The organism is Streptomyces sp. Xyl84, assembly GCF_059731885.1.
In genome coordinates, this window is sequence record NZ_AP029182.1 from 1655550 (window position 1) to 1770892 (window position 115343).

Genomic DNA, 115343 nt, shown 5'->3' on the forward strand with positions numbered 1-115343 from the left:
TCGGCGGTGGCCGTGGTGCCGTCGGTGTAGGTGACGGTGGCCTTGGTCTGCTGGTTGCCGTTGACCGCGCTGCCGACGAAGGACAGCGCCGACGCGGGGGCGGTCAGGGTGATCGTCTGGCCTGCCGCCGACACGTTGTCCGGGCGGCCGCCGGGCGAGTCGGGCCAGGTGAAGGCCAGGCCGTCCACCGTGCCCTGCCCGCCCGGGGTGAGACCGGCCGCGGCGAGGGCCTGCCGGGAGTAGCTCCAGCCGCCGCCGTCGAAGTCGGCCTCGTCGTGGTCGCCCGCGTCGTCGGAGACGCCGGTGTTGTTCCGGGCGGCGAGCAGGGTGCCGGGTGCCGCGAGGGTCAGGGCCACGGGCTGCTCGTAGGACTGCTCGCCCGAGGTGACCGTGACCGACACGTCGTAGAAGCCCTGCGCGGTGTCCTTGCCGGCGCTCAGGGTGATCTCCTGGGACCCGCCGGTCACCGTGCCCTCGGCGGGGCTCGCCGTGACACCGGCCGGTGCCTCGACCCGGAAGCGCACGTCGGGGCCCTGCCCGCCGTTCAGCGACAGGGCGCGGACGGAGACCTTGGTGCTCTCCCCGGGGGCGAGCGTCGCCGTGGTGGGGCCGACGCCGATCTGGTATGGCTGCTCGCCCTGCCGGAAGGACGGCGGCGCCGCGGCCGGGTCGCTGCCCCAGGCGCGGTTCGGGGTGGAGGAGAGGGTGTAGTCCAGGCGTCCGCCGTCACGGACGAAGGAGGCGGGCAGCCACGGCCGCTCGCTCGTGCGGCCGTTCACCTTCAGGGACTGCACGTACGGCGATCCGGCGGCCGCTCCCCGGGCGCGGACGGAGATGTCGCCGCCGTGCGGGCGGTGGATCTCGGCGCGCTCGAACAGCGGTGAGGCGAGGACGAGTTCGGAGCGGGAGGGGACCTGCGGGTACATGCCCAGGGCGGAGAAGACGTACCAGGACGACATGGCGCCGAGGTCGTCGTTGCCGGGGATGCCGCCGGGCTCGGTCGTCCACAGCTGCCGCATGGCGGCGCGGACGGTCTCCTGGGCCTTGTAGGGCGCGCCCGCGTAGTCGTACAGGTAGGGGACATTGATCGACGGCTCGTTGTCCATGGCCGCCTTGTCGCCACCGCCGCCGGTGAACGCCCAGCCGCCGTCCGCGGTGTGGAAGAAGGCGTCGAGCCGGGCGAGGGCCTTGTCCCGGCCGCCCATGGCCGCGAACAGCCCGGCGGGGTCGTGCTGGACCATCCAGGTGTACTGGGCCGCCGTGCCCTCGACGAAGCCGTTGCCGGTGTCGGGGGTGAAGCCGGTGACCCAGCTCCCGTCGGCCTTGCGGTTGGCGATGTAGCCGCCGGAGTCGGTGGCGGCGATGTTGAAGTTGTTCTGCCACCACTGGGCGCGGCCGGCGAAGGCGTCCGCCGTCTTCCTCTGCCCGGCCGCGGCGGCGAGCTGGGACAGGGAGAAGTCGGCGGTGGACATCTCCAGGGTCTCGGCGGCGCCGCCCCAGGCGTTGGAGACGGACGGCATGTAGTGCAGCTTCAGGTACTTGTCGAGCGAGGGGCGCTGGCCGGCGGAGAGCACCGGCTTGCCCGCCGCCGACAGGTCCTGCTCCGTCGGTACGGTGGCCGCCTTCACCAGGGACGCCAGCGCGCCCTCGAGGTCGAAGTCGGTGCCGCCGAAGGCGCGGATGCCGGCCAGCGCGGTGGGTGAGGGGTCGCCGTTCATGACGTGGGTGCCGCTCGCGCCGTGCAGCCAGCGGTCCCACGTGCCGCCGTTCTGCCGGGCCAGCTCGTACAGGGACTGGGCGATGTCCGAGCCGGTGCGCGGATTGAGCAGCGTCAGCAGTTGCACCTGGTCGCGGTAGACGTCCCAGCCGGAGAAGGTGCCGTACTGCGCCTGGTGGCCGCGGCCGACGGTGTGCACCTTGCCGTCGGCGCCCCGGTAGCGGCGGTCGGCGTCGCTGATGACGTTCGGGTGCAGCAGGGCGTGGTAGAGCGCGGTGTAGAAGGTGGTGCGCTCGTCGGCGGTGCCGCCGCCGACCTGGATCGCGCCCAGCCGCTCGCGCCAGGCGCGGCGGGCCGCCTCCCGCACGGAGTCGAAGGAGCGCCGGGGCGGGTTCTCGGCGGCGAGGTTGGCGGCGGCGCCGGCCCGGCTGACGTAGGAGATGCCGACCTTGACGCCGACCGGGCCGGTGCCCGGGGCGAACTCGACGTAGCCGCCGGCGCCCTTGCCGGCCACCGGCCGCCCGCCGTGCGAGAAGCCGCCGGTGCCGCCGGTGGCCGAGGTCGCGCCGGGGCTCACCTTGTCGTCCTGCCAGGTGCCGGTCGCCTTGAACGGCCGGTCGAAGCGGGCGGTGAAGTACAGGGTGTAGTAGGCGCGTTGCCCCTCGGGGTCGAGGTAGCCGCAGAAGTTCCCGGAGGTCACCGAGCCGGAGACGGTCCGGGTGGCCGGGTCGATGGTGACCGAGGAGTCGGTCGAGCCGACCTCGGAGTTGGCGGTGCGGATCAGCAGCGAGGCGGGCTTGTCCGCGGGGTAGGTGAAGCGCGCCGAGCCGGTGCGGGCCGTGGCGGTGAGGTCGGCGGTGACGCCGGAGGCCAGGCCCACCTTGTAGTGGCCGGGCTCGGCCGTCTCGTCGGTGTGCTGGAAACCGGAGGCGTAGACGGCGTCCTTGGTGTCGCTCGCCGGTGAGGTGGTGACCTGGCCGGCGTACGGGAAGAACGGGATGTCGCCGCTGCCGCCCGCGCAGCCGGTGCCCGACATGTGGGTGAGGCTGAAGCCGCGGACGCGGGTGGCGTCGTAGTGGTAGCCGCCGGGGGCGGTCGTGCGGGTGGCGTCGCCGCGGGTGGTCTCCGGGCTGAAGGAGAGCATGCCGAAGGGGGTGACAGCACCCGGGAAGGTGTCGCCGCCGTTCTTCGTCCCGATCAGCGGATCGACGTACGGCGTGGGGTCCTCGACCAGGGCGGGACTGGATCTCCCGGGTGTGGTGGCCGCCGCGAGGGCGGGGGTGGCTCCGCCGGCCGCGAGTGCGGCGGCCAGCAGCAGGGACAGGGAACGGAAGCGCATGACGCGGCCCCTCCTCCTCCGGACGGGTCGCGCACCACGGATCACACAAGCCGCAGGGACAGTAACGCGCGCCGGTGGTACAGCGGAAGACCCCGTGCTCCCCCGGCGCGCGCCGCCACTCACATGGGTGGGCGCGGGCCAAGTTGCTTGACATCGTTGTCGGTTGGAGCGGTAGAGTCATGTACAGACCACCAAGACAACGTTGTCGCACCACGGTTCCCACTCAAGCCAGCACCATCCGGGCAGTCGCCTTCCCCCTTCGCCTGCCCGGCTCGCGGGCCCGGTGTCCTCGGCGCACGAGGCACCGGGTCCGCCCGAGCGTGTTTGCGCGCGGGCCCGCCGGGCGCACCGCCGAAGGCGCCTTCCCGCACCGGGTGCACGCGAGGGCCGCACCCCCGTCGCCGGGGGTGCGGCCCTCTTCTGCCGTGCCGTACCGCTTACTTGCGGATCAGGCTGCGCAGCACGTACTGCATGATGCCGCCGTTGCGGTAGTAGTCCGCCTCACCGGGGGTGTCGATGCGGACGACCGCGTCGAACTCGACGCCGGTGTCGGTGGTGACCTTCACCGTGCGCGGGACGGTGCCCTCGTTCAGCTCGGTCACGCCGGTGATGGAGAAGGTCTCCTCGCCGGTCAGACCGAGGGAGCCCGCGGTGTGGCCCTCGGGGAACTGCAGCGGCAGGACGCCCATGCCGATCAGGTTCGAGCGGTGGATGCGCTCGTAGGACTCGGCGATGACGGCCTTGACGCCGAGCAGCGCGGTGCCCTTCGCGGCCCAGTCGCGCGACGAGCCCGAACCGTACTCCTTGCCCGCGAGGACGACGAGCGGGATGTCCTGCTCGATGTAGTTGCGCGAGGCGTCGTAGATGAAGGCGACCGGGCCGCCGTCCTGGGTGAAGTCGCGGGTGTAGCCGCCCTCGGTGCCCGGCGCGATCTGGTTGCGCAGGCGGATGTTGGCGAACGTGCCGCGGATCATCACCTCGTGGTTGCCGCGGCGGGAACCGTAGGAGTTGAAGTCGCGGCGCTGCACGCCATGCTCCGTGAGGTACTGGCCCGCCGGGGTGTCGGCCTTGATCGCGCCGGCCGGGGAGATGTGGTCGGTGGTGACCGAGTCGCCCAGCTTGGCGAGCACCCGGGCGCCGGTGATGTCCTCGACCGGCTCCGGCTCCTGGCCCATGCCCTCGAAGTACGGGGGCTTGCGGACGTAGGTGGACTCGGCGTCCCACTCGAAGGTGTTGCCGGTCGGGATCGGCAGCGACTGCCACTGGGCGTCGCCGGCGAACACGTCGGAGTAGGACTTGGAGAACATGTCCTCGCCGATGGCGTTGGCGACGACGTCGTTGACCTCGGACTCGCTCGGCCAGATGTCCTTCAGGTGGACCGGGTTGCCGTCCTGGTCGACGCCGAGGGCGTCCTCGGTGATGTTCACCTTCATGGAACCGGCGATGGCGTAGGCGACCACCAGCGGCGGGGACGCCAGGTAGTTCATCTTGACGTCGGGGTTGATCCGGCCCTCGAAGTTGCGGTTGCCGGACAGGACCGAGGTGACGGCCAGGTCGTGGTCGTTGACCGCCTTGGAGACCTCCTCCGGCAGCGGGCCGGAGTTGCCGATGCAGGTGGTGCAGCCGTAGCCGACGAGGTTGAAGCCCAGCTTGTCCAGGTACGGGGTCAGGCCGGCCTTGTCGTAGTAGTCCATGACGACCTTGGAGCCCGGCGCCAGCGTGGTCTTCACCCACGGCTTGCGGGTCAGGCCCTTCTCCACCGCCTTCTTGGCCACCAGCGCGGCGGCGACCATGACGTACGGGTTGGAGGTGTTGGTGCAGGAGGTGATGGCCGCGACGGTGACCGCGCCGTGGTCCAGCTCGTAGGTCGTGCCGTCGGGGGCGGTGACCGGAACCGGGTTGGACGGGGCGCCGTTCGGGTGGACGGCCGGGGCGTCGGAGGCCGGGAAGGACTCCACGCCCGCCTCGTCGACGCTGTCGACGTAGTTGCGCACGTCCTGCTTGAACTGCTCGGCGGCGTTCGCCAGGACGATGCGGTCCTGCGGGCGCTTGGGGCCGGCGATGGAGGGCACGACGGTGGACAGGTCCAGCTCGAGCTTCTCGGAGTAGTCCGGCTCGGCGTTCGGGTCCAGCCACAGGCCCTGCTGCTTGGCGTACGCCTCGACGAGCGCGAGCTGCTGCTCGGGGCGGCCGGTCAGGCGCATGTAGTTGATGGTCTCGGCGTCGATCGGGAAGATCGCGGCGGTGGAGCCGAACTCCGGCGACATGTTGCCGATGGTGGCGCGGTTGGCGAGGGAGGTCGCGGCCACGCCCTCGCCGTAGAACTCGACGAACTTGCCGACCACACCGTGCTTGCGCAGCATCTCGGTGATGGTGAGCACCAGGTCGGTGGCGGTGGTGCCGGCGGGCAGCTCGCCGGTCAGCTTGAAGCCGACGACGCGCGGGATCAGCATGGAGACCGGCTGGCCGAGCATGGCGGCCTCGGCCTCGATGCCGCCGACGCCCCAGCCGAGGACGCCGAGGCCGTTGACCATGGTGGTGTGCGAGTCGGTGCCGACCAGGGTGTCGGGGTAGGCCTTGCCCTCGCGGACCATGACCACGCGGGCCAGGTGCTCGATGTTGACCTGGTGGACGATGCCGGTGCCGGGCGGGACGACCTTGAACTCGTCGAAGGCGGTCTGGCCCCAGCGCAGGAACTGGTAGCGCTCCTTGTTGCGGCCGTACTCCAGCTCGACGTTCTGCTGGAAGGCGTCGTTGGTGCCGAACTTGTCGGCGATGACGGAGTGGTCGATGACCAGCTCGGCCGGGGCCAGCGGGTTGATCTTCGCCGGGTCGCCGCCCAGCTCCTTGACGGCCTCGCGCATCGTCGCGAGGTCCACGACGCAGGGAACACCGGTGAAGTCCTGCATGATCACGCGGGCCGGCGTGAACTGGATCTCCTGCGACGGCTGGGCCTGGGAGTCCCAGCTGCCGAGGGCACGGATGTGGTCGGCGGTGATGTTCGCGCCGTCCTCGGTGCGGAGCAGGTTCTCCAGCAGGACCTTCAGGCTGTAAGGCAGTCGGGCCGAGCCCTCGACCTTGTCAAGCCGGAAGATCTCGTACGACTCGTCGCCCACCTGCAGCGTGCTGCGGGCGTCGAAGCTGTTCGCCGACACGACAGTCTCCTTCATTGATGTGCGCGTACCACCACGATCCTGCCGCCACGCCATCCCGGCCAGTCCGCTAAGGTAGACCTAAGTTAGGTGACCCTTACTTGGGTGGCGGCGGTGGTGCTCCTCGGCAGATATCTCGATGTCGAGATAACTCTAGTACATGGGGGCCGGAAGGTCATGCGCGGCCGGTGACCGATCGCACGCAGCCGCCGCGGTCGGCACCACGTGGGCCGCCACGGCCGTCCGGGCTCCCCATGCCTCTGCAACGCCGCCGGCGAGAGCGGGACCAGCCGGACTCGCCGCGCCGAGGTCGCGGCATCGAGAGCGTCCGCCCGGGAAAGGCGGTCGCCCCGCGAACACCGCCGGCATCAGCGCCGGCTCCAGCTCCTCCGCGTCCCCATGACCGACGGCATCCGGCCCGTCCACGGTCGGTCCCACGCGACATGCCTCGCTTCCGCCATGCGTTCCCATGACCGCACGTCTCGCCGTGGAGCGTCTACAGCGTGACCGGTGCCGCACCCGCACCGAGCGCGACCAGCACCGAGCCGGTCACATTGCCCACGCCATGAGGGCGCACGGGCACCAACGCGGGACGGCCGACGCAGAAGGCGGTCGCCTGGGCGCCCACCGGCACGGTGCCGGGCCCGGGCCCGGGCCCGGCGAGCAGAGCCCCGCCGGTGCCGGTCCGTACCGCCAGGACCGGCCCGGCGCCGCGGCCCGCGCCGGGCAGCAGCGCCAGCGGCCCGAAGCCCGTCTGCCGTACGGCCGCCGCGGGCTGCCAGTTCCGGCCGCTCCTGGTCAGCCGCTCGACGACGATCTGCGCGCTCTCGGGTACCCGGTAGGCGAGCACCAGCGAGCCGTCCGCCGCGCTCGCGGCCGACGGTGCCTCGGCGGGTGGCGCGCTCAGCCGCAGCGGCCCGCGGTAGCGCACCGCGGCTCCGGGGGCGGACTGGGCCCACTCGTGGACGGCGCCGCGCCCGGCGGCGAAGACATGGATGCGACCGGCGCCGTCGACGGCGGCGGTGAGCCCCTCCTGCACCTGGCCGCCGGCCAGGTTCCGCCACGGCGACCAGTGCCCCGCCGTGTCCCGCACCCGCGTACTGAGGCCCTTGGAGGCGTTCCGCACGAAGACGTGGACGCGGCCGTCGCGGCACAGGACCGCCGTCGGCGGCCCGACCCGGCGGCCACGGACCGGGTTGCGCTCGGGACTGCCGAGGCTGCTCCACGTCTCAGGGAACGGCCCACCGGCGGTCTGCTGCTCTAGGAAGACGACTTCCCGCGTGTTGCCGGCCGGCGCGGCGCCCAGCCCGGAGAAGCGGAGCCCGAACAACAGGTCCCGCCTGCCGGAGAGCGTGACGACGCTCAGCGCCGGGGCCAGCGGGCCGCCCCCGAGGTCTTCCGGGGCGCTCCATACCGCCTTGCCCGCCGCTGTCTCGCCCGCCGTGGCGCGCGTCCAGCGGGCGGCCCGCATGCCGAGCACGCCGTAGACGGTCAGCTCGCCTCCCGGTCCGGCGACGCCCTGCGGTCCGGAGGTGGGATACCGGTAGTGGGTGCTGCGCACCCAGTTGCGTCTGTCGCGCAGCGAGGCGCCCGATCCGACGCTGTAGTCGCCGCAGCCGCTGGGATTGCCGCAGTTCCAGTCGGGACCGCCGCCGTAGTCGTCGAGATAGCGGGCCTTTTGCCGGACGATGGTGCCGGGCAGGTTGTTCGGCCACCGCTGGTTGTAGTAGCCGCGGTACACCTCGGTCAGGAACGCCGGGGCCTTGCCCCCGGAGGATGTGCTGCGTCCCACCCACTGGGTCATGGCGGCCCAGGTGAACAGGGCGACCGCGGTGTGGTCCGGGTGGTCCGAGTAACCGCGCTGATCGCTGCCCCGGGGGTTGTGCGCGTTGTGCACCTGCACGTCGGGGTCCGGGTCCAGCGTGCGTATGACCGTGGGCCGGAACCGCTCGAAGAGATGGGCGAGGGTGCCGATCAACTGGTCCCGGCTGTAGTGGCGCAATCGGGTGACCGGAGAACCCGGGACGACCACGGTGGCGACCTGGGCGCTGGAGTCCGCCCAGAGTTGCGTCATACCGACCTGGGTGTGGGGTCCGACCCGGGTGTGCATGTCGATGCTGAGGAACACGAGATCGACACGCCTGCCACGGTGGGTGAGGCTCTGCACCTCGACCTCACCGCCGTCCGGCACGGTCAGGGTGGACCGGGTCCAGGGTGCGAAGAGGCCGAGCCCGAGCATCGCCGCGTACGCCTGGCGCAGACCCTGCCGGCGGGCCGAGACGTAGGCGGGGACATCGGGCGGGGGCTTGGGCCGGCCGGGGACGGCGTTGACGCCGTACGCACCGCCGCCAGTCACGTACACCGACACCAGGGGGACGGTCCGGTCGAGCCCGCCGAGCGTGTCCGGGTTCATGAAGTGCAGGTCGTCGTCCGGGTGGGCGACCACCTGCATCACCACCGGGCGGCCGGCCGCACCGAACCCGGCCCGGGTGGCAACGGGCGGCGTCAGCGACTCGGTGCTGTCCGGAGTCGGCTTCGGCTTCCTCTTCCTCGCACCGGAACAGCCGACCAGCGCGGCCGCCATGGCTCCTGCCATGGAGCCCACGACCGTACGCCGCCCGGGCAACGGCCTCTCATCCTGCGGACGACTCACTCGTTCGGACTCCGTTCACGCGCGGGACAGCCGTCCCCACCACCCCGTTCGCGGAAGAAGAGCGGCGGGAAGAATGTCGGGTTTCACGGCGCACGGTGATCCGCAACACATGCGCCACGTCGCGGGGTGTGGACCGTCGGCCGACACTGAGAGGCGTCCGCATGGCGTGTGGGCGCCGGGCGTACCCGCCTCGGTGCGCTGACCGGCGAACGGCCCGGAAGAAGCCCGGGACCGCCCGGTCGGCGGCGAACTCCCCTCGCCCGGCCGTTAGCAGGCCAAGTCGGGGTGTCCGGAGAGAACGTGGCGGTGAACGGGCAACGCCCCAGGGCATGGCGGTCAGGAAGGAGGCACCGCACGCCGCTGACGTCCGCAAGGGGTGCCGAGTTCTTCCCGGAGTGCGGCTCGGCATCGACAAGCGCTCCTGAGCCGTCACCGTCGGCGGAGAGAACGGACCGCGACACACCGACAGCAGCACCGGATGTCATGTGATATCGGTTGATTTGCCTGGCCCGTTCGAGGGAACCCGCACCCTTGTGAGCAGGCACGACTGACGGCACCTCACTCGAACGGCCCCCGGGGGATGTGCCATCTCATATCTGAGATAGCCTCAACCTCATGGCAGACGACTACCTCGTACGCATCGGCAAGCTCATCCGTGACGCCCGGCAGCACCGCGGCTGGACGCAGGCGCAGCTCGCCGAGGCGCTCGGCACCAGTCAGAGCGCCGTCAACCGCATCGAGCGCGGCAACCAGAACATCAGCCTTGAGATGATCGCCCGGATCGGTGAAGCGCTCGACAGCGAGATCGTCTCTCTGGGCTACGCCGGCCCGATGCACCTGCGCGTGGTCGGCGGCCGCCGGCTGTCCGGCGCCATCGACGTGAAGACCAGCAAGAACGCGTGTGTCGCCCTGCTGTGCGCCTCGCTGCTCAACAAGGGGCGCACGGTGCTGCGCCGGGTCGCCCGGATCGAGGAGGTCTACCGCCTCCTGGAGGTGCTGGGCTCCATCGGGGTGCGCACCCGCTGGATCAACGACGGCACCGACCTGGAGATCGTGCCGCCGGCCGACCTCGACCTGGACGCCATCGACGCCGAGGCCGCCGTCCGCACCCGCTCCATCATCATGTTCCTCGGCCCGCTGCTGCACCGCCTGGACCGCTTCAAGCTGCCCTACGCCGGCGGCTGCGACCTGGGGACGCGCACCATCGAGCCGCACATGATCGCGCTGCGCCGGTTCGGTCTCGACGTGGCCGCCACGGAGGGGCAGTACCACGCGACGGTGGACCGCGGTGTCCGCCCGGACCGCCCGATCGTGCTGACCGAGCGCGGGGACACCGTCACGGAGAACGCGCTGCTGGCGGCGGCCCGCCACGACGGCGTGACCGTCATCCGCAACGCCTCCTCCAACTACATGGTGCAGGACCTGTGTTTCTTCCTGGAGGCGCTGGGCGTACGGGTCGAGGGCATCGGCACGACCACGCTCACCGTCCACGGTGTGCCGGTCATCGACGTCGACGTGGACTACTCCCCCTCCGAGGACCCGGTGGAGGCGATGAGCCTGCTGGCCGCCGCCGTGGTCACCGAGTCGGAGCTGACGGTCCGCCGCGTCCCCATCGAGTTCCTGGAGATCGAGCTCGCGGTCCTGGAGGAGATGGGCCTCGACCACGACCGCAGCCCCGAGTACGTCGCCGACAACGGGCGCACCCGCCTGGTCGACCTGACGGTCCGCCCCTCCAAGCTGGAGGCGCCGATCGACAAGATCCACCCGATGCCGTTCCCCGGTCTGAACATCGACAACGTTCCCTTCTTCGCGGCCATCGCGGCCACCGCGCAGGGCAAGACGCTGATCCACGACTGGGTCTACGACAACCGCGCCATCTACCTGACGGACCTCAACCGCCTCGGCGGCCGCCTCCAGCTCCTCGACCCGCACCGGGTCCTGGTCGAGGGCCCGACCCGCTGGCGCGCCGCCGAGATGATGTGCCCGCCCGCCCTGCGCCCCGCCGTCGTCGTCCTCCTGGCCATGATGGCCGCCGAGGGCACGTCGGTCCTGCGCAACGTGTACGTCATCAACCGCGGTTACGAGGACCTGGCGGAGCGGCTGAACTCGGTGGGGGCACAGATCGAGACCTTCCGGGACATCTGACGGCTTCAGAAAAAGCATCGCCACGTCCTCGTTGACCCGCATGGATGCGAGGCAGGAAGGGAGGTGGCGGCGCCTTTGGGACGTTCCTGGGACTTTTGACCGGGGCCGGGCTTACCTGGTCTCCGGTGCCCGATCATCGCGTCCACCGGCCCGGATGACGGTCGAGGACGGGCCTCGCAAAAATTGGCCAGTACCGCTCGATGCGCCGGTGCGGGGATTCGGCCGTGGCTCGCACCCGTGAGGAGCACCCGCTGGAACGCCATGACCTGGCAGTCCTTGAGCAGGGCGACGAGGGCCCCTCATCTCGGTCTGCCAGTCGGGGCAGCCACAGGGTGCCTCGCGCGATGCTGCGGGGTTTCATGGGTCACACCCACCACGGGGCGAGCGTGACACGTCACCAGGCAGGACGCGCTGACAAACCGGGCTGTACAAGGTACCGGGAACGTGGACGCGCAGTGCGGAGCCGCGCTTCCCCCCTCCTGCGCTCAGGTGTCCAGGTGGTCCACGAAGATGCCGATGAGTATGCGATCGCCGAGACGGGGCTGGGGCAGGCTGAAGTGGACGCGATTGCGGTGGCGTTCCTTCTTGCCATGCCACTCGCACCGGTAGGTCTCGCCCTCGTGCTCGACGTCCCGCTGCTTCATGATCGAGGGTTTGGACCGGGTGTTGGGACTCTCCGGGGACAGATCCAGGCCGAAACGGCCCAGCTCCGCCTGCACCGGGTGCGGCTGCCCCGAGTGCAGGGCCAAGGCGTCGGCGAAGTGGTCGTGCACCACGCCAAGGAGCCGTACGACCCAGTCACGCATCTCTGCGTAGGTGCCGTCGAACTTGCGGAAGGAGAGGGAGTCGGCGAAGACCAGCCGCGGGAAGCTCTGGCGGGCGCGGTCGAAGAAGTCCTGCTCCGTGACATTCTCCCGTTCGAAGAGGGAGCGCCAGAACTGGGAGAGCGCGGGAACCCCGACGAGATGGAAGACCTCCTCGGTCGCCACCTCACCCGTCGCCCCGTCGATCGCGGAGACCGGGAGCCAGCCGCGGCGGTCTCCGGCCGGGAAGACCAGGCATGCGACGTGGTGCCCCTGCCGCGTCCGCCACCAGGCGTAGCAGAGGGACCAGGCGAGGTCCCGGCCGTCGCCCGCCACTTCGACGTGGTCGGGCAGGCCGGGCACGTCCGTGTCCCAGGTGGGGCAGCGGTCCATGAGACGGATCATTCTGAGCCGCGCGTCCCGTCCAGCGCGCGGTGTCTCCCCCTCGTACAGGACGTCGTAGAGCTCACGGTCGTCCGCACACTCCACCTCCATCCACAACGGCGATACGGCGACCTCCTGCTGTTCGGATAACTCCTCCAGCGTGTCGCTGAAGTCGTCCAGCAGGTCCGTCAACCGCTCCTCCGCCAGCCCTCGGAAGTCGAAGGACGACTCGTCCACGACGATCCGGTACGGCTTACCGAGCCCTGCGCCTGGCACGTGCCAACCTCCCCAGGTCCTGTTCGATCTGGTCGAAGAAGCCCTGTGGCCACTCGGTCAGTTCACCCTTCGCGGTGAACTCAATGGGTGCGGAACCAGCTGCCTCCTCACCGAAGTAGTGCACGACCGCGTCCTCGGGCCGCAGGCTCTTCTCCTCCGCCACGGCCAGCCGAGCTCCGTTGAGCACATGGTCGCTGTGCGTCTCCACGATCACCTGGGCTCCGGCTCCGGCGACGCGGGCCAGGAAGCGGCCCAGCTTGGACTGACCACCGGGATGGAGGTGCGCCTCCGGGTTCTCGACGATCAGCAGGTCTCCGGGACCGGTGAGGAGACCAGCGACGATCACCGGCAAGGCGTAGGAGAACCCGAAGCCCATGTTGGCCGGGCGGATCGGCTCGCTCAGCAGTCCCGGTTCCTGGAAGCGGATGGTGCTCGCCGTGATGCCTGGCGGCCACTGCGCAGTGATCTTGATAGGACGGATGATGTCGGAGGCCCAGGTCTCCACCTGTGTGCGCAAGGTCGTGACGTTGTGGGTGTTCCGGGTCGTCGGATGAAGCAGCGGCTCACGCACCGCCCGGGTCTCGTGCAGGGCGAGTAACTGCGCGGTGTACTGCCCCTGCACACCGACTCCAATGAGATCGGGATGCTCGGCGGAGACGCCGAGTTGGTCGCGGGGCCCGAGCCGCTCAGCGCACAGATAGGTGAACGCGGCTCCCTGGCCGCGTAGTTCCGCCGGTGGTGGCCCGCTGTCTTCGGCCACGCGCAGGTAGAGGGCCTGCTCGTCGGGGACCGTGAAGCGGTACACACTCGGCACCTGAGCGCCGTCGCAGCCGATCTGGATCTCGATGGTGGAGTCGGGGGCGTCGGGGTGCAGCACCTCGTGCGCCTCGCCCAAGGCGAGTCCGTAGGGCCCGTTGAGCTGTACCACTCGGCCGGCCGCCGCGTCAGCGAGCTGGCGGGTCAGCAGCAGGCTCTGGATGGTGGTGCTCTTGCCCGTGCCGTTGAGTCCGGTCAGCACGGTGAGGGGCCGCAGGGGGAAGGACGCGTCGGTGAAGCGTTTGAAGTGCCGGACACGCAGAGAGGTGATCACTTACCAGCCTCCGCAGCCTGGGCGGTGACGTCGAACCGGAGCATCACCCGGCGAACGTCACCCGTCGAGGAGGTGATAGCTTCCAGGTACTGATAGTCGTTCGTCATCAGGAAACGCGCGGCATCCACGATCGCCTCGCGGCGCCGTTCAAGGTCTTCGGTCTCGTAGTTGGCGAGGGTGATCGACCAGGCCTCGAACAGTGCTCGGTTGATCGGGTTGCGGCCGGACGAGTCCAACGGCCATTTACGGAACGCCTGCTCATCGAAAACCAGACGGGCGTTCACCATGGCCTTGCGGAACGCCTCCAGGAGGTCCCCTACCCTGGCGTCGTTCACCTCCTTCACATTGTCCAACATGATGGTGGTGCGCTGGAGGAAGGGGTCCATCGCGGCGTACTTCGCGTAGCCGTCCGTACCCATCAGCCAGAATGCGGCGAAACGCAGGGCCATCTCCCGGTCGTTCATCCGGATATGGCCGCCCATGTTGTTGGTCGCCGCGTTGAACTCCGCGGTGGAGGTCATCACCCGCAGGACGGTCCGGCTGCGCTCCTTGCTCATGCAGTGCCGGATCTCCTGCGCGTTCAGCGGCGTACCGCCCGTGTTGATGCGCTTGAAGATGTCGTACATGACATCCGACGGCGTGGTCGGGTCGATGACGTTCGTGACGATCTGGGTGTTGTAGATGCGCCGCTTCCACGGGGCGGGAAGGTCATCGAAACGCTTGCCCTCCACCGCGCTCTGCAGGTACTCCAGGCCTTTCAGCTCGAACCCGCGCTCGTCTCCCCCGCGGACGAAGTCGCGGATGGTCGACAGGCGCTGAAGGCCGTCGACCACGCGCATGAGCCCGTCGGTGTCCTCGGCGAAGTAGAAAGCGGGAAGCGGAATCTGCAGGAGCACCGACTCGATGAGCCGGGACTTCTGCACCGGTTTCCATACGATGCCGCGCTGGAAGTCCGGGGCCAGCTCCAAAGACCCGTCCTCGATCATGTCCAGGGCGTTACGCAGCGAAAACTGCTTGGTGTTGACCCGGATCTGTTCCGGATTCCACGGCCGGGCGATCTCCGGTGGCGCGTCCTCCACCTCGGTCTCCGCCTCGACTCCGGTACCCGTGTCGAGGAAGTGCTCCTCCGTGATCTTCGGCGGCTCTGGGATGTCCGAGGTCGTCATGGGGTGATCGTAGCCGGGCGACTCCCTCGGGTGTGTGGGGAATCAGATCCAGCCACGTCCAGCCTCGGAGAGTCCTTGAGGACCATTGCTCAGCTCGAGACTCACGTGCCAGGTGCATGGGTATCGCGGCGGCTTCCCGAAGCGTGGAGAGGCCGGACGGACGGGACAGCACACGTCCCCTCCGGAGCCCGCTGCGCTTGGCCAGGGCGGCGCTGGTTCAGCTCGGCACTCCCGTTCTGTAGCGCGGGGAGTGGACAGTCGCCGCTCCACCGCCCCTTCAATGCCGTCTGTCTCCCCGCCTCTGCCAACCTCCGGACGCGGGGCCATCTCGTCCGCGGGTCCGCGGTCACGCGCCCGCTCGACCACGATCTGAGGACACCGACACTTACCTCGGGATGTTTCCGGGACTGTCGCGGAGTTCGACTACCGGTGCGCCGCCAGGAACGGCAGGACGGTGCCGGCCATCTCGCAGTCCATCACGTCAGAGGTTTCATGTCCGAGGCGGACACGGCTCGGCGGTTCGTCGCTCATCGTCGCAGTCGTAGCCGTTCGCGTGGCGGCCTGAGTCGCCGGGACCACGGGATCGGGCCCGACGAAGGCGTGAGGGGGTGTCGGCTCCGGCACCGGGCGGTGCCAGTGGCAGCCGGTCCCGGGCCCGCCGTGCGGCGGTACCACCGCGGGCCTGACCGGCGGCCCGGTGGTGCAGCGTGGGTCAGGTTCGCGCCGCGCGGGGCACGCCGTCATCTTCGCCGGTCGCTGCCCAGGCCGGGCCCCGGTTCCGGCCGCACTGAGGTACCGAGAAGCCTTGACACGGCTTCGGTTCGTCCCGCCACTCCGAGCTTCCGGTAGATCGCGTGCAAGTTGTTCTTGACCGTGCGCTCCGCGATGCCGAGACTGCGCCCTATCTGACGGTTCGACATTCCGGTCAGCAGGAGCCGGAAGACCTGACTCTCCCGCTCGGTGAAGGATTCCGTGACCTCCTGCAGGAGATCCCTTTCCGCGCCACCGGATCCCGCGGAAGAATCTTGCGTCATCGCCGAGTGACTCGGCGCCGCAACGGGCGACTCGTATGCGTCCACCAGCCTTCCCAGGAGGCGGGTAATCACTTCGAGATCCCTGAGTAACTGTTGGAGGTTGCGCAGGATCTCCTGTCGGCAGGCTTCTTCCTCGGTGGGCACAGTGGTGCTCCTCGGGAGGGTGCTGTCACTCAAGGCCGGATCAGCCGGCCTGAGCCAGAGCACACATCGGTACGGCAATCATTCCCGTTCTTCCCGGTGGGGTTGACCTGCGAACCGGCCAACCCTATTGGGCCACCTTTCCTGGCAGGTTGTCACGCCTTCCACGCGCGCCCGTCGGCTCACTGTCAGCACCGGCCGCGTCCTGGTTCCCCGCCCATCAGAGCCCCACACGGCGCTCCCGCACCGCGGCGGGGATTTGTGACGTGGTGGTGCGAACCGAACGATCCCCTGCTGGTGACGGGGTTCACAGTCCGAAGGCCAACCAGACCGACAGGTCCGCAGTTGCCGTAACACGCGGCGTGCCGCTCATCCGGGAACGCGCCGATGTGCCATGCCGTCAACTTTCCGTCCGCCGCTCATGAACCGCTAAATCGCAGGGCCTGAATCGGGACCAAAGGGCAACGTGCCGTACCGAAGGTACCAAATGCCGGGACGTTACCGGATGTTGGGCCAGGGCACCCGTGGCCGTGGACAGCCGGTCATTCCGGTATGTGGACAGACGGTCATTTCGAGATACCGGGAAGGAAATCATGAATGCCGATCCCGCCTCTGTAGCCGATCAGTTGCTCGCACAACAGGACGAGATGGTCGAGCAGCGTGACAACGCGCTGCTCAGGTCGGCTCGCGCCGGACGAATCGAGCAGGAAAGTCTGCTTCGCATGGTACAGGCGGACTTGAAATGTCTGGAATCCGAAACCGTTGCCTATGCCGTGCTTCTCGCTCGCTTTCCGAGCGGTCCGGAAGCCGAACTGTTCGCCGAGCTGAACTCCACTTTACGCGCGCTCAAGCCGCGGCTCGACGCATGCGCCCAGGCACTGGGTGCGCCTTCCCCTGCCTCTCCCGGCCTTCCGCGGGCCGAGGACGCGCTGTCCTTTCCCATGGCGGTCTCCTGGATGTGCCTGCATGCAGAGCGTGCCGGCGCCGCCCTGGCACTTCGCTCGGACTTCGCGGCCTACGCACGGGAGTGCCGAGTGCTGGTGCGCACCCTGACGGAGGCGGGAATCCGTCTGCCCGAGGCCTTCGCTGACTATTACGACGTGCCGACGCCGTCAAAGCTGCTCGACTTGGCGGCCGCCGCCGTGGAGGACGGCATCCGCCGTGGTGACAGTCCCGAGTGCGCCGTGGCCGTGTCCGGGTTGCTGATGGAAGGGCTCGACGGTTTCTGGCGGTTCGCTGCCGGGCCGCGCCGAGCACCGGCCGCCGCGGGCGCCGGCTCGTCCCTCGGGAAGGGCTGACGCGCATGCGAGTAGGCATAGCAGGCGGTGGGATCGCAGGACTCACCCTGGCCTGGCTGCTTGAGGGAAGTCACGACGTGCTTCTGCTGGAGGAGCGCGGCAGGCTCGGTGGAAACGCCGACTCCGTCCTCACGGCGGCGGGCGGCCTGCCCCGCGTCGTCGATCTGGGTGTCAGGGAGACGCCCGTGGCCGCGTCTCCCCTCTGGCGTCAGATCGTGGCATCGGTCGGCCTGCCCGCCGACGCCCTGGTGGCGGCCACGGCCTCCCGGACGGTGTTCGCCCGGCAGGAGTCCTCGGATCTGTGGGTCTCCCCCGCCGAACCCACCGATACCGCCCGGAAGGTCACGGCCCAGGACGAGGCGTACCGCGCCATGGCCCGCTTCGCCGAGAAGTCGGTCCGTTGGGAGGCGGAGGGTATCTCCTGGGACGTCACATTCGGCGATGTCCTCGACTCCTGGGCGCTCACGCCTTCGACGGAGCGCCTGCTGTGCGCTCTGCCCGCATCGCTGCACGGCACCACGCTCCGGGATGCCCGAACCCTGTCGGCACGGGCAGTGAGTGCCACTGCCGTCCGTCCGGATCGCGTCCCCCGCACGACCTGCCTCCGGTCGGGCACCGGTGCCCTCGTGCACGGACTCGCCGCCGGCGCACGCTCGGCCACGATGCGGCTGGGCGCCGGCCTGCGGGCCGTTCGCCACGCGGGGCAGGGCTTCGAACTGGTGGACGCGACGGGGGACGCGCACCTGGTGGACGCCGTCGCGCTGGCCCTCCCGGCGGACCGCGCCCGGGCGGCGCTCACGGGCCTGGCCGGCACGGCCGGCGTGCGCGCTGCCCTGGCGGCCGTCGAATACCGGGACGTCACCTACGTACTGCACCGCGATCCCTTCGGGATGCCCGAGGACCGGCACGCCTGGTCCGCCGCCAACACGACCGTGGAGGGCGACTGGAGCGAGACGACGACATGGTACGGCCCCTCCTTGGGGGTGGACCTGTTCGTCAGTCAGTTCGACCACCGTTCCGGCCGGCCCCGAGAGGAACTGGCCCGCTCCTCGTTCCGGGCGACACTCCCCACCCCCCGGGCGAGCCGCGCACGGCAGACGCTGGGCTCGGTGCGGGACGGACAGCGTCTCTTCTTCCTCGGACACTCCACGACACCTGTGGAAACACAGGAAGCGGTCATGGCATCGGCGCTGGCCGTGGCACACCACCTCGCTCCCCGCGGCGACCGGCCGCGGAAGCTCCACACCTACGCCCAAGGCGGATGACTGATGCGACAGGAAAGCACGAAGGACCTCTCCCCCGCACGGCTGGCCAGGCAGGTGGTTCCCTGCATCGACGTGCGTGACGGCGTGGCGACCGACCCGTCCGGAATCGAGGGGCTGGCCGACCCGTTCGACGTGGCCGGCATCGCCGCCGGGTACGCACGCGACGGTGCCGCGCAACTGTTCCTGGACGTCGTGGACACCTGGCCCGGGTCCGGCTATCTTCCCGACCTGCTGCACGACGTCAAGACGACCGGCCTCGAACTGCTCGTCTCCGTGCAGCACGGCACCCTGCCCTCGCCCGAAGCCTGCGGCAAGGTGCTGGCCTCCGGAGCCGACGTGATCTCGGTCAGCACGAGCATGGTGACCGAACCCGACCGGGTGGCGGAAACGGCCCGCCTTCTGGGGGCCGGGCGTTTCATGGGCGTCGTCAACTGCTCCGGAGACCGGCAGCAGGGGTGGCGAGCCCTCGTCGACGGCGGTGCCACCCCGACCGAGGTGGACGCTCTGGAGGTGGCCCGGCGATTCGGGAGCCTCCACGTCCGCGCCCTGCTCGCCAACAGCGTGGACCGCGAAGGGACGGGCAGCGGCTACGACCTGGATCTCACCCGAGCAGCGGCTCACGTGTCACAGCTTCCGGCCATCGCTTCAGGCGGTGCGGGCTCAGCGGAGCAACTGGCCGACGCCCTCCGTGAGGGTGACGCCGCTCAGGTACTCGTCAACAACGTGGTCCACAGCGGCAGGGAGACCATCGGCTCCTTGAGCGAAGCCCTGTGCCGGTGTCTTGGCGACGGAGCGCGTTGACAGTGCGCGCTCTGGCGTTCAGGGAGTACGGCGACCCCGCCCGTGTACTCCGCATGACGGAACTCCCCCGTCCCGAGCCCGGTCCGGACGAGGTACGGGTTCGACTCGCCGCCCGTCCGATCAACCCCTCGGACCTGTTGTTCGTGCAGGGCGCCTACGGCCGGCAGGCGTGCTTCACCCTGCGGCCCGACGGTGTCGGCGCAGGCGGTGGTTGGGCTGTCGCCGGCTTCGAGGGAGCGGGGACCGTGGAGGCACTGGGCGAGGGAGCGAAGGGCCCCGCACCGGGTACCCGGGTGGCTGTCTCGGCCTCGGGGACGTGGCAGGAGGAGGTCTGTGTCCCGGCCGCCTCCGTGCTCCCTCTCCCCCACGGCATCACCACGGAGGCCGCCTGCCAGCTCACCGTAAACCCGTTCACCGCCGTTCTGCTGCTGCGCGAGGTCGCCCTGGAGCCGGGTGACACGCTCCTGCTCACCGCGGGCGCGTCCGCCGTGAGCCGCATGACGATCCACCTGGCATGCGAACGCGGTGTCCGCTGTCTGCCCGTGGTCCGACACCGGGAACAGGCGCGCCTGCTGGCGCGCATGGGAGCGGAGCCCGTACTGGCTCGCTCCGCCCGCGCCCTCGCCGAGACCGTGCTCGAAGTCGCTGGGCCTCTTCGGGTGGGGGCCGTGCTCGATGCGGTGGGAGGGACGGCCGGCACCGCCGCCCTGCGCTGCCTCCGTCCGGGCGGACAGTTCGTCTCCTACGGCATGCTCTCCGGCAGCCCTCTCCAGGTGGCCCCGGACGACCTGGTCTTCCACCAGGTGACCGTGCGCGGTTTCTGGCTCCCCGCGTCCCTGGAACGCCTGGACGAGCAGGCGTCGCGGCGCCTGACCCGGGACGTCCAGGCCGCCGTGGCAGGCGGCTTGCCCGGACTTGAGGTCGCCGGACGCTACGACCTCGCCGACTTCCCCGGCGCACTCGCTCGCACCCGGCGGCCGGGGCGCGGCGGGAAGGTCGTGCTCACCGGGTGATCTCCCCCGGTTCCTCCCGCCCACCCACCATTTGCCGTACGAGAGGGGATCGATCATGCCGTCCACGAAGTCCGCACTCCAAGGGCGCGACAGCGCGCAGGACGACACGGGGGCCGGCTACCCGCGCGATGCCGTCCTTCCCGGCCTCTTCGCCGCGCAGGCCCTGAAGACGCCGGACAGCACCGCCCTGGTCTGGGACGACGGCCAGTGGACGTACCGTGAACTCCACGACCGGGTCCGCCGCGCTCGCGCCTGCCTGCGTGCCCGGGGCGTGGGAGACGGCGACACGGTCGCTGTGCTGCTGGAATCCTCCGCCCAGTGGGTGGTGACCGTGCTCGCCGTCCTGGCAGCGGGCGCCGTCTATCTTCCCCTCGACCCCCGGACCCCCCGCGACCGCCTCGTCACCATGATCGAGGACTCGTCACCCAGGTGCCTCGTGACCACACCGGACACCCAGGTCCCCTCGTGCCCGCCGGACCCGTCGCACGTCACCACTCGCGACCTCGAGGGCGGGGACACGCGGGAGGGGCCGTCCCGGTGGGCGGGTCCCGCCGCGACCGACGCGGCGTACCTCATCTACACCTCCGGCTCGACCGGTGCTCCCAAGGGCGTGCTGTGTTCGCACCGAGGACTGGTCCGCTTCGTCACCGCGGACCATCCGGCGGTCCCACGGCCCGGTGACCGTCTGCTGGCCACGGCGAACCCGACGTTCGACGTCTCCTGCTACGAGCTGTTCTGCACACTGCTCAACGGAGCGTGTCTCGTCCTGCCGGATCCGGAGGACCTGCTCGACACCGAGGCCTTGGCACAGTACCTGCGCCGTCACCGCATCACCACGCTGTGGCTGAGCGCGGGGCTCTTCCACGTGCACGCGCAGTCGGCGCCGCACCTGTTCTCCGGCCTGCGCTGTCTGATGGTCGGAGGGGAGGCGGTCAGTCCCGGCGCGGTCCGCGCCGTCCTGGCTCAGGGGCCTCCGGCCACTTTCGTCAACGGCTACGGACCGACCGAGAACAGCGTCATCAGCACCTCCCACATAGTGCGTGAGCTGCCTGAACACGCCGAACTCGTTCCCATCGGCACACCGGTGCCGGCCACCACCGCCTACGTGGTGCGCCCGGACGGCACCCTCGCGGAGGCCGGGCAGGAGGGAGAGCTGTGGCTGGGGGGAGACGGCGTGGCGATCGGCTACCTCAACGACCCGGAGCGCACCGCCGAGCGTTTCGTCCCCGATCGCTTCGGCAGCGACGTACAGGGCCGCCTCTACCGGACGGGGGACATGGTCCGCCGGCGAAGCGACGGAGTGCTGGAGTTCCTCGGCCGCCGGGACAGGCAGGTCAAGCTGCGCGGTTTCAGGGTGGAGCTCGACGAGGTCGAGGCGGTGCTGTCCAGTCATCCCGACGTCCGGGATGTCGTCGTCGACGTGCTGGGCGAAGGCCCGGGAAAGCACCTCGGTGCGGTCGTGGTCCGCGGCCCTCGTGGGGACACGGATGGCACGGCGCTCCTCGCCCGCCTGTCCGAGCACGCGCACGACCGTCTGCCGGCCCACATGGTGCCCAGCAGGATCGTCTGCGTCTCGAGCCTGCCGCTGACGCCGAGCGGCAAGGCGGACCGGGCCCGTCTCCTGTCCCGGCTCGCCGGCCCGGCAACCGGCCGACGCCGCCGCCCGGCCCCGGACAAGGACGCGGACGAGTCGGCGGTCGAGCGGATCTGGTGCGAGATCCTGGGCACGGACGCCGTGGCGCGGGACGACGACTTCTTCGCGCTGGGAGGGACTTCACTCATGGCCGTGCAGGCCGCCGCGGCCGTCCGCCGCAGCTTCGGCATGGGCCCGGAGTTCAGCGGTGCACTCGTGGAGGCGCTGGTGAGCGAGTCCGCGCTCGCGGCCTTCACCGCGCGGGTACGGCGCCTCGCCGGGCAGGGCCGGGCTCCCGTACCGGGCGGCTCGCCGGACTTCCGTACCGAGGCGCGAGCGCGGTGGTTCCCGCCGCCCTCCGGGACGCGGTGCGCAGCCGGCCGGCCGGGCACGGTGTTCGTCACCGGCGGCACCGGCTATCTCGGCGTCCACCTCGTCGAGCGGCTCGTCCGGGCCGGGGCCCGGGACGTCCGCTGCCTCGTCCGCGCACCGGACGCATCACGCGGCGCCGCGCGGGTGGCGGCCCGGATGCGACGCTTCGGACTGGATCCGCGAGGTTTGCACGGCCGGGTCACAGTGGTCCCGGGGGATCTGTCCGCCGAGCGTTTCGGCCTGGACGAGAACGCGTGGGACCGGCTGGCGCAGACGACGGATCTCATCGTGCACTGCGGTGCACAGGTCAATCTCGCCTACCCCTACCGGGCACTGGCCCCGGTCAACGTCGGCGGCACTCGCACGGTGATCGAACTCGCGGCGGCCCACCGGCTCAAGCCGCTCCACCACGTCTCCGCGCTCGGTGTTCTCGGCGGTCATGGACGCGCCGGAGTCCGCCATGTCGCGGAGCACACGCCGCTCGGCCATCCGGACCGGCTCCCGCCCGGTTATCTCCAGACCAAGTGGGCTGCAGAGGCACTCGTGTCGGACGCGGGGCGGCGCGGACTTCCCGTGACCGTCCACCGGCCCGCGCATCTCACGGGCACCTGTGACAGTGGCGCATGGGACACCGACACTCTGACCTGCGCACTCGTGCGCACCATCGCGGAATCAGGCACCGCTCCCGACCTCCGCCTCTCCCTCGACCTCGTCCCCGTGGACCACACGGCCGACGTGATCACCCGGATCGTCACCCACGAACGGCCCGACGGCCGCGTGTACCACATCTCCAATCCCCGACCCGGTCGGCTGTCCCTGCTCGTCGACCGTCTGCGAGCCATGTCCTACCGTGTGCAGACGGTCGCACACCGGACTTGGGTGGCCGCGGTCGCCCGGGCGACGGGCGCGGACCCGCGGCACGCGATGACCCCCTATCTCCCCTTGCTCATCGAGCCCGGAACGGGAACCGACGCCATCGAGCAGGCGTACTTCTCCGGCACGTTCCCCCTCTTCGGCCGGGTCAACGCCGACCGTGTGTCGGCAGACGCCGGTCTGACGTGCCCGCCGGTGGACGACCGGCTGATCGACCTCTGTCTCGGACGCCTCCGGGAGAGCGGCTACCTCCCGCCGCCCGGCGCGAACGGCGGTCCGCCGTCCGGGCGATCCGGGGCCCCGACGCCCGCGGGGTGAGCACGACGGCCCTGACCTGCACACCAAACGTACGACAGAAGGGAATCGCATGTCCTCCCAACCCCACAGCGAAGCGAAGGCCCTGGCCGACGACGTCCGGCGCGCCGTCGCCGGACACGAACCCGGCAGTCCTCTCACTCGGGCGCCCCTGTCCGGTCCCGGCACCCTCGAACCGCTGCGGCGCCTGGTCCAGATCGAGTACCAGGCACACGCGGTCGAACTCGTCGCGTACGGAACGCTGCTGGCCCGGTTCCCCCACGAGCCCGCCGGTGAACTCTGGTCGACGCTGGCGCGCATCGTCCGTGAGGCGACGCCCAAGCTGTTGCGCACGGCCCGCGCCCTGGGCATGAACGAGGCCGATCTGGCGAACTGGTCCACGGACCTGGGTGCCTACTCCTTCCACGGCGGCATCTCCTGGGTCGCGACCAGCGGAAGCCAGGCCGCGGCATCTCTGGCGGCCCACACCGACATGCAGATCTACTACTCCGGTGCCACTGCCGTCGCACGCCGGCTGCGGCAAGCGGGCGCCGACGTCCCACAGCAGTTCATCGACTACTACGACGACCCGGGTGACGACGCGCTGAGCGGCCTCGCCCTGGCTGTCGCCCAGGACGGCCTCGACCGCGGTGACGACCCTCACGTCGCCCTCTTCCACGCTCATCGCATCGCGGGCTGCCTGCTGGAGGTCTGGCGGGTCGCGGCCGCCGAGACGACCGCTGCTCCCGCGGCACGGAAGAACTGGACGGTCTGCGCACGGGACGCCGTGCGAGGGGAGGGGAGCCGGTGAAGGCCGTCGGCGGTCCGGTGTACGAGGTGGTCACCGGCCGCCGTACCGACTTCTTCCGGGAGCAGGTCGTCCGTGCCTACCGGGACGCGCCCGGCGACTGGCAGAAGGTCCTCGGTGAACAGTTGCACTTCCAGTGGGGTGTCTTCGGCCGTCCGGACGCTCCCCGCCCCGTCTCGCTGGACGAGGCCGGCCTCATGCACCTGGAGCGGCAACTCGCTGTGGCCGCCGGTCACGGACTCCGGAACCGTACCCCGCAGCGCATCCTGGACGTGGGATGCGGATGGGGAGGGACACTGCGGCACCTGGCGGCCGTGTTCCCGGACTGCCCCCGGCTGGACGGCATCAACGTCAGCGCGGAGCAGCTCGACCACTGCGCCGCCCGGGCGGGCCAAACGGACCGTGTCCACCTCTTCCTGTGCGATGCGGCCGACATCGCCGGGCTGCCCGACGCCGAACAGCCCTACGACCTGGTGACGGCCCGGGGCGCCATCACCCACTTCCCCCCTCATGTGTACGAGAGCGCGGTGGAGGCACTGGCCAGGCGCATGCGCCCAGGAGGGCTGTTCGTCATCTCCGAGACGCTCTACAGCGAGGAACTCCTCAGTGCCGAACGGCAGCTGCCCCTGGACGCGGACCATCTCGCCCTGGGGCACCGCAAGTCACTGCGGTACGTCACCGGCGTCCTGCGGGACAGCGGGTTCCGGGTCCTGGACGAGCGCGTGCTTCCGTCGCCGGAAGATGCGGCCCGATGGGTCCTGGAACTGAAAAGCAACATCGACGTGCACTTCCCCCAGCAGGCGAGCCCGCCCCTGGAGGCGATCAGGACCATGGCGGCGGACCTCGCCGTCGCCCTGCTGCAGAAAGACGCGTCGGTGCACAGCATCGTCGCCCAGAGGCGAGACGCATAGGACGCTCCTCCTGTCCCACCAGCCTCACCTCGCGCGATCGCCGGCCCTGCCCAGGGCGGCCCCACCCGCACACCCGCCACGTCCGCGCACGCCTCCCCGGGCGGAGGAGATCCGGGGAGGCGGCCGCACACCTGATCCGACCGTACCCAGAGGAGTCATCGTGACGACACGGCACAACCCCGCCTCCGCCTCTTTGCCCCGGCACGCCCGCATCTGGAACCAGGCGTCCGCCGCCTACCCACGGGACGCCACCATCCCCTCCCTCTTCTCGGAGCAGGCCGACGCCCGGCCCGAGGCCTCGGCTCTCGAGTGGAACGGCGGGTCATGGACGTACGGGGAATTGGCCACGCGGGTCATGCGCGGCGCCACCGGGCTGCGTTCCCGCGGAGTTCGCGCCGGGGACGTGGTGGCAGTGGTGATGCGCAGGTCCCCGGCGGCGGTCGCCACCCTTCTGGCCGTACTGCACGCGGGCGGGGTGTACCTTCCCCTCGACCCCGACCAGCCCGCCGAGCGCCTGCAGCAGATCCTCCGCGACGCCGGGGCACGAGTGACGGTCCACGAGACGGACGAGCCGGTGCAGGTCCCGGAGCGGACGGCCCTCGTCCCGAGCGACGAGCTGTTCACCGCTCCCGCGGACGCCGATCCACGCTGGTGGCGCGAGCGCGACGCCGGGGAGGCGGCCTACGTCATCTACACCTCCGGGTCGACCGGTGCTCCCAAAGGCGTGGTGTGCCCCCATCGCGGGCAGACCAGGCTGGCACGCGGAGCCGGGGACCTGCGCATCCTGGAGGACGACCGCGTGCTCGCGACGACGAACCTGACGTTCGACGTCTCGTGCTTCGAGATCTTCTCGACCCTGTCGAACGGCGCCTGCCTGGTGCTCGCACAGGAAGGGGACCTGCTGGATCCGAAGGCGCTGGAGAGCGTACTGCGCAGCCGGCGCGTCAGCGTGATGTGGCTCAGCGCCGGACTGTTCCACCAGCACGCCCACCTCGCCCCGCAGATGTTCTCCGGCCTTCGCTGTCTCATCGCTGGCGGCGACGTGCTCAGCCCACGTGCGGTGCGCTCCGTGCTGCAGAAAGGCCGGCCTGGCGCGCTCCTCAACGGTTACGGCCCCACGGAGAACTCCTCTCTGTCCACCGTGCACCGGGTGGACGAGCTCTCCGCACAGGCCGAGGACGTTCCCATCGGCAGGCCGGTCACAGGATCGACCGCCTATGTGGTGCGCGAGGACGGCGGGATGGCCGCCCCCGGCGAGACCGGCGAGCTGTGGGTCGGCGGAGACGGGGTGGCACTCGGTTACCTCAACGACCCGCACCGGACCGCGGAGCACTTCGTCCAGGACCGGTGGAGCCCCGATCCGGTGGGCGCGGTGCTGTACCGCACCGGCGATCTGGCCCGCTGGCGCGAGGACGGAACACTCGAATTCCTCGGACGCCGCGACCGGCAGGTGAAGGTCCGCGGCTACCGCGTCGAGTTGGACGAGGTCGAATCGGTGCTGTCGTCGCACGAACAGGTGCGCCAGAGCGCCGTCGACGTCATCGGTGACGGGGCCGGGGAGCGGCTCGTCGCCGCGGTCGTGACCCACCCCGGGGAGCAGCGTGACGCACTTGTGAACCAGCTGTACGAGCATGTCCGCGACCGGCTGCCCACCTACATGGTGCCCACGCGGATCACCCAGGTGGACGCGCTGCCCCTCACCTCCAGTGGCAAGGTCGACCGCCGGTCGCTGGCTTCACTGGTGTCGCCCGCCGCCGCGCCGGCCGACGACGAGGGCGCCCCCCGCGGGGAGGTGGAGCAGACCCTCGCGGGAGTGTGGCGCGACGTCCTGGGGCTGGACGAGGTCGGCCGCGACGCACGGTTCTTCGCGCTGGGCGGGACCTCCCTGCGAGCCACACAGGTCACCGCCGCGGCACGCGAGCGGCTGAAGATCGGCGCCGCCTCCGGACGCGCCATGATCCGCGCTCTGGTCGGCGATCCGGCCCTGAGCGATTTCGCCGCGACGGTGGAGGAACTCCTCGCGGGGCACGAGGACCGGAAAGGTACGGAGACCGACTTCACGGCTGAGAGCCGCCTCGCCCCGGAGACCGGCTACTCGGCACCCCTGGCCGCTGACCCCCGGTCACCCCGCCGGATCCTGCTGACCGGCGCTACCGGATTCCTCGGGGTCCATCTCACCGACCGGCTGGTCCGCAGCGGAGCGGAACGAGTGCACTGCCTCATCCGCGCCGGTGATCCGGCCCAGGCCCTCGGACGGCTGGCCGCGCGGATGCGGCGCTACGGCCTCGATCCCGAACCGCTGCTCGGCCGCGTCGTCCCTGTGCCCGGGGAGTTGGCGCAGCCGCACTTCGGCCTGGCGGATCATGACTGGGAGCGTCTGGCCCGCGACGTCGACCTGATCGTGCACTGCGGCTCCCGGGTGAACTTCGCCTACCCGTACCGCGCGCTGGCGCCGGTCAACGTCGGCGGCACCCGCACCGTCCTGGAACTGGCGGGCCGGCACACCACCAAGCCGGTCCACTACATATCGACGATCGCCGTGATCGCGGGATTCGGCACCGCCGGCGTCCGCCACGTCGACGAAAACACACCCCTCGACCACGCCGACCGGCTGTCCCTGGGCTACCCCGAGACCAAGTGGGTCGCCGAACGCCTCGTCGCCGAGGCCGGCCGGCGTGGACTGCCCGTGGCCATCCACCGCCCCTACGAAGTGACCGGCACCGCGGACCGCGGCGTCTGGAACACCGACACCATGATGTGCGCCCTGTTCCGCACCATCGCGGAGACGGGCCTCGCCCCTGACATGGCTCTGCCGCTGGACATGGTGCCTGTGGACTACACGGCGGAGGCGATCACGCACATCATCACCCACCAGCAACCCGACGGACGGGTCTACCACCTCACCAACCCCCGCGACGCCCGCCTGCCCCTGCTGGTGGAACGCCTCGTCGCCATGGGGTACGGGGTCCGGACCGTGTCCTACGAGGCGTGGACGGACATGCTCGCCGAGCTGACGGCCCGGCTGCCCGATCACCCGATGGCCCCGTACGTGGCCATGTTCGCCGAACCCGCCCGCGACAGCGGGGTCTCCGTCAAGCAGATGTACACCGACGGGGTCTTCCCGACGTTCGGCCGCCACAACACCGAGGCGGCCCTCTCCGACAGTCCACTGGTCTGCCCGCCCGTCGATGCCGACCTGATCGACACCTATCTGCATGAGTTCAGGCGCACGGGATTCCTGGCTCCGCCCGACGCCCTGCGATGAGCGTGCACACCGCCGCCCTCCCGTCCGCCCTTCCTGACCCCTCGGAGGCATCTCATGGCCGCGGACGCCGACATCCGCACGTCGACGAAACTGTCCAGCATCTCGTACGGCCTGCGCGGCCCCCTGGCCGCTGAGGCCGAACGTATGCGAGCGGCCGGGGACGACGTCCTCGCGCTGAACCTCGGGGACCCGGCAGCTTACGGTCTGGCCCCCAGCCGCGAGGTGGTGGACGCCGTACGCGACACCCTGGACCTCTCCTGCGGGTACAGCGCCGCGCAAGGACTGCCTGCGGCGCGTGAGGCCGTGGCGCGGCACTACCGGGCGAGGGGGCTGACGACGGTCCGCTCGTGCGATGTCCACCTCGGCAATGGCGTGTCGGAACTCGCGGCCCTGTCTCTGCACGCGTTGCTGGATCCGCGTGACGAGGTACTGGTTCCGGCACCGGACTACCCCCTCTGGACGGCCTCCGCTGTCCTGGCCGGCGGCTCGGCGGTGCACTACCGGTGCGACGAGGCATCCGCGTGGTTCCCCGACCCGGCGGACATCGCCCGCCGGGTGACCGACCGTACGCGCGCACTGCTGGTGATCAACCCCAACAATCCCACCGGCGCCGTCTGGCCCGCCGAGATCCTCGACGGCATCGCCGACGTGGCCCGCCGGCACCACCTGGTGCTGCTGGCCGACGAGATCTACGCCGACCACCTCTACGACGGCGTACGGCACACCCCGCTGGCGACCCGTGCCCCGGAGGTGCCGTGCCTGACGTTCGGCGGACTCTCCAAACGCGGTCGCATCCCCGGTTACCGCGTGGGGTGGCTGGTCCTGACCGGGTGCCGGGGCCGCGGGAACGCTCTGACCACCGCGCTGGACACACTCACCTCCCTGCGTCTGTGCCCCAACGTTCCCGCCCAGCGGGGCGTGGCAGCCGCGCTGCGCGTCGATGACACAGCCACGCTGACCGCCCCCGGAGGAGAACTGTGCCGCCGACGGGACCACTTGTGCGCTCTCCTCGACGACGTCCCGGGCGTGCGGACCGTGAAACCCCGTGGCGCGTTCTACGCTTTCCCGCGCATCGACCGGCGGCAGTACCGCCTGGGCGACGACGAATCCCTGGCAGCCGGCCTGTTGCGCGAGGAGGGCCTGTTCGTCGTTCCCGGTTCCGGACTCGGCCCGGTGCCGCCCGGGCACCTGCGCATCGTCACCCTTCCGCCGCCCGAGATGCTCACCGAGGCGGTCACGAGGCTCACCCGCTTTCTCCACCGCCGCAGAACCGGTGCCGGGGCGGGCGGGCCCCAGGTGCCGCCGCGGGCTCACCGCACCTGACATCGTCCCGCGTGGGACCTGGGGGCCGCCCCCCTCAGCAGGGAACGGTCGGCACAACTTCCATGAACGTGACGTCAGTTCGGGCGAAACCTGATCAGCCGTCGCCTCTTTCCCGTACGCTTCCCGACGCACCAAGCATCAGGTGGGGGGATGGCTGGCAGTGGCCGGTGACGGATCTGACGCCCGGTGGGAACGGCCCCAGGAGCCCACGCACGGGCCCGGTCTCGACGGCCGGACGGGCGACGGGGGTCGGATCTACCAGGCCGCGCGCGACATCAACCGCAGCAGGATCACCCATGTCCTCGTGAGCGGATGGGCCGTCCTCGGCGCCGTGGTCGCCGTCGCCGCCGGGGCGGGGGGCGCGTACGTGCTCACGACCGGGCACGGGAAGAAGGAGCCCGGCGGCGAAGCGCCCCCCGCGGCCGTGAGCTCCCCGGCCCACGGTCCGACGGTGGACCACGCCTCCGCCCCGCCCGGTGCCACGGCCGGTGCGGGCACCCCGAGCGGCACGGACCCGGCGACGGCTTCCCCGGACCACCGCGCGCGAAAGGCGCCCTCCGGATCCACCGTCCGCTGGCAGGGCACCCTGGCGGTCGGCCCGGGGGACGGCAAGGAACTGGACGGGGACCACCCCGTGACGGGCTCGTCCCCGGCCCTCGGCGGGTTCGACATCTCCACGGGAGAACTGGGGGACGGCATACGGGCCTTCGCGGGGAACGGAGCCATCGCGCGGTGGCAGGACCCCACCAGGGAGCCCGGCGAGTCCGACTGCGCCGACACGGTCGACGCCCGCGGCGAACCCTACGGAGTCAAGCTGCGGGAGGGCGTCGTGCTGTGTCTGCGCACCGACGAAGGGCACGTGGTCCGGCTGAAGGTGACCAGGGCGCCGCAGGACTACATGTCCGCGGTGGAGTTCGAGACCGTCGTGTGGAACACCACCGACGGCCAGGGTGGCTGAGGGGACGGGGAGGGGACATGGACCCGCTGGTGATGAGCGCGGCGAGCGCTCTGGTCGGTTCGATGGCAACCGACGCGTGGCAGCAGGCGCGTTCGGCGGTGCTGGTGCTGTGGCAGCGGACCCGTCCCGACCGGGTCCCGTCCGTGGCGGGCCGGCTGGCCGAGGTGCGCGAGGACGTGCGGGCGGCCCGGGAGATCGACGACAGGCAGGCCGAGGAGGCCCTGGCTCTGGAGTGGGCGCCGCAGCTCCAGCAGTTGCTGACCGCGGATCCCGCCTTGCGGCAGGAGCTCCAGCGGGTGCTGGACGAGGTGCTGAGGCCCCTCCTGCCGCCGGACGCGGCGGCTCGCCGTGACGGCGTGACGATGCAGGCGCGGGGCGGCCACCACTCCCGCATCTACCAGGCGAACGGCGACATGACCTTCAACGGCGGCCCAGGAGACTGACAGCCGCACGGAGATCGAACCGGCCGGTGGGGGCCGGCCGGTCTGGGGATCGACCCGCGGGGAACCGCCGGTTCGGCCGCGCGCCGGGGACGGGCGGGGTGCCCCTCACGCCGGGGACAGGCGGCGTGCCCGTACGCCGGGACGCTCGGGGTGCCCGTCCGCCGGGGACGGGCGGGGTGCCCGTACATCCGAGCCGGTCGTCGCGCCGGCCCGGCGCCTCACGCCTTGGGGCCCGCCCGGTCAGGTCACGTACTCGCGGGCCAGTGCGATCATGGCGCGCGCCGCCGCGCCCGGGCGGTGGCCGCTCCGGGCGGCGAGGGAGAGCGGCCAGGTCAGGTCGGCGTCCCGCACCGTCAGGACGGCGATGTCCTCGGCCTCCCGGAGGGCGAACCTGGGCAGGAGGGCCACCCCCAGGCCGTGCCGTACGTAGTCCACGCCGGTGGCGACATCGGTGTTCTCCACGGTGACGCGGCGGGGCACGGCGGCCGCGGCGAAGGCGCGGTCGGCCACGGCCCGGTTGCCGTAGCCCACCGGGGAGTCGACGAAGTCCAGTCCGGTGAGCTCGGCGATCGACACACTGCCGCGCCCGGCCAGTGGATGGTCCGCCGGTACGACGAGGTCGAGGACCGAGCTGGTGAGGCCGGTCAGGGAGATGCCCGCCGGGCAGGGACCCGGCAGTGAGACGAACGCCAGGTCGAGCTGCCGGTCGAGGAGGGCGGCCACCAGGCCCTGGGAGCCGGAGGGCTCGGCGCTGGTCTGGAGCAGCACGCCGGGGTGGCGGCGGTGGAACTCGCCGAGCAGCGCGGGCAGGTCGAGCAGCCGGACCGAGGTCAGCGTGCCCAGGCGCAGGGTGCCGCGCAGTCCGCCGCGGACCTCGGCGACCGCGTCCGCGGCCTCCTGCGCGGCGAGCAGCGCGGCGCGGGCGCGTGGCAGCAGCGCGGCGCCGGCGTCGGTGAGCAGCACCCGCTTGGAGTTGCGGTCGAGCAGCTGCGTGCCCAGCTCGCGTTCCAGGCTCTTGATGGTGCTGGAGACCGCGGACTGGACGATGTGCAGCCGGGCGGCGGCGCGGGTGAAGTTCGCTTCGTCGGCCACGGCGACGAAACAGGCGAGCTGGCGCAGTTCCATCCCCCGATCATCTCACTGAGAGATGGCTGCGGTCTCTAACTTTCGTTGGACGAGATGCTTTCGGCGCCGCATCCTGAGTGGTGTTCCACCCACCGTCCGCCCCAGTCTGGAGCTGTTCCCCATGACGCAGTCGATCTCCGCGGTCCGCGAGCACAGGACCGCGTCCTCCGGTACGCGGGGTGCCGCCCGGCGCCGCGCCGGCGCCCGGCGCCACGGCGTCGGGTTCTCGCTCGTCGCGTTCGCGTTCCTGACGGCGATGGCGTTCTCCACCGTTCCCACGCCGCTGTACCCGCTGTACATGGCGAAGGACGGGTTCTCCACGTTCGTGGTCACCCTCGTCTTCGCCGCCTACGCGGTGGGCGTCGTGATCAGTCTGGTCCTGGCCGGTCACGTGTCGGACTGGGTCGGCCGCAAGAAGATACTGGTCCCGGCGATCGGCCTGGAGCTGATCGCCGCCGTGCTCTTCCTGACGAGCACCTCGCTGCCCGTTCTCCTGGTCGCCCGGGTCGTCACCGGCCTCGGCGTCGGTATGGTCACCGCCACCGCGACGGCGCACCTGCACGAGCTGCACGCCGCGCACCGGCCCGGTGCCTCCACCCAGCGTTTCGAGCTGGTGTCGACCGCGGCCAACATCGGCGGCCTCGGCGTCGGTCCGCTCGTCTCCGGCGTGCTGGCCCAGTGGGTCACCGGCCCGCTGCGCACCCCCTACCTCGTCTTCGCCGTGCTGCTGCTGGCGGCCATGGCCGCCGTCGCGCTGACGCCCGAGACGGTCGAGGAGGAGCTCGTCAGGCCCGCCTACCGGCCGCAGCGGGTCTCGCTCGACCACGGTGACCGTGCCGGGTTCACCGCGGCCGCGGCGGCCTCCTTCGCCTCCTTCGCCGTCTTCGGACTGTTCACCTCCGTGGCTCCGGGCTTCGTCGCCGGTTCCCTGCACCACCCGTCCCGGGCGCTCGCCGGGCTGATCGTCTTCGCCGTCTTCGGTGCGGCGGCCACCGCGCAGAGCCTCACCACCCGGCTCAGCACCGCCGCCAAGCGCGGACTCGGGCTGGCGGCCCAGGCGGTCGGGGTCGCGGCGCTCGTCGCCGGGATGCGCACCACCGACCTGACCACCTTCCTGGCCGGCGGCATCGTCGCCGGGGTCGGCGCGGGCGTGCTGTTCAAGGCCTCCCTCGGCACGGTCGCGGCGCTGGCGGCGCCCGCCAAGCGCAGCGAGGCGCTCGCCGGGCTGTTCCTGATCGCCTACCTGGGCCTGACCGCGCCCGTCGTCGGCATCGGCCTGGCCGCCCGCTCCTTCCCGGTGACCACCGTGATGACCTGGTTCGCCGGCGTGCTCCTGGTGCTGCTCGGCGCGGTCGCCGCCCTGGCCCGGCGCCGCCCGGCCACCGCCTGACCCGCCTCACCGGTGGGCGCGGCCCGCGCCACTCATCCGCCCCGCGCCCAGCCCCTTCGGCCCGCGCCACTCATCCGGCCCGCGCCCGCCCGTCCGGCCCGCTCCGCCCGTCCGCCCGCTCCCGCTCGCCCCGGCCGCGCGGCACGAGCGGAGCGGTCGTACGCCGTCGGAGGGAGCGCGCGCCGACCGTGCTCGTCGGCCCCGCCGGGCGCGGCGGGGCCCGGAACCGGGCCGCCGGACGGCTCCAGCCGGGGCTTCGGCGGGTGCCTCACCCCGTCCGGTGCGTGTACGCCGTGGTCACGTGCGCGGGGGCCGCGCGAACGGCTCGCGCGGCCGGGCCCCGGCGGGCCCGCCGGCCGCCGCGGCCCGGGACAGCGCCAGTGCCGCCAGGGCCTCGGGCGCTCCGGGCTGGTCGCGGGCGCCGGGGAAGGCGTTGATGTCGACGATCACCGGGGTGCCCTCGCCGCCGTCGAGGATGTCGACGCCGTAGACGTCCAGGGCGAAGACCGTGCCGACGCGGCGGGCCAGGGCCGCCCAGCCCGGCGGGAGGGCGTCGAGGGCCAGGGGCAGCGTCGGGCCGCGCCCCTCGGGGGAGAGTTCGGAACGGCGCAGGGCGGCGAAGAGCCGGTCCCCGATGACCCACAGCTTGTGGTCCCAGCCGCTGTTCGGGGTGAAGTCCTGGACGACGACCGGTTCCCGGGGGTGGGCGGCGGCGAGCCGCGCCAGCTCGGCGGCGTCGTCCACGCGGGCCACCACGTCGTGCCGCCGGCTGTGACGGCTCTTGACGACCACGGGTCCGGCCGGCGCCGCCGCGGCGGCCAGCGCGGTGAGGGTGGTGAAGGTGCGGGTGGCGGCGAAGGGCAGGCCGGCCCGCCGGGCGTGTTCGGCCATCGCCGTGCGGTCCTGGCACAGCTCCGTCGCGGCGGCCGGGTTCACCACGGGTGCGCCACGTCGTTCCAGGGCGCGGGCGAGGGCCAGCGCGCGCGGTGTACGGGCCTTGAGGAGGTAGACGTCGGCGAGCGGCCCGGCGGGGTCCGCCGCCGTGGCCGGGTCCAGTGTCTCCACCTGGTGCCCGGGGGTGAGCAGCGCGGCGGCCGCGGCCAGCAGCGGATGGCCGGGGTCGGGTGTGATCAGGCCTATCCTCATGGGTTCTTGCCCGCGGTCACCGGGACCTGTTCCGGGTGGGGCGGCGGGGGCAGGACGAGCGGGGTCCCGTCCTGCGGCGCGGGCCGGACCGCCTCGGGCAGGGGGTCCGCGGCGGGGGCCGGCGGGGCGGCCGGGCGGGCCGCTAGTTCGAGCACGGCGCGTGCCACCCGGGCGACGCCGTCCGGGACCTGACGGAAGCTCGGGAAGTCGTTCACGTCGACGACCACGGGGCCGTCGGGTCCGAGCACCACGTCCACCCCGTACAGATCGAGGCCGTAGACCGCGCCGACCCGGGCGGCGATCGCGGCCACCTCGGCCGACAGCGCGACGCGGCGTTCCCGGACGGCGTGGTCGGGGTGGAGCGGGGAGCGGCGCTCGGTGGCGTACAGGTCGCCGCCGACGCTGTACACCTTGACGTCGAGGCCCGGGTTGGGCACGTACGGCTGGGCGATGAGCATGCCCTCCCCGGCCAGTTCGGGCAGGAGTTCGGCGAGCCGGTCCGGGGTGGGGACCAGGTGCACCGCCCGGCCCGAGCTGCCGTCGGCGGGTTTGACGACGAGCGGGTACTCCGACTCGGGGATGCCGGAGAGCAGTTCGGGGCGGGCCGCCGCGTAGGTCGGCGGCAGCGGCAGCCCGCGGCTGCGGCCGACGGCCGCCGCGAGCGCCTTGTCCCGCACGCCGCGGATGGACCGGGCGTCGTTGACGGTGGTCATCCCGGCGAGGGCGGCGGCTTCCAGGAGGGTGAGTCCGGGGCCGCCGGAGACCGTCTTGAGCACCCAGGCGTCGTGGGCGCCCGCGTGGATCGCCCGCGTCATGTCCAGCAGGGAGCCGCCCGGCCGTACGACGTCCACCTGGTGTCCCCAGGACGCCAGTCGGCGGATCACCTCGACCGGCATGCCGTCGTGGCGGTACTGCTCCTCCACCAGAAAGCAGAGCTTCATCGATCTTCCCCGTAACCGCCGGGCGCCCGCGCTCGTCCGGCACCCTGTGTGACGTCCTGTGGCGTCACAGGATGTCATGGACCGTCCGCCGCAGGGAGGGTGGCTGCCCGCTCGCGGCGGCGGCCGGCGCGGACGCGGGCGGCCGGCCGGTCTCCCGCGGTGCGCCCGGCCGGGGGCTCAGGAGGCCCGGGACAGGGTGACCTCCTGCTCGGCGACCGCGTGGAAGCGGGGCATCAGCGGCAGGCCGCCCTGGGTGGTGAGTTCCATGACCGTGGCCTCGACGTGCGCCGCGCCCGGTTCCAGCGCGTTCGCCGGCGTGCCCGTGTTGGCCCAGGTGTGCACGGCGCCGTCGCACACCGCGCGGGTGCCGCCGATGCCGTAGCGGGTGACGGAGCCGGTGCGGCTGATGGCCGAGCTGACGAAGACCGGGCCGCTCGCGCCGGTGCAGCGGTAGGTGCCGGAGATCGTGACGGTGCCGTCGGCCGCCGTCCGGACCGCCGGGTCGACGGTGACGCTCTCCTCGGCGGCCGTCGCCGCGACGGAGAGGGGCGCGCTCAGCAGCAGTGCGGCGGCGGCCGTGCCGAGCGCGCCGAGAAGGGATCGTCCACGGATGTGGGATCGTCCACGGGTGCGGGACGGGGTGAGGGACATCGGGGGCCTCCCGGTACGGGTGAGTGGAATGGGGGCCTCCACTGCTACCCGGCGACCGCGGCCCGCGCCGTGACCCTCACCCCTTCGGTGGCGAGTTGGCGGGCGGTCGGCGGTGTCCGGTCACGGGCCGTCAGGCGAGGACCGCCAGGCCGTCCAGCTCCACCATCGCCTCCTCGTCCCACAGGCGTACGACCTGCACGACGGCCATCGCCGGATAGTCCCGGCCCGCCAGCCGGTGCCACAGGCGGCCGAGTTCGGCCGCGTGGGCGCGGTAGGCGGCGACGTCGGTGGCGTACACGGTGACGCGGGCTAGGTCGGCGGGGGTGCCGCCGCTGGCGCGCAGGGCGGTGAGGAGGTTGGTCAGGGCGCGGGCGAACTGTTCGGGGAGGGTGTTCCCGGCCACCTTGCCGTCCTGGTCGAGCGCGGTCTGGCCGGCCAGGAACACGAGGCGGGAGCCGGTGGCGACGACGGCGTGCGAGAAGCCGGTGGGCGGGGACAGCTCGGGCGGGTTGACGCGCTGGACGGTCACGGGGCCTCCCCGGTCGGGTGCTGGGCGTACAGCTCCTTGGCGATGATGGCGCGCTGGACCTCGCTGGCGCCCTCGTAGATCCGGGGGGCGCGCACCTCGCGGTAGAGGTGTTCGAGGAGGTGGCCCCGGCACAGGGCACGGGCGCCGTGCAGCTGGACGGCGGTGTCGACGACGTACTGCGCGGTCTCGGTGGCGAGGAGTTTGGCCATGGCGGAGCGGCGGGGGACCTCCGGGGAACCGTCGTCGTACGCGCTCGCCGCGGCGTGCACCATCAGGCGGGCCGCCTCGGTGCGCAGGGCCATCTCGGCCACCTGGTGGGCGACGGCCTGGAGGTCGCTCAGCCTGCCGCCGAAGGCGTCGCGGCCGGCGGTGTGGGCGACGGTCGCGTCCAGCGCCGCCTGCGCCATGCCGACCGCGAACGCGCCGACGCTGGGTCGGAACAGGTTGAGCGTGCTCATCGCCACCCGGAAGCCGCGGTCCACCTCGCCGAGCACGTCGTCCTCGGTGACGGGGACGCCGTCGAAGTCGAGGGTGCCGATGGGGTGCGGGGAGAGCATCTCCAGGGCGCTGCCGGTGAGGCCGGGGCGGTCGGCGGGGACCAGGAACGCGGTCACGCCCCGGGCGCCGGCGCCGGGCGTGGTGCGCGCGAAGACGGTGTAGAGGTCCGCCTCGGGGGCGTTGGAGATCCAGCACTTCGTGCCGGTGAGCCGCCAGCGCCGAGGGCGGCCGGGCGCCGCCGGCGCGCCGGACGGCTCGCGGGGTGCGCCGGGCGAGGGCGGCGCGGCGGCGGCACCGCCCGCCCCGGCGGGCGCCGCACGGGGATCTTCCGGGCCGGCCGCGCTCGCCGCCCCCTCCCGTCCCTCGCGGCCGGCCCGGGGACGCGCGCCGGCCGGTGCGCCGTCCTCCGGTTCCGCGCGGAGCGCCAGGGCCGCCGCGTCCGAGCCCGCGCCCGGCTCGCTCAGCGCGAACGCCGCGACCGCGCTGCCCTCCGCCACGGCCGGCAGCCAGCGGGCGCACTGGGCCGGGGTGCCGTGGGCGTGCACCGGGTGGGCACCGAGGCCCTGGAGGGCGAGGGCGGTCTCGGCCTCCGTGCAGGCGTACGCCAGGGACTCCCGCATCAGGCACAGGTCCAGGGCGCCGGAGGTGAACAGGCGCTCCAGCAGCCCGAGTCGGCCCAGTTCGGTCAGGAGCGGGCGGTTCACGCGGCCCGGCTCGCCCTGCTGGGCGAGCGGGCGCATCCGGTCCGCGGCCAGCGAGCGCAGCTCGGCACACCAGGCGATCTGGGCCGGTTCGAGCGAGAATGCGGACATTCGCCGGTCCTCCCTCCCCCGGGACGACCGGGGTTCACGACCACCGTATCGCGCCCCGTTGACTGTCGTCATCAACACGATACGCTCCCTGTGCGAGCCCACCACGACAAGGGGGCGAACCGCCATGAACCCGACGGATCCCGGCGCGGACGCCACCCGCGCGGACGGTGCCGGCCCGGACGCCGGCCACGCGGAGGAAGCCGGTCCGGACGTCTCCCCTGCGGACGGACCCGGTCCGGGCGCCGGCCGCACGAACGGAGCCGGTGCGGACACCGGCCACGCGGACGGAGCCGGTGCGGGCCCCGCGAGTGCCGGACCGGGCGCCGGGGACGCCGGCCGGCCGCCGGTCCGCTCCGCCCACGTGGACACCTTCGCGCGCGACCACCTCCCGCCCCCCGACCAGTGGCCGAGGCTGCGGTTCGACCTGCCGGAGCTGCGCTACCCCGACCGGCTGAACTGCGCCGCCGAACTCCTCGGCCGGCCCGGGCCCACCGACGCGCGCCCGGTGTTCCACACCCCCGCCGGCGGCAGCTGGACCTACGCCGACCTGCGCGCCCACGTGGACCGCATCGCGCAGGTGCTCACCGCCGACCTCGGTGTGGTGCCCGGCAACCGGGTCCTGCTGCGCGGCCCGACCACGCCGTGGCTGGCCGCCTGCTGGCTGGCGGTCCTCAAGGCGGGCGCCGTGGCCGTCACCGTGCTGGCCCAGCAGCGTGCGCACGAACTGGCCACGATCTGCGAGATCGCCCGCATCCGGCACGCGCTGTGCGACGTGCGGGCCGTCGGGGACCTGGTCAAGGCGGACGTGCCGGGGCTCTCGATCACCCCGTACGGCGGCGACGGCCCCGACGACCTGCTGCACCGCCCGGTGCCGGAGGTCCCCTTCCGGGCGGTGGACACCGCCGCCGACGACGTGGCGCTCATCGCGTTCACCTCCGGCACCACCGGGCGGCCCAAGGGCTGCGTGCACTTCCACCGGGACGTCCTGGCGATCGCGGACACCTTCTCCCGGCACGTGCTCAGGCCGCGCGCCGAGGACGTCTTCGCGGGCAGTCCGCCGCTCGGCTTCACCTTCGGCCTCGGCGGTCTGGTGGTCTTCCCGATGCGGGCGGGCGCCAGTGCCCTGCTGCTGGAGGAGGCCCACCCCGCGCAGTTGCTGGCGGCGGTCGCCGAACACCGCGTCTCCGTGCTGTTCACCGCGCCCACCGCCTACCGCGCCATGCTCGACCGGCTGGGCGGCCACGACGTCTCCTCGCTCCGGCGCTGCGTGTCGGCCGGGGAGAACCTGCCCGCGGCCACCTGGCACGGCTGGCGCGAGCGCACCGGCCTCGGCATCATCAACGGCATCGGGGCCACCGAACTGCTGCACATCTTCGTCTCAGCCGCGGACGAGGACATCCGGCCGGGCACGACCGGGGTGCCCGTACCGGGATGGCACGCGCGCGTGCAGGACGAGTACGGCCGGCCCGTGCCCGACGGCGAGCCGGGACTGCTCGCCGTCCAGGGGCCGGTCGGCTGCCGCTACCTGGCCGACGCCCGCCAGCACGCGTACGTGCGCGACGGCTGGAACATCACCGGCGACACCTACGTCCGCGACTCCGACGGCTACTTCCGCTACGTCGCCCGCGCCGACGACATGATCATCTCGGCCGGGTACAACATCGCCGGTCCGGAGGTCGAGGACGCCCTGCTGCGCCACCCGGACGTGGTGGAGGCGGCGGTGGTGGGGCGGCCCGACGACGCCCGCGGCCAGGTCGTGGTGGCCTACGCGGTGCTGCGGCAGGGCGCGGCGCGGGACGCGGAGGCGCTGCGCGCGTTCGTGAAGTCCGAGCTGGCACCGTACAAGTGCCCGCGTGAGATCGTCTTCCTGGACGCCCTGCCGCGCACGGCCACCGGCAAGCTCCAGCGCTTCCGGCTGCGCACGGCGGCCGGCCCGGATCCGGACGGCGGGCTCGACGGGGTCAGTGGGCGCGATGCGTTCGGCGGGCTCGGCGGGCTCGGCGGGCTCGGCGCCGAGGATGACCAGCGGTGACGGTGACCGGCAGGCGTACCGACGACCTAAAATGATCAACGTGTCCGACCAGCCCGCGCCCCCCGCCCCGACCAGCCCCCGGTCCCTCATCGTCACGCTCTACGGGGCGTACGGCCGCTTCGCGCCCGGCCCGGTGCCCGTCGCCGAGCTGATCCGGCTGCTGGCGGCGGTCGGGGTGGACGCGCCGTCGGTGCGCTCCTCGGTCTCCCGGCTCAAGCGGCGCGGGCTGCTGCTCCCGGCCCGCACCGCGCAGGGCGCCGCGGGCTACGAACTGTCCGCCGAGGCGCGCCAGTTGCTGGAGGACGGCGACCGCCGCATCTACGCGGGCGCGCCGCCCGGCGACGAGGGCTGGGTGCTGGCCGTCTTCTCCGTGCCGGAGTCGGAGCGGCAGAAGCGGCACGTGCTGCGGTCCCGGCTGGCCGGGCTCGGCTTCGGCACGGCGGCCCCCGGGGTGTGGGTCGCGCCGGCCCGGCTGTACGAGGAGACCCGGCACACGCTGCGGCGGCTGCGGCTGGACGCGTACGTGGACTTCTTCCGCGGCGAGCACCTGGGTTTCACGCCGACCGCCGAGGCGGTCGGCCGCTGGTGGGACCTGGCGGCGGTCGCCGAGCAGCACGAGGCGTTCCTCGCCCGGCACGCGGGGGTGCTGGAGGCCTGGGAGCGGCGCGGTGACACCCCGCCCGAGGAGGCGTACCGCGACTACCTGCTCGCCCTGGACTCCTGGCGTCACCTGCCGTACGCCGATCCCGGCCTGCCCGCACACCTGCTGCCGGCCCACTGGCCCGGGCTCCGCTCGGCCGCCGTCTTCCGGGGCCTGCACGAGCGGCTGCGGGACGCGGGAGCCGAGTTCGCCGGACTGACCTGACCCCGGGCCGCCGGTCCGGCCGGGCCTCAGCCACCGGGTCGCAGGCGCGGTGCGGGCGCGTCCGTACGCCCGGTCTGCGGGCGCCTGCTGCCCGCCCGGTAGGGGGCCGGCCACACCGCGCCGGGGCCCTGGTACCCCTGTTCGGCGGCGGCGTGCAGGGTCCAGTGCGGGTCGTACAGGTGCGGGCGGGCCAGCGCGCACAGGTCCGTGCGCCCGGCCAGGATCAGGGAGTTGACGTCGTCCCAGGAGGAGATCGCGCCGACCGCGAGGACCGGGACGCCGACCTCGTGCCGGATCCGGTCGGCGAACGGCGTCTGGTACGACCGCCCGAACTCCGGCCGTTCCTCGGCGACCACCTGCCCGGTCGAGACGTCGACGGCGTCGGCGCCGTGCGCGGCGAAGGCGCGGGCGATCTCCACGGCGTCCTCGGCCCCCGTACCGCCCTCGGCCCAGTCGGTGGCCGAGATACGGACGGTCATGGGGCGTTCCTCGGGCCACACCGCGCGCACGGCGTCGAAGACCTCCAGCGGGAAGCGCAGCCGTTTGTGCGGTGAGCCGCCGTAGGCGTCGGTGCGGTGGTTGGTCAGCGGGGAGAGGAAGCCGGAGAGCAGGTAGCCGTGGGCGCAGTGCAGTTCGAGCAGGTCGAACCCGGCGCGGGCGGCCCGCCAGGCGGCGGAGGTGAACTGCTCGCGGATGTCGGTGAGCTGGGCGCGGGTGAGCTGGCGGGGCACCTGGCTCCCGGGCCTGTACGGCAGTGCGGAGGCGGCCACCAGCGGCCAGTTGCCCTCGGGCAGCGGTTCGTCCATGCCCTCCCACATCAGCCTGGTCGAGCCCTTGCGCCCGCTGTGGCCGAGTTGCACGCCGATGGCGGTGCCCGGTGCCTGCCGGTGCACGAACTCGGTGATCCGCCGCCAGGACTCCGTCTGCCGTCCGGTCCACAGACCGGTGCAGCCCGGGGTGATCCGGCCCTCGGGGCTCACGCACACCATCTCGGTCATCACCAGGCCCGCGCCGCCCAGGGCCCGCGCCCCGAGGTGCACGAGGTGGAAGTCGCCGGGGACGCCGTCGACGGCGGAGTACATGTCCATGGGCGAGACGACGACCCGGTTGCGCAGGGTCAGGCCGCGCAGCCGGAACGGGGTGAACATGGGGGGTGTGCCGGGCGGGCAGCCGAACTCGCGCTCGACGGCGTCGGTGAAGCGGGCGTCGCGCAGGCGCAGGTTGCCGTGGGTGACGCGGCGGCTGCGGGTGAGCAGGTTGAAGGCGAACTGGCGGGGCGGCTGGTCGAGGTACAGGCCGAGGTTCTCGAACCACTCCAGGCTGGCCCGGGCGGCGCGCTGGGTGGAGGCGACGACGGGTTTGCGCTCCGCCTCGTACGCCGTCAGCGCCTCGGTGATCGTGGGCTGTTCGTCCAGGCAGGCGGCGAGGGCGACGGCGTCCTCGACGGCGAGTTTGGTGCCGGAGCCGATGGAGAAGTGGGCGGTGTGGGCGGCGTCGCCGAGGAGCACCAGGTTGCCGTGCGACCAGTGCTCGTCGGTCACCGTGCGGAAGGTGGTCCAGGCGGACTTGTTGGAGCGCAGCGGGCGCCCGCCGAGTGCGTCGGCGAAGATCTTGGCGCAGCGCTCGACGGACTCCCGTTCGTCCAGTTCACCGAACCCGGCGGCCCGCCAGACCTCTTCGCGCATCTCGACGATGACCGTGGAGGAGCCTTCGTCCTGTGGCCCGGAGGCGCTCGTCGGGGGGTGGTGGCCGGGCGCGGGGCGGGACGGGCGGGAGTAGGGATAGCCGTGCAGCTGCATCACGCCGTGCTCGGTCTCGGCGATCTCGAAGCGGAAGGCGTCGAAGGCGAAGTCGGCGGCGAGCCAGATGTAGCGGCAGCGGTGCTCGGTGATCTCGGGCCGGAAGACGTCGGCGTACGCCGCGCGGGTGGCGCTGTGCACCCCGTCGGCGGCGATCACCAGGTCGTGCGTCTCCCGCAGCCGGTCCGCAGGCGGGGCCTCGGTGCGAAAGCGCAGGTCGACGCCGAGGGAGCGGCAGCGGGCGTGCAGGATCTGGAGGAGCCTGCGCCGGCCGAGGGCGGCGAAGCCGTGTCCGCCGGAGGTCTGCCGGGTGCCGCGGTGCACGATGTGGATGTCGTCCCAGCGCACGAAGTCCCGTGTGAGGGCCTGGTGGACGACCGGGTCGGCGTGTTCGATCCCGCCGAGGGTCTCGTCGGAGAGGACGACGCCGAAGCCGAAGGTGTCGTCGGGGGCGTTGCGCTCCCAGACGGTGACCTCGCGGGCCGGGCCGAGCCGTTTCAGCAGGGCCGCCGCGTACAGGCCGCCGGGGCCGCCGCCGATGACCGCGACCCGCTGGGCGCCGGTCACCGCCGCCTCACCTCCCCTGCCACTTCGGCGGCCGCTTCTCGGTGAACGCGGCGTGGAACTCGGCGTAGTCCTCGCCGTTCATCAGCAGGGCCTGCGTGGCGGCGTCCATCTCGACGGCGGCGGACAGGGGCATGTCGAGTTCGGCGGTGAGCAGGGCCTTGGTCTGGGCGTGGGCGAGGGCGGGACCGTCGGCGAGGCGGTGGGCGAGGACCCGGGCGGCCTCGTCGGCGTGGCCCTCGTCGGTGAGCTGGCTGATCAGGCCGATCCGCTCGGCCTCGGGCGCCCGGACCGGCTCGCCCAGCATCAGCAGCCGGGTGGCGTGGCCGAGGCCGACCACGCGGGGCAGCAGGTAGGCGGCGCCCATGTCGCCGCCGGAGAGGCCGACCCTGGTGAACAGGAAGGCGAAGCGGGCGCTCGGGTCGGCGACGCGGAAGTCGGCGGCCAGGGCGAGGACGGCCCCGGCGCCCGCCGCGACGCCGTGCACCGCCGCGATCACCGGGAACGGGCACTCGCGCACGGCCCTGACGACCTGCCCGGTCATCCGGTTGAAGTCGAGCAGTTCGGCGGTGTCCATGGACAGGGTGGCGCCGATGATCTCGTCGACGTCGCCGCCCGAGCAGAAGCCGCGGCCCTCGCCGGCCAGTACCAGGGCGCGTACGGCGCGTTCCCGGGACAGCTCGGCGAGCAGGTCGCGCAGGTCGGCGTAGGCGCCGAAGGTGAGGGCGTTGAGCTTGTCGGGGCGGGCGAGGGTGACGGTGGCCACCCCGCCGTCCAGCTCGACGCGCAGGTGCCGCCACGCGGAGGTGCGGGTGACGGAGCCGGTGAAGGGACTCATGACGTACGGCCTCCTCGGCGGACTGCCCGTGTCGTCCGGCACGGCGGCGATGCCGTGCCCGGCGCTCCCCCACGAAGCTATCACCTGTCTTTGACTGTCGTCACGAGGGCGCGATAGAGCGGGTTCTCGCGGCAGGCTCCGGCCGTGACAATGCGACCGGCGTCCGTCGCTTCGTCACAGGTCGTCCATGGCCCGGTAACGACGGGAGGGGGCGGGGGAGGACGGACGTTCGCAGGGGTAGTCCGTCCGTGCCGGGGCCCGGCCCCGGACGGAGGGCCCCGAGAGCCGCCGCCGACGGCCCCCGTACCATTCCCCTCGTCGAAAGCAGGACAGCCCGATGGTGACCACCGGTTCGCCCTGCGTCATGAACGGACACACGTTGTACGAACCCGCCGCTTCCGCCTGGCGCATCGCGCTGCCGCACACGGCCGCCGCCGTACCGGTGGCCCGCGCCCTGGTCCGCACGGCGCTGGCCGAGCAGGAGCACACGGCCGACAGCGACACCGCGGAACTGCTCACGGCCGAGCTGGTGGCCAACGCCGTGGAGCACACCGCGGGCAGCGGCCCGATAGAGCTGCTGGTGGAGCTGGAGCCGGGCGGCTGTCACGTGGAGGTGCGCGACGCGGACCCGGAGCCGCCGGGCGGGCTGACCCGCCCCGGCCCGACCCCGCCCGACCCGTGGCGGGAGGACGGGCGGGGCCTGCTGCTGATCCGGGCGCTCAGCTCGTCCTGCGGGCACCGGCCGACCGCTTCGGGCAAGGCGGTGTGGTTCCGGCTGTCCGCGCCGCCCGGGGGGCCGGGCGGCGCCTGAGCGGCGCGACGCCCGGCGCGCGGTGCGCCGCGGCGCACAGAAGCGGGCCCCGGCGGCCGGAACCCGCTTCTGTTCCGCAGCCCTCAGCCTCGCGCCAGCGTGGCGACCAGGACCGCCTTGATGGTGTGCAGCCGGTTCTCGGCCTCGTCGAAGACGACCGAGTGGGCGGACTCGAAGACCTCGTCGGTCACTTCCAGGGACCGCAGGCCGTACTGCTCGTGGATGTCCCGGGCGACCTTGGTGCCGAGGTCGTGGAAGGCGGGCAGGCAGTGCAGGAACTTCACGTCCGGGTTGCCGGTGGCGCGCAGGACGTCCATGGTCACCGCGTAGGGCGCCAGGGACTGGATCCGCTCCTGCCAGACCTCCTTGGGCTCGCCCATGGAGACCCACACGTCGGTGGCGACGAAGTCGGCGCCGCGCACGCCCTCCTCCAGGGACTCGGTGAGCGTGACGCGCGCGCCGCTCGCGGCGGCCAGCTCGTGGGCCCGGTCGACGATCTCCTGGGCGGGCCAGTAGGTCTTGGGGGCGACCAGGCGCACGTCCATGCCGAGCAGGGCGCCGGTGACCAGGTAGGAGTTGCCCATGTTGAAGCGGGCGTCGCCGAGGTAGGCGAAGGCCGTCTCGCCCAGCGGCTTGTCGCTGTGCTCGGTCATCGTGAGCACGTCGGCCAGCATCTGGGTGGGGTGCCAGTCGTCGGTGAGCCCGTTGTAGACGGGGACGCCGGCGTGCGCGGCCAGCTCCTCGACGTCGCTCTGGCGATCGCCCCGGAACTCGATCGCGTCGAACATCCGACCGAGGACGCGGGCGGTGTCCTTCATGGACTCCTTGTGCCCGATCTGCGAGCCCGACGGGTCGAGGTACGTGGTCGAGGCGCCCTGGTCGGCGGCGGCGACCTCGAACGCGCAGCGGGTGCGCGTCGAGGTCTTCTCGAAGATCAGCGCGATGTTCCTGCCGCTCAGGTACCGCGTCTCCGTCCCTGCCTTCTTGGCGGCCTTGAGTTCGGCGGCCAGCTCGACCAGACCGCGGAACTCCTCCCGGGTGAAGTCCAGCTCCTTGAGGAAGTGGCGGCCGGCGAGGGCGGTCGGGACTGTCGCCATGGGGGCGCTCCAACGGGTGAGGGACAGGGACTCCTGGAATTCTATACGACTCTCAGAATTTCTATGCGGTCGGGGAGGTGACAGGGTCCCGTTCCACCGGGCAGCTCATGCAGCGCGGGCCGCCCCTGCCCCGCCCCAGCTCGCTGCCGGGGATCTCGATCACCTCGATGCCCTGCTTGCGCAGGTGCGTGTTGGTGGTGGCGTTGCGCTCGTAGGCGACGACGACGCCCGGCTCCACGGCCAGCACGTTGCAGCCGTCGTCCCACTGCTCGCGCTCGGCCGCGTGGACGTCCTGCGTGGCGGTGAGCACCCGGATCTCGCTCAGTCCGAGCGCGGCGGCGACGGCCCGGTGCATGTGCTCGGGCGGATGGTCGGTGACCTTGAGTTCCTTGTCGCCCGAGCCCGGTTCGATGGTGTACGAGCGGAGCATGCCGAGCCCCGCGTACTGGGTGAACGTGTCCCCGTCGACCATCGTCATCACGGTGTCCAGGTGCATGAACGCACGCCGCTTGGGCATGTCGAGCGCCACGATCGTCCGCGCCGACCCGGCGGCGAACAGTTTGTGCGCGAGCATCTCGACGGCCTGCGGGGTGGTCCGCTCGCTCATCCCGATGAGCACGGCGCCGTTGCCGATGACAAGGACGTCCCCGCCCTCGATGGTGGACGGGTAGTCGGCCTGCCCCTCGGACCACACGTGGAACGGCTCACCGCGGAAGAGCGGGTGGTAGCGGTAGATCGCCTCGAAGTGGACCGTCTCGCGCTGCCGGGCGGGCAGGCGCATCGCGTTGACGCAGACGCCGTCGTAGATCCAGGCGGAGGTGTCACGGGTGAAGAGGTGGTTGGGCAGCGGACCGAGCAGGAAGTCGTCCAGGTCCATCACGTGGAACCGCACGGAGGCCGGCTCGGCGTGCGCCTGCAGGAACTCCCGCTTGGTCATGCCGCCGACCAGCGCCTCGGCCAGTTCCGGCGCCTCCAGCGTCTCGAACGCGGCCCGGAGATGGTCGGTGGCGAGCGGGCCGTACTCCTTCTCGTCGAAGACGCGGTCCAGGACGAGCGACCGGGCCGACGGGATCTCCATCGTCTCGGTCAGCAGGTCGCCGAAGAGGTGCACGGCGACACCGCGGTCGCGCAGCACGTCGGCGAACCCGTCGTGCTCGGCGCGCGCCCGGCGCACCCAGAGCACGTCGTCGAAGAGCAGTGCGTCCTTGTTGCTGGGGGTGAGCCTTTTGAGCTCGAGATCGGGCCGGTGCAGGATGACGCGGCGCAGCCGCCCGGCCTCGGAGTCGACATGGAATCCCATGCCTCCATCCTGACCACCCGGCCCCGCCTTCACCCCCCCTTGCCGGTTTCCGTGCGCTTTCGTGGCAGGGCGCGGTCCGGCCGCGGCGGAGGAGGAGCCCGTCGCGGCCGGCCGCCGGCCGTCACAGCCGGGGGTCCACCGGCTCCGACTCCAGGGCGAGGACGCCGAACACGGCCTCGTGCACCCGCCACAGCGGTTCACCGGCGGCGAGGCGGTCCAGGGCCTCCAGGCCGAGGGCGTACTCGCGGGTCGCCAGCGACCGCTTGTGGTTCAGGAACCGCTGCCGCAGCCGGGCGAGGTTGTCCGGGCGGGTGTACTCGGGACCGTAGATGATCCGCAGGTACTCCTGGCCGCGGCACTTGATGCCGGGCTGGACCAGCCGCCCCGCCTCGGTGCGCACCAGCGCGCCCAGCGGCTTGACCACCATGCCCTCGCCGCCGCGGCCGGTCATCTCCAGCCACCAGTCCACGCCCGCCCGGACCGAGTCGGCGTCGCCGGTGTCGACGTACAGGCGGCGGGTGATCTGGAGCAGGCCGGTGCCGTCGTGGTCCACCAGCCGGTCGATCAGCGCGAGCTGTTCGTCGTGCGGCAGCGCGGCGAGACTGCGGCCGCGGACGGCGAGGATCTGGAACGGCGCCAGGCGGACGCCGTCCAGGCCCTCGGTGGGCCAGCAGTAGCGGCGGTAGGCGGCCGTGAACGCGGCGGCGTCCGACGCCCGCTCCCGCTGGCGGGCCAGCAGGCCGCCGACGTCCACGCCCCGCGCGGCGGCGCCCTCCAGGGCGCCCAGCACACCGGGGAACACCGCGGCGGCGGCCGCGCCGACCGCCGCGTACTGCGAGCGCAGCAGCCCGGCCGCCTTCAGCGACCACGGCATCAGCTCGGCGTCGAGCAGCAGCCAGTCCGTGTCCAGTTCCGTCCACAGCCCGGCCCCGGTCACCGCCGTGCGCAGCCGCCCGAGGACCTCCTCGGTGACCGCGGGGTCGTCGAAGAAGGGCCGGCCGGTGCGGGTGTAGAGCGCGCCCGTGGGGCCGTCCACGCCGAACCGCTCGCGCGCCGCGTCCGCGTCCCGGCACACCAGGGCCACGGCCCGCGAGCCCATGTGCTTCTCCTCGCACACCACCCGCGCGACCCCGTCCTCGCGGTACTGGGCGAACGCCTCCTGCGGGTGCTCCAGGTAGCCCTCGGCCCGCGAGGTGGCGGTGGGTGCCATCGTCGGCGGCAGGTAGGGCAGCAGCCGCGGGTCGACGGCGAAGCGGCTCATGACCTCCAGGGCCGCCGCCGCGTTCTCCTCGCGGACGGCGACGCGGCCGGCGTGCCGGGTCTCCACGGCTCGGCGTCCCCGCACGTCACCGAGGTCCAGCGGGCGCCCGTCGTGTCCGCCGGGCGCCTCGGAGCGCAGCGGCTTCACCGGCTCGTACCAGACCCGCTCGGCCGGTACGTCGACCAGTTCCCGCTCCGGCCAGCGCAGCGCGGTCAGCCTGCCGCCGAACACGGCGCCGGTGTCCAGGCAGAGCGTGTTGTTGATCCAGGTCGCCCGCGGGACGGGGGTGTGGCCGTAGACCACGGCCGCCCTGCCGCGGTAGTCCTCCGCCCACGGGTAGCGCACCGGCAGCCCGAACTCGTCGGTCTCACCGGTGGTGTCGCCGTACAGCGCGTGCGAGCGGACGCGGCCGGAGGTGCGGCCGTGGTATTTCTCGGGCAGTCCCGCGTGGCAGACCACCAGCCGTCCGCCGTCGAGGACGTAGTGGCTGACCAGTCCGTCGATGAACTCCCGTACCTCGCGCCGGAACTCCTCGCTCTCCCCCTCCATCTGCGCGATGGTCTCGGCCAGTCCGTGGGTGGGCCGGACCGTGCGGCCCTTGAGGTGGCGGCCGTACTTGTTCTCGTGGTTGCCGGGCACGCACAGGGCGCTGCCCGACTTCACCATCGCCATCACCCGGCGCAGCACGCCGGGGCTGTCCGGACCGCGGTCGACGAGGTCGCCGACGAAGACGGCCGTGCGGCCCTCGGGGTGCACACCGTCGGCGTAGCCGAGCTTGCCGAGCAGGGCCTCCAGTTCGGCGGAGCAGCCGTGGACGTCGCCGATGATGTCGAAGGGGCCGGTGAGGTGGGTGAGGTCGTTGAAGCGCTTCTCGGTGACGACGGTGGCCCGCTCGGCCTCCTCGGCGCCGCGCAGCACGTGCACCTTGCGGAAGCCCTCGCGCTCCAGGTGGCGCAGGGAGCGGCGCAGTTCGCGGATGTGCCGCCGGATGACCCGGCGGGGCAGACCGGCCCGGTCGGTGCGGGCCGCGTTGCGCTCGGCGCACACCTCCTCGGGCACGTCGAGGACGATGGCGATGGGCAGCACGTCGTACTGCTTGGCCAGGTCGATCAGCTGCCGTCGGGCGTCGGGCTGGACGCTGGTGGCGTCGACGACGGTGCGCCGGCCGGCCGCGAGCCGCTTGCCCGCGATGTAGTGCAGCACGTCGAAGGCGTCCCGGCTGGCGCCCTGGTCGTTCTCGTCGTCGCTGACCAGGCCGCGGCAGAAGTCCGAGGAGATGACCTCGGTGGGCTTGAAGTGGCGGCGGGCGAAGGTGGACTTGCCCGAGCCGGTGGCGCCGACGAGGACGACGAGCGAGAGGTCGGTGACGGGCAGGACGCGTCCCTGCGGGGTGCCCGTGGTGCCGGGTGTCCCGGTCATGCGGCCTTCGCCTCCTTCTCCTTCTCGTGGGCCGGCTCGTGCGGGGACGTGCGGGTGAACACGGCCATCTGGGTGGGCGGGCCCACCTCGGGGTCCTCGGGGCCTACGGGCCGGAGGGCGACGGTGTAGCCGTGCCGGGCGGCCACCGCGTCCGCCCAGGCGCGGAACTGCGCGCGGGTCCACTCGAAGCGGTGGTCGCCGTGCCTGGCGTGCCCGGCGGGCAGGGTCTCCCAGCGGACGTTGTACTCGACGTTCGGTGTGGTGACGACGACGGTCCGGGGGCGGGCCGCGCCGAACACCGCGTACTCCAGGGCGGGCAGCCGGGGCAGGTCGAGGTGTTCGATCACCTCGCTGAGCACGGCGGCGTCGTACCCCTCGGTCCGCTTGTCGGTGTAGACGAGGGAGCCCTGGCGCAGCGTGACGCGCGCGGCCTGCCGCTCCCCCATCCGGTCCAGCTTCAGCCGCCGTGCGGCGACGGTGAGCGCCCGCACCGACACGTCGATGCCGACGATCTCCGTGTACCGCGCGTCCTCGAGCAGCGCCTGCACCAACTGGCCCTGCCCGCAGCCGAGGTCGAGGACGCGGGCGGCGCCGGCCGACGTCAGTTCCGCGAGGATCGCCTCGCGGCGCCGGACGGCGAGGGGGGTGGGCTTCTCGTCGGTCTCGGCGCCGGTCTCGGCCGCCACCGCGTTGTCGATCTCCTCGACGTCGCTGTCGTCCGTCTCGGCCAGCCGCAGCAGTTCCAGGCGCTCCATCGCCTGCCGGGCCAGCGACCAGCGGCGGCTCAGGTAGCGGCTGGTGATCAGCTTCTGCTCCGGGTGCGCGGGCAGCCAGCCCTCGCCGGCCCGCAGCAGTTTGTCGACCTCGTCGGAGGAGACCCAGTAGTGCTTGGCGTCGTCGAGGACGGGCAGCAGGACGTAGAGGTGGCGCAGTGCCTGGGCCAGGGTGACGGTGTCCGACTCCAGGACCAGGCGCACGTAGCGGGAGTCGCCCCACTGCGGGAACCCGGTGTCCAGCGGTACGGCGTCGGCGGTGACCGCCCAGCCGAGCGGTTCGAACAGCCGCCGCACCAGGGCGGGGCCGCCACGGGCCGGCAGGGCCGGTATCTCGATGCGCAACGGGCGTGGCAGACCCGGCAGTTCGGGCCTGGCGCGGCACACGCCGCGCATGGCGCTGGAGAACACCGCGCTCAGCGCCACGGCGAGCAGCGAGGACGCGGCGTAGGGCCGGTCGTTGACGTACTGCGCGAGCGCCGCGTCGGGTGCGCCGCCGCGTCCCTTGCCCTTGCCCCGCCGCACCAGCGCCACCGCGTCGACCTCCAGCAGCAGCGCCGCCGTGCAGCGATCGGTGTCCGCCTCGGGGTAGAGGACGTGCGCCGTGCCGAGGGAGGTGGAGAACGCCTGCGCCTTGCCGGGATGCTTGTGCAGCAGGTGGCCCAGGTCGGTCGCGGGGTGTTCGGGGGTGCCGGTGGTGGTGATGGTCAGGAACATGCGCAGGCCTCTCCGGGCCGGACGGACGGGTGGGGTGCCGGGCGTGCGCGGGCCCCCGGGACGGTGGTCCCGGGGGCCCGGCAGGACGGCGCCTCCACCTTGACACAGGGCCGGGGACCGGCGCCTGCCTTTATCTTCCGCCGTCTTCGCCGTGCGTCCGGCGCGCTACGACAGCTGCGACTGCACCTGGGAGGAGATCAGCTCCAGGTGGTCCAGGTCGGACAGGTCGAGGATCTGGAGGTAGACGCGGCTGGAACCGATCCCGGCGTAGCGGCCGAGCTTGTCGACCACCTCGGCCGGGGAGCCCGCCAGGCCGTTGGCCTTCAGCTCGTCGACCTCGCGGCCGATCGCGGCGGCGCGGCGGGCGACCTCCTGGTCGTCCCGGCCCACGCAGACGACCAGGGCGTTGGAGTACGTGATGTCACCGGCGTCCCGGCCGGCCGCCTGCGCGGCGGCGCGGACCCGGCCGAACTGCCGCTCGCTGTCCTCCAGGGAGGCGAAGGGGACGTTGAACTCGTCGGCGTACCGGGCGGCCAGCCGCGGGGTGCGGGTCGCGCCGAGGCCGCCGATGAGCACCGGGATCTTCGCCTGCGCGGGCTTGGGCAGCGCGGGCGACTCGCTCAACCGGTAGTACTCGCCCTGGAAGTCGAAGGTCTTGCCGGTCTCGGTCGCCCACAGGCCGGTGACGATCGCCAGTTGCTCCTCCAGGCGCGCGAACTTCTCCTTGGGGAACGGGATGCCGTACGCCTTGTGCTCCTCCTCGAACCAGCCTGCGCCCAGGCCCAGCTCGACCCGGCCGCCGGACATCTGGTCGACCTGCGCGACCTGGATGGCGAGGACGCCGGGGAGCCGGAAGGTGCCGGCGGTCATCAGGGTGCCGAGACGGATCCGCTCGGTCTCGCGGGCCAGGCCGGCGAGGGTGATCCAGGCGTCGGTGGGGCCGGGCAGGCCGTCCCCGCCGCCCATGCGGAGATAGTGGTCGGAACGGAAGAAGGCGTCGAAGCCGAGGTCCTCGGTGGCCTTGGCGACGGTGAGCAGGGTGTCGTAGGAGGCGCCCTGCTGGGGCTCGGTGAAGATACGCAGATCCATACCTCCATCCTGCACGCCACCCCAGCACCCGCCCCGCCGACCCCACCGGCCCCGCCCCCGCCGGTCGCCGGACGGGTGAACGCGGAGGGCGGGGGCGAGGGGAGGCGGGGGGCGGCCGCCGGGCCGGGGCGGGTGAGCAGGAGCGGGTCGCGTCCTGCCGCCGGGCGAGGGCGACCGCTGCCGCCCGCGGCAGTGTGCGGGCGAGCAGGGGGGCGGGGTCCCGGGTCGGGGGGGTCAGCCCGCTTCGCGTTCCGGCAGTACCGTCTCCTCGCGGACCGCCAGCTTGCGCAGCATCTCGCGGATGCGGTCCCTGGACTCGTCGGCCGCGTCGATGGCCTCCATGCACTGCCAGTACGTGCGCTCGTCGGCGGCCGAGCTGGCGATGCCGACCAGGGCGATGCCGACCTCGCCCAGCAGCCCGCCCAGGCACAGCAACGCCCGGTGCGCGTCGGCCAGTTCGGTGAGCTGGGCGGCGCGTAAGGACCCCGGGTCGAGGTCCGGGGCGTCCAGGACTCCGCAGCCGCGGCCCGCCAGTTCGGTCAGCCCCAGTGCCTCGCCGCGCAGTTCGGGCGGGCCGGAGACCGCGAGGCGGCTGCCGACCGCCTGCGCCAGGGCCTGCGCCTGCCACACCTCCGCCAGGATGGCGGGGGCCTCGCCGCTGCCCGCCAGTGCACGCCTGCTCGCCAGGATGAGCCGCACCGCGTCCATGCGCTGCCCCCGTCATCTCCCGACGTGCTCGTCGCACGTCTGCCCGAACTCCCTTGTTCACTACCCAGAGTGAAGGCGCTTGTGACAAAAAGCCAGGGGAAGACGGAAATCTCTGGACAACAAATCGATTTCGACCGGGTGAACGACTGCGGAGAGTGATAGCGGAGTCGTCAGCTCCCCTCGGTCGCCGTCCCCGTGTCCGGGGCGTCCCGGCCCACCGGACCGTCCGGGCCCGCCCCCCGCGCCGGGAACCGCTGTTCATTCCGGTCGATCTTCGCGGCCAGTGCCGCCAGCGGATCGACACCGAGCACCTCGCAGAGCTGCAGCAGGTACGCGAGGACGTCGGCGATCTCGTCCCGGACGCGGTACGCGGACCGGGGATCGGACATGACACGCGCCGACTCCTCCGGGGTCAGCCACTGGAAGATCTCGACCAACTCGGAGGCCTCGACGCTGAGGGCGGCGACCAGGTTCTTCGGGGTGTGGTACGGCTGCCAGTCGCGCGCCGCGGCGAACTCGGCGAGGCGGCGCTGCAACCCCGCCAGGTCGCGGGGCGGTTCGGGCAGCGGGGCGCCGGGTCCGGCGCGATCGGGGTGCTCGGTCACGTCACCAGATCTATCACCCGCGGCCCGGACACGGCTCGGGCCGGCCCGTCACCGGTCCTCGTCGGCCCGCCCACCGCGGCTCCGCCCAGCTCCGCTCGGGCGCGGTCATGCCCGGACCGCGGGACCCGCTGGTCCGGACGAACCGTTCCGCCCTGGCCCGCCTTCCCCCGGTCGGGGGGGCTCACGCGCCGGGGACCGCCGCCCCTTCCATCAGGCCGCTCACCTCGGTGCCGGGTGGCGTGAGGAGGAACACGTTGCGGTCGACGCGGTGCATCCCGCTGGCCAGGCCGAAGACGACGCCGGTGCTGAAGTCCAGGACCCGCTTGGCCACCTCGGTCTCGGCCCCGGTGAGGTCGAGCAGGACCGGCACGCCCGCCATCAGCGTCTCGGCGACGTCGCGGGCGTCCGCGAACACGTTGACCCGCAGGACGACGAAGCGGCGGCGCAGCTCCGTGTCCGCCTCCGGAAGGGCGCGGTGGTTCACCGCGGACGGCCAGGAGTCCCGTCCGCGCAACGGAACGACCTGGGCGAGCCCCTCCCACTGTTCATCGGTGACGTCGTGGCTGTTCACCGGCTCCCCCCGACCTGACTCGCACTCATCGCCTGCACCAGCCAATTCTTACGCCATGTCACCTGTTCGGCCCAACTGCGACACGGTCGGCGACGGAGATGGGCCGGTCCGGGACGCGGGCCGGCCCGGCCGGGCGCCGGTTCGCCCGCCCCCGTCAGGAACTGGTGAGGACGACGAGCTGCCGGGTTGCCCGGGTCATCGCGACGTAGCGGTCGACCGCCCCCTCGATGCCCGTGCCGAACTCCTGCGGATCGACGAGGACGACCAGGTCGAACTCCAGTCCCTTCGACAGCTCAGGGGTCAGCGACCGGACGCGGGCCGTACCGGGGAAGGCGGGAGCGCCGATGACGCAGGCGGTCCCCTCGGCGTGCGCGGTCGCCCAGGCGTCGAGGACCGCGTCCAGGTCCGCGACGGAACCGTGGACGACGGGGACGCCGTTGCTGCGGATGGAGACGGGCACGTTGGCGTCCGGCAGCGCGGCCCGGATGACCGGTTCGGCCTCCGTCATGATCTCCTGGGGCGTGCGGTAGTTGATGCTCAGGGAGGCCAGGGTGATCCGGTCGAACCCGACCCGCTCCAGCCGCTCCCGCCACGTCTGCGTGAAACCGTGCCTGGCCTGGGCGCGGTCCCCGACGATGGTGAAGCTCCGCGAGGGGCAGCGCAGCAGCAGCATCTGCCACTCCGCGTCGGTCAGTTCCTGCGCCTCGTCCACGACGACGTGCGCGAACGGTCCGGCGAGCCGGTCCGGTTCGGCGCGGGGCAGGGCGTCCTCGTCGACGAGGGCGTCCCGCAGGTCCCGTCCGTGCAGCATCGTCACCGCCCCCTCGCCGTCGTCGTCGGCGGCGAGCACGTTGTCGATGACGCGGGCCATGCGTTCGCGCTCGGCGGCGAGGGTGGCCTTCTGGCGGCGCTTGCGGCGGGCGGTCTCCGGGTCGCCCAGGCGCTGCCGTGCCGCGTCGAGGAGCGGCAGGTCGGACACGGTCCAGGCCTGCGGGTCCGCGCGCTGCAGCCGGCGTACGTCCTGCGGGCCGAGCCACGGCGCGCACATCCGCAGGTAGGCGGGGACCGACCAGAGGTCCGAGACGAGGTCGGCCGCTTCGATCAGCGGCCAGGCGCGGTGGAAGACGGTGACCAGTTCCCGGTTCCGCGTCAGCGACCTGCGCAGCAGTTCGGGCGGGGCGTCGCCGTCGTGCTTGTCCGCCAGGAGGGTGAGCAGTTCCTCCCAGACCTGCTCGCGGGCCTCGTTGTGCGGGGTGCCGGGCTCCGCCGCCTCGAACGCCGTGGCCCAGTCCTCGGCGTCCAGCCGGATGTCGGACCAGTGGGTGGTGACCGTCATGCCCTCCGTGGGCGGCTCCTCGTAGAACCTGACGGCCTTCTCGATCGCCCTCACGAGGTCCGCGGACGCCTTCAGGCGGGCCGCCTCCGGGTCGCTCTCGGTCCCGGCCGCGGCCCCCTCGGCGACGAGGTCCCGCAGCGTGCAGGTCTGGACGCCCTCCTCGCCGAGGCTGGGCAGCACGTCGGCGACGTAGCCGAGGTAGGGCTCGTGCGGGCCGACGAACAGCACACCGCCGCGGCGGTGCCCGAGGCGGGGGTCGGCGTAGAGGAGGTAGGCGGAGCGGTGCAGGGCGACGACGGTCTTGCCGGTGCCCGGGCCGCCGTCGACGACGAGGGCGCCGCGCGAGCCCGCGCGGATGACGGCGTCCTGGTCGGCCTGGATCGTGCCGAGCACGTCCCTCATGCGCGGCGACCGGCTGTCGCCGAGCGAGGCGATGAAGGCGGACTGGTCGTCGAGCGCGGCGTGCCCGGCGAAGGCGTCCGCGGTGAACACCTCGTCCCAGTAGTCGCTGATCCGGCCGCCGGTCCAGCGGTACCTGCGGCGGCTCGCCAGCCCCATGGGGTCGGCGTGGGTGGCTCCGAAGAACGGCTCGGCCGCGGGTGAGCGCCAGTCGAGCAGCAGCCGGCGCCCCGTGCTGTCGGTGAGGCCGAGCCGGCCGACGTAGACGGGTTCGGTGCCGTCCGCGCCGACCATGCGCCCCAGGCACAGGTCGAGGCCGAAGCGGCGCAGGGTGCGCAGCCGGGCGGTCAGGCGGTGGACCTCCGCGTCGCGGTCCATGGCCTGCCGGCCGAGGCCGCCGGGCGCCCTGCGGGCGGCGTCGAGGTGTTCGGACAGTTCGGCGATCGACTGCTCCAGACACTGCGCGACGGCCGCGAAGTGCCGCTCGTCGGCGGCGGTCAGCGCCGGGTCGGCCTTGGCGGACAGGCGCTCGGGAAGGTCGAAGACGCCGGTGGTCAGGGGGGTCACGTCCGTGATGCTCCGCATCTGTTCGGGGTCTGGGGGCTGAGGTCTCAGGTCCGGCCGTGCGTCACGGCCGGACGGCGGCCCCGGCCCCGTACCGCCGGCCGCGCCGCGAGCCCGGCCGGCGAGCGGACAGCACCGCGTGCCCCGTGGGCCGACACCGTCATACGCACTTCGCGACTCCCGTTCCCGCAGGTCCTGGCCATAGGCCGGTCATTCTGCGGTACGACGGGGGCCTTGCCGCAAGCCCCCCGGTGCGCTATACGTTGAGAGTGGAAAGGAGTGGGTCACCTCCTTTCCTTCTTCATTTCCGCCTTCTGTCCCGTGCCGTCCCCGTGCTTCCCTGTCTTCCGTTCCGGCGCCGCACGGGCCGGCAAGGCCGGGCGGCGCCGGGTCAGCGCGGCGGGGCCGTCGACGCCCGCGGCACCAGCGAGGGCGTCGCCACCGGCCGGGACGGGACGTCCTGGCCGGCGATCACGTCGAACAGCACCCGCGCCACCTGCGCACCGAAACCGTGCACGTCATGGCTCATCGCGGACAGCGTCGGATGGGTCAGCCGGCACAACTGGGAGTCGTCCCAGGCCAGCAGGGAGAGCTCGTCCGGCACCGAGATGCCCATCTCGGCGGCCACGCCCAGCCCCGCGACCGCCATCAGGTCGTTGTCGTAGACGATCGCGGTGGGCCGCCGCGCGGACAGCAGCAGCGAGCGTGTCGCGCGGGCGCCCTCCTCGCCGGAGAAGCCGGTCTCCGCGTGCAGGGAGCCGTCCAGGCCGAGGCCTTCCATCGTCTCCCGGAAGGCGGCCCAGCGGATGGCGCTGTGGCCGAGGCCGGACGGTCCGCCCACCCGGGCGATCCGCCGGTGGCCGAGGGCCGCCAGGTAGCGGACCGCCTCGGCGGTGGCGGTCGCGTCGTCGGTCCACAGGGAGGGCAGCCCGCCGGTGAGCGTGGGGTGCCCGACGGCCACCGCCGGCAGCCCGAGCGCCTTGAGGGGACCCAGGCGGGGGTCGTCGCGGTGGAAGTCGACCAGGACGGACCCGCCGACCTGGCGCTCGCGCCACCAGGTCTCCTGGAGGGCGATCTCCTCCTCCAGGCTGCTGACCAGGCGCAGCAGCAGGGAGCAGTGGCGTTCGGCGAGGACGCTCTCGATGCCGGAGATGAACTCCATGTAGAAGGGTTCGAGGCCCAGCAGCCGGGCCGGCCGGCAGATGGCGAGACCGATGGTGTCCACCGACTGCCTCGACAGGCTGCGCGCCGAGGAGTTCGGCGCCCAGCCCAGTTGCCGGGCCGCGGCGAAGATGCGTTCCCGGGTGGCCTCCGAGACGCCCGGCTTGTGGTTGAACGCCAGGGACACCGCGCCCTTGGAGACGCCGGCCGCCGCCGCCACGTCCTTGATGGTCACCCGTTCCGTGGGTGCGCTCACGCCGGTTCCCCGCAGAAGAGCGCCGCCCGGACCGCGTTGGCTCCGGTCTCGCTCGCGCCGCGCAGGCGCAGCCGGACGCGCTCACCGGGCAGCAGCGTCCGCAGTCCGGTGTCGCAGGCGGCGTCGGGGCCCAGCCGGTCGGCCTGCAGCAGGAGGTCTCGTACCAGGGTGTGTGCTGTCACCACGACGTCGACACTACCGCTGTCGCCCAGGTCGTGGACCGTGACGTCGAAGCGGGGCGCCGGGCAGCGGAAGTCCTTGTCCGGGACGGGGAAGTGCAGGGCGCGCAGCCCGTCGGCGTCGGCCACCAGGAACTCCTCGGCCGAGGCGGCGTCGGGCGCCAGGTCCGCGGGCAGGGCGGGCCGGGCCACGGAGCGCGGGGCAACCGTGACGTCGAGCACGGCCTGTGCCACGGTGCCGCCGTCGGCCCGCAGCCGCCGCAGCGTGACCGTGGTGTGCCAGGGCTCGGCGGACTGGTTGACCAGCGCGAGGGCCGGTGCCCCGCCTCCCTCTGCCCCGGTCCCGCCTCCCCCGGCCTGGGTCCCGCCTCCCCCGGCCCCGGTCCCGCCTCCCCCGGCCTGGCTCTCGCTTTCTCCGGCCGGGGGCAGCAGGGTCAGCAGCCGGTCGGCATAGACGCGGCGCAGTTCGTGGTAGAGCGGCTTGGGGCGGCCGTCGCCGTCGATCGCGGACCAGGAGCTGACCGGCCAGCAGTCGTTGAGCTGCCAGACGACGGTTCCGGCGCAGCGGGGCCAGTGGGCGCGCCAGTGCTCGATGCCGGCGGCCACGGCGCGGGCCTGCACGACCTGGGCGAGGTAGTGCCAGCGGTCGAAGTCGCCCTGGGGCAGCGGGAAGTGGCGGGCGATGCCGCGGTCCAGTTTGCCGTTCCCGTCCTCGGCCTTCTGGTGGTGCAGCATGCCCGGGGAGTCGGGGGCGAGCTGTTCGCCGGGCAGGGCGCGGCGCAGGGTGGCCAGGGCGGGCGGCGCCTGCCAGCCGAACTCGGCGACGAAACGGGGCACCGAGGCGCGGTAGTCGGCGTAGTCCCGGCGGTTCCACACCTCCCAGGAGTGGTGGGTGCCGTGGCCGGGATCGTTGGGGTGGTGGTCCCAGGAGCCGGACCAGGGGCTGCCGGCGGTGTAGGGGCGGGTGGGGTCGAGTTCGGCGACGAGGCGGGGCAGCAGGTCGAGGTAGTAGCCGCCGCCCCAGGAGTCGCCCGCCAGCTCCGGCTCCCACTCCCAGTCCCGGAAGCCCCACAGGTTCTCGTTGTTGCCGTTCCAGAGCACCAGGCTGGGGTGCGGCATCAGCCGGACAACGTTGTCGCGGGCCTCCGCCTCGACCTCCCCGCGCAGCGGCTGCTCCTCGGGGTAGGCGGCGCAGGCGAAGAGGAAGTCCTGCCAGACCATGAGGCCCAGCTCGTCGCAGGCGTCGTAGAAGGCGTGGTCCTCGTAGATGCCGCCGCCCCAGATCCGCACGAGGTCGACGCCCGCCGCGGCGGCCTGCCGCAGCCGGGTCCGGTAGCGCTCCGGGGTGATGCGGGAGGGGAAGACGTCGTCGGGGATCCAGTTCACGCCGCGCGCGAAGATCCGTACGCCGTTGACGACGAAGGTGAAGCCGGTGCCGTGCTCGTCGCGGGAGCGGTCGAGCGTGACGGTGCGGAAGCCGATCCGCCGGTTCCAGGAGTCCAGGGGCCGGCCGCCCGGTGCCGCCTCCTCGTCGACGAGGGTCAACTCCAGTTCGTACAGGAGCTGTTCGCCGTATCCCTGCGGCCACCACAGGGCGGGGTCCGGCACGTCGAGGGTCAGCACCGCCCGGTCACCGTCGACGTCCGCGCGGGCCCGCACGCCCGCCACCTCGGCCCGCAGCGCCAGCCTCCGGTCCGCGCCGCGCGCCGTGCGTTCGAGGTCGACGTGGATCTCCACCCGGCCCCTGCCGTCGGCGACCGTCACCAGCGGGCGCACCCCGGCCAACCGGGCCGTCGACCAGCGCTCCAGCCGGACCGGCCGCCACATCCCGGCGGTGACCAGCGTCGGGCCCCAGTCCCAGCCGAAGGCGCAGGCCATCTTGCGGATGTACTGGAAGGGCTCCGGATAGACGTTGGGCCGCTCGCCGGTCACGGCCCGGACGGCGTCGGCCTCGTCGTAGGCGGAGGCGAACTCCACGGCCAGCCGGCCGCTCACACCGGTGACGTCGAAGCGGTGGCGGCGGTGCATGTTGCGGGTGCGGCCCAGCTCCCGCCCGTCCACGGTGATCACGGCGGCGGTGTCCAGGCCGTCGAAGACGAGGTCGGTGCGCTCGTGGGCGCCGGGCCCGGTGCCGTCCGGGCCGAGGGTGCGGGTGTACGTCCACGCCCGGCGCCCGACCCAGGCGGCCTCCCGCTCGTTCAGGCCGAGGTACGGGTCGGGGATCACCCCGGCGGCCAGCAGGTCGGTGTGCACGCAGCCGGGGACCCGGGCGGGCAGCGGGGTCCCGTCGTGGTGGAGGCTCCAGCCCTCGGTGAGCTGGATGACGTCCTTCATGTGCGGCTCCTATCGGGAGGTGCGGGCAGGCGCGGGACGGTGCGGGCGGAGTCCGGGCACCGGCCGGTTGCGGCCGGCGCACGGCGGTACGACGCGACCAACCTAACTCCGGTTCATGAACCGGTCTAGTCCCCTTCCGTCGTCCGCCAGGGCGTTAACAGACCTGGTGAACAGCAAGGTAGAGCGGTGGACGACCGGCGCGAAGTAACGATTGGATATCGCGGTGAACTCGCGAGCTTTACCGGTTCACCAACGACTGCCATAGTTCCGTCAACCGCCGCAGCCCGAGCCGTAACCCTTGGAAGGAGTTGGGCACATGGGGAGGAAGACGACACTGAGCACCGCTCTGCTCACCACCGCGATGCTGACCGTCGCGGGGTGCAGCGGGGCGGGCGCGCCGTCGAACGAGGCCGCCACCGCGCCGTCGGACCCGGGGGCCGTCTCGGGCACCATCACGGTCCTGACCCACCGCACCGACCTCGTGCAGAACGGCACGATGAAGAAGTACGCGGCCGAGTTCAGCAGGACCTACCCGAAGGTCGAGGTGAAGTTCGAGGGCATCACCGACTACGAGGGTGAGGTCAAGATCCGCATGAACACCGAGAACTACGGTGACGTCCTGATGATCCCCGCGGCGATCTCCAAGGGCGACTACCCGAAGTTCTTCGCACCGCTGGGTCCCACGGCGTCCCTGCGGAGCAAGTACCGCTTCACCGACAAGACCGACGTGAACGGCAGGACCTACGGCATCGCCACCTTCGGCACCGCCAACGGCTTCGTCTACAACAAGGCCCTGTGGAAGAAGGCCGGTGTCACGGCCTGGCCCACCACCCCGCAGCAGTTCCTCACCGACCTGCGGGCCGTCGGGTCGAAGACCGGCGCGACTCCTTACTACACCAACTTCAAGGACGGCTGGCCGCTCAGCAGCCCCTGGACCAACAGCGTCGGCTCGGTCAGCTGCGACGCCAAGGCCTCCGACGCCCTGGCCGCCACGGACGAGCCGTGGGCCGCCGGCAGCGACCTGAACGTGATCGACACACTCCTCCACGACATCGTCCACGACAGGCTCGCCGAGAAGGACCCGACCACCACCAACTGGGAGAACTCCAAGACGCTCCTGGCCAAGGGGAAGATCGGCAGCATGCTGCTCGGTTCGTGGGCGATCACGCAGATGCGGGACGCCGCGAAGAAGGCCGGCACGAACCCCGACGACATCGGTTTCATGCCGTTCCCGGTCCAGAAGGACGGCCATTTCTGCGCCACCCTGCTCTCCGACTACCAGCAGGCCGTCAACGTCCACTCGTCCCACAAGGCCGCCGCGCGCGCCTGGATCGACTGGTTCACCGAGAAGTCCGGCTACTCCGCCTCCGAGGGCGCCGTCTCACCCGTGAAGGCCGTCAAGCTGCCGAGCACGCTGCAAGGTTATGTTGACAACGATGTCACGATGATCGAGCGCTCCGAGGCGAAGACCGCCGACGTCAACGCGATCGACAACGCCTCGGAGATCGGGCTGAGCAAGCCGGACTACCGGCAGAAGCTCGTCGACCTGGCGCGCGGCGCGCAGAAGGGCTCGCTGGAGGACTACTTCTCCGACCTGGACAAGCGCTGGGCCGAGGCCAGGCAGAGCGCCGGTTCCTGAACCGGCCGGCACACCGGGCCCCGCCCCGCCCGGCCCCGCCGCCCACGGGCCGGGGCCCGGTGTGCCGACCGCACGCTCGCTCACCGCGGACGACGAAAGGCCCCGCCGACATGACCGACCTCACCCGCACCGCACCACCGCCGCCCGACCCGCCCGCCGGCCCGGGCACCCTCCCCCGCCGGCGCGGACGCCGCTCCCCGGCGGGCACCGCCCGGGGCGCCGGCTCCGTGCGGACCTGGCGCGACCACCCGCTGCGCCGCGCCACACCGTGGCTGTTCCTGCTGGTCCCACTGGCCCTGCTGATCACGTTCACGTACGTGCCGGTGGGCAACATGATCTACTACAGCTTCACCGACTGGGACGGCGTCAGCCCCGACCGGAACTTCGTCGGCGCGGACAACTACAAGGAGCTGTTCACCCGGCCGGAGTTCTTCCGGGTGTTCGCGGTGAGCCTGTACTACCTGGCCGCGTCCGTCGTGCAGATCGCCGCCGCGCTGTACTTCGCGACGATCCTCAGCTTCGACCTGCGGCTGCGCAACCTGTTCAAGGGGATCCTGTTCTTCCCCTACCTCGTCAACGGCGTCGCGATCGGCTTCGTCTTCCTGTACTTCTTCCAGGACGGCGGCACCCTCGACTCGGTCCTGTCCCTCTTCGGCGCCGGCGGCGACCACGCCTGGCTCGGCGACCCGCAGTCGGCCAACACCTCGCTGGCCGGGGTCTCGGTGTGGCGCTTCACCGGCCTGAACTTCGTGCTGTTCCTCGGCGCGATCCAGTCCGTACCCGGCGAGCTGTACGAGGCCGCCCAGCTCGACGGCGCGAACCGCCGGCAGCAGTTCCGGCACCTGATCGCGCCGAGCATCCGTCCGGTGCTCAGCCTCAGTGTCATCCTGGCGGTCTCCGGCTCGCTGTCCGTCTTCGAGATCCCGTGGATCATGACCGGCGGCGCGACCGGCACGTCGACCTTCGTCATCCAGACGGTCAAGCTCGCCTTCCAGTTCAACAAGACCGGCCTGGCCTCGGCCTGCGCCGTGGTGCTGCTCCTGCTGGTCCTGCTGATCACGTGGATCCAGCGGCGCCTGGTGCCCGACGAGAAGGTGGACCTCGCATGACCGCCCCCGCCCCCGCTCCCGCCCGCGCGTCCGCCTCCCGGCGCAGGCGCTACGGCGTCGCGACGACGCTGACGTACCTGTCGCTGGTCGTCGCCTCGCTGGTGGTGCTCGCCCCGCTCGCCGCCCTCTTCCTGACGTCGCTGAAGACGTCACAGGAGGTCTCCGACGGCGGTGCGCTGAGTCTGCCGCACGACTGGCTCAACTTCGCCAACTACGCGACCGCGTTCACCGACGGGCACATGCTCCAGGCGTTCGGGAACACGGCGTTCATCCTGCTGTTCTCCGTCACCGGCACGGTGCTGATCGGTTCCATGACGGCGTACGCCATCGACCGCTTCGAGTTCCGCTTCAAGAAGCTGGTGATGGCGCTGTTCCTGGTCGCCACGCTGGTCCCGGGCGTGACGACGCAGGTGGCGACCTTCCAGGTCGTGAACAGCTTCGGCCTCTTCGACAGCCGGTGGGCGCCGGTCCTGCTGTACATGGGCACCGACATCGTCTCCATCTACATCTTCCTGCAGTTCATCCGGGGGATCCCGACCTCCCTGGACGAGGCGGCACGGCTGGACGGGGCGAACGCGTTCACCATCTACCGCAGGATCATCTTCCCGATGCTCAAGCCGGCGATCGCCACGGTGGTGATCATCAAGGGGATCACCACGTACAACGACTTCTACATCCCCTTCCTCTACATGCCCTCGGAGGACAAGGGCACGATCTCCACGGCCCTGTTCCGCTTCAAGGGCCCCTTCGGGGCGCACTGGGAGGACATCTCGGCCGGTGCCGTCCTGGTCATCCTGCCGACACTGATCGTCTTCCTGTTCCTCCAGCGCTACATCTACAACGGGTTCAGCCAGGGGGCGACGAAGTAGCGGGGCGCCCGGGCCCGGGCGACGAGTGCCCCGGCCTGCGGGGCGGGCAGGCAGGCATCCGGGGCGGGCGGGCCGGCAGGGGGACGCGGGGCCGCCCGGGGGACGGCGGGGGGCCGCGTGGATAATCCGTGGGTGACTCCCCCGCGAAACCGCGTCCGCCGTCCGTCCTGGGCCGGGCGCGACTACACGCTGCTGACCGCTGCCGCCGTCGTGTCGGGGCTCGGCAGTTCCGGGGCGCTGGTGGCCGGGGCGTTCGCGGTGCTGGCGGCCGGGGGGTCGGCCACCGACGTGGGACTGGTCGCGGCGGCGCGGACCGTACCGCTGGTGCTGTTCGTGCTGATCGGCGGGGCCCTGGCGGACCGGCTGCCCCGGCACCGGGTGATGGTCGCGGCGAACGCGCTCAACTGCGTCTCGCAGGGCCTGTTCGCCGCCCTCGTCCTCACCGGCACCGCACGGGTGTGGCAGATGGCGCTGCTGGCCGCGCTCGGCGGGACCGGGCAGGCGTTCTTCTCCCCCGCCGCCGAGGGGATGGTGATGGCCAGCGTCTCGGGCAGCGAGTCCGGGCGCGCCTTCGCCGCCTTCCGCACCGGGGTGAACGGCGCGAACATCCTCGGCACCGGCCTCGGCGGTGCGCTGGTGGCGGCGGCCGGGCCGGGGTGGGTGCTGGCCGTCGACGCGGTGGCCTTCGCCGTCGCGGGGTCGCTGCGCGCCTTCCTGGACGTGCGCGGCGTCCCCGCGCGGCGGGGCGGCACGAACCTCCTGGCGGACCTGCGGGAGGGGTGGCGCGAGGTGGCCGGCCGGCCCTGGCTGTGGTCGATCGTGGTGCAGTTCGCCGTGGTGAACGCGGTGGTCGCGGCGGCCGAGACGGTGTACGGGCCGCTGGTGGCGCGCGAACGGCTCGGCGGACCGCAGCCGTGGGGGCTGGCGCTGGCCGCCTTCGGCGTGGGCACGGTCCTCGGCGGGCTGGTGATGACGCGGTGGGCGCCGCGGCGGCTGCTGCTCGTGGGCGCCCTCGGCGTGCTGCCGCTCGCGCTGCCGTCCGCGGCGCTGGCCGTGCCGGTGCCGACGCCCGCGCTGGTCGCGGTGATGTTCGTGACCGGCGTGAGCGTCGAGGTGTTCGCGGTGGCGTGGATGTCCGCGCTGCACCAGGAGATACCGGAGGAGAAGTTCTCGCGGGTGTCGTCGTACGACTGGCTCGGGTCACTGGCGCTGGTGCCGGTGGCGACGGCGGTGGCCGGCCCGGTCCAGGACGCGGTGGGCCGTCCGGCCGCGCTGTGGGGGTGTTCGGCGCTGGTGCTGGTACTGACCCTGGCGGTGCTGTGCGTACCGGACGTACGCCGCCTGACCCGCCGGACGGACCTGACCCCCACGGGACCCGGACCCGCCGGGGAACACCCGGTGACCACCGCCGGACTGGACGCGGAGGGCGCGGCGGGCCTGGACGGCGCGGTCGGCACGGAGGGCGCGGCGGGCCGGTGAGTCCAGGCGGTCCGGCCGCGCCGTCCGGCCCGACCCGAGTCGGCCGACCCGATCGGATCGGCCGGGTCGGGTCGGTCGGCTGGCCGGGTCGGTCGGCTGGCCGGGTCATCGGGGTGGCCGGATCGGCCGGCCGGCTCCGACCGCTTACACGCCGTGCGGGCTCGTACGATCCATGCGGTCCGGGTCCGCCGTCTCCCCGCCGTCCGCACGCTCCGTGCCACGCGCGCCGCCCGCGCCCTGCGTGTGCTCCCCGCCGTTCCTTCCGTCCTTGCGGTCCACGTCGGCGGGCCCGTCCGTACGGTGCACGCCGGCCGTTCCGGGCGCTCGGGTGTCGTGCGCGGTGTGGGACTGCTCGGCCGTCCCGGTGTCGCTCTGCCCGGGCGGGATGACGCCCTTCGGCGGGGCCGCGGCGAACACCGAGGCGTCCTCACGGTTCCACCGGGTCTCGTTGAACAGCAGGTTGAGGAGGACGGCGACCACGCTGGCGGCGCTGATGCCGGAGGACATGATCAGCGCGAACCAGTGCGGGAACTCGTCCCAGAAGTGCGGCGCCGCGACCGGGATCAGGCCGAAGCCGACGGCGGTGGCGACGACGACGAGGTTGAGGTTGTTGTCGAACCGCACGGTGGACAGGGTCCGCACGCCGCTGGCCGCGACGGACCCGAAGAGCACCAGTCCGGCCCCGCCGAGCACCGGCAGCGGCACGGCGGCCACGACGCGCCCGAGGACCGGGAACAGACCGAGCACGACCATGATCCCGCCGCCCGCGGCGACGGCGTAACGGCTCTTGATCCTCGTCAGCGCGACGAGTCCGACGTTCTGGGCGAAGGCCGTGCAGGCGAAGCCGCCGAAGAGCGGGGAGACGCTGGTGGAGATCATGTCGGCGCGCAGGCCGTCGCCGATCCTGCGGGCGTCGACCTCGGTGCCGACGATCTCACCGACGGCGATGATGTCGGCGGTGGTCTCGGTCAGGACGACGACCACGACGACGACCATGGAGATGACGGCGGCGGCGTCGAACCGGGGTGCCCCGAAGGCGAGGGGTTCGGGGAGGGCGAAGGTCGCTCCCTTCGTCACGCCGGAGAAGTCGGCCTTGCCGAGTGCGGCGGCGAGGACGGTGCCCAGGACGATGCCGAGCAGGATCGACAGGCGGGAGACGGCGGGCTTCCCGGCCCGGGACAGCACGAGGATGATCAGCAGCGTGGCGCCGGCCAGGCCGACGTCCGCCATGCTGCCGCCCTTGGCGGACCCCTCCCCGCCGCCGGAGGCCCAGCCGAAGGCGACCGGCAGCAGGGTGAGTCCGATGACGGCGATCACCGTGCCGGTCACCACGGGCGGGAAGAACCGTACGACCCGGCCGAAGAACATGCTCACCACCAGGCCGACCAGGCCCGCGGCGATGGTCGCGCCGAAGACGGCGGGCAGGCCGTGGCTGCGGGTCGCGATGGCCGTCATGGTGGACACGGCGGCGAACGTGGCGCCCTGCACGAGCGGGAGCTGGGCGCCGACCATCGGCACGCCGAGGGTCTGCAGCAGGGTGGCGAGGCCGCTGACGAAGATGGTGGCCGTGACCAGCAGGCCCAGTTCGGTGCCGCTGAGTCCGGCGGCCCCGCCCACGATGAGCGGTGGGGCGATGATGCCGCCGTACATGGTGAGGATGTGCTGGAAGCCGTAGGCGACGAGCTGGCGGGCGGGGAGCCGTTCGTCCTCCGGGCGGGGAGCTGTCTCCGCGCCCGGTGTCTCCGCGCCCGGGGATGCTGCGGCGGAGAAAGTTGATCTTGACCTGAGCACGACCCCAACCTTCCGTATGATGGAATCAACATTTCGTTGAGGGGTGGGGCGACGTTAGCTACGTTACAGAAGCACGTCAACAGTTCCTACGATGCGCTCACATCCGTCCGGAAGAGTTCGTGGATACCCACAAAGTGATCGCGGAACGGGTCCGCGCGGAGGGCGGCGAGGGGGGCCGCTTTCGGTCACCTTCCGGGGAAGGCGGTCAGGGGCGGCGGTCAGGGCACGGCCGGGCCGCCGAGGTAGTTCCCGTGGGAGTCGTAGGGCCAGGCGTTGGCGACGCACCCGCGGAGCCCGTCGATCTGCTGCATCATCGCGGGAGCGGGCCGCCCGGGACCGGGGCACGTCTCGTGGCCGTGGCCGATGCGGTGGCCGACCTCGTGGTTGATGATCAGGGCGCGGTAGTCGTGGAGGGATCCGGAGAACTGGGGTGAACCCTGGTTCCAGCGCTTGAGGTTGACGACGACCTGGCTGCCGACGTCGCAGTTGACCTCGCCACGGGTGTGCAGTCCGGCCGCGCCGCAGATGCGGTCCACGGTGGCGGGCGTGGCGATCTTCACCACGAAGTCGACGGCGCCCCGGGAGACGAGCTGGAAGGCGTCGTGCCCGTCGGCGGTCCAGCCCCGCCGGTCGGCGAGGACGCCCTCGATCTCGCGGGCCGCCTCGTCGGGCGTGACCCCGGTCCCCTCCTCGACCTGGACCTCGTAGCGCCGCACCGTCCCGTGCCCGGCCACCTTCCCGGAGGCCCGTGCGGTGTGGAAGATGCCGTTGCCCTTCCCGCCGCCGCCCTTCCCCGCGTCCGGCTCCCCGTCCCCGCTCTTGCCTGGGTCACGCTTCGTGTTCTTCCCCGCCGCCGTCCCGGACGTCTCCGGCTCCGGCGTCGCCCGGCCCCCGGCGTGCCGGACGGAGTCCGCCGCCTGCGTCGGGCCCTGTCCCGCGCTCCGGCCGGCCGCGGCGGACGGGCCGCCGCCCTTGCCGTCGCCGCCCCCCGTCCAGGCGAGCAGGGCCGCGGCGCCGAGCGAGCCGGCCGCCACCAGGGCGCAGAGGACGACGAGGGGGCGACGGCGGCGGACGCGGCGTCTGGAGGCGCGGCGGGTGCCGGTACGGCGGGAGGCGGCGCGGCGGCTCGGCCTGCCGTCCGCGCCGGTCCCGGCGTCCGGGCGGGATGTGGTTCCTGGCATGGCGCCCAGGCTGGTGACCGTATGTGATGCCCTGTGGACCGAAAGGTCACAGAACCGTAACGGCGGTCGTCCGGGGGGTGAGCGCGGTGCTCATATGATCCTTCCGTAACAGTTCCCCGCGCGGGCGGCCCCCGCGGCCGGCGCCGTTCGCGGTCCGCACATACTGAGCGACATGCCCCGGATCCTGCTCATCGAAGACGACGCCGCCGTGCGCCAGGCAGTCCAGCTCGCCCTGCGCCACCAGGGGCACGACGTCTGCGCCGCCGCCACCGGCGAGGAGGGCCTGGACCGGCTCGGCCCCTTCCGCCCGGACGTCGTCGTCCTGGACCTCATGCTGCCCGGCCTGCCCGGGCTCGACGTGTGCCGGCGGATCAGGGCGCGCGAGCAGGTCGGGATCATCATGATGACCGCCAAGGGCGACAGCGTCGACATGATCGTCGGCCTGGAGGCCGGGGCCGACGACTACGTCGTCAAACCCGTGCAGGCAAGGGTGCTCGACGCCCGGATCCGCGCCCTGCTGCGCAGACTGGACGCCCCCTCCCCGGTCGCCGCCCGCCCCCGGGCCGAGACGCACGGGGACCTCGGCATCGACCGGGCCGGCCTGCGGGTCACCCACCGGGGGCAGCCGGTGGACCTCGCCCCGTCCGAACTGCGGCTGCTGCTCGCGCTGTCCGCCTCACCCGGGCAGGTCCTCAGCCGCCAGCAGCTCCTGGAAGCGGTCTGGGAACACAGCTACCACGGGGACATACGCCTGGTGGACGCCTGCGTGAAGCGCCTGCGCGGCAAGCTCGGCGAACTGGGCGGCGCCCCCCGCTACGTCCACACCGTGCGCGGTTTCGGCTACTGCTTCCGCTCGCCGTGAGACTGCGCCCTCCCGCCCTGCGCGGCGGCCTGCGGCTCCGGCTCGTCGCGGGCTTCACCGTCGTCGCCGTCGTCAGCTGCCTGAGCACCGGCGTGCTCACCTTCCGTGAGGCGCGCACCGGCGTGCTCCAGCAGAGCCAGGACGCTGTGGTCCGGCAGTTCCGGGACAGCGTCGACGCGCGGGCGCCCGGCTACCCCGAGACGCCCGACCGCTTCGACCTGAACCACATAGTCGCCGACCTCGCCTACACGCACCGCTCCCAGCAGTGGCGGTTCCTCGCCACCTACGGCGAGCTGAAAGCCGTCTACGGGCCGCAGGACAGCTTCGACGTGCTCACCCCCGAGCTGCGGCACTCCGTACGGACCCGGCCGGCCGCGGTCTTCCAGCGGGTCCACCACGACGGCCGGGCCTACCTCGTCGTCGGGCTGCCCGTCACGTACGCCTCCTCGGTCGCCGTCACCTCCGCTCCCACCGGCCTGGTGCTCTACCTGGTGGTCCCGCAGGAGACCGAACAGCTCTACGTCGAGGCGCTGATCACCGCCATCGAACGGGCCACCCTGCCCGCGCTCGGTCTGGCCGTCCTGATCGCGCTGCTCGTCGCCCGCGGTGTGCTGCGCCCCGTGCGGGCCCTGGGACGGGCCACCCGGCGAATGGCCGCCGGACACCTCGACACCCGGCTGACCGTCAGCGGCTCCGACGAACTGGCCGAACTGTCGCGGACGTTCAACGACACCGCCGCCGCGCTGGAGGAGTCGGTGGCCGAGCTGCGCCGCATGGAGGCGCGGGCCCGCCGCTTCGCCGCCGACGTCTCGCACGAACTGCGCACCCCGCTCGCCGCGATGACGGCGGTCACCGACGTCCTCGACGAGCAGTCGTCCCGTCTGGACCAGGTCACCGGCGAGGCGGTACGGCTCGTCAGCGAGGAGACCGCGCGGCTGGCCCGCCTGGTCGACGACCTGATGGAGATCTCCCGGTTCGACGCGGGCGCCGCCGAACTCGGCACCGACGAGATCGACCTGGCCGAGTCGGTCCGCCGCACCCTCGCCGCCCGCGGGTGGCTGGAGCAGGTGCGCACGGAGCTGCCGGACAGCGGCGCGCCGCGGGCCCTGGTCGATCCGCGCCGCGTGGACGTCGTGGTGGCCAACCTGGTCGGCAACGCGCTGCGGCACGGCGCACCGCCGGTGACGCTGCGGCTGACCGCCGCCGGCGGATGGGCGGTCATCACCGTCACCGACCGGGGTCCCGGCATCCCGGAGGCCGACCTGCCGCACATCTTCGAACGCTTCTACAAGGCCAGCCGGGCCCGGACCCGCAGCGAGAGCAGCGGTCTCGGGCTCGCCATCACCGCGGAGAACGTACGCCTGCACGGCGGCCGCGTGCGGGCGGCCAACGCACCGGGCGGCGGCGCGGTCTTCACCGTCGAACTGCCGCTGCGCCCCCGCCCCGGCACGGACACCGCCCCCGCCCGGGAAGGCGAGGACCACGCAGGAGAGGAGGAGGCATGAGACGCGCCCTGCGCACGGCGGCCCTCACCGGCGCCCTGCTCACGCTGGCGGGCTGCGGCGTGCCCACGTCGGGTGTCATCGACGCCGGTGCCCCGGCGGTCGGTGTCGCCGCCCGGATCACGGTCTACTTCGTGGCCGACGGGGCGCTGCGTGCCGTCCCGCGGCGCGCACCCGACGACGCCGCCGACCTGGTCACCGCGGCCGTACGGCTGCTGCTGTCCGGGCCGGACAGCAGCGAGGCCCGGGCGCTGACCACGTCCCTGCCCGCGGTTCCGGGTCCGGTCGCGGTGAGCGTCGGCCGAAACGTCGTCTCCGTCCGCTTCCCCGCCGGGGTGGGCCGGCTGGACAGCCTGGCGATGGAGCAGCTGACCTGCACCGCGGCGGACACGCTGCGCCTTTCCGCGGACCGCGAGGACCGCGCGGTCCCCTCGTACGCCGCCACGCCTCCGGCATCCGTCGCCGGGGGCGTGAGCACGCCGGCACCGCAGCCGCACATCAGCGTCCGCGCCGAGGGAGAGGGCTGGGCCACGGCCCGCTCGGACACCGTCTGCCCCGGCGCCTGACGCGGCGGCCGGACGGCCGCCTCGCCGGGCCCGGGTGCTCGCGGGGTCAGCCGGGGGGCGCAGGTGGCCGTGGGCCGGGTCCGGGTGCCGTTCGTCCGCCCTGCCGGCCGGCCGTCGCCGTCGTCACCTGCTCGCCGCCTGTCCCGGCGGGCACGACGGGCCGGCCGTCGGATCGCCGTCCGCCGGGGCCGCCGGCTGCCCCGTGGCGTCCGGGGAGCCACCGGGCGAGGGCGGTGGGCAGGAGGAGGGGGACGCCGAGCCGCCCGGGTCCGGGGCCGTCGGCCCGCTGGGCTGCGGTGTCGGTGACGTCGGTGACGGGTCCGCGGTGGAGGACCCCGAGGGGTCCGGGGAGGGCGAACCGGGCTGGGACGGCCCCTGGCTCCCGGTGGGCGAGGGCGCCGGCGAGGACGGTCCGGCCGGCGGGGCCGGGTGGGGGCGGGAGGGGGCGGGGGTGGCCGGTCCGGAGGGGCCGCCGGGATCCGGCTCGACGAGGATCCCGCCGCCCCCGCCGCTGCCCCCGTCCGGTGCGCCGCCCGAGTCGGCGGGCTTCGTCGCCGGGGTGTCGCCGCCCGCGCCGGGCGACTTCGGGACGACGCCCTTCCCGTCGGGCACGCTGTGCACGCCCCGGCGGTAGAAGTCCAGCCAGTAGCGGACCAGGTCCAGGTAGGCCCGCGAGTTGTTGTAGCTGAGGACGGCCCGGTCCAGGTCCGCGGCCCGGCCCAGGTCCCGGTCCCCGGCGCACAGGTAGTGTCCGGCTGCCAGGGCCGCGTCGAAGACGTTGTTCGGGTCGGCGCGGCCGTCGCCGTTGCCGTCCGCGCCCCACCCGGCCCAGGTCGACGGCAGGAACTGCATCGGCCCCACCGCCCGGTCGTACACCTTGTCGCCGTCGTACACCCCGCCGTCGGTGTCCCGGACCAGCGCGAAGCCCCGGCCGTCGAGCGCCGGGCCGGTGATACGGCCCAGCGTCGTGCCCTGCCGGTCGACCGCCCCGCCGCGCGCCTGGCCGGACTCCACCTTGCCGATCGCGGCGAGCAGTTGCCAGGGCAGCCGGCAGCCGGGGTCGGTACGGGCGACGGACCGCTCGGCCGCCCGGTAGGCACGCAGCACGGTGCCCGGGATCCCGGACTCGGCCCTCATCTCCGTCTCCTGACGTGGAGTCAGGGGCGTGCCGGTGGTGATCAGGGGCGGCAGTTCGGTGTGGTACGAGCCGTCACCGGGCGTCCCGGCGGCGGGCGTGTAGGGGACGGCACCGGCCGCCGGGGTGCGCTCCTCGTCGGCCGCCGGACGGCCGGGACCGCTCCCGGCCGCCCCGGGTGCGCCCGGCGCGCCGGGGGCCTGGGAGGCGGTGAGAGCCGCCACCGCGGCCACGGCGATGGCGGTGGTCCGCAGGCCCTTGCGGGTACGGGCGCGCAGACGTCGTACGCGGCGTGCGGGCATGGCTGTCACTCCCTGTCGGTGGGCCGCGGTGTGCCCGGAAGGTCTTCGGTGGGGCGGGTGGTCCTCAGCGGCCGAACGTGTCGATGCCGGAGACGAGCCAGTGCCCGTCCCGCAGTACGACATCGACGGCGAACATGGCGCCTGCGTACGTCCCCTGGTCCTGCGCCGCCTGCCTGCCCTGCGCTCCCCGGCCGCCCTTGGCGCCGGCCTTGCTCCCGGCGGTGCTGACGCTGCTCTGGTCCGCGTAGACCAGGACCCGGGCCCGGTCGCCGTCGACGCGCTCCACCGCGCTGTCGGTGACCGTGGTGGTGATGACCGCCTTCTGCTGGTCGGCGCGGGTGCGCACACTGTCGAGCAGGGCCCGGTGCTGCGCCACGGCCTTGCCCGTGAGCAGGGTCTTCACGGCCTTGTCATAGGCGGCGGGGTCGGCGTGGTCGTAGGAGAAGAGCGCGGCGACCGCCTTCTCCGTCTGCCCCTTGACCTCGCTCGTGCGGGCGGGATCGGTCAGGGCGGTGTTGCGGGCCGCCGGGTCGTCCCGCAGGCTCTGGGCGCGTCCGTGCGCCCACCCGGCGAAGCCGCCGAGGACGAGGGTCAGCAGGCACAGCACGACCAGCGCCGGGGACCGGCGCGGGCGGGGACGGCGGCTCGTGGTGCCGGCGTCCGTGTCCGGTCCCGGGGCCGGTTCCGGGTCCGCTTCCGTGAGCGCTTCCGCGTCCGCCTCCGTGACCGGATCCGTGTCCGGTGCCGCCCCGGGAGCCGCCTCCGGCGCTGCCTCCGCCGGCGCCGCGCGTTCGGTCCTCCGGGGCGGGGAGACGGCGGAGGGGGCCCGGGCGGGGAGCACGGCGACACCGGTACGGGGCCGTCCGCTCCCGGGCGCTTCCGGGTCGTCCGCCGCTGGGGCCGCCGTCCGTGCCCGGGCCTGCGGGGTCTCGGGCCGCGGTTCACGCGCCTGGCGGCGGCGCTGGCGGTTGATGTGGTGGCGGGTCGTGGGCATCGGGTGTCGTCCTCTCGTGCGCCCGGCCGCTGCCGCGGCTGCGGGCCGGGTCAGCCGGCTGATGTGCCGCCCACGGGTGCCTGGCCCAGGGCGCTCAGCTTCCATCCGCCGCCGGTGCGGGTGAGTTCGCCGAGCATGCGGCTGTCCTTGTCGGTGCTCTGGCCGCCGGGCGCCTTCACCGTCACCCGCAGCGCGACGAGCACCCGGGCCCGGCCGGCCCGGTCGTCGAGTTCGGAGACGGCACCGGAGAGCACCCGGGCCGTGGTGACGGTCTTCGCCGTCTTCACCTGCGCGGTGAACTCCTTACGGCCGGCGACGAGTTGGTCGTGCAGGTCACCGGTGGTCGAGGACTCCCACAGGTCGAGGCCGCGGTCGACGCTGCGGTGGTCGAGGGTGTTCAGGTTCTCGACGGCCTGCTCCCCGGCGGCGAGCGCCCGGTCCCGCTGGACCGCGTACGCCGCCGAGTCGTCGTGCGCGGCGTCGTACCAGTCCCAGCCCGCCCACGCCGCGAACCCGCCCGCGAGGAGGGTGAGAGCGAGGGCCGCGTACAGTGCGCGCAGTCCGGCCGGCAGGGTGCGGACCGTGCGTTTCATGGGATGCTCCCGTCTCGCGTGTGCCGTCAGCGGCTCTGGAGGTCGACGATCCGCCACTGGTCCCCCTCCCGTCGGGCGGTGACCGCCAGCTGGGCCGCCGCGGCCGACGCCTTGCCCTTGCCCCGTCGGGACACCTGGTCCAGCAAGACCAGCAACTCGGCTTCGTCGCCGTGGAGTTGGACGACCCCGACGCGTACGGCCTGGGTGCTCAGGGTCACCCGCTCCCTGGCGACGTCCGCGCGGATCCGGCCGACGAGTGCGGTGTACTGGCGGGCCGCCTTCCCAGTGAGGACGGACCGCGCGGAACGCTCGGTGGCGTCTAGGCCGTCCGGGGTGTACGAGAAGACGCGGGCGAGGTCGTTGCCTACGTCCCCGGCGACCCGGGTGGTGGCCTCGTCGTCGGTCAGGGCGGTGTTCCGGGCGGAGGGTGCGGAGCGCAGCTGGTGGGCGCCGTAGAAGAAGCCGCCGCCCGCGAGGACGAGGACGAGCGCGCTCGCCGCGAGGGCGGCCCGGCGGAGCGTCCGGTGCCGGGAACGGCGCGCGGGTGCCCCGTCCTCGTCGGGCCCTCCGGCGCCGGACGCGTCCCCCTCATCGGTGCCGGGCGCGTGCCCCTCCCCGGTGCCGCGCGCGTGCCCCTCCCCGGTGCCGGGCGCGTTTCCCCCGGTGCCGGAGGCGTTTCCCTCGGCGCCGGAGGCGGTCCTCTCCTCGGTGCCGGACGCTTCCTTCTTCTCGACCCCGGGCGCGTTTTCCTCGGTGCCGGACGCTTCCTTCTCCCCGGTCCCGGACGTTGCCTTCTCCTCCGGGTCGTCCTCCGCGCGCACCTGATCCGCCCGCTCCTCCCGGGTCCGCTCCCCGCCTTCCCGCTCCCGGCGGTCCTTGCGCAGCAGCCGTGTCATCGGCCGTCGTCCTCCCCCGCCGTCCGTGCGAGCGGCACCGCGTCCAGCGCCTTGACCTTCCATTCGTCGTCACCGGTGCGCAGCAGGACCGCTTCCAGGCGTTTGCGGTCCGTGGTCGGTGTCCCCGACCCGGCCGGGGTGACGTCCACACGGACCGTCGCGATGAGTTTCGCGGTGCCCGCCCGGGTGTCGAGCGCCGTGACCGCGGCGTCGGTGACGGTGCCGCGCGCCGAGGCGCCCGTCCTGGGCGCGGTGCGGCCCAGTTCGTCCTGGAGCGGGCCGGTCGAGGCGTCGCGCCAGGCCCGGATGCCCGCCTTCGCCTTCTGCGGCGAGGAGGCGTCGAGGGTGGTGAGGACGGTGAGGGCGCCGCGCCCGTCGGCGAGTGCGGCGTCGCGCTGGCGGCCGTAGGCGAGCGAGTCGTCGCCGCGGGCCTGCGCGTACGTCCACGCGCCCGTGCCGCAGAAGGCGAGCGCCAGCGTCAGTCCGGCGCCGGCGAGGACGCGGGCCCGCCTCACCGGTCACCCCCGCCCGCCGGGGCGAGCAGGCCCGCCAGGCCGGCCGGTGAGCCGTCGCCGACGCCCGGCAGGGCGAGCGCGCCCGGCAGGGGCGGGGGGAGCGGGCCCCCGGTGCCCGGGTCCGCCGTGCCGTCGCCCGTGGTCCGCGCGCCGCTGCCGGAGGGCAGGGAGGCGGGTGCGGCCGGGTCGGGCACCGCGCCGCCGCCCGGGGCGTTCGCCGAGCCCCGTACGCCGATGCCGCTGGAGGCCGGGGCGGTGCACGAGGCGCCGGTGTTGAGTGCGGGTGCGGTGCCGAGGTCGAGGCCGTTGCGGTAGCGGGTGGCGCCGTAACCGGCGGTGCAGGGCAGGGGTTTGAAGAAGGTGACGGCCATGCCGAGGTTCAGTTTTCCTCCGTCGACGGCGGTGGCGCCGGCGGCGACGGCCGCCGGGTACTTCACGAGCAGTTCCTCGATGCCGTGCTGCCGGGTGACGGCGACCTCGGAGGTGGTGAGCAGGTTGGCGAGGACCACGCCCAGGCTGGGGTCGAGGTCCCGCAGCACGCCGCTGATCTGGGTGGCGGCGTCGGGCGCGACGGTGAGCAGCCGGCGCAGGTCGGCGTCGGATCCCTTGAGGGTGCGGGCGAGTTGCCTGGCGCCGGTGGCGAAGTCCCGTACGGCGCGGCCTTCTTCGGCCTGGGTGCGCAGGACCGTCTCGCCGTCGTCGATGAGGCGGGTGGTGGCGGGCAGGTTGCGGTCGGCGGCCCGGACGAACTCGCTGCCGTTGTCCAGCAGGACCTGGAGGTCGTCGCCGTGGCCCTCGAAGGCCTTGCCGAACTCGTCGACGACGGTGCGCAGGTCGTCCAGCGGTACCGACTTGGTCAGGTCGTTCACGCTGGTGAGCACGTCGGTGACGGGGGCGGGGACCTGGGTGTCGGACTGCTCGATGCGGGCGCCATCGGCGAGGTAGGGGCCGCTGTCGCCCTGGGGCCGCAGGTCGATGTACTGCTCGCCGACTGCGGACAGCCCGGCGACGACGGCCCGGGTGTCGGCGGGGATGCGCGGGGCGGACTTCTTGATGCGCAGTTCGGCGACGACGCCGTCCCCGGTGAGGTCGATCGGGCCGACGCGGCCCACCGAGACGCCGCGGTAGGTGACGTCGGAGTGGGTGAACAGCCCGCCGGTGCGCGGGAGTTGCACGTCGACGGTGTAGTAGTCGGCGACGCCGGCGTAGCGGCCCAGGTCGGCGTAGCGGATGCCGACGAAGCCGAGGACGAGGACGGCGATGACGAGGAAGGCGAGGTTCTTCAGGCGCACGGCGAGGGTGATCACTGCTGGCGGCCTCCGTCCTGGGCCGGGGTGGGGACGGACGGCAGGGGCAGCGGTGCCGACGGGGAGGTCCGGGCGGCCGGCGTGGACCCGGCGGTGGCCTTCCCCGTCCCCGCGGTGGTCCCGCTCCCCGCGGCCTTCCCGGTCCCGGCGGCGGCCGGTGTCCGGCCGTTCGCGCCGCGGGCGCCGGCCGCCGCGGGGGCGGAGGGCGAGGGCGAGGGGCCGGTCTGCGGCACCAGGGCCGGGATGACCTGCGTACCCGGTAGGGCGACCATGTTCAGGTACACGTTGAGGTAGTCGCCCTTGACGCCGCGCAGCACCTCGTCGGTGAACGGGTAGGTCAGCAGCACCTGGAGCGAGTCGGGCAGGTCGGCGCCCGCGTCCGCGAGGTTTCTCAGGGTGGGCGCGAGCGCCTTGAGGTTGGCGACCATGTCGTCCTTGCCGGCGTTGATGGTGGAGACGGCGACGCCGGACAGCGTGTCGAGGGAGCGCAGCATGGTCAGCAGGGCGCCGCGCTGCTCGTCCAGGGTCTTCAGGCCGGGTGAGAGGCCCGTGAGGACGGTCTGTACGTCGGTCTTGCGGTGGGCGAGGGTGGCGGCGAGCCGGTTGACGCTGTCGAGGGCGTCGGTGATGTCGCCGCGGTGCCGGTCGAGGTCGGTGACGAGCGTGTCGACGCGCCGGAGCATGGAGCGGACCTCGGGTTCGCGGCCGCCGATGGCGGTGTTCAGTTCCCTGGTGATGGTCTTGAGCTGGTTGACGCCGCCGCCGTTGAGGAGCAGGGACAGCGCGCCGAACACCTCCTCGACCTCGGTGTTGCGGCCGGTGCGGGTGATCGGGATCTCGCTGCCGTCGGTGAGGTGCCCGCTGCCGGTTTCCTTGGCGGGGGCGACGAGCTGGACGTACTTCTCGCCGAGCAGGCTGGACTGTTCCAGGCGGGCGCCGGCGTCGGCGGGCAGCCGCACATCGCCGTTGATCTTCATGGTGACGCGGGCCTTCCAGCCGTCGAGGCGGATGGCGGTGACCCGGCCGACGGCGACGTCGTCGACCTTGACCGCGGCCTGCGGGACGAGGCTGAGGACGTCGTCGAGTTCGGCGGTGACGGTGTAGGGGTGGGAGCCGAGGTCGGCGCCGCCGGGCAGCGGAAGGTCCTCGATGCCGTCGAAGCGGGGGGCGGTGACGGAGAACGCGCCGAAGGCCAGCGCGAATCCGAGGGCCAGGGCGATCAGTCCGCCCGCTCCGGCTCCCAGGGCCGCGCCGCCGGTGCGGATGGAGCGCTTCACCTCTCCCCCTTCCCCGGGGCGCCGCCCGTGGCCGCGGCGCCGCCGGTGGCCGGCAGCGGCAGCAGCGGTCCGCCCATGCTGATCTCGTTGAGGTCGGCGCGGCCGTCGAGGGTGCGGTGATCGGTGTCGTAGGCGTTCACGACGTTGCCCGCGGCCAGCGGCGCGACGTCCAGTGCTTCGGCGAGCGAGGCCCGCTGCCGTACCAGGGTCTGGGTGACGGGCACCAGCTTGTCGACGTTCTTCTTCAGTTCGCCCCGGTTGTCCTGGATGAACTGCTTGACCTGGCCGAGCGCCTTGCCGAGTTCGGCGAGCGCCCCGGCGAGGTCGTCCTTGTTGTCGGCGAAGAACCCGACGACGGTGGCGAGCCGTTCCTGGGCGGTGCGGACGTCGGCGTCCTTGTCCTTCAGCATGGTGGTGAAGGTCTGGAGCCTGCTGAGGGTGGCGAACAGGTCGTCGCTGGAGCCGTTGAGGGTCTTGGCGGCCTTGCCGAACTGCTCGATGCTGTCGCCGATGGCCCTGCCGTTGCCGTCGAGGTTGGCGGCGCCGGTCCTCAGCAGGTCGGACAGGGCGCCGGTGGAGTTGGCGCCGTCGGGCCCGAGTGCCTTGCCGAGGTCGGTGATCGAGGCGTAGAGCTGGTCGATCTCGACGGGGGTGCGGTTGCGGGAGGCGGGCAGCACGGCACCGTCCGCGAGGGCGGGTCCGAACCGGTAGGCGGGGGTGAGCTGCACGAAGCGGTCGGCGACGACGCTCGGCGCGACGATCACGGCGCGTGCCCCCTCGGGGACCTGTACGCCGTCGTCGAGTTCGAGTTCCACCCGCACCTGGGTGCCTTGCGGCCGTACCGACGTCACCTCTCCGGCCCGTACGCCGAGGATGCGCAGGTCGGAGCCGGCGTAGATGCCGACCGCGCGGTCGAAGTAGGCGGTCAGCCGGGTTCCGCCGGAGTCCAGGACGCGGGCGACGGCGAGTCCCGCGGCGACGACGGCCAGGGCGACGGCCGCGGCGAGGAGTTTCCTGCGTGTGCTCATCACTCTCCGCTCCCCTGGGCCGGCGCGGCCTGCTTCGGCGGCATGCATCCGGTCGTGGGCTGGGACCGGGCGGGCAGGTAGTCGCGGGGGACGACCCCGCACAGGTAGCTGTCGAACCAGCGCCCGTTGCCGAGGGTGTTGCCGACGAGGCGGTAGTACGGGCCGACCAGGGCCAGGGTCCTGTCGAGCTGGGTGTTGTTCTTCGCGAGGACGTCGGTGACGCGGCCGAGTGCCTTGAGGGTGGGGCCGAGCTGCCGGTCGTTGTCCTGGACCAGGCCGCTGAGCTGGGTGGCGAGCGCCCTGCTGCCGGTGAGCAGGGCGCGGATGGCGTCGCGGCGGTCCTTGAGTTCGCCGAGCAGGGAGCCGCCGTCCTCGATGAGCGTCTCGAAGCTGGACTTCTTGTTCTTCAGGGTCTGGGTGAAGCGGGCGCTGCCCCGGAGGAGTTCGGAGAGTTCCGCGTCGCGCTTGGAGACGGACTTCGACAGGGCGGACAGGCCGGTGGCGGCGTTGCGCACGGCGGGCGGCGAGTCCTTGAAGGTCTGCGATATGGTCTCGAAGCTCTCGGCGAGCTGCCGGGTGTCGATCCGGTCGACGGTGGAGCTGAGGTCCTGGAAGGCCTGGGTGACGTCGTACGGCGAGGTGGTGCGGGTCAGCGGGATCCGGCTGCCGGGGTCCTGGCGGGCGGTGCCGAGCGGGTCGAGCGCGAGGTACTTGTCGCCGAGGAGGGTCTTGATGGCGATGGCGGCGGTGGTGCGGTCGCCGATCCAGGCGCCCTTGGTCTCGAAGCTGACCTTCACCCTGCCGCGGTCCAGGGAGACTCCGGTGACCTTGCCGACCTTGACGCCGGCGATGCGGACCTCGTCGCCCTTGTCGAGTCCGGCGGCCTCGCTGAAGTCGGCGCTGTAGGCGGTGCCGCCGCCGGTCAGCGGGAGCCGGTCGGCGTTGTAGGCGAAGACGGTGAGCAGGGCCAGCAGGAGCAGGCCGACGAGGGCGACGGCGATCGGGTTGCGTTCCTTGACGGGCTTGAGGCGGGTGCGGCGGGGCGGCACGGCCTGATCGTCGGGGCGGGGTCGCTGCAGCAGGGTCATGCGCCGCACCTCTGTTCCGTGACCGCGATGCCGGTCGGCGGCCTGGAGCCGTCGGAGGTGCTGACTCCGCTCACGCGCGCCTCGCACAGGTAGAGGTTGAACCAGGATCCGTAGGAGGACAGCCGGGCCAGGGCGGTCATCTTGGCGGGGCTCTTGGCCAGGAAGTCCTCGATCCGGCCGGTGGCGTCGCCGAGGTTGCCGGAGAGCCGGCCCAGTTCGCCGATGTCCTGCTTGAGGGGGGCGCGGCCGTCCTGGAGGAGGCCCGCGGTGACGGTGGTCAGGTCGCCCATGGCGGCCACCGCCCGGCCCAGCGGTCTGCGGTCGTCGTTGAAGCCGCTGACGAGCTTGCGGAGCGTGTCGACCAGGGTGTCGAAGCCGGCCTCGCGTTCGTTGAGGGTGGTCAGGACGGTGTCGAGGTTCTTCACGACCGCGCCGATGACCTGGTCCTTGGCGGCGACGGTGGTGCTGAGCGAGCCGATGTGCCGGATCAGGCTGTCCACGGTGCCGCCCTCGCCCTGGAGGACCTGCACGATCGATCCGGCCAGTTCGTTGACGTCCTTCGGGGAGAGTCCCTCGAACAGCGGCTTGAAGCCGTTGAAGAGCAGGGTCAGGTCGAGGGCGGGCGCGGTGTGGTCGAGGGGGATGGTGTCGCCGGAGGCGAGGGTGCCGCCGACGTCCCCGCTGCCCCGGTCCAGGGCGATGTAGCGCTGGCCGACCATGTTGAGGTACTTCACGGCGGCGGTCGTGGAGCGGGGCAGGGTGCGGTCGTCGCGGACGCTGAAGGTGACCTGGGCGGTGCGGTGGTTCACGACGCGTACGTCGGTGACCTCGCCGACCTTCACCCCGGAGACGCGCACGCTGTCGCCGTCGACGAGGCCGGTGACGTCGGTGAACAGGGCCTTGTAGGAGCGGGTGCCGTCGCCGACGCCCCGGTTGGCGACGCTCAGTCCGAGGACGGTGGTGGCCAGCGCGGTGACGATCACGAACACGAGGGACTTCAGGACGGGCCCGGTCAGGGGGCGGCGGCGGGTGTGCGCGCTGCGCGGGGCGGTCACTTGAGCGTCACCTCCGTGCCGCGCAGGGCGGGTCCGGCCAGCAGGCTGCTCCAGTCCGGCAGGTCGCCGGGCTGCTTGCCGGCGGCGGGGGCCAGCAGTTCGTTGACGAGGGCGTTCTCCTGCGGGGAGTTGGCGGGCCCGAGGTCCTGGCCGGCGGTGGCCCGGGCCTGTGCGGCGGGCTGGGCGGGGACGCCGAGGTAGGGCACCGGGTAGCAGTGCGGGCCGCCGGAGGCGTCGTAGGAGGGGGTGTCCCGGCCGGGGAGGTAGGCGCCGCGCGAGGGCACGGTGGTGACGTCGACGTGGAGTCCGGGCCGGTCGGTGCCCTTGCCGAGGGCCTTGTCCATCCGGGGCACGAACTCGGCGAGGGTGCGCAGCGTGCACGGGAAGGACGAGGAGTACTCGGACAGCAGCCGCAGGGTGGGTTTCGAGGTGGCGCTGAGCCGGATGATGTTGTTCTTGTTCTGCCGCAGGAACGAGGTCAGGTCCTCGGCGGTGCGGGTGGTGGCGCCGAGGGTGCCGGCCAGCTCGCCGTCCTTCTCGGCCAGGGTGCCGGTGGTGGTGGTGAAGTCGGTGAGCGCGGTGACGATGTCGGGGGCGGCGTCGGCGTAGACCTGGCTGACCTTCACGAGTTCTTTCAGGTCGCGGTTGAGGGCGGGCAGTTCGGGGTTGAACCTGCGCAGGTGGGCGTCGAGTTCGGTGAGGGTGTCGCCGAGTTCCGCGCCGCGTCCCTCCAGGGCCCGGGAGACGGCGGAGAGGGTGGCGGAGAGTTTCTGCGGCTGCACGGCGGTGAGCATGGGCAGCACGTTGTCGAGCACCTGCTGGAGTTCGACGGCGTTCGCGGACCGGTCCTGCGGGATCCGCGCCCCGGCGGCGAGCGGTGTGCCGGAGGGGTGCGGGGGCGGGACGAGGGCGACGAAGCGGGCGCCGAACAGGGTGGTCGGCAGCATCTGGGCGCGCACGTCGGAGGGGATGTGGGCCAGTGCCCCGGGCCGCAGGGCGAGGGTGAGCCGGGCGCCGTGGTCGGTGGCGTGGATGGAGCGGACCTCGCCGACGACGACGCCGCGCAGTTTCACCTCGGCGCCCAGGTGCATCTCGTTGCCGACGCTGCCGGTCTCCACGACCACCGGGTCGGAGTCGGTGAACTGCTTGTCGTAGACGGCGACGGAGAGCCAGACCAGCAGGGCGGGCACCACCAGGAACACCACGCCGGCCAGTCGGCGGCGCACCACTTCGCCTCGGTGTCCGCTCATCTCACCCCGCCACCTTCACGGTCGTGGTGGCGCCCCACAGGGCGAGCGAGAGGAAGAAGTCGGTGAGGCCGATCAGGACGATGGCGTTGCGCACCGAGCGGCCCACGGCGACGCCGACGCCGGCCGGGCCGCCGGTGGCCCGGTAGCCGTAGTAGCAGTGGGCGACGATCACCATGACGCTGAAGATGAGCACCTTCAGGACGGACAGCAGCACGTCCGTGGGCGACAGGAACAGTCCGAAGTAGTGGTCGTAGGTGCCGTGGGACTGGCCCTTGAACAGGACGGTCACGTAGCGGGAGGCCAGGTAGGAGGAGAGCAGCCCGATCGCGTAGAGCGGGATGATGGCGACGACGCCGGCGATGATGCGGGTGGTGACGAGGTAGGGCAGGGAGCGGATGCCCATGCCTTCGAGGGCGTCGACCTCCTCGTTGATGCGCATGGCGCCGAGCTGGGCGGTGAAGCCGGCGCCGACGGTCGCGGACAGGGCGAGTCCGGCGACCAGCGGGGCGATCTCGCGGGTGTTGAAGTAGGCGGAGACGAACCCGGTGAACGCGGCGGTGCCGATCTGGTCCAGGGCCGCGTACCCCTGGAGTCCGACGACGGTGCCGGTGAACAGGGTCATCGCGATCATCACGCCGATGGTGCCGCCGATGACACCGAGGCCGCCGGTGCCGAACACGACCTCCGCGAGCAGCCGCTGCACCTCCTTGAGGTAGCGGCGCAGGGTGCGCGGGACCCAGAGCAGGGAGCGCAGGTAGAACAGGAGCTGGTCGCCGGAGCGGTCGAGCCAGACGAGCGGGGAGGCCACGGCCTCAGCCTCCCTTCGGCGGGACGATCTGGAGGTAGACGCCCGTCATCACCATGTTGACGTAGAAGAGCAGGAGGAAGGTGATGACGACGGACTGGTTGACCGCGTCGCCCACGCCCTTGGGGCCGCCCCGCGGGTTGAGTCCGCGGTAGGCGGCGACGATGCCGGCGATGAACCCGAAGACGAGCGCCTTGAGTTCGCTGACGTACAGGTCGGGGAGCTGGGCGAGGGAGGAGAAGCTGGACAGGTAGGCGCCGGGGGTGCCGTCCTGGAGGTAGACGTTGAAGAAGTAGCCGCCGAGGATGCCGACCACGGAGACCAGTCCGTTGAGCAGGACGGCCACGCCCATGGCGGCCAGGACGCGCGGGACGACCAGGCGCTGCACCGGGGAGACGCCCATGACCTCCATGGCGTCCAGTTCCTCGCGGATGGTGCGCGAGCCGAGGTCGGCGCAGATCGCGGAGCCGCCGGCGCCGGAGATGAGCAGGGCGACGATGAGCGGGCTGGCCTGCTGGACGACGGCGAGGACGCTGGCCCCGCCGGTGAAGGACTGGGCGCCGAGCTGCTGGGTGAGCGAGCCGACCTGGAGGGCGATCACGGCACCGAAGGGGATGGAGACGAGCGCGGCGGGCAGGATGGTCACGCTGGCCAGGAACCAGAACTGCTCGATGAACTCGCGGAACTGGAAGGGCCGTCTGAAGATGGCCCGGCCGACCTCCGCGGCGAGTGCGAAGAGCCGGCCGGTCTGCCGCAGCGCTCCGGTGATCACTGGCCGCTCCCGTGCGTGGGCAGCGTCAGCGTGGGTGCGCCGGAGGGGCCGTGGGCGCGCTCGACGGCCGTGCGGGCGGCGGGCGGCAGCCGGTCGAGCATGCCCATGACCCGCTCGCGGCGACGCTCCACGGCGCGGCGCGGCGGGAGGCCGGGTGACGGCTCCAGTTGCGGCACGATCTCGCGGGGTCCGGACGGCAGGGGTACGGCCTCGGCGGCGAGGGTGGCGGCGTCCTTCTCCTCGGACATGCCGATGGGCCCCTCGCGCCGGGCGGCGAGGAACTGGGCGACGACCGGTTCGTCGCTGGTGAGCAGCACCTCGCGGGGCCCGAAGGTGACCAGTTCGCGGCGGAAGAGCATGCCGATGTTGTCGGGGACGGTGGCGGCGATGTCGAGGTTGTGGGTGACGATCAGCATCGTCGCGTCGATCTGCGCGTTCAGGTCGATCAGCAGCTGCGAGATGTAGGCGGTGCGGACCGGGTCGAGCCCCGAGTCCGGCTCGTCGCACAGGATGATCTGCGGGTCGAGCACGAGCGCGCGGGCCAGGCCGGCCCGTTTGCGCATGCCGCCGCTGATCTCGCCGGGCAGCTTGCCCTCGGCGCCCAGCAGGCCGACGACCTCGATCCGCTCCATGACGATGCGGCGGATCTCGGACTCTTTCTTGCGGGTGTGCTCGCGCAGCGGGAAGGCGATGTTGTCGAAGAGCGACATGGAGCCGAAGAGGGCGCCGTCCTGGAACATGAGCCCGAAGAGTTTCCGGGTCTCGTAGATGTCGCGTTCCGGTCCGTTCACCATGTCCACCCCGTTGATGAGGACACGGCCGCGCTCCGGTTTGAGGAGCCCGATGAGCGACTTGAGGAACACGGTCTTGCCGGTCCCGGACGGGCCGAGCATCACACTGACCTCACCGGCCGGAAGGGTGAGGGTCACATCCTGCCAGATGCTCTGCTTGCCGAAGGACTTGGTCAGGCCCTCGACGACCACTTCGATTCCCATATCACCTCCGACAAGAGTGGGTCAGGTGTGCACCGAGGAGCGCACGTTAAGTCGGTGCACGGCTCACTGACAATAGGCAGGTACCGGGTTCCTGGTGCGCATTCCGTCTTTGTCACCGGGCAGACAAAAAGCGGTCCGGCACTTGTCTCCGGGAGACAGGACAGGGCCGCGCGCCTCCGGGGGGAGTGGATCCGCGGGCCCTGCCTGCGGACGACCGGCCCCGAAGGAGGGCAAAGGCCGGAAATCGCCCGTCGTGTCTCCGGCCGGCGGCGGGCCGCCGACCTGGAGATCAGCGCCGTACCCGGCACGTTACGGCCGGGTAACCTCGGCGGGCAAGAGCAGGTCCGCAGTTTTCGACGACATTCTCTTCGGCCATTCACAGCCTGTCAGACGGGCTACAAAAAAGAGCCGCCCTTTTGTCACCGAGCTGCGTGTCGGGCACCCCGGAAAGCGACCGGGGCGACGCATTCCGGACTTCTCGCACGCGGCGCCGGGAAAATCCGGGGCGCGCACCCCTTAGCAGCGGATGACTAAGCGGGTGCGCCGACTGCTCACCCGGTCGACAGATGCTTGTCCTTTTCAAAGAATCATGGTCGGCGGCATTGTTCGGCCAAGTTTCCCGCAAGTAACGTCGGTGCTCGCGATCGAGGATTCCGATCCCCTGGACCGCACGGCTCCCGCTCCATCCGTTCCGTGGCGGTCCGTCTCTGCCGGTCAATCCCCAAGGAGAGTCCCAGAGCCATGAAGAAGTCCATCAGAAGGATCGCCGTCGTGGCGGGCGCGGGCGCGGCAGCGTTCGGCATCGCCGTCGCCCCCGCCTCCGCGAACGCCTCCACGGTCTGGACCGTGAACCCGACGCCGGCCAACTACACGGCGACCAACAGCGGCAACATCATCCTGACCGCCAACATCCCGATGACGTGTACGACATCGGGCGCGTCGGGCACCATGGCGAGCAACACCGGCAACCCGTCGCAGGTCGCCACCATCAGTGCCATCAACTTCGGCACCGCCACCACGCCGTGCACCAGCCTCCTGGGCAACGTCACGACCGTGGCCACCACGCCGTGGAAGATCATGGCGAAGGACTACAACGCCACGACCGGTGTCACCACCGGCTACGTCGACAGCATCAGCGCCAAGGTGAGCGCCGGCGCCTGTGTCTTCACCGTGACCGGCAAGGCGTCGGGCACCTACACCAACTCCACCGGCATCCTGGCCGTCAACAGCGTCTCCGGTGAGCTGACCGTCACCTCGGCCACCAACTGCGGCACGGTCGTCACGACCTCCACCAAGCCCACCTTCAAGGGCAGCTACGCCGTCAAGGTGTCCGGCACCAGCACCATCCCGACGATCAAGGGCTCCAACCCGTGAGTCCTGCCCGTCCGCTCGCAACCGCCTGACCGGGTCACCCCCGGCCGGGCGGTTGCCGCCGGTCCGGGGTTTACCGCCACGGCGGGTCCCCGGCCGGCACCGCCCGGAAGAAGGAGCGTCACCCCGTCGTGAAGAGGTTCCCCGGCGGGTCACCCGCTCGCAGGGGCGACCGCACCGTCAAGGCGACCCGTACCGGCACCGCCCCGGCGCCCGCCGGCTCCCACCCGTGAGGCAGACACAGATGACAGGCCGTCAGGCAGACCGCCGGATGACCCCCCGAATCCGCGCCCGGAGCGCGTCGACCGCCGCGCTGATCGTGCTGGCCGCCATGGTCCCGGTCGCCGTCGCCACCGCGGCCCCCCAGCGGGTCGACACCGCGCTCCCCTATGTGTGCGCCTTCCCCTCCGGCCGGCAGCAGGCGACGGTCCACGTCTCGGCGGTCCTGCCGGACCGGGTGGGCCCGCGTGAGGCGATCCGGCCCACACAGGTCGAGACCACGGTGGAGCTGCCGGCCGCCGCAGTGGCCGCCCTGGACCTGCCGAAGGGCGGCGAGGTGAACGCTGCCACGCGCCTGGCCGTCGCGGTCGCCCAGAACAAGGCCGGCGCGGAGGCGACCTGGCGCGGCACCGCACAGCCCGTCACCGTCCCGGAGTCCGGCCCGCTCACGCTGGCCTCGACCGGCGACGTCCCGTCGGTGACCGCGCAGAGCACGGGCGACCTGACGCTCTCCGCCGGTGACCTGGCCATGGACCTCGCGGTGACCGCGTCCCCCACCGGCTCCGCCACCCCCTCCACCGATCCGGCCACCGGGGGCAGCACCCCGGCCACCGTGCAGTGCACCCTGGGCGAGGACGCCCCCGGCCAGGGACTGCTGGCCACCGTGCCGGTCGGTTCCGTCACGTCCGGGCCGGGGAGTTCTCCGCCGGCCTCCCCGGCCGGCACGGGCACCGGCACGCCGTCGGCGCACTCTTCGGCGTCCGGCCGGCCGCAGCCGCACCCCGGCGACCCGCAGAGCGAACGGGCTCCGAAGATCACCGGTACCACGCCCGGCGCCACCACCGACCGCCGCGACGCGCCACCGTGCCGCTACGACGAGCACCATCCGGCGACCTCCACGTCGCTGAACGCGTACGTCACCGGCTACTCGAACGTGCGCAAGCAGAAGGCGGCGTCACTGCTGCCGCTGTCCTGCTCGCTGATCGAGCAGGGAGACCTGAACTTCGGGGCCGCTCCGGACGGCAGGCCCGTCCTCACGCAGCACTCCGACGGCCAGTTCTTCTACCACGACGAGGCCCGGACCCCGCCGTTCAAGGCCACCCTGCTCACCTTCGGCTTCGTTCCGGCGACGGCCACCATGGTGCTGGAACAGACAGGCCCGCTGACCATCGACTCCTTCGGCTACATGGACACGTTCCCCCTGGCCCTGGACACGTACGTCCGAGTACCGCTGGTGCTCCACGTCACGTCCTTGACGGTGAACGGTACGCGGCTGGACGTGGGACCGTCCTGCCGGACGCGGACGCCGCTGCGTTCGGCCGACCCGGAGCCCGCGAAGTTCCCCGGCGACCACCTGGTGCTGCACGGCAGGGGCGAGATGGGCACCGGCCAGGACGCCGAGGGCTATCTGGTCTCCTCCGGCGGCCCGCTGACCGGCTCGGCGGACATCCCCGCCTTCACCGGGTGCGGTACGGGGGGCGAGGACCTCGACCCCCTGCTGACGGCCTCGGTCTCCGGCCCGGACAACTACATCAAACAGATCCAGGGCCAGACGTGCGGCCAGGCCGCGCCCAACTACGACAGCGAGTGCACCAAGGACCTGCAGCCCCTGAAGATCCCCGTCCCCGCGCGCTGATCCCCCGGCTCCCCCCGCACCCTCACGGAAGGCACCCCATGACCAGACTCTCCCGCCGTGCCGGACTCGTCACCACCGTCACCGTGCTCGGCACCGCCCTCGGCTCCGTCGCGGCGATGGGCACGGCGACCGCCGCCACCGCCCAGCTCAACGGCGAGTGGGCGCCCTTCACCCGCTGTCCGGTGAGCGCCCCCGCGATGCTGGCTGCCGACGGCCTGGCGCAGACTCCGCAGTGTGTGGTCTCCACCTCGGCCGGCGGCTCCATCAAGCTGGGCAACACCACGGTGACGACGGGCCGCACCGACCTCCAGATGGGCGTCGTGCAGAACTCCGACGGCACCAGCACGGTCGTGGCCCCGTCCGCGGGGGCGATCATCGCCGACTCCGCGACCGTCCCGGGCGGCCTGCTCGGCCTGATGTGCCCGAGCGACGTGCCCGCGATCACGGCCATCTGCGAGCAGATCACCAACAGCAGCCTCAACAAGATCACCGCGACCGTGGAGTCCGTGGGCGCGCCCACCGACTTCAACCAGACGGCGGGCATCGTCACCGGCGAGCCGATCGTCGCCATCCCGGTCCGTATCCACCTGCAGAACCCGTTCCTGGGCAGCAACTGCTACATCGGCACCAAGTCGAGCCCGATCGTGCTGCGCCCGAAGAACCTGAACTACCCCGAGTTCGGCATGACGTTCTTCAAGGGCGACGGCACCCTCGCCGACGACGGCGACATGAGCCGGATCAACCTCACCGGCGCCACCCAGAACGACAGCACCTTCGCGGTGCCCGGCGCCAGCGGCTGCGGTCTGGGGCTGTTCGGCCTGATCGACGCGGCGGTCAACCTCAAGACGGGGCTGCCCTCCGCCGCCGGGAAGAACAGCATCACCCTCAACGACACCCAGACCTCCCTGGCGGGTCTGAACGCGCCCGGCACCGTCGTCCCCGACGCGGGCAAGGTCCTCGCGCGGAACTGGAACTCCGCCGTCAAGTAATGGCCGCACGGCGGCGATTATCAGCCGTCCCGGTCGGCCGCACCCGCCCCACGGCATCAAAGTGTGCACAACCTGTGTACGGATCAAGGAAGTTGATTTAGCTTCACCTTTCACACAGGTCTGCACCTGACGACCGGTCTTCTGTCGCCCGCCGCCCGCCACCACGGCGGCGGGCGGCGTCCGGCCGGTCCCCCCACCGGGCGCGTCGGAAGAGCAAGGGACGACCAACTCATGCCTTCAACCGTACGGACACCGGAGGTCGGAGAGCCGCTCGACCCCCTGCCCAAGGAGTTCGCGGCCTTCATGCGACCGGAGTTACCCGGGCTCATGAAGGAGATACGCATCGAGGTCACCCGCGCCTACCCCGTCTACGGCCGCCTGCTCAACGGACCGAACGCGGACGCCATCCGCCAGGGCGTCGAACAGGCGCTGTCCGCGTTCGTGGACCGCGTCGCCGAACCCGGCAAGAACTCGGCGCTCCGCGACGAACTGCTCCGCAAGTTCGGCCGCGTCGAGGCCTACGAGGGCCGCGAACTCGACACCCTCCAGGGGGCCTACCGGCTCGGCGCCCGGATCGCGCTGCGCCGCGCCAAGGCCGTGGGCCGCCAGTACAACCTCTCCCCCACCGTCATCCTCGCCTTCGCCGACGCCCTGTTCGCCTACGTCGAGGAACTGGAGGCGCTCTCCCGCGAGGGCTACGTCGAGGTGCAGTCCCGGGCCTCCTCCGAGGTGCCGGCCCTGCGAAGACAGCTGCTGCACCTGATCCTGGCCGCTCCGCCGCTGCCCCAGTCGACCGTGTCCGGGCTGTGCGAGGCCGCCGCCTGGCCGCTGCCCGCCGACGTCACCCTCGTCGCGCTGCGCTCCCCGGTCCCCGACCACCTGGAGGCGGGCCTGGCCGGGGACGTCCTGGCCGACCTGGAGATCCCCCAGCCGCACCTGCTCGTCCCGGGCGCGCTGACCCCCCAGCGGCAGGCCATGCTCGACACCGCCCTGGCCGGCGCGCACGCCGTGGCGGGCCTGACCGTGCCGCTCACCCAGGCCGCCGACTCCATCCGCTGGGCGCGCCGCGTGCTCCAGCTCATCGACGAGGGCGTCGTGGCCGACGCGCCGCTGGTCCGCTGCGAGGACCACCTGGTGACGCTGTGGCTGCTGTCCGACCCCTCGCTCGTGTCCCATCTGGCGGCCAGGGAGCTGGCCCCGCTCGACGACCTGCCCTCCAGCCGCCGCGACCGGCTCGTGGAGACCCTGCGCGTGCACATCTCCACCCGGGCGCCCGCGGAACAGGTCGGCGAGATGCTGGGCGTGCACGCCCAGACCGTCCGCTACCGCCTGCGCAACCTGGACGCCCGTCTCGGCGACCGCCTCGCCGACCCCGACCACCGCTTCGCCCTGGAGGCCGCCCTGCGCTCGCTGCACCTGCGGCGCGGCGAGGGGGACTGAGGACCGGCCGCGGCGACGCCGACGGGGCGGCGCGACCGCGCCGCCCCGTCGAGGGTCCGGGGGTCCGGGGCACCGGAACCGGGGATCAGCCGGCCGGGCAGGCTCCGAGGTCCTCCCAGACGCCCCACTGGCCGGTGGTGCCGGGCTTGTCACCCGTCACCCACCACTTGGCGCGCCAGGTGTGGCCGCCGTAGGAGACGGTGTCGCCGCCGTTGTAGACGTGCGCGGGGTCCCAGACCGGCGCGGTGCAGGTGCCCCCGCCGCCGTTGCCGCCACCACCCCCGTCACCGCCGCCGGTGCCGCCGATGTTGACGTCGACGCAGGAGTAGAAGGCGTTGGCGGTGTCGGCGATGTTCCACACGGCCAGCACCTTCTGGCGGCCGGTGAAGCCGCCGAAGTTCACCTGCTGGCTGACGTCGGCGGCGGGCTGCTGGTTGTGACCGTCGAACTCGGCGATCTTCTGACCGCCGATGAAGTACTGCCAGTTGGCGGTGGAGTGGCGTGCCGTGTTGTGCCAGGTGAACGTCGCCGTGGTGCCGACCGGGGTGACCTTCCAGCCCTTGCTGTCGTCGTCCAGTTCGGCGTACTCCGCGTGACCGCCGCTGCAGCTCTGCAGGCCCTTGGGGCCCTCGACGCTCTGCGGCTCGTACTTGATCTGGCCGCAGTCGACGACGCCTTCGGCGCACTGCTCCTGCCGGCTGGTGGGCAGCGTGACCCAGCCGTGCGCGCCGGCCGTGGCCGCCGGGAGGCTGACGGCGAGCACCGGGGCCACCAGCGCCCCGATCGCGACAGCCACCTTCCTCTTCGTGTCCATGTCACATCACTTCCCTCGATGAATCGGAACCGACGCCTGCGAGGCCGTTGATGTAGGTCTAGACCTACGAAACTTGGTCTAGACCATACTCGGGGACGGGGGCGGGTCAAGGGATTCGGCAGAACCGACCGGCAAAGAAACAGGGCCCCCGGGCAGCCGCCGGATCCCGCGCGCCGCCCAGAACCCCAGGGCCGCGCGTCGGCTGTTCGCCGTACGTGACTCAGCGGCACCACCGTGCCACCGCGATGGCGCGGCTCACGAGGTCACGCGGGCGACCGCGTCGCGATCGGGACCGACGGGGTCGGCACGCTCGTCCACACGGTCACCGCCGCCCCGGTCCCGGACCGGGCGGCGAGGCCGCGGAACCCTGCCGCCCTGCCCGCCGGGCTCCGCCGGGTGGTGCTCAGCCATCCCGCGCCCGGTGCGCCGGCGGCACCCACCGCGATCGCCCTGTACGAGCGCCTCGGCTTCAAGACCCGGGCGCAGGTCACCTTCCGGGGGTTCGGCACCCCCCTGACGCAGCCTGCCCCGGCGGTCCGCCCGGACGGTCCGCCTCCGGTCCGCGCCCCCCTGGTCCGGACCGCGTCACCGGTCCCGGTGCCGGCGTAATCCCTGCCACAGGGGCCACGGCGCGGGCGTGGACGACGGTGCCGGGCGGTCCGTTACGGCCGCCGGGCACAGGGCACTCGCCGTCCATGGCATTCACACAGCGCACACACCGCTCGCGCGGGTCCGGCCGGGGCCCGGCCGCGTCCATCGGGATCGGTGTCGCGGCAGGGGTGACGGCCGCGGCCGGTCTCCTGCTCGGCCGCAAGGCGGCCACGATCAGCAAGGTCGGCAAGGGGCACCCGCTCAAGCACCGCGCGCTCGACCTGGCGGCCGGGGCCATGCAGCCGAAGTACCCGCTCGATGCGATGAGCACGTATCTCAACGGTTTCCACATGTACGCCGACGACATGGGCCGGCAGGTGGAGGCCACGCACTTCTGCATCCACCTCCGGCACGACCTGCACCAGTGCGTGATCTTCGACCGCAACGCGCCCGACGCCCGTCTGATCGGCATCGAGTACATCATCAGCGAGGAGCGCTTCCGCGGCCTGCCCGAGGACGAGAAGCGGCTGTGGCACAGCCACCACTACGAGGTCAGGTCCGGCACGCTCACCGCCCCCGGCATCCCCGACCTGGCCGAACACGCCTATTTCGAGGACCTGGTGACCACCTACGGGAAGACGTTCCACACGTGGCAGTACGACCGCGACGACTTCCCCTACGGCATCCCGCAGCTGATGATGGGCTTCACCGGGGACGGGCAGGCCTCGGACGAGATGATCCGGGCCCGGGACGACAGGCTCGGCGTCTCGACGTCCCGCAAGCGGCAGAACCGGGCGGACATCCCCGTGCCGGACGTGGCGCCGGGCGCCAACGCGTGGGAGAGCGGCCGGACGGTGCAGACACGTCTCGAGGAGATGGACTTCAAGCGCTGACCGCCCCGACGACGGGCCCGGCCGGCCGGTGACGGAGCCCGGCCGCCCCCGTCAGGCGGGCGCCGCCGGGGTGCCGGCCGCGGTGGCCAGGGCGCGGTCGGGGCGGTCGAGGCGGCCACCGCGGCCGTTCCCCCTGCGGCGACCGCTGCTCAGCCGAGGGGCTGCCGCAGTACGGCGACGCCCCGCGGCCCGAGGGTGAGGACGCCGTCGGCGTCCGCGGCGCCGATCAGGACGTCTCCGGTCAGACCGCGTACCCGTACCGGCTGCTCGCAGCGGTTGACCAGGAACAGATAGCGGTTGGCTGCGTCGCGGCGCACGGTCGTCTCGACCCTTCCGCGGGCGTCCTCGGGCAGTTCACCGGCCACGCCGGCCGGCGCCAGCAGCCGCGGCAGAAGCGAGGAGACCCCTTCGACGCCGAGCCGGGTGGAGACGTAGGCGGCCGAACCGCTCCCCGCCGGGCGCCGGGTGACGGCGGGGCGGCCCGCGTGGACGCCGGTGCGGTAGCGGGCCAGGACCTCGGTCCCGGGCGCGGTGACGTCGACGCGGTCGGTCCACAGACTTCCGGTCGTCGCGTCGTCGAGTCCGACGCTCTCCCCCGCGAGCAGCGGCCCGAACTCCTCGACGCGGATGCCGAGCAGGTCGCGCAGGGCGCCCGGGTAGCCGCCGAGCCACACGTGGTCGTTCTCGTCGACGATCCCGGAGAAGTACGTGGTGACGAGGTGGCCGCCCTGTTCGACGAACCGGGTGAGCGTCTTGGCCAGGCCGGCGGGGACGACGTGCAGGACGGGCGCGATCAGCACCTGGTGGCGGTGCAGGTCGCCGCGGGTGGTGACGACGTCGGCGCGGATGCCGAGGCCGAGGAGCGCCGAGTACCAGTCGAGGGCCTCCTGGCGGTAGTCGAGCAGGGTGGTGGGGTGGGAGTCCTGCTCGCTGGCCCACCACGAGTCCCAGTCGTAGAGGATGCCGACCGGGGCGGGTTCCCGTTCGCTGCCCGCCACGGGTGACAACGCCTCCAGGGTCGCGCCGAGTCCGGCCACCGTGCGGAACAGTTCGCTGTCCGGTCCGGCGTGCGGAACCATCGCGGAGTGGTACTTCTCCGCGCCGGCCGCGGACTGGCGCCACTGGAAGAAGCAGACCGCGTCGGCGCCGTGCGCGACATGCAGCAACGCGTCACGGACGAGGTCGCCGGGCCGCTTGGCGAGGTTGACGGGCTGCCAGTTCACGGCGCTGGTGGAGTGCTCCATCAGGAACCAGGGCCGTCCGCCGGAGATGCCGCTGGTGAGATTGGCGGAGAAGGACAGCTCGTCGCGGTCCTGCGGGCCGGGGTGGACGTAGTGGTCGTTGGAGACGAAGTCGATCTCATCGGCCCAGTCCGGGTAGTTCATGCCCTTGGTGCCGCCCATCACCATGAAGTTGGTGGTGACGGGGACGCCGGGAGTGATCTCCCGGAGGATCTCGCGTTCGGCGCGCAGGTGGTCCTTCAGCGCGTCCGAGGAGAAGCGCTTGAAGTCCAGTTGCTGGGTCGGGTTGGGGTGGGAGGCGGCCAGGCGGGGCGGCAGGATCTGCTCCCAGTCGCTGTAGCGCTGGGACCAGAAGGCCGTCCCCCAGGCGTCGTTGAGCGCGTCCAGCGTGGTGTACCGGTTGCGCAGCCAGTCACGGAAGGCGCGGGCCGCGTCGTCGGAGTAGTCGTGGACGTTGTGGCAGCCCAGTTCGTTGTTGACGTGCCAGGCGACCAGTGCCGGGTGACCGGCGTAGCGGGTGGCCATCTGCCGTACCAGGCGCAGGGCGTGCTCGCGGAAGACCGGCGAGGTGGGGCGCCAGTGCTGACGGGCTCCCGGCCACAGGGTTTCGCCGCGGGCGGTGACCGGCAGGATCTCCGGGTGGGCGGCGGTCAGCCACGGCGGCGGGGACGCGGTGGCCGTGGCCAGGTCGACGCCGATGTCGCCCGCGTGCAGGAGGTCCATGACGTCGTCGAGCCAGGTGAAGTCCCAGACGTCCTCGGCCGGCTGGATGCGGGCCCAGGAGAAGATGGCCAGCGACACGAGGTTCACGCCGGCCTCGCGCATCAGCCGGACGTCCTCCTCCCACACGGAGCGGGGCCACTGCTCGGGGTTGTAGTCGGCGCCGTAGACCAGCCGGGGCGCGGGGGCACCGTCCGCCCCGCCGCGGCGGGACAGGAGGGTGGAGATCATGGTGGTCCTTCCGGGGTGGGAGACCGGACGGCGCGGGGTGGCCGCGCCGCCCGGTTGCGCTACTTCTCGACGGTGAAGCCCTGCTCCTCGCCGTACTTGACGGACGCGTCCTGCCAGGTCTTGAGGGCGTCGGCCAGCTTGGTGCCCGAGACGTAGGCCTTGCCTGCGGTGTCGTTGAAGACCGAGTTGGCGTACACCTGGTACGGCAGGTAGGACCAGGTGCCGGAGACGTTCGCGGCGGACTCGGCGAAGATCTTGTTGGCCTGCTGCCCGCCGAAGTACGGGAACCGGACGTCCTGGAACGTCCTGGACGTCAGCTGCGCGGTGGTCGCCGGGAAGGCGCCGCCCTTGACGCGGGTGTCCACCCCCTTGCCGGAGTCGGCGTACCTGACGAAGGCGTAGGCCAGGGCTTCGTTCCTGCCGAGTCCGGGCAGGGTGAGGGCGCTGCCCCCGTTCTCGGAGCTGTCGTGGGCCCCTGCCCGCCACTGCGGAAGCGGCGCGACGCGCCAGTCGCCGGCGGCGTCCTTCACGCCGGAGGCGAGGTTGGCCGGCATCCAGGCGCCGATGGCCAGCGTGGCGATGGTGCCGTCACCGAGGCCCTTGTACCAGTCGTCGGACCAACTGGTCACAGGGGCGATCAGCTTCTCGTCGAGCAGTTTCTGCCAGGTGGCGGTGTACTTCTCGGCGCCCGGGTCGGAGAAGTCGATCTTCACCTTGGTGCCGTCGACCTTGTAGGGGCGCGAACCGGCCTGCCACAGCATGCTGGTCGTGAACCCGGCGTCGCCGGCGTCGTTGGTGATGTACGCCTTCGGGTTCGCCTTGTGCAGGGCGCGGGCCGCGTCCACGTACTCGTCCCAGGTGGTGGGCACCGTGAGGTGGTACTTGTCGAAGACCTTCTTGTTGTAGAACAGGGCCATGGGGCCCGAGTCCATCGGCAAGCCGTAGATCCCGTCGCCGGCCCTGACGCCGTTCCACGGGCCCGGTGAGTACTGGGCGGCCAGCTTCCCGGCGCCGAAGCCCGTGAGGTCGGTGAGCTGCTTGGTCAGTGTGTACTGGCCCATGGCGTAGTACTCGATCTGGGCGACGTCGGGTACGCCCTTCTTGGCGGAGATGGCGTTCTGCAGCGCCTTGTACTGGTCGTTGCCGGTGCCCGCGTTGACGAGGTTCACCTTGACCCCGGGGTGCTCCTTCTCGAAGTCGGCGGCCACCTGCTTGAGCGTGGGTTCCCAGGCCCAGACGGTGAGGGTGCCGCCCTTCTTCAGCGCGGCACTGATGTCCGCCTCGGAGACCGTCTTCGCGTCCGGCTCCGAGGAGTTGGATCCGCCGCACGCGGTGGTCCCCAGGGCGAGGGCGCAGACGAGACCGATGCCGCGCAGCAGGCGGCGGGAGTGCTTGTGCATGGGTGGGCGCTTCCACTTCTTGGTGGCCGGGGACGGAAGGGGGGGCGGTGCTATTCCTTGACGCTGCCTGCGGCGAGTCCGGACTGCCAGTGCTTCTGGAGCAGCAGGAACGCGGCGATCAGCGGCACGACGGTGAGGAGAGATCCGGTGATCACCAGATGGAACACGGGCTGGCCGCCGGCGGTCGCGGCCTGGACGTTCCAGCTGTACAGGCCCAGGGTGAGCGGATACCAGTCCGGGTTCTTGATCATGATGAGCGGCAGGAAGTAGTTGTTCCAGGTCGCGACCATGGTGAAGAGGGAGACGGTCACGATGCCCGGCGCGAGCAGGGGCAGGGCGACCTGGAAGAAGGTGCGCACCTCGCCCGCCCCGTCCATGCGGGCGGCCTCCAGCAGTTCGGCCGGGATCGCCTCCGAGGCGAAGACCCACATCAGGTACAGGCCGAACGGGGAGATCAGCGAGGGGAGGATCACCGCCCACGGAGTGTCGGTGAGGCCGACGTTGCTGAACATGAGGAAGGTCGGCACCGCGAGCGCGGTTCCCGGGACGGCGACGGCGCCGATCACGACGGCGAACACGGCGCGCCGGCCGGGGAAGTCGAACTTGGCCAGCGCGTAACCGCCCAGCGTGGCGAGGAAGGTGGCGCCGCCGGCGCCCACCACGACGTAGAGCACGGTGTTCAGCAGCCAGCGGGTGAAGATGCCGTCGTGGTAGGTGAACGTCTGCGCGATGTTGTCCCACAGGGCGAAGTCGCTGTCGAACCACAGGCCGAAGGAACGGGCCAGTCCCTTCTGGGTCTTGGTGGCACTGATGAGCAGCCAGGCCAGCGGCAGCAGACTGTAGAGCAGCACCAGGCCGGTGAGCAGGGTCAGCGGGACGCTGCGCCGGGGCCGGGCGGGAGAGGGGCCGCGCCGGGGCGTGCGCAGCCGGGGCGCGGTGCGGGACGGGGCCGGCGGGGAGGGCGCGGGCCGGGCGGCGGCGTCGGGGACGGTACCGGTCATCGCTGCTTCACGCTCCCTTGCGCATACCGCGCAGCTGGACGGCATAGGCGATGACCATGGTGATCAGCCCCATGACGATGGCGACCGTCGCGGAGTAGTTGTGCTGCTGGCCGGAGAAGGACAGCGAGTACGTGTAGAAGTTGGGCGTGTAGTCCGTGGTGATGGCGTTGGGGGCCAGCTTCTGCAGGACGCTGGGCTCGTTGAACAACTGGAAGCTGCCGATGACGGAGAAGATCGCCGCGATCACCAGGGCCCCGCGGATCGCCGGCAGTTTGATCGCGGTGATGACCCGGAACTGCCCGGCGCCGTCGATCTGCGCCGCCTCGTACAGGGAGTGCGGGATCACGCGCAGCGCCGAGTAGAAGATCAGCATGTTGTAGCCGACGAACTCCCAGGTGACGATGTTGCCTATGGAGGCCAGGACCAGGTCCGGGGAGAGCGGGTCGGGCAGTGACAGGCCGAACGCCTGGTCGAGGTCGCCGAGAAGACCGAAGCGGGTGCCGTACATGAAGCCCCACATCAGGGTGGCGACGACGGCGGGCACCGCGTAGGGCAGGAAGATGGAGATGCGGAAGAAGTCCGCGCCGTAGAGGCGTCCGCTGTCCAGGGCGAGGGCGACCAGCAGGGCGATGCCCAGCATGATCGGCACCTGGACGCACAGGAAGAGCGAGACCCGGCCGAACGCGGCCCAGAAGTCCGCGTCCCCCAGCGCCTGCCGGTAGTTGTCCAGGCCCACGAAGGTGGTCCCGCCGATGAGCCGGTCACGGAAGAGGCTCAGGTGGACCGAGTACGCGATCGGCGCCAGGAACACCAGGGCGAACACGGCCACGAACGGGCCGATGAAACCCCACCCCGTCCAGGAGCGGCGTTCCCGTCCCGTGGCGGGTGGCGCCTGTGGCGCCGACCGTGGCTCGGGGGCCACCTGCGGCTGCAGCGTCGTCATGTCGTTCCTCGCTCGTGCGGGTGGTGACTCGGTGACGCCGCCGTGGCCTGGGCCGGGGCCGCGCCGTCCCGGAGGTTCACGCGAACCTCGCGTGGACACCGCTCACCCCGGAGAGGCCGGGGAGCCGGCGATGTTTACGTAAACATCGGGTGGCGGAATGTCTACACTGCCTCGATGAGGCCGGTCAAGAGTCCGGGCGGGGCCGGCGGCCAGGGCGGCGGAGAGGGCGGGGAACGGCGAGTGGACGTGCCTGAGCGGGCGGCAGAGAGCGTGCCGGGCGGCACCCCGGGCGCGGGGAGCGGCGCGCCCGGCGAAGCCCCGAAGCGCACCCGCGGCCGGCCCCGCGGCAGCGGCCGGAGCACGGCCTCCATGGCCGACGTGGCCCGGCTGGCCGGCGTCTCGTCGCAGACCGTCTCCCGGGTCTCCAACGGCTATCCGGGCGTGAACGAGAAGACGCGCCGGCAGGTGACGGCCGCCATGGAGGAACTCGGCTACCGGCCCAACAGCGCGGCCCGCGCCCTCAAACGCGGCGAGTTCCGCACCATCGGCGTCATCACCTTCTCCCTCGCCACCACCGGCAACGTGCGCACCCTGGAGGCCATCGCCACCTCCGCGGCGCAGGAGGGCTACGCGGTGACCCTGCTGCCGGTCGCCCTGCCCACCCAGGACGAGGTGCAGGGGGCGTTCTCCCGGTTGCAGGAACTGGCCGTCGACGCGGTGATCGTCATCATGGAGGTCCACCTGCTGGACGCCGCTACCGTCACGCTGCCGCCGCACGTCCAGGTCGTGGTCGCCGACTCCGACGCCGGGGACCGCTACACGGTCGTCGACACCGACCAGGCGGGCGGCAGCCGCGCCGCCGTGCGGCACCTGCTCGGTCTCGGCCACGACACGGTGTGGCACCTCGGCGGCCCGGAGGGCTCCTTCGCCGCGCAGCGCCGCGCCGACGCCTGGCGCGTCGCCCTCGAAGAGGCCGGCCGCACGCCGCCGCCGCTGGTACGCGGCGACTGGTCCGCCGAGTCCGGCTACCGCGCCGGCCTCGAACTGGCCGCGCGCGACGACTGCACGGCGGTCTTCGCCGCCAACGACCAGATGGCCCTCGGCCTGCTGCGCGCCCTCCACGAACACGGACGGCGCGTTCCCGGGGAGGTCAGCGTGATCGGCTTCGACGACATCCCCGAGTCGGCGTCCTTCCTGCCCCCGCTCAGCACCGTCCACCAGGACTTCGGCGAGGTCGGACGGCTGTGCGTCCAGGCGGTGCTGCACAAGATGCGTCATGCCGGCGCCGGGCCCGGGACGACCCTCGTGCCGACCCGCCTGGTGACGCGCGCGAGCACGGCGCCGCCACCGGGTGCGGACGGGAGAACGGCCCCGGGGAACACCGGTACAGCGGCTGCCGGCGAGAACGGTCATGGCCGGCCGGCACAGTGATCCACTTCGCCGCCGGGGCTGGGTGAAAACCGATCTGGGCGGTCCCGGCGCCCGCCTGACCATCGACGAAAGCATCCCGGGCGTCGTCGACACGATCGAGGCCCGGTCCGGCAAGGGCGGCCTGCACTACCTGGACCGGCAGGGACAGACCGTGCGCTGGTAGCGCGGCCCGGGCCGTCAGAGCCGGGCCGTGCACCGGCAGCACCCGCCGACGGCCCGGTCCACGCGAGTGAGGGGAACCCCGGCCGCCGCACGGCCGGGGTCCCTCCGGACGGTGAGCGCCGGTCAGCAGGTTGCACTCCCCCACCGCGAACCGCTCACCCACACGCTCGCGCGGACCGCATCACGTCACGGTCACCGTGGACCGGAGAGGTCAGCGCTTCAGGGTGAGGACACCCGGCCGCCACGGCAGCTGGTCGTAGGGGCCGCTCGCGCCAGGAGACTTGCCCTGGTAGAGGAACTGCAGGTTGCAGGGGTCGATGGTCATGGTCTGATCGGGGTTGTTGCGGACCAGGTCACCGTGGCTGATGTCGTTGGTCCAGGTGGCACCGCTGTTGGCCTTGCCCGCGAAGGGGTTGCTCTCGCTCGCGGCCTGCGGGGTCCACGAACCGCTCAGGCTGGAGGCCGTGAACGAGCGGAAGTAGCGCCCGTTCGCGCCCATCGCCTCAACGATCATCAGGTACTGGTTCTGGCCCTGGACCTTGTAGACCTGCACCGCCTCGAACAGGTTGCTCGTCGAGTCGCTCATGACCGTCGTGTACGACGAGCCGAAGCTGCCCGGGAAGTTCCCGATCGGCATGCTCGCCCGGTAGATCTTGCCGTTGTCACCTGCGAAGAAGAGGTACATGTTCTGGCCGTCGGCGATCAGGGTCTGGTCGATCGGGCCGGTGCCGGAGCCGGAGATGCTGCCGGTGAACAGCGGCTGCGGCGAGGACCAGCCGTTGGGGTTGGTGGGGTCGCTCGACGTGCGGTAGACGAAGGGCGACGCACCCCACTGGTACGCCAGCACCCAGATGTTCTTGGGCGCGAAGTAGAACAGCGTGGGCGCCACCGCTGCCTGGCTCATCCCGGTCTGGCCGGCCGACGCCATGTCCGACCAGTTCGTGAAGGGACTGAACATCATCGAGCCGTAGGAGGATCCCGACACGTTCGACGCGTAGACCAGGTGTTTGCCGTTGTACGTCACGGTGGTGAAGTCCTTCACCGCGGCCCACCCGTTCGCAGGCTGCGCCAGCACACCCGACGAGGTCCACCGGTACGTCGACGGAAGAGAACACGTGTCCGGCGGGGTCGTCGTTCCGGACAGGCCGGTCCACTTCTGGTTGCTGCCGCCGTTGCACGTCCAGATCTCCACCGCCGTGCCGTTGGCCGTGCCGGCGCCCGTGGCCTCCAGGCACAGCCCGGACTCCACAGCGACGACCGTGCCGTCGGAGTTCACCCGCCACTGCTGGTTCGCACCGCCGGAACAGGACCAGATCTGCACGCGGGTACCGGCCGTGGTGGCGTGGCCGGGGACGTCCAGGCACTTGTCGCCGTAGACGGTCAGCTGATGGTCGTCCGTCAGCGTCCACTGCTGGTTGGTCCCGTTCCAGCAGTCGTAGATCTGCAGGTACGTGCCGTTGTCCTGGCCGGCGCCCACCACATCGAGACACCGGTTCGAACCGACACCACGCAGGGCGCCACTGGTGGCCGCCTGAGCCGGAGTGGCGACGAGCATCGCCGCCAACGCGGCCAGGACCGCCACCGCGGCGGCGAGCACCGCGGATGTATGCCTGCGGCTGAAACTTCCTCTATGCATGGGGATTTCCTCAACCTCGAGTGGCGAGTGGTGAGTAGTGAGTGGTTGGCGGGTTCATGACATATACACCCAGTACGACTCCTTGCGGCTCTGTGTTCGGGCGGCACGGCCCGGAGTTGCCCTGCTGCGTGAAGGGGAGACTCAACTCGTTCGAAGTATCGAACCAAGGTCGGAGTGTCGAGCAACCTGAATGATAGGGAACCGGCGAACGGCGTCAACACCTCTCGCACAGGTCGGCGTCTGCGTCGAAATATTTCGAGAACCTCCGCAGGGATTACGGATCCCACGCTGCCAAACGGCCGGATTACACAGCACTTTTCGGCCCCATCCCATCCATAGATGAAGGCGTCGCGGACCACCGACCGACACAACGGGGAGTTCGAAAGTTTCGGACATAAAACAGAAACTTTTTGAGCGGGACTGTTGACGATGCACCGTCAACGCCTCAATCATTCCTGTCTGAGAAACCGGCGTCGGCTCGGCACTCCGGACCAGGCGGCCCTTGGGCAATGGGTGCTGCGCGGCAGCTCCGACGCACCACCGCACGACAGAACCGTGCTCGTTCCTGTCTCGAAGATCGTCCCGCCCCAAGACCGTGTGTCCGGTGATTCCGTGCTGCCCGTGCTCCCGGCCCGACCCGTCAGTCAGTCACTCAGTCCGTCACTCACTCAGTCCGTCCGTCGGTCCGTCCGTGCGCCTGCCGCATGGGAGCGGACGACGCAAACCCCTGCCGCTTCCGTCCTTCCGTGATCTGATCTCTGCCTTGGAGGAACAGTCATGGGCTCGTATGCCCTTCCCAGACCCGTCGTCCGCCGGAAGATCCGCGGTCTGCTGTGGGTGCTGGTCGCCGGCGTCCTCGGTGTGGTCGCCGCCCTGGTCGCACCGCCGACCGCACATGCCGCCGAGAGCACGCTCGGCGCCGCGGCGGCACAGAGCGGCCGCTACTTCGGCACCGCCATCGCCTCGGGCAAACTGGGCGACTCGGCGTACACGGCGATCGCGGGCCGTGAGTTCAACATGGTGACGGCCGAGAACGAGATGAAGATCGACGCCACCGAACCGCAGCGGGGCCAGTTCAACTTCACCGCCGGTGACCGCGTCTACAACTGGGCGGTGCAGAACGGCAAGAAGGTGCGCGGCCACACCCTGGCCTGGCACTCCCAGCAGCCCGGCTGGATGCAGAGCCTCAGCGGCAGCACCCTGCGCCAGGCGATGATTGACCACATCAACGGCGTGATGGGCCACTACAAGGGCAAGATCGCACAGTGGGACGTCGTCAACGAGGCGTTCGCCGACGGCAGTTCGGGAGCACGGCGGGACTCCAACCTGCAGCGCACCGGCAACGACTGGATCGAGGTCGCCTTCCGCACCGCGCGCGCCGCCGACCCGGCGGCCAAGCTCTGCTACAACGACTACAACATCGAGGACTGGACCTGGGCCAAGACCCAGGCCGTCTACTCGATGGTCCGGGACTTCAAGCAGCGCGGTGTGCCGATCGACTGCGTCGGGTTCCAGTCGCACTTCAACAGTGGCAGCCCCTACAACAGCAACTTCCGCACCACCCTGCAGAGTTTCGCCGCCCTCGGCGTCGACGTGGCCATCACCGAACTCGACATCCAGGGTGCACCGGCCTCGACCTACGCCAACGTGACCAACGACTGCCTGGCCGTCTCGCGCTGCCTCGGCATCACCGTCTGGGGTGTGCGCGACACCGACTCCTGGCGATCGGGGGACACGCCGCTGCTGTTCAACGGTGACGGCAGCAAGAAGGCGGCCTACACCGCCGTCCTCAACGCACTCAACGGCGGCTCCACCACGCCGCCCCCTTCGAGTGGCGGACAGATCAAGGGCGTCGGTTCGGGGCGCTGCCTGGACGTGCCCAACGCCGGCACCGCCGACGGCACCCAGCTCCAGCTGTGGGACTGCTCCAACGGCACCAACCAGCAGTGGACGTACACCGACGCCGGCGAGCTGAGGGTCTACGGCAACAAGTGCCTGGACGCCGCCGGCACCGGCAACGGCTCCAAGGTCCAGATCTACAGCTGCTGGGGCGCCGACAACCAGAAGTGGCGCCTCAACTCCGACGGATCCATCGTCGGAGTCCAGTCCGGCCTCTGCCTCGACGCCGTCGGAGCCGGAACCGCCAACGGCACCCTGATCCAGCTCTACTCCTGCTCGAACGGGAGCAACCAGCACTGGACCCGCACCTGACAACGGCTGCCACGGCCGAAAGGGCGAGGCGATGACGGCCTGCGGTGCGGCTTCTCCCACCCCGCCAGGACGGCATCGCTGATGGTCCCGGGTGGCCGCCGTGGGGGGCGGTCACCCGGGACCGGCCAGGAACGACGGTCACGCTGCCGTGACGGCGGATGCGATGCTGCGGTGCCGGGCGACGCCGTGCGCGAAATCGGGTACGCGTGTCGTGCCCTGGCGCAGGTCGTCCAGGAACTGCTCGTAGGCGTGGGCGACCGCGTAGGCCGGCGCGTCGGCTCTGGGTTCCAGTCCCGGAACGCGCACATACGATTCCGGCACGGTCAGGGGAGCGAGAGCGGTGGACGTTCCGCGGCCGCCCTCCAGGGTGAGCGGGCTGAGCTGCGGGTGGCCGATCGGGGCGGTGAGGACGAGGTCCCCCTCGGTGCCGTTGATCTCCCACCGGAAGTTGGTTCCTCGGGACGTGCCTCCGCGGTAGTGGAAGGCGGCTACCGCTCCGCCCGGCAGCCGCCCGGCGGCCACCACCTGGTCCGCGGCGGTCATCGGCACGGGCTGTCCGCTCTCGGTGTCCACGGCCGACGTACGCCGCGACACCAGCTGGATCCGCAGTTCCCCGGGCTCTCCCAGGACCGAAGCGAGTCCGTCGAGAGCGTGGCTGAAGGGAACGGTCAGCAGGGTCGCACCGTTCGCGGCGTCGAGCACATAGTGATCACCGGGGCCGACGGTGGCACCCCAAGCACCGCCGGAGCCGACCACCGTCGTGGACAGCACCTCCCCCACGTAGCCGTCGGCCACGAGGTCCCGTGCGTAGGCGAGGACCGGATGCGACCGTGCCTGGAGTCCGACGACGGTCGGCACGGCGCGACCGCGCGCCAGCTGCGCCATGTCCTCGGCCTCCGCGAGCCCGTTGCCCAGCGGCCACTCGCACAGCACGCCCTTGCCGGCGCTCAGTGCCGTCCGCACCAGTTCCCGGTGGTGCGGTACCTTGACCGCCACGACCACCAGGTCCACCTCGTCGCAGGCCACCAGCTCGGCAGCCGTCCCGAAGGTGGTGGGCACGTCATGCTTCTGTCCGGAGCGCTCCGCCGACTGTTTCGAACTGGCGCTCAGGGCCCTCAGCTCGTAACCCGGGACGGCACGCAGGGCAGGGAGATGAGAGCGCTCGGCCCAGCTACCGTGCGCCCCGAGTCCTATGATCCCCACTCCGATCGGCTTCTCGGCCCGGGCCTGCTCGGCAAGCAATGACTCAGATGTGTTCATGATGTGTCACCTGTTCTCGGGTGAATGGCACGGACGTCACTCGCGGTGGCCGTGGAGCGGCCATGGAGCAGATACGGAAGTGACCCTGCACAGGCCCGGCTCATGAGGGGTGGGGCGCGTGTCGGGCATGCACCGGCTTAGAGCTGCGGACAAAAGTGGGCCCCGGCGGGCGGCGCCCGGCACGCGCCCTCGCCGCGTTGCCGGAAGGCCCTGACAGCTCCGCTACAAGGACCTTCCGGCGCCTTGCGATCTCACGCACCGGACACCGCCCGCTGATCGGAACCCACTTTTGTCCGCAGCTCTTAGGAGATTCGCGCCCGGCAGGTGCGGGGTCAGCGAAGGACGCCGTGGACGGACGGGCAGGACACGGTGCCGCTGTGGGTGTCGCGGAGCTTCCGGCTCGGCTCACCGAACACGCTGACGCGGGCCGTGTCGCCGGGAAGCGCGAAGCCTGGAACCTGTCTGACCGCCGGCAGTCAATTCCACGCGCGGGAAGACGACTTCGGGCCGCGCTCGCTGTCCAGCAGAGCCATGAGGTTCGCGGCGTACCGGGTTCCGGCCACCGCGCCGGCCGGGACGGCCTCGTCGATCCTGCGGAGATCGGCTTCCGTCAGGGTGACGTGGGCCGCCGCCAGGGCCTCCTGGACGCGGTGCGGTCGGCGGGCGCCCAGAACGGCCACGACGGTGCCGCGCTCGCGGCCCTGGGCGATGACCCAGGCGGTGGCGAGCTGCGCGACGCTGATGCCGTGTGCGTCGGCGAGCGGTCGCAGCCGGTCGACCAGGGTGAGGTTCGTGGCGAGGTTGCCGGGGTGGAAGCGGGGCAGCCAGTGGGTGCGTGGGTCGCCTCCGGCCGGCTGTCGGTAGGAACCGGTGAGCAGCCCGTGCGCGAGGACCCCGTAAGCGGTGACGCCGATCCCCAGCTCGCTGCAGGTGTCCAGGATGCCGTTGTCCTCGGGGCCACGGCTGAACAGGGAGTATTCGATCTGTACGTCGCAGACCGGGTGCACGGCGTGGGCACGGCGGATGGTCTCCGGCCCTACTTCGGAGAGTCCGATGTGGCGTACGTATCCGGCCTGGACCAGTTCCGAGATGGCGCCGATCGTTTCCTCGACCGGGGTGTCGGGGGCGAGCCGGGAGGGGCGGTAGATGTCGACGTGGTCGGTGCCGAGGCGGCGCAGCGAGTAGGCGAGTGCGTTCTTCACATGGGCGGGACGGCCCTCGATGCCGACGAAGGTTCCGTCGGGGCCGCGCAGGCCGCCGAACTTGACGCTCAGGAGCGCCTTGTCGCGATCGCCGTCGCGGAGTGCGCGCCGGATGAGGTCCTCGTTGTGGCCCATGCCGTAGAAGTCGGCGGTGTCGAGGAGGGTGACGCCGGCCGCGAGGGCCGCGTGGATCGTGGCGATGGCGTCGGCTTCGTCAGCGGGGGCGGTGTGGTCGGACATACCGGCGCAGCCCAATGCGAGAGGGGTGACGTGCGGGCCGCCGGTTCCAAGGGTTCGGGTTCGCATGAATCCTTCCGCGGGGTGGAAGCGAGAAGCGCGGCCGTCAGGGGCCGATGCAGCGGCAGCCACCTGCTAGCGTTGACATCTCAACACTAGAAAGGGTGCGTTGATATGTCAACAGAGGCGGGCGGGGCTGCCGAGCCGGACGACGCCATGAGCGAGGCCGCACTGGATCCCGTCGGCTTCTGGTCGGCCTTCAAGCGCGCCCATGAGATCGTCCGAACCCGGGTGATCGCGGACGCCGCCGACGCGGCGGGCCTGTCCGAGCCGGACCTGACGATCCTCGTCAACCTGAACAAGGCGGGGGGTTCCCTGCGCCAGAGCGAACTCGCCGCGGCGCTCGGCTGGGACCGCACCCGCATCTCCCACCAGCTCACCCGCATGAGCAAGCGCGAACTCGTCACCCGCGAACGCGCCGGTGGTGTCACCGTCACCCTCACCGACACCGGACGCCAGGCCGTCACCGCCGTGCACCCCGGCCTGGACGCCGCGGTGCGCCGCCACTTCACCGACAAGCTCTCCGCACAGGAGATCGAAACACTGAGTGCTGTCCTCCGCCGGCTGTAGCCGCCGGAACGGAAGCAGGCAAGCCGCAGGGGCGGGGTCAGCAAGTACGCGCAGGCCGCGGCCCACTGCCTCCATGCGCCCAGCACCCTCGATGCCGGAGCGGGGCGGGCAGCGCTCGATGAGCCCATCGGGGCCGGCGGTGCACCACACCCGTGCGTCCCTTCGCCGGGGAACACGCGACGCCATGTTCAAGGGCGGAGGCGGTACGGACGTCCCCTCGATGACGTGTCATCAGGCCGAGCGTCACCTGGGCGTCGAGGCGCTCGCCCTCTCTTCGTACCGAGAGAGACAAGACCGCACCGCGACCCCGGCAGCAGGTCAGGCGCTCTTTGCACTCGGCTCCAGAACCGCCATGCACTCCACGTGGTGGGTCATCGGAAAGATGTCACGCGAAACGGCAGTCGACATAGTCGCAGGTCAACACCGGTATACGGCTCCTCTGAGCGCCCCTTCGGTCGCTTGGAGCGTCAAATGAGCGTCACGGACAGCCAGCGGGGTGCTCCTGGCGAGCCTCAGCAGCGAGATCTTCCAACAGTGCATCGGCTACCAGCTCCTCGACCACGGCGATGTCGTGCTCCGCCATGGCTTCGGCCAACTCGGGATCCCACGGTGCTCCGGTAATGCGCCCCGGTCGAGGACCGTGGGCGTTGCGGACGATCGCGGATCTGTAGTCTGCCGCCGTCATGCGCCAGGGGTGCGCCCCTGTTTTCTCCATGACGTATGCGGCAATGCGGATGCCTTCGCCATCGAAGTCACCGTGGTAACGGAGAGCAGCGCCTTGGTCCGCGAGTAGGCGCAGGAGCTGGATAGCTGCGCTGTTGGGCCAGCCGGACGTGCAGACAAGCGGTGGGCAGTTGGAACCGAAGCGACGGAGGGCTAGAGCCAAGATGCTGGGGTTCTCCACGACGTGGACGATGGGTGGGGCAAGGGCGGCGGGCAGGGTCACCTCGCCCGGGTTCCTGACGTGGGCGAGGGTCAGGCTGGCGGCCTGGCCGGCCTCCGTGCACAGGCGGGCCACACGGGCGAGAAGGCCGTCGCCGCCGGGGCGCAGTCCGCCGGCGATGACGGTGGCGGACAGCTCGTCGTCGGCGACGCCAGCGCGGGACCACAGGGCGCGCCGTTCCGCTGCGGACTGCGGCGGAGCAATGTCGTACAGAGTCGCCAGGGCACGCAGGACGAGGGTGGAGACGGGTGCGCCGTCGTCGAGAGCGTGGGCGTGGCCGTTCAGGACTCGGGCGGCGAAGACGGGCAGGGGTTCGGCCTGGCCCGGTAGTTCGGCGAGCACCTTGAGCGTGTCGGTGAGGAGCGTACGGGTATGTTCCGCCGAGCCGCCGACCAGTCCCGCGGCTCGACAGGACGCAGCCCAGTCGGCGAGCACCGGCTGCGCCCGTACCGTGTCGTGACCAGCCAGCCAGGCCCACAGACCGGCGCGTTCGCCTTCCTTGCGGCGGCGTTCACCGGCTCTGTCACCGAGTGGGCCGATGAGTTCGGCGACGACTTCTCGTATGGTGCGGCCGGAGAGTTCGGTGACGGCCTCCTCCAGGCGGGCCAGGGCGACGGTGGGCCGGGGGGCCGGCAGGCGGTCCAGGCCGAGGAGGTCTGCGAGGGCTTCGCGCTGGGTCTCGTCCAGCAGTCCGAGGCGTACGCGTGTGACGGAGCGGCCGGAGGAGAGACGGTCGTGGACCGTCTGCCAGACGGGATGGAGTTCGGGGCGGCGAAGGGTCGCGTCGCCCGAGGCGAGATGCTCCCGAGAGGTCGTCCCGCCGGACACGGGGTGGTCTCGCAAGGTCATCCTTCCTCCATTCCGGTGCCGTTCCAGACGAAGCGCGCGCTGGTGACGGCGTCGTCTCCGTCGGTCAGGAGTTGGTGGACGGCGATGCCGGGCAGTTCCCTGTAGTTTCCCCACTCGTGGTCGGAAGTGATCATGAGGTCCAGATCGAGTGCGGTGAGCAGGGCGAAGACCTGTCCGCGGTTGACGGTGTCGACGCCTACGAAGACCTCGTCGAGGAGGATCGGGCGGGGGGCCAGGGGTACATCCTCGTAGTGGGCGGCGACGGCGGCGAACAGGGGCAGGTGCAGTGCGATGGCTTTCTCCCCGCCGGAGAGCGCGCCGTGCAGCCGCTTGGTCAGGGGCTGCAAGCCGCTCCCGTCCGCCCGGTCGAGGCGGACGGTGAAGGTGTGCCAGGCGGTGTAGTCGAGCACCTCGCCGAGGTGCTCCTCCCAGCTCGCGGCCGTATCGCTGCCCTTGGCCTCCTCGATGCGGGCACGGAAGAAGGCGTGTAGGGCCTCCCGGTCGGACTCGGTGACCCGACCGGGGTCCTTCAGGAGCAGCTGGCGGGCGGTGCGGGTGCTGTCGGGGAGGTCCGGGCGGACGTCCCAGACGAGCTGGACGGCGACGTTGGAGGCGGTACGGACCCGCTCGAGGTGCCCGTTCATGTGCGCGACGAGTTCACCGGCACGGCGGATGCGGGCGGCGAGGTGGCGGCGGATGTCACCGGTGAGGATCTGGTCGAAGAGGCGCCGTTCGGCGGTGCTGATGTCGTCGCGGCTGCGGTCGCGCTCCTGGGTGAGCGCGGCGAGCAGACCGGTCGCCCCCACGCGGACGCCCTCCAGGGTGGCGGTGAAGAGCTGGATGTCGTCGTCGGGCTCCAGCTCCAGGTCGGCGCGGACGCCGAGGTGGCGGCGGGCCTCGTGGACGGCTTCGGAGAGGCGGGTGGCGGCGTCGCCGAGGTGGCGCGGGGCGTGCGGGACCTGGGGCCACCGTGCCGCCATGGCGCGCGCGGCCTCCAGAGTGGCCTTGGTGCCGTCCCCGGCGTCGAGTTCGGGTACGACGCCCGCGTCCTCGGCCAAACCCACCAGGCACAGGTGCCGGAACCGCCGCGCCGCGCCGTCGCGGGCCTCGACTGCCTTCTCCTGCCGGTCGGCGTCCTGGCCGCTGGTGGCCCGCAGCTCTCCGATGCGGCCTTCCAGGCCCAGGAGGAGCTCGGCTGCCTGGCGGGCTTCCTTGCCGCAGCGGATCCGTTCGGCACGGGTCTCCGCAACGCGCGCGACGATCTGCCGGTAGTCCGCGCCGACCGTCTCCTCCACCGCCTTCAGGCGTGCCGTCATACCAGCCGCCTTCGCTTCCGCAGCGGCCGCGTCGGCAGCCTGCTTTTCGGCGAGAAGGCGTGACCGGTCCGCCCGTGCGGCCGTCTCCCTAGCCCTTTCAGCGGACGCGATCGCGTCGATGCGGGCGTCCGTCCAGGTATCGGCGAGGTCGCGGAACCTCTCCACGTCGCGGCCGAGTTCCCGCAGCCGGTCGCGGTCCGTGGGCAGTCCGTGTTCGGCGGCCCTGCGGCTCAGCGTGCGCAGCGCGCCGGCCACGTCACCCTCGCGTGCGGCCAGATGCTCGGTCGCGTCGCGCACGGCGTCGTCCCGGGCGGCCACTTTCTCCTCGGCCCGGTCCCAGTCCCGTCGGCAGGCGTCGAGTTCCCGGTGGTCGGGCCGGGCGGCGCGGTCGTCCGCCAGCCGGGCGGCGCGGGCGCCGAGTTCCCGCAGCCGGTCGGCGAGGGTGGCCAGGGAGGCGTCCTTCTCGGCGATCAGCTCGGTCAGTTCGGCGATCTCACGCTGTTTGGCCCGCTGCCGGGCGAGGGCTCCGATATGGGCGGGCTCCGGCTTGCTCCAGGAACCCGTGGCCGGCGCGAGGCGCCAGGCGCCGTCGGAGGAGACTGCCGCAGGGTGCCCGCCGGGCAGGGTGGTGCCATACGCGATGCCGGCGAGGATGCGGGTCACAGTGCCGGCCGGTACGGGGATGTCCTCCTCGGTCCTCAGCACGTCCAGCAGGCTGGAGCCGGGGGCGGTCGTGGCGAGGCCGGCCTCGACACGGGTGTCGTGCCCAGGAAGGGTGAGCCCTTCGGATGCGCTCACCCATGCGTCCAGGAGGCCCGACGCCTCCAGTGCCGCTTCCACCGCGGCCTGTACGGGGAGCGGGACGTCCTCGTGGAAGGCGATCAGCCGCCACAGCGGCGCGCCCGCCGCAGCCGTGCGGACGGTGGTGCGGGTGGGTGGAGCGACGGGCTGGAGATCGGTCTCGCCGCTGAGCTTGCGCCTCCGCGCGCCGAGCAGGTCCCGTTCCTGCTCCAACCCCTGTTGCGCCGTCCGGACTCCGGCCCGCTCAGTGGTGATCTCCTGGTCCAGCGATCGTGCGACCGTTTCGACCAGCTCGCGCACGTCTGCCTCGACGGCCGCCCTGGCGGCCAGTTCATCGAGGTCGGGGATGCGCAGCTCCGTGCAGTCCCGGGCCCAGGCGAGCAGCCGCTCCGCCTGGGCTGCCAGGGCTTCGTCCCAGGCGGCGGCAGTCGTGTCGCGGTGGGTGATCGCGTCCGCGAGCCGGGTTCGGGCCTCGTCCAGCAGGCCCTCGGCGGTACCCCGGTCGCGTACCGCCCGGTCGTGGGCGTCGATCGCGTCGGTGATGTCGGCGACCTGCTCCCGTCGGGCGGTGACCGCGCCCCGGAGCAGTCGGCGGGCGGCGGTGCCAGGAGCATCGGACCGCCTGCTCCCCGTCCTGACCGGGGTGTTCGCCGTCCCGTTTCCGAGGGGCTTCACCTCCCCTTCCGCGTCCAGCATCGTCTTCACCTCGTGGTGAATGGACTCCATGCCTGCGGCCCGGGCCGAGCGGTGTGCCTCGTCCGCGGTCGCGCGGGCGTGCTCGTCGCGCGAGCGGGCGTGGCCCGCGACCTCGTCGGCGTGCTTCCGGTCCTCCTCCGCCTCGGTCTCGGCGGACCGGGCGGCGGTACGCAGCTTCGCGGCGGCCGCGACCTGTTCCTCGGTACCGCGGCGGAGCCGGTCGAGCTCCTCCCCCTTCTGGTAGGCGTCGCTCTCCCGAAGCCCTTCGATGATCTCGTCCAAGGCGTGCGCCCGTAGTTCCAGCTCCTCTCGCAGGGCCAGGGTGGAGGCGCGCTCCTCGCACGCCTTCTCGTACTCCTCGGCGCTGACGCGGGCGTCCCGGGTGAGGTCGTCCATCTCGGTGGTCGCAGAGATCAGCGCTGCCGCACCGGCCCGCAGGACCCGACGGGCGTAGGCGCGCTGCCGGGAGGCGACGTTCTCGGCGGCCGTCACCTCGGCGTCGAGCCGGTCGAGGTGGTCCCGCTGCCGGTCCAGGCGCTCGAAGCCCTCGGCGAGCTCGGTGATCTCTCCTTCGCCGAGTGGGGGCAGTGCCCGGGACAGCAGGGTGGACAGGAGGGAGGGGTCGAGCCGTTCGGACAGCTTGGGCTGGCGGAGCTGGAGCAAGGCGGAGAGCAGGGACTCGTACCGCTGCTCACCCATGCCCGCGAAGAGTTCGCGCCGCACAGTAGTGCGGTAGTCGGTGGCTGACGGATGCACCTCGCCGCGGTCGCGCAGGGCTTCGGCGAGGGCCGCTTTGGTCAGGGGCTGTCCGGTGTCGTTGACGAGGTGGACCCCGTCGGGATGGGCGATCCGGGCGGTGGTGGTGAAGTAGTCGGCGTGCGCCGTGGTGGTGTGCACGCTCGCGTGCAGGCGGGCTCCGCAGCCGAACCAGTGCTCGGTGCCGTCGTCTCCGACGCGACGAAACTCCATCCACACGTACCCCACACGGGTCTTGCCGGACGCTCCCTGGCCGAGCAGGTTCCAGTGCATCGTGCGCTCCGAACCGCCGAACGTGGAGAGGCGGTTGGGGCGGAGGCTGGCGTCGAAGAGGAAAGGGAGCAACAGTTCCAGGGCCTTGGACTTACCAGTGCCGTTCTGACCGCGCAGCAGCAGGCGACCCTGGTGGAAGGTGAAGGTCTCGTCGTAGTAGCGCCAGACGTTGAGGATGCCCGCGCGATGGGGCTGCCATCGTCCGCGGCCGGTGTCCGCCTCGTGAACGGGTGACGGTTCGATGGTCTCCTCGGGCCGTCGCTGGAGGGGGAGTTCCGTCACGCTCACTGCTTGTCTCCTTCTCCGACGCTGCCGGCGGTGGTCACGGCTGGCGGATCGTTCTTCGGGGCTGGGCCGGTGGTCTCCGTCAGGCGGTAGCGGTACGCGGCCGGTCGCGCGACGACACGGTCTCGGGCCCTGCCTGCCAGGCCGACGTCGAGCAGGATCCGTACGGCGTCGTCGGCAAGGCGGGCCGGGCCTTCCTCCGACTGGTACGCCTTGGCCCAGCCCGGGAAGCGGCGCAGCAGCTCTGCTCCGGCCTCGGCCAGCTGCTCGGGCAGCAGGCCTGCGGGCGTGGCGCAGAGCGGTGCGAGGAGGAGCAGCGCGGCGACTCGGGCTGTGGAGGTGTCGTCGGGGAAGCGGACGTCGGTGGCGATGGCGTCCGGGTCGACGAGTAGAAAGCCCTCCGCCCGTTCCTCCAGGAGGAAACCGGCCTGTTCGACAGAGCGGCGCAGGATCTGGCGGCCGGTCAAGGAAGTGACATAAGCGAGCTCGTCGTCGGCGAGGTCGGTCCGGTAGAGCACGGGATCGTCGAAGAGGCGGCGCAGCACCGAATGGCGCAGCCGCAGGTTGCGCTGGGCGTCCGTGGTCGCGGCGGTCTCGGCGTCCGTATCGTCGGCAGAAGCGCCTCCGTAGCGGCGCTCCCTGACCAGGTCGGCGAGGAGTTCCTCGAACCGCGCGGGCACCTCCTCCGGAGGCACGGCGAGCCGGGAGGCGCCGACCGGCGCAGCGGGCAGCCGCATGAGCAGCGTGTTGTCCACGCGATAGAGGACCTTCGCCTCCGCGGAGTCGACGTACGTCTCGGTCGTGCCGTCCACCACACGCAGCACGTCGTACGACTCCAGCAGCTTCAGGACGTCGACGAACGCCATGCGCTCCGGCCGGCGGACCGGGTCGAATCCCGCCAGCGCGCGGTCGGCCGCCATGGCCTGGACGACGCGGTCGGCGAGCATGCCGATGGTCGTCATCGGCATCGACAGCAGCTCCGCGGCGGTCACGCACAGCAGGACGTACCGTCGGCGGTCGAACGGGGCCCGGCCGGAACGCACCCGGCGAGCGGGGCGGGACCCGTCGGGGTTGACGCGGACCTTGGTGAGGCGGGCGTAGCCCCGGCGGGGCTCCACGACCAGATTCCAGCCGCAGGTGTAGTCGAACCATCGAGCCAGCGGGTCACGGCGGCGGCGCACCAGATCGAAACCGGTCGGGTCGGCTGCCTCGGTGAGCAGCGGGCGGGC

85 protein-coding genes (2 of these 85 cut by a window edge) are annotated in these 115343 nt (G+C 72.1%); 32 read left to right on the plus strand and 53 right to left on the minus strand.

Annotation, left to right across the window (positions count from 1 at the left end):
- The 3 genes from AC6I72_RS07095 to AC6I72_RS07105 all read right to left on the minus strand — a co-directional run.
- Positions 1 to 3056, minus strand: partial view of a GH92 family glycosyl hydrolase gene (locus AC6I72_RS07095; RefSeq protein WP_498000011.1) — the 5' portion only. The gene continues 229 nt to the left of window position 1, outside the view; the window shows 3056 of its 3285 coding nt (coding positions 1–3056); its start codon is at positions 3054 to 3056; the stop codon falls past the left edge of the window.
- 437 nt (positions 3057 to 3493) lie between these two features.
- A complete protein-coding gene (gene acnA / locus AC6I72_RS07100; protein ID WP_498000012.1) occupies positions 3494 to 6211 on the minus strand; it encodes an aconitate hydratase AcnA in 2718 nt (905 codons plus the stop codon).
- Positions 6212 to 6704: 493 nt separating this feature from the next.
- On the minus strand, positions 6705 to 8804 hold the full coding sequence (locus tag AC6I72_RS07105; RefSeq protein WP_498000013.1) for a PIG-L family deacetylase: 2100 nt from the start codon (positions 8802 to 8804) through the stop codon (positions 6705 to 6707).
- 672 nt (positions 8805 to 9476) lie between these two features.
- Between AC6I72_RS07105 and AC6I72_RS07110 the strand changes: the two genes are divergently transcribed.
- Positions 9477 to 11006: a helix-turn-helix domain-containing protein gene (locus tag AC6I72_RS07110; protein ID WP_366728569.1), complete on the plus strand. Its 1530-nt coding sequence runs from the start codon at positions 9477 to 9479 to the stop codon at positions 11004 to 11006.
- A gap of 485 nt (positions 11007 to 11491) precedes the next feature.
- Here AC6I72_RS07110 and AC6I72_RS07115 read toward each other — a convergent pair whose 3' ends face one another.
- The 4 genes from AC6I72_RS07115 to AC6I72_RS07130 all read right to left on the minus strand — a co-directional run bounded on the left by AC6I72_RS07115 (position 11492) and on the right by AC6I72_RS07130 (position 15903).
- Complete coding sequence (locus AC6I72_RS07115) at positions 11492 to 12469, minus strand: hypothetical protein (protein ID WP_498000014.1); 978 nt, start codon at positions 12467 to 12469, stop codon at positions 11492 to 11494.
- The gene (locus AC6I72_RS07120) at positions 12447 to 13559 is read right to left on the minus strand and encodes an AAA family ATPase (RefSeq protein WP_498000015.1); all 1113 of its coding nucleotides are present in this window, start codon (positions 13557 to 13559) and stop codon (positions 12447 to 12449) included. Before AC6I72_RS07120 ends, AC6I72_RS07115 begins: the two co-directional genes overlap by 23 nt.
- Complete coding sequence (locus AC6I72_RS07125; protein WP_498000016.1) at positions 13556 to 14725, minus strand: GmrSD restriction endonuclease domain-containing protein; 1170 nt, start codon at positions 14723 to 14725, stop codon at positions 13556 to 13558. Before AC6I72_RS07125 ends, AC6I72_RS07120 begins: the two co-directional genes overlap by 4 nt.
- Before the next feature lie 740 nt (positions 14726 to 15465).
- Entirely contained in the window at positions 15466 to 15903 is a 438-nt protein-coding gene (locus AC6I72_RS07130) for a helix-turn-helix domain-containing protein (protein ID WP_498000017.1), read from the minus strand.
- 590 nt (positions 15904 to 16493) lie between these two features.
- Here AC6I72_RS07130 and AC6I72_RS07135 point away from each other — a divergent pair.
- From AC6I72_RS07135 to AC6I72_RS07185, 11 genes are all read left to right on the plus strand, one after another.
- Positions 16494 to 17198 carry a hypothetical protein gene (locus AC6I72_RS07135; RefSeq protein WP_498000018.1) on the plus strand — a complete coding sequence of 235 codons (705 nt, stop codon included), beginning with the start codon at positions 16494 to 16496 and terminating at the stop codon, positions 17196 to 17198.
- Between the two features lie 5 nt (positions 17199 to 17203).
- The gene (locus AC6I72_RS07140) at positions 17204 to 18463 is read left to right on the plus strand and encodes an FAD-dependent oxidoreductase (RefSeq protein WP_498000019.1); all 1260 of its coding nucleotides are present in this window, start codon (positions 17204 to 17206) and stop codon (positions 18461 to 18463) included.
- A gap of 3 nt (positions 18464 to 18466) precedes the next feature.
- Positions 18467 to 19264: a HisA/HisF-related TIM barrel protein gene (locus tag AC6I72_RS07145; protein ID WP_498000020.1), complete on the plus strand. Its 798-nt coding sequence runs from the start codon at positions 18467 to 18469 to the stop codon at positions 19262 to 19264.
- A gap of 53 nt (positions 19265 to 19317) precedes the next feature.
- Positions 19318 to 20277: a zinc-dependent alcohol dehydrogenase family protein gene (locus AC6I72_RS07150; protein WP_498000021.1), complete on the plus strand. Its 960-nt coding sequence runs from the start codon at positions 19318 to 19320 to the stop codon at positions 20275 to 20277.
- A 55-nt stretch (positions 20278 to 20332) separates the two neighbouring features.
- Positions 20333 to 23473, plus strand: a complete 3141-nt coding sequence (locus AC6I72_RS07155; RefSeq protein ID WP_498000022.1) for a non-ribosomal peptide synthetase — start codon at positions 20333 to 20335, stop codon at positions 23471 to 23473.
- A 49-nt stretch (positions 23474 to 23522) separates the two neighbouring features.
- Positions 23523 to 24260, plus strand: coding sequence for a hypothetical protein (locus tag AC6I72_RS07160; protein WP_498000023.1), 738 nt, complete (start codon positions 23523 to 23525; stop codon positions 24258 to 24260).
- Entirely contained in the window at positions 24257 to 25168 is a 912-nt protein-coding gene (locus AC6I72_RS07165; protein WP_498000024.1) for an SAM-dependent methyltransferase, read from the plus strand. The genes AC6I72_RS07160 and AC6I72_RS07165 overlap by 4 nt, the downstream gene beginning before the upstream one ends.
- Positions 25169 to 25328: 160 nt before the next feature.
- Positions 25329 to 28433, plus strand: coding sequence for an amino acid adenylation domain-containing protein (locus AC6I72_RS07170; protein WP_498000025.1), 3105 nt, complete (start codon positions 25329 to 25331; stop codon positions 28431 to 28433).
- 54 nt (positions 28434 to 28487) lie between these two features.
- On the plus strand, positions 28488 to 29756 hold the full coding sequence (locus tag AC6I72_RS07175; protein WP_498000026.1) for an aminotransferase class I/II-fold pyridoxal phosphate-dependent enzyme: 1269 nt from the start codon (positions 28488 to 28490) through the stop codon (positions 29754 to 29756).
- Between the two features lie 160 nt (positions 29757 to 29916).
- The gene (locus AC6I72_RS07180; protein WP_498000027.1) at positions 29917 to 30714 is read left to right on the plus strand and encodes a hypothetical protein; all 798 of its coding nucleotides are present in this window, start codon (positions 29917 to 29919) and stop codon (positions 30712 to 30714) included.
- 17 nt (positions 30715 to 30731) lie between these two features.
- Positions 30732 to 31157 carry a hypothetical protein gene (locus AC6I72_RS07185; RefSeq protein WP_498000028.1) on the plus strand — a complete coding sequence of 142 codons (426 nt, stop codon included), beginning with the start codon at positions 30732 to 30734 and terminating at the stop codon, positions 31155 to 31157.
- A 240-nt stretch (positions 31158 to 31397) separates the two neighbouring features.
- Here AC6I72_RS07185 and AC6I72_RS07190 read toward each other — a convergent pair whose 3' ends face one another.
- Positions 31398 to 32282: a LysR family transcriptional regulator gene (locus AC6I72_RS07190; protein ID WP_498000029.1), complete on the minus strand. Its 885-nt coding sequence runs from the start codon at positions 32280 to 32282 to the stop codon at positions 31398 to 31400.
- A 121-nt stretch (positions 32283 to 32403) separates the two neighbouring features.
- Between AC6I72_RS07190 and AC6I72_RS07195 the strand changes: the two genes are divergently transcribed.
- Positions 32404 to 33672, plus strand: a complete 1269-nt coding sequence (locus AC6I72_RS07195; protein ID WP_498000030.1) for an MFS transporter — start codon at positions 32404 to 32406, stop codon at positions 33670 to 33672.
- 297 nt (positions 33673 to 33969) lie between these two features.
- Here AC6I72_RS07195 and AC6I72_RS07200 read toward each other — a convergent pair whose 3' ends face one another.
- From AC6I72_RS07200 to AC6I72_RS07220, 5 genes are all read right to left on the minus strand, one after another.
- Positions 33970 to 34818, minus strand: a complete 849-nt coding sequence (locus AC6I72_RS07200; RefSeq protein ID WP_498000031.1) for an ATP-grasp domain-containing protein — start codon at positions 34816 to 34818, stop codon at positions 33970 to 33972.
- Positions 34815 to 35759 carry an ATP-grasp domain-containing protein gene (locus AC6I72_RS07205; RefSeq protein ID WP_498000032.1) on the minus strand — a complete coding sequence of 315 codons (945 nt, stop codon included), beginning with the start codon at positions 35757 to 35759 and terminating at the stop codon, positions 34815 to 34817. The genes AC6I72_RS07200 and AC6I72_RS07205 overlap by 4 nt, the downstream gene beginning before the upstream one ends.
- A 177-nt stretch (positions 35760 to 35936) precedes the next feature.
- The gene (locus AC6I72_RS07210) at positions 35937 to 36410 is read right to left on the minus strand and encodes a DUF6299 family protein (RefSeq protein ID WP_498000033.1); all 474 of its coding nucleotides are present in this window, start codon (positions 36408 to 36410) and stop codon (positions 35937 to 35939) included.
- A gap of 130 nt (positions 36411 to 36540) precedes the next feature.
- Positions 36541 to 36939 carry a RidA family protein gene (locus AC6I72_RS07215; RefSeq protein WP_498000035.1) on the minus strand — a complete coding sequence of 133 codons (399 nt, stop codon included), beginning with the start codon at positions 36937 to 36939 and terminating at the stop codon, positions 36541 to 36543.
- On the minus strand, positions 36936 to 38249 hold the full coding sequence (locus tag AC6I72_RS07220; RefSeq protein ID WP_498000036.1) for an acyl-CoA dehydrogenase family protein: 1314 nt from the start codon (positions 38247 to 38249) through the stop codon (positions 36936 to 36938). The genes AC6I72_RS07215 and AC6I72_RS07220 overlap by 4 nt, the downstream gene beginning before the upstream one ends.
- Before the next feature lie 124 nt (positions 38250 to 38373).
- On the opposite strand from AC6I72_RS07220, the gene AC6I72_RS07225 reads away from it, so the two are divergent.
- Together AC6I72_RS07225 and AC6I72_RS07230 are read left to right on the plus strand one after the other, a co-directional pair.
- Positions 38374 to 40281, plus strand: coding sequence for an AMP-binding protein (locus AC6I72_RS07225; RefSeq protein ID WP_498000037.1), 1908 nt, complete (start codon positions 38374 to 38376; stop codon positions 40279 to 40281).
- A 31-nt stretch (positions 40282 to 40312) separates the two neighbouring features.
- Positions 40313 to 41146: a PaaX family transcriptional regulator gene (locus AC6I72_RS07230; RefSeq protein WP_498000038.1), complete on the plus strand. Its 834-nt coding sequence runs from the start codon at positions 40313 to 40315 to the stop codon at positions 41144 to 41146.
- Between the two features lie 26 nt (positions 41147 to 41172).
- Here the strand turns inward: AC6I72_RS07230 and AC6I72_RS07235 are convergent, their stop codons facing one another.
- The gene (locus AC6I72_RS07235) at positions 41173 to 43512 is read right to left on the minus strand and encodes a bifunctional salicylyl-CoA 5-hydroxylase/oxidoreductase (RefSeq protein ID WP_498000039.1); all 2340 of its coding nucleotides are present in this window, start codon (positions 43510 to 43512) and stop codon (positions 41173 to 41175) included.
- Positions 43513 to 43519: 7 nt separating this feature from the next.
- On the minus strand, positions 43520 to 44347 hold the full coding sequence (locus tag AC6I72_RS07240; protein ID WP_498000040.1) for an enoyl-CoA hydratase family protein: 828 nt from the start codon (positions 44345 to 44347) through the stop codon (positions 43520 to 43522).
- Between the two features lie 337 nt (positions 44348 to 44684).
- Between AC6I72_RS07240 and AC6I72_RS07245 the strand changes: the two genes are divergently transcribed.
- Entirely contained in the window at positions 44685 to 45158 is a 474-nt protein-coding gene (locus tag AC6I72_RS07245; protein ID WP_498000041.1) for an ATP-binding protein, read from the plus strand.
- 83 nt (positions 45159 to 45241) lie between these two features.
- Here AC6I72_RS07245 and argF read toward each other — a convergent pair whose 3' ends face one another.
- From argF to AC6I72_RS07300, 11 genes are all read right to left on the minus strand, one after another.
- Positions 45242 to 46255 carry an ornithine carbamoyltransferase gene (gene argF, locus AC6I72_RS07250; RefSeq protein WP_498000042.1) on the minus strand — a complete coding sequence of 338 codons (1014 nt, stop codon included), beginning with the start codon at positions 46253 to 46255 and terminating at the stop codon, positions 45242 to 45244.
- 61 nt (positions 46256 to 46316) lie between these two features.
- A complete protein-coding gene (locus tag AC6I72_RS07255; protein ID WP_498000043.1) occupies positions 46317 to 47555 on the minus strand; it encodes an arginine deiminase in 1239 nt (412 codons plus the stop codon).
- A gap of 121 nt (positions 47556 to 47676) precedes the next feature.
- The gene (locus tag AC6I72_RS07260; RefSeq protein WP_498000044.1) at positions 47677 to 50235 is read right to left on the minus strand and encodes a polynucleotide kinase-phosphatase; all 2559 of its coding nucleotides are present in this window, start codon (positions 50233 to 50235) and stop codon (positions 47677 to 47679) included.
- On the minus strand, positions 50232 to 51725 hold the full coding sequence (locus AC6I72_RS07265; protein ID WP_498000045.1) for a 3' terminal RNA ribose 2'-O-methyltransferase Hen1: 1494 nt from the start codon (positions 51723 to 51725) through the stop codon (positions 50232 to 50234). The genes AC6I72_RS07260 and AC6I72_RS07265 overlap by 4 nt, the downstream gene beginning before the upstream one ends.
- A 165-nt stretch (positions 51726 to 51890) precedes the next feature.
- A complete protein-coding gene (locus AC6I72_RS07270; RefSeq protein WP_498000046.1) occupies positions 51891 to 52814 on the minus strand; it encodes an LLM class F420-dependent oxidoreductase in 924 nt (307 codons plus the stop codon).
- Between the two features lie 234 nt (positions 52815 to 53048).
- Positions 53049 to 53522, minus strand: a complete 474-nt coding sequence (locus tag AC6I72_RS07275) for a DUF6099 family protein (RefSeq protein ID WP_366726907.1) — start codon at positions 53520 to 53522, stop codon at positions 53049 to 53051.
- A gap of 170 nt (positions 53523 to 53692) precedes the next feature.
- Positions 53693 to 54127 carry a nucleotide pyrophosphohydrolase gene (locus AC6I72_RS07280; RefSeq protein WP_498000047.1) on the minus strand — a complete coding sequence of 145 codons (435 nt, stop codon included), beginning with the start codon at positions 54125 to 54127 and terminating at the stop codon, positions 53693 to 53695.
- A gap of 181 nt (positions 54128 to 54308) precedes the next feature.
- Complete coding sequence (locus tag AC6I72_RS07285) at positions 54309 to 54698, minus strand: cell division protein SepF (RefSeq protein WP_037856037.1); 390 nt, start codon at positions 54696 to 54698, stop codon at positions 54309 to 54311.
- Positions 54699 to 54852: 154 nt separating this feature from the next.
- On the minus strand, positions 54853 to 57000 hold the full coding sequence (helR, locus tag AC6I72_RS07290) for an RNA polymerase recycling motor ATPase HelR (RefSeq protein ID WP_498000048.1): 2148 nt from the start codon (positions 56998 to 57000) through the stop codon (positions 54853 to 54855).
- Positions 57001 to 57388: 388 nt separating this feature from the next.
- A complete protein-coding gene (locus tag AC6I72_RS07295) occupies positions 57389 to 58414 on the minus strand; it encodes a LacI family DNA-binding transcriptional regulator (protein ID WP_498000049.1) in 1026 nt (341 codons plus the stop codon).
- Entirely contained in the window at positions 58411 to 60927 is a 2517-nt protein-coding gene (locus AC6I72_RS07300; RefSeq protein ID WP_498000050.1) for a glycoside hydrolase family 2 protein, read from the minus strand. Before AC6I72_RS07300 ends, AC6I72_RS07295 begins: the two co-directional genes overlap by 4 nt.
- Positions 60928 to 61243: 316 nt before the next feature.
- Between AC6I72_RS07300 and AC6I72_RS07305 the strand changes: the two genes are divergently transcribed.
- The 4 genes from AC6I72_RS07305 to AC6I72_RS07320 all read left to right on the plus strand — a co-directional run bounded on the left by AC6I72_RS07305 (position 61244) and on the right by AC6I72_RS07320 (position 66023).
- Complete coding sequence (locus AC6I72_RS07305; RefSeq protein WP_498000051.1) at positions 61244 to 62566, plus strand: ABC transporter substrate-binding protein; 1323 nt, start codon at positions 61244 to 61246, stop codon at positions 62564 to 62566.
- A gap of 110 nt (positions 62567 to 62676) precedes the next feature.
- Positions 62677 to 63675 carry a carbohydrate ABC transporter permease gene (locus AC6I72_RS07310; protein WP_498000052.1) on the plus strand — a complete coding sequence of 333 codons (999 nt, stop codon included), beginning with the start codon at positions 62677 to 62679 and terminating at the stop codon, positions 63673 to 63675.
- Positions 63672 to 64544, plus strand: a complete 873-nt coding sequence (locus AC6I72_RS07315; RefSeq protein ID WP_498000053.1) for a carbohydrate ABC transporter permease — start codon at positions 63672 to 63674, stop codon at positions 64542 to 64544. The genes AC6I72_RS07310 and AC6I72_RS07315 overlap by 4 nt, the downstream gene beginning before the upstream one ends.
- Before the next feature lie 132 nt (positions 64545 to 64676).
- Positions 64677 to 66023, plus strand: coding sequence for an MFS transporter (locus tag AC6I72_RS07320; protein WP_498000054.1), 1347 nt, complete (start codon positions 64677 to 64679; stop codon positions 66021 to 66023).
- 144 nt (positions 66024 to 66167) lie between these two features.
- Here the strand turns inward: AC6I72_RS07320 and AC6I72_RS07325 are convergent, their stop codons facing one another.
- Positions 66168 to 67814 carry a nucleobase:cation symporter-2 family protein gene (locus AC6I72_RS07325; RefSeq protein ID WP_498000055.1) on the minus strand — a complete coding sequence of 549 codons (1647 nt, stop codon included), beginning with the start codon at positions 67812 to 67814 and terminating at the stop codon, positions 66168 to 66170.
- 218 nt (positions 67815 to 68032) lie between these two features.
- Entirely contained in the window at positions 68033 to 68995 is a 963-nt protein-coding gene (locus AC6I72_RS07330; protein WP_498000056.1) for a DUF3152 domain-containing protein, read from the minus strand.
- A gap of 172 nt (positions 68996 to 69167) precedes the next feature.
- On the opposite strand from AC6I72_RS07330, the gene AC6I72_RS07335 reads away from it, so the two are divergent.
- Genes AC6I72_RS07335 through AC6I72_RS07345 form a run of 3 tightly spaced genes read left to right on the plus strand, consistent with a single transcriptional unit; the run spans position 69168 to position 71925 of the window.
- Positions 69168 to 69857 carry a response regulator transcription factor gene (locus AC6I72_RS07335; RefSeq protein ID WP_498000057.1) on the plus strand — a complete coding sequence of 230 codons (690 nt, stop codon included), beginning with the start codon at positions 69168 to 69170 and terminating at the stop codon, positions 69855 to 69857.
- Positions 69854 to 71362 carry an ATP-binding protein gene (locus AC6I72_RS07340; protein ID WP_498000058.1) on the plus strand — a complete coding sequence of 503 codons (1509 nt, stop codon included), beginning with the start codon at positions 69854 to 69856 and terminating at the stop codon, positions 71360 to 71362. Before AC6I72_RS07335 ends, AC6I72_RS07340 begins: the two co-directional genes overlap by 4 nt.
- Positions 71359 to 71925, plus strand: a complete 567-nt coding sequence (locus AC6I72_RS07345) for a GerMN domain-containing protein (RefSeq protein ID WP_498000059.1) — start codon at positions 71359 to 71361, stop codon at positions 71923 to 71925. Before AC6I72_RS07340 ends, AC6I72_RS07345 begins: the two co-directional genes overlap by 4 nt.
- 123 nt (positions 71926 to 72048) lie before the next feature.
- Here the strand turns inward: AC6I72_RS07345 and AC6I72_RS07350 are convergent, their stop codons facing one another.
- The 14 genes from AC6I72_RS07350 to AC6I72_RS07415 form a co-directional block, all read right to left on the minus strand.
- The gene (locus AC6I72_RS07350; RefSeq protein ID WP_498000060.1) at positions 72049 to 73362 is read right to left on the minus strand and encodes a lytic transglycosylase domain-containing protein; all 1314 of its coding nucleotides are present in this window, start codon (positions 73360 to 73362) and stop codon (positions 72049 to 72051) included.
- 64 nt (positions 73363 to 73426) lie between these two features.
- The gene (locus AC6I72_RS07355; RefSeq protein ID WP_498000061.1) at positions 73427 to 74356 is read right to left on the minus strand and encodes a hypothetical protein; all 930 of its coding nucleotides are present in this window, start codon (positions 74354 to 74356) and stop codon (positions 73427 to 73429) included.
- Positions 74357 to 74406: 50 nt separating this feature from the next.
- Positions 74407 to 74949, minus strand: a complete 543-nt coding sequence (locus AC6I72_RS07360; RefSeq protein WP_498000062.1) for an Rv1363c family protein — start codon at positions 74947 to 74949, stop codon at positions 74407 to 74409.
- Between the two features lie 26 nt (positions 74950 to 74975).
- Positions 74976 to 75845: a hypothetical protein gene (locus tag AC6I72_RS07365; protein ID WP_498000063.1), complete on the minus strand. Its 870-nt coding sequence runs from the start codon at positions 75843 to 75845 to the stop codon at positions 74976 to 74978.
- Positions 75842 to 76360 (minus strand): hypothetical protein, encoded by a 519-nt coding sequence (locus AC6I72_RS07370; protein ID WP_498000064.1) that lies wholly within the window; start codon positions 76358 to 76360, stop codon positions 75842 to 75844. The genes AC6I72_RS07365 and AC6I72_RS07370 overlap by 4 nt, the downstream gene beginning before the upstream one ends.
- Positions 76357 to 77667: an MCE family protein gene (locus tag AC6I72_RS07375; protein ID WP_498000065.1), complete on the minus strand. Its 1311-nt coding sequence runs from the start codon at positions 77665 to 77667 to the stop codon at positions 76357 to 76359. The genes AC6I72_RS07370 and AC6I72_RS07375 overlap by 4 nt, the downstream gene beginning before the upstream one ends.
- On the minus strand, positions 77664 to 78944 hold the full coding sequence (locus tag AC6I72_RS07380) for an MCE family protein (protein ID WP_498000066.1): 1281 nt from the start codon (positions 78942 to 78944) through the stop codon (positions 77664 to 77666). The genes AC6I72_RS07375 and AC6I72_RS07380 overlap by 4 nt, the downstream gene beginning before the upstream one ends.
- Positions 78941 to 79972, minus strand: coding sequence for an MCE family protein (locus tag AC6I72_RS07385; RefSeq protein ID WP_498000067.1), 1032 nt, complete (start codon positions 79970 to 79972; stop codon positions 78941 to 78943). Before AC6I72_RS07385 ends, AC6I72_RS07380 begins: the two co-directional genes overlap by 4 nt.
- Positions 79972 to 81060 (minus strand): MCE family protein, encoded by a 1089-nt coding sequence (locus AC6I72_RS07390; RefSeq protein ID WP_498000068.1) that lies wholly within the window; start codon positions 81058 to 81060, stop codon positions 79972 to 79974. Before AC6I72_RS07390 ends, AC6I72_RS07385 begins: the two co-directional genes overlap by 1 nt.
- Complete coding sequence (locus tag AC6I72_RS07395) at positions 81057 to 82115, minus strand: MCE family protein (RefSeq protein WP_498000069.1); 1059 nt, start codon at positions 82113 to 82115, stop codon at positions 81057 to 81059. Before AC6I72_RS07395 ends, AC6I72_RS07390 begins: the two co-directional genes overlap by 4 nt.
- Positions 82112 to 83365, minus strand: coding sequence for an MCE family protein (locus tag AC6I72_RS07400; protein WP_498000070.1), 1254 nt, complete (start codon positions 83363 to 83365; stop codon positions 82112 to 82114). The genes AC6I72_RS07395 and AC6I72_RS07400 overlap by 4 nt, the downstream gene beginning before the upstream one ends.
- A gap of 1 nt (position 83366) precedes the next feature.
- Positions 83367 to 84173, minus strand: a complete 807-nt coding sequence (locus tag AC6I72_RS07405; RefSeq protein WP_498000071.1) for an MlaE family ABC transporter permease — start codon at positions 84171 to 84173, stop codon at positions 83367 to 83369.
- A gap of 4 nt (positions 84174 to 84177) precedes the next feature.
- Positions 84178 to 84942 carry an MlaE family ABC transporter permease gene (locus AC6I72_RS07410; RefSeq protein WP_498000072.1) on the minus strand — a complete coding sequence of 255 codons (765 nt, stop codon included), beginning with the start codon at positions 84940 to 84942 and terminating at the stop codon, positions 84178 to 84180.
- Positions 84939 to 85937: an ABC transporter ATP-binding protein gene (locus AC6I72_RS07415; RefSeq protein ID WP_498000073.1), complete on the minus strand. Its 999-nt coding sequence runs from the start codon at positions 85935 to 85937 to the stop codon at positions 84939 to 84941. The genes AC6I72_RS07410 and AC6I72_RS07415 overlap by 4 nt, the downstream gene beginning before the upstream one ends.
- A 741-nt stretch (positions 85938 to 86678) precedes the next feature.
- On the opposite strand from AC6I72_RS07415, the gene AC6I72_RS07420 reads away from it, so the two are divergent.
- From AC6I72_RS07420 to AC6I72_RS07435, 4 genes are all read left to right on the plus strand, one after another.
- Complete coding sequence (locus AC6I72_RS07420; protein WP_498000074.1) at positions 86679 to 87311, plus strand: hypothetical protein; 633 nt, start codon at positions 86679 to 86681, stop codon at positions 87309 to 87311.
- 268 nt (positions 87312 to 87579) lie between these two features.
- Entirely contained in the window at positions 87580 to 89163 is a 1584-nt protein-coding gene (locus tag AC6I72_RS07425; RefSeq protein ID WP_498000075.1) for a DUF6801 domain-containing protein, read from the plus strand.
- A gap of 38 nt (positions 89164 to 89201) precedes the next feature.
- Positions 89202 to 90152, plus strand: coding sequence for a hypothetical protein (locus AC6I72_RS07430; protein ID WP_498000076.1), 951 nt, complete (start codon positions 89202 to 89204; stop codon positions 90150 to 90152).
- A 231-nt stretch (positions 90153 to 90383) separates the two neighbouring features.
- Entirely contained in the window at positions 90384 to 91592 is a 1209-nt protein-coding gene (locus AC6I72_RS07435; RefSeq protein WP_498000077.1) for a PucR-like N-terminal domain-containing protein, read from the plus strand.
- Between the two features lie 85 nt (positions 91593 to 91677).
- On the opposite strand, the gene AC6I72_RS07440 is transcribed toward AC6I72_RS07435, so the two are convergent.
- A complete protein-coding gene (locus AC6I72_RS07440; protein ID WP_498000078.1) occupies positions 91678 to 92406 on the minus strand; it encodes a lytic polysaccharide monooxygenase in 729 nt (242 codons plus the stop codon).
- A gap of 695 nt (positions 92407 to 93101) precedes the next feature.
- On the opposite strand from AC6I72_RS07440, the gene AC6I72_RS07445 reads away from it, so the two are divergent.
- Positions 93102 to 93890: an OBAP family protein gene (locus tag AC6I72_RS07445; RefSeq protein ID WP_498000079.1), complete on the plus strand. Its 789-nt coding sequence runs from the start codon at positions 93102 to 93104 to the stop codon at positions 93888 to 93890.
- A gap of 149 nt (positions 93891 to 94039) precedes the next feature.
- Here the strand turns inward: AC6I72_RS07445 and AC6I72_RS07450 are convergent, their stop codons facing one another.
- Genes AC6I72_RS07450 through AC6I72_RS07465 form a run of 4 tightly spaced genes read right to left on the minus strand, consistent with a single transcriptional unit; the run spans position 94040 to position 99426 of the window.
- On the minus strand, positions 94040 to 96082 hold the full coding sequence (locus tag AC6I72_RS07450) for a beta-galactosidase (RefSeq protein WP_498000080.1): 2043 nt from the start codon (positions 96080 to 96082) through the stop codon (positions 94040 to 94042).
- Positions 96083 to 96141: 59 nt separating this feature from the next.
- Positions 96142 to 97482 carry an ABC transporter substrate-binding protein gene (locus AC6I72_RS07455; RefSeq protein WP_498000081.1) on the minus strand — a complete coding sequence of 447 codons (1341 nt, stop codon included), beginning with the start codon at positions 97480 to 97482 and terminating at the stop codon, positions 96142 to 96144.
- Positions 97483 to 97532: 50 nt separating this feature from the next.
- A complete protein-coding gene (locus AC6I72_RS07460; protein WP_498000082.1) occupies positions 97533 to 98483 on the minus strand; it encodes a carbohydrate ABC transporter permease in 951 nt (316 codons plus the stop codon).
- A 7-nt stretch (positions 98484 to 98490) separates the two neighbouring features.
- Complete coding sequence (locus tag AC6I72_RS07465; protein ID WP_498000083.1) at positions 98491 to 99426, minus strand: carbohydrate ABC transporter permease; 936 nt, start codon at positions 99424 to 99426, stop codon at positions 98491 to 98493.
- 369 nt (positions 99427 to 99795) lie between these two features.
- Here AC6I72_RS07465 and AC6I72_RS07470 point away from each other — a divergent pair, with 369 nt between their 5' ends.
- Both AC6I72_RS07470 and AC6I72_RS07475 read left to right on the plus strand, forming a co-directional pair.
- Entirely contained in the window at positions 99796 to 100857 is a 1062-nt protein-coding gene (locus AC6I72_RS07470) for a LacI family DNA-binding transcriptional regulator (protein WP_498004619.1), read from the plus strand.
- A 22-nt stretch (positions 100858 to 100879) separates the two neighbouring features.
- Positions 100880 to 101020, plus strand: coding sequence for a hypothetical protein (locus AC6I72_RS07475; protein ID WP_498000084.1), 141 nt, complete (start codon positions 100880 to 100882; stop codon positions 101018 to 101020).
- Positions 101021 to 101230: 210 nt separating this feature from the next.
- Here AC6I72_RS07475 and AC6I72_RS07480 read toward each other — a convergent pair whose 3' ends face one another.
- Positions 101231 to 102655: a non-reducing end alpha-L-arabinofuranosidase family hydrolase gene (locus AC6I72_RS07480; RefSeq protein WP_498000085.1), complete on the minus strand. Its 1425-nt coding sequence runs from the start codon at positions 102653 to 102655 to the stop codon at positions 101231 to 101233.
- A gap of 777 nt (positions 102656 to 103432) precedes the next feature.
- Here AC6I72_RS07480 and AC6I72_RS07485 point away from each other — a divergent pair.
- Positions 103433 to 104866 (plus strand): endo-1,4-beta-xylanase, encoded by a 1434-nt coding sequence (locus AC6I72_RS07485; RefSeq protein ID WP_498000086.1) that lies wholly within the window; start codon positions 103433 to 103435, stop codon positions 104864 to 104866.
- Between the two features lie 138 nt (positions 104867 to 105004).
- Here the strand turns inward: AC6I72_RS07485 and AC6I72_RS07490 are convergent, their stop codons facing one another.
- Both AC6I72_RS07490 and AC6I72_RS07495 read right to left on the minus strand, forming a co-directional pair.
- Complete coding sequence (locus AC6I72_RS07490) at positions 105005 to 106126, minus strand: Gfo/Idh/MocA family protein (RefSeq protein ID WP_498000087.1); 1122 nt, start codon at positions 106124 to 106126, stop codon at positions 105005 to 105007.
- Positions 106127 to 106602: 476 nt separating this feature from the next.
- Positions 106603 to 107634: an aldo/keto reductase gene (locus tag AC6I72_RS07495; RefSeq protein ID WP_498000088.1), complete on the minus strand. Its 1032-nt coding sequence runs from the start codon at positions 107632 to 107634 to the stop codon at positions 106603 to 106605.
- Positions 107635 to 107739: 105 nt separating this feature from the next.
- Here AC6I72_RS07495 and AC6I72_RS07500 point away from each other — a divergent pair, with 105 nt between their 5' ends.
- Positions 107740 to 108195 (plus strand): MarR family winged helix-turn-helix transcriptional regulator, encoded by a 456-nt coding sequence (locus AC6I72_RS07500; RefSeq protein WP_498000089.1) that lies wholly within the window; start codon positions 107740 to 107742, stop codon positions 108193 to 108195.
- Between the two features lie 478 nt (positions 108196 to 108673).
- Here the strand turns inward: AC6I72_RS07500 and AC6I72_RS07505 are convergent, their stop codons facing one another.
- The 3 genes in view from AC6I72_RS07505 to AC6I72_RS07515 are tightly spaced (each overlapping or abutting the next) and all read right to left on the minus strand, a layout consistent with a single transcriptional unit that may run on beyond the window.
- On the minus strand, positions 108674 to 109987 hold the full coding sequence (locus tag AC6I72_RS07505; protein ID WP_498000090.1) for a TIGR02679 family protein: 1314 nt from the start codon (positions 109985 to 109987) through the stop codon (positions 108674 to 108676).
- The gene (locus AC6I72_RS07510; RefSeq protein ID WP_498000091.1) at positions 109984 to 114117 is read right to left on the minus strand and encodes a TIGR02680 family protein; all 4134 of its coding nucleotides are present in this window, start codon (positions 114115 to 114117) and stop codon (positions 109984 to 109986) included. Before AC6I72_RS07510 ends, AC6I72_RS07505 begins: the two co-directional genes overlap by 4 nt.
- Positions 114114 to 115343, minus strand: the 3' portion of a protein-coding gene (locus AC6I72_RS07515; protein WP_498000092.1) for a TIGR02678 family protein. The gene runs 72 nt beyond the window's last position; 1230 of the gene's 1302 nt are visible here — the last part of the coding sequence; its start codon lies beyond the right edge, outside the window; it ends in the stop codon at positions 114114 to 114116. The genes AC6I72_RS07510 and AC6I72_RS07515 overlap by 4 nt, the downstream gene beginning before the upstream one ends.

Excerpts from the sequence above, each read along its gene's own strand:
- AC6I72_RS07385 (WP_498000067.1), bottom strand. The coding sequence starts at position 79,972 with ATGAGCACACGCAGGAAACTCCTCGCCGCGGCCGTCGCCCTGGCCGTC.
- AC6I72_RS07330 (WP_498000056.1), bottom strand. The coding sequence starts at position 68,995 with ATGCCAGGAACCACATCCCGCCCGGACGCCGGGACCGGCGCGGACGGC.
- AC6I72_RS07135 (WP_498000018.1), top strand. The coding sequence starts at position 16,494 with ATGAATGCCGATCCCGCCTCTGTAGCCGATCAGTTGCTCGCACAACAG.
- AC6I72_RS07335 (WP_498000057.1), top strand. The coding sequence starts at position 69,168 with ATGCCCCGGATCCTGCTCATCGAAGACGACGCCGCCGTGCGCCAGGCA.
- AC6I72_RS07490 (WP_498000087.1), bottom strand. The coding sequence starts at position 106,126 with ATGAACACATCTGAGTCATTGCTTGCCGAGCAGGCCCGGGCCGAGAAG.
- AC6I72_RS07350 (WP_498000060.1), bottom strand. The coding sequence starts at position 73,362 with ATGCCCGCACGCCGCGTACGACGTCTGCGCGCCCGTACCCGCAAGGGC.
- AC6I72_RS07245 (WP_498000041.1), top strand. The coding sequence starts at position 44,685 with ATGGTGACCACCGGTTCGCCCTGCGTCATGAACGGACACACGTTGTAC.
- AC6I72_RS07460 (WP_498000082.1), bottom strand. The coding sequence starts at position 98,483 with ATGACCGGTACCGTCCCCGACGCCGCCGCCCGGCCCGCGCCCTCCCCG.
- AC6I72_RS07270 (WP_498000046.1), bottom strand. The coding sequence starts at position 52,814 with ATGGATCTGCGTATCTTCACCGAGCCCCAGCAGGGCGCCTCCTACGAC.
- argF (WP_498000042.1), bottom strand. The coding sequence starts at position 46,255 with ATGGCGACAGTCCCGACCGCCCTCGCCGGCCGCCACTTCCTCAAGGAG.
- AC6I72_RS07445 (WP_498000079.1), top strand. The coding sequence starts at position 93,102 with ATGGCATTCACACAGCGCACACACCGCTCGCGCGGGTCCGGCCGGGGC.
- AC6I72_RS07210 (WP_498000033.1), bottom strand. The coding sequence starts at position 36,410 with ATGTCCCTCACCCCGTCCCGCACCCGTGGACGATCCCACATCCGTGGA.
- AC6I72_RS07390 (WP_498000068.1), bottom strand. The coding sequence starts at position 81,060 with ATGACCCTGCTGCAGCGACCCCGCCCCGACGATCAGGCCGTGCCGCCC.
- AC6I72_RS07310 (WP_498000052.1), top strand. The coding sequence starts at position 62,677 with ATGACCGACCTCACCCGCACCGCACCACCGCCGCCCGACCCGCCCGCC.
- AC6I72_RS07190 (WP_498000029.1), bottom strand. The coding sequence starts at position 32,282 with ATGGAACTGCGCCAGCTCGCCTGTTTCGTCGCCGTGGCCGACGAAGCG.
- AC6I72_RS07440 (WP_498000078.1), bottom strand. The coding sequence starts at position 92,406 with ATGGACACGAAGAGGAAGGTGGCTGTCGCGATCGGGGCGCTGGTGGCC.
- AC6I72_RS07145 (WP_498000020.1), top strand. The coding sequence starts at position 18,467 with ATGCGACAGGAAAGCACGAAGGACCTCTCCCCCGCACGGCTGGCCAGG.
- AC6I72_RS07255 (WP_498000043.1), bottom strand. The coding sequence starts at position 47,555 with ATGGGATTCCATGTCGACTCCGAGGCCGGGCGGCTGCGCCGCGTCATC.
- AC6I72_RS07425 (WP_498000075.1), top strand. The coding sequence starts at position 87,580 with ATGACCCCCCGAATCCGCGCCCGGAGCGCGTCGACCGCCGCGCTGATC.
- AC6I72_RS07220 (WP_498000036.1), bottom strand. The coding sequence starts at position 38,249 with ATGTCCGCATTCTCGCTCGAACCGGCCCAGATCGCCTGGTGTGCCGAG.
- AC6I72_RS07500 (WP_498000089.1), top strand. The coding sequence starts at position 107,740 with ATGTCAACAGAGGCGGGCGGGGCTGCCGAGCCGGACGACGCCATGAGC.
- AC6I72_RS07450 (WP_498000080.1), bottom strand. The coding sequence starts at position 96,082 with ATGATCTCCACCCTCCTGTCCCGCCGCGGCGGGGCGGACGGTGCCCCC.
- AC6I72_RS07300 (WP_498000050.1), bottom strand. The coding sequence starts at position 60,927 with ATGAAGGACGTCATCCAGCTCACCGAGGGCTGGAGCCTCCACCACGAC.
- AC6I72_RS07360 (WP_498000062.1), bottom strand. The coding sequence starts at position 74,949 with ATGAAACGCACGGTCCGCACCCTGCCGGCCGGACTGCGCGCACTGTAC.
- AC6I72_RS07495 (WP_498000088.1), bottom strand. The coding sequence starts at position 107,634 with ATGCGAACCCGAACCCTTGGAACCGGCGGCCCGCACGTCACCCCTCTC.
- AC6I72_RS07195 (WP_498000030.1), top strand. The coding sequence starts at position 32,404 with ATGACGCAGTCGATCTCCGCGGTCCGCGAGCACAGGACCGCGTCCTCC.
- AC6I72_RS07345 (WP_498000059.1), top strand. The coding sequence starts at position 71,359 with ATGAGACGCGCCCTGCGCACGGCGGCCCTCACCGGCGCCCTGCTCACG.
- AC6I72_RS07175 (WP_498000026.1), top strand. The coding sequence starts at position 28,488 with ATGGCCGCGGACGCCGACATCCGCACGTCGACGAAACTGTCCAGCATC.
- AC6I72_RS07480 (WP_498000085.1), bottom strand. The coding sequence starts at position 102,655 with ATGCATAGAGGAAGTTTCAGCCGCAGGCATACATCCGCGGTGCTCGCC.
- AC6I72_RS07365 (WP_498000063.1), bottom strand. The coding sequence starts at position 75,845 with ATGACACGGCTGCTGCGCAAGGACCGCCGGGAGCGGGAAGGCGGGGAG.
- AC6I72_RS07160 (WP_498000023.1), top strand. The coding sequence starts at position 23,523 with ATGTCCTCCCAACCCCACAGCGAAGCGAAGGCCCTGGCCGACGACGTC.
- AC6I72_RS07185 (WP_498000028.1), top strand. The coding sequence starts at position 30,732 with ATGGACCCGCTGGTGATGAGCGCGGCGAGCGCTCTGGTCGGTTCGATG.
- AC6I72_RS07240 (WP_498000040.1), bottom strand. The coding sequence starts at position 44,347 with ATGAGTCCCTTCACCGGCTCCGTCACCCGCACCTCCGCGTGGCGGCAC.
- AC6I72_RS07415 (WP_498000073.1), bottom strand. The coding sequence starts at position 85,937 with ATGGGAATCGAAGTGGTCGTCGAGGGCCTGACCAAGTCCTTCGGCAAG.
- AC6I72_RS07355 (WP_498000061.1), bottom strand. The coding sequence starts at position 74,356 with ATGCCCACGACCCGCCACCACATCAACCGCCAGCGCCGCCGCCAGGCG.
- AC6I72_RS07430 (WP_498000076.1), top strand. The coding sequence starts at position 89,202 with ATGACCAGACTCTCCCGCCGTGCCGGACTCGTCACCACCGTCACCGTG.
- AC6I72_RS07110 (WP_366728569.1), top strand. The coding sequence starts at position 9,477 with ATGGCAGACGACTACCTCGTACGCATCGGCAAGCTCATCCGTGACGCC.
- AC6I72_RS07400 (WP_498000070.1), bottom strand. The coding sequence starts at position 83,365 with ATGAGCGGACACCGAGGCGAAGTGGTGCGCCGCCGACTGGCCGGCGTG.
- AC6I72_RS07225 (WP_498000037.1), top strand. The coding sequence starts at position 38,374 with ATGAACCCGACGGATCCCGGCGCGGACGCCACCCGCGCGGACGGTGCC.
- AC6I72_RS07150 (WP_498000021.1), top strand. The coding sequence starts at position 19,318 with ATGACGGAACTCCCCCGTCCCGAGCCCGGTCCGGACGAGGTACGGGTT.
- AC6I72_RS07260 (WP_498000044.1), bottom strand. The coding sequence starts at position 50,235 with ATGACCGGGACACCCGGCACCACGGGCACCCCGCAGGGACGCGTCCTG.
- AC6I72_RS07125 (WP_498000016.1), bottom strand. The coding sequence starts at position 14,725 with ATGACGACCTCGGACATCCCAGAGCCGCCGAAGATCACGGAGGAGCAC.
- AC6I72_RS07200 (WP_498000031.1), bottom strand. The coding sequence starts at position 34,818 with ATGAGGATAGGCCTGATCACACCCGACCCCGGCCATCCGCTGCTGGCC.
- AC6I72_RS07435 (WP_498000077.1), top strand. The coding sequence starts at position 90,384 with ATGCCTTCAACCGTACGGACACCGGAGGTCGGAGAGCCGCTCGACCCC.
- AC6I72_RS07485 (WP_498000086.1), top strand. The coding sequence starts at position 103,433 with ATGGGCTCGTATGCCCTTCCCAGACCCGTCGTCCGCCGGAAGATCCGC.
- AC6I72_RS07155 (WP_498000022.1), top strand. The coding sequence starts at position 20,333 with ATGCCGTCCACGAAGTCCGCACTCCAAGGGCGCGACAGCGCGCAGGAC.
- AC6I72_RS07230 (WP_498000038.1), top strand. The coding sequence starts at position 40,313 with ATGATCAACGTGTCCGACCAGCCCGCGCCCCCCGCCCCGACCAGCCCC.
- AC6I72_RS07420 (WP_498000074.1), top strand. The coding sequence starts at position 86,679 with ATGAAGAAGTCCATCAGAAGGATCGCCGTCGTGGCGGGCGCGGGCGCG.
- AC6I72_RS07305 (WP_498000051.1), top strand. The coding sequence starts at position 61,244 with ATGGGGAGGAAGACGACACTGAGCACCGCTCTGCTCACCACCGCGATG.
- AC6I72_RS07205 (WP_498000032.1), bottom strand. The coding sequence starts at position 35,759 with ATGAAGCTCTGCTTTCTGGTGGAGGAGCAGTACCGCCACGACGGCATG.
- AC6I72_RS07470 (WP_498004619.1), top strand. The coding sequence starts at position 99,796 with ATGGCCGACGTGGCCCGGCTGGCCGGCGTCTCGTCGCAGACCGTCTCC.
- AC6I72_RS07265 (WP_498000045.1), bottom strand. The coding sequence starts at position 51,725 with ATGTTCCTGACCATCACCACCACCGGCACCCCCGAACACCCCGCGACC.
- AC6I72_RS07275 (WP_366726907.1), bottom strand. The coding sequence starts at position 53,522 with ATGGACGCGGTGCGGCTCATCCTGGCGAGCAGGCGTGCACTGGCGGGC.
- AC6I72_RS07315 (WP_498000053.1), top strand. The coding sequence starts at position 63,672 with ATGACCGCCCCCGCCCCCGCTCCCGCCCGCGCGTCCGCCTCCCGGCGC.
- AC6I72_RS07465 (WP_498000083.1), bottom strand. The coding sequence starts at position 99,426 with ATGACGACGCTGCAGCCGCAGGTGGCCCCCGAGCCACGGTCGGCGCCA.
- AC6I72_RS07105 (WP_498000013.1), bottom strand. The coding sequence starts at position 8,804 with ATGGCAGGAGCCATGGCGGCCGCGCTGGTCGGCTGTTCCGGTGCGAGG.
- AC6I72_RS07140 (WP_498000019.1), top strand. The coding sequence starts at position 17,204 with ATGCGAGTAGGCATAGCAGGCGGTGGGATCGCAGGACTCACCCTGGCC.
- AC6I72_RS07455 (WP_498000081.1), bottom strand. The coding sequence starts at position 97,482 with ATGCACAAGCACTCCCGCCGCCTGCTGCGCGGCATCGGTCTCGTCTGC.
- AC6I72_RS07505 (WP_498000090.1), bottom strand. The coding sequence starts at position 109,987 with ATGACCTTGCGAGACCACCCCGTGTCCGGCGGGACGACCTCTCGGGAG.